This window comes from Chitinophaga sp. 22308 (genome assembly GCF_052045305.1).
Lineage (GTDB): Bacteria > Bacteroidota > Bacteroidia > Chitinophagales > Chitinophagaceae > Chitinophaga > Chitinophaga varians_A.
This window is the reverse complement of the sequence record NZ_JBQEOP010000005.1, coordinates 40575-155917: the sequence shown is the minus strand read 5'-3', so window position 1 is coordinate 155917 and position 115343 is coordinate 40575. Positions and strand designations below refer to the sequence as shown.

Genomic DNA, 115343 nt, shown 5'->3' with positions numbered 1-115343 from the left:
AATGGCGTCAGCCATGGGAAACAAAAAAACCTGCTCGGCACTATCCGCCAGCCTGAGTTCATCCTTTTCGACTACGCCCTGCCCCTGACCATGCCCGCAGAAGAATGGCACAACGGCTTCGCAGAGATCATCAAATACGCCTGCATCATGGACGCAGAACTGTTTGACTACCTGGAAGTAAACCGGGAAAAGGCCCTGGCAAGGGATGTGGCAGTGCTGGAATACCTGGTGGAAAAATCAGTGACAGCCAAAACCAAAGTAGTACTGGAAGATGAGTTTGAAAACGGCCCGCGCCGCTGGCTCAATTTCGGTCACACGCTGGGACACGCCGTAGAAAAACTGGAGCATATCGCTCATGGCAAAGCAGTGGCCATCGGTATGGTGGCAGCGGCCCGTTTCTCTGAACAACTGATGGGCTTTCCCAACGAACAAACCCTGCGCCTGATAAAACTGATCACCGATTATCAGTTGCCGGTAGCTTTTAACTCCGACAAGGCAGCGGTGTTTGATATCTTCAAGCTGGACAAAAAACGGGAAAAAGACGCCATCCATTTTGTGCTGCTGGAGAAAATAGGAACGGCCACCACTATGCCTGTTCCTATCACAGACCTGCAACTGCTGCTGCAGGCGTTGTAATTATTTTCTAAACATCTAAAGGCGGACGACACATATATATGCAAGTTACTGTATCACCCGGCATTGTTAAAGGCACCGTTACGGCCAATCCATCCAAAAGCGCCATGCAACGCGCCGTAGCCGCTGCGCTGCTGGCAAATGGCACGACCATCATCCGTAATCCCGGCCTGAGCAACGATTGCCTGGCAGCACTCGAGGTAGCTGAAAATCTCGGTGCCAGAATCAAAAGGGGAGAAGATCATTTTGAAATCACCAGCCATGGCGTAAAACCATTCTACGATGAAATCAACTGCGGAGAATCCGGCCTCGGTATCCGTATGTTTACGCCCATCGCTGCACTGGCTTCTATTCCGATCACCATCGTTGGGCATGGCAGCCTCACTACCCGCCCCATGCACTTTTTCGAAGAAGTGCTGCCACAGCTGGACGTGAAATGCTCCACCCAGGATGGCAAACTGCCCCTGCATATACAGGGCCCGTTACAGCCGAAAAACATTACCATCGACGGCTCTCTCAGTTCACAGTTCCTCACCGGCCTGCTCATGGCCTACGGCTCAGCAGCAGAAGATGTGACCATCACCGTAAAAGATCTTAAAAGCAAGCCTTATATCGCGTTGACCCTGCAACTGATGGAACACTTCGGGGTAAAGGTGGAAGAACAAAACTTTGAGCAGTTCCGCTTTGGTAAAAAACAGTCCTATAACGCTACCGACTATACGGTAGAAGGCGACTGGAGTGGCGCCGCTTTCCTGCTGGTAGCCGCTGCGGTGGCCGGTAAGGCAGAAGTGCAGCACCTCAATACCGCTTCCGCGCAGTCAGACAAAGCCATCCTGGAAGCGCTGGAAAAAGCAGGCGCCCACATTCTGCCGGGAGTGTTTACCGTGAATATCCAGCAAAACGGGCTGAATGCCTTCGAAATAGATGCAACGGATTGTCCGGACCTGTTCCCGCCGCTCGTGGCGCTGGCAGCTAACTGCAACGGCACTACGAAAATAAAAGGCGTAAGCCGCCTCGCCCACAAGGAAAGTGACCGCGGCCTTACTTTACAGGAAGAATTCGGCAAAATGGGCATCCGCATAGACCTCGAAGGGGACATCATGCTGGTGCATGGTGGTACTGGCATCAAAGGTGCGCACGTACATTCCCATAATGACCACCGTATCGCCATGGCCTGCGCCGTAGCGGCCCTTACGGCCGACGGTCCGGTGATCATCGAAAACGCAGAAGCAGTGAATAAGTCGTACCCTGAATTCTACGACCATCTGCAACTGCTGGGAGGTAAAATAGCCGTGGCTGCCAACAGCTAAGGCCCCTTTTTATTCAATTTTAAATCATCAGTGTGTGAACAGTTTTGGCAGATTATTCAGGGTGAACGTTTTCGGTGAATCGCATGGCGCCAGCGTGGGCGTTAACATTGATGGGGTGCCGGCCGGCATTCCGCTTCAACAGGAAGACTTCTTACCCGACCTGGAACGCCGTAAAGGCGGCTCCAGAGGGACTACCCCCCGCAAGGAGGAAGACCTGCCCTTTATTAAGTCAGGCGTATTCAACGATCATACTACCGGCGCACCGGTAACCATCCTCTTTGAAAATAACAACACCCGCAGCACAGACTATGAAAAGCTGCGCGAGTTTCCACGGCCCGGTCATGCCGACTTTGTGGCCACCGAGAAATTCGGCGGCTTTGAAGACTACCGGGGCGGTGGCCACTTCAGTGGCAGGCTTACGCTCAACCTGGTGGCCGCCGGCGTGATCGCTAAAAAAATACTCGGTGACAGTATACAAGTGAAAGCCACCATCACCGAAGTGGGTGGCTATGCCAACCCTGAAGAAGGACTGGAAGCGGCCATCGCAGCAAAAGACTCCGTAGGCGGTATTGTGGAATGCGTGGTAGACGGACTGCCGATCGGTTTGGGAGAACCTTTCTTCGATTCCCTGGAGTCATCTCTGGCGCATGCGGTATTCGCTATTCCTGCTGTAAAAGGAATCGAATTCGGCGCAGGCTTCGCTGCCGCTAAAATGAAAGGACTGGAGCATAACGACCCTATCCTCGACAAAACCGGCAAAACAGCCACCAACAACGCCGGCGGCGTGGTGGGCGGCATCACCAACGGCAATCCGCTGGTATTTCGTATTGCGGTGAAGCCCACGTCCAGCACACCGAAAGAGCAACAAACGCTGAACATCGCCAGCGGACAGGTGGAGACTTTCAGTGTAAAAGGACGCCATGACCTGTGCATCGCACTGCGCGTGCCTGTGGTACTGGAAGCGGTGACTGCAATGGTATTGGCCGATTTTATATTGCTGGAACAGCGCCGCCCGCGGGTGTATAAAGCATAAGGAATTACAAATTACGAATTACAAATTACGAATTGAGGGCTTTCATATAGAGCGGTTATCTTAGTAACCTTTCCATATGAAAGCCCTCAATTCGTAATTTGTAATTCGTAATTATTTTACGATGTCAAGCAGTTCCACATCAAACACCAGCGCTGCGCCCGGGCCGATTTTAGCACCGGCGCCACGGTCGCCATAGGCGAGGTCTGAAGGGATGAAGAGGCGCCATTTGGAGCCTACAGGCATGAGTTGCAGGGCTTCTGTCCAGCCTCTGATCACGCCGCTCACCGGGAAGGAGATCGGCTCGCCTCTGTCTACGGAACTATCGAACACTGTACCATCGATGAGGGTGCCATGATAGTGCGTTTTTACTTTATCGTTGATAGTGGGCTTAGGACCATTGCCTTCTTTCAGGATCTGGTACTGAAGACCGCTGGGGAGGGTTACCACGCCCGGCTTTGCTTTGTTTTCAGCCAGGAACTTATCACTGGCTTCGCGGTTTTTGGCAACTTTTTCCGCTTTCAGTTGCTGAAGGTAATTGCTGATGCTCATCTCACTCTGATCTTTAGATAATGTTAATGTTTTATTGGTCAACATATCCTGAATAGCCTTGGCCAGCAGGGTAGTGTTGACATTGCTTAATCCCTGTGCTTTGAGGTTTTCGGCGATATTAACGCCAATACCATAGCTCACGGAGTCTATCCTGTTTTTCAATAAACCAGGTTTTACAGCGGTATGGGATGCCGGTTTCGCTTTGGGCGCCGGTTTAGCCTGGCTGAATCCCTGCATGGCCAACAGGCCAAGAACACCGGTGAAAATGTATTTTTTGTACATAAATTTGTGGTTGTCAATAACTTTGAATCAAATAAGGTTTTGCTAAAGTCCCCGCAAGTTAAGGAATTAACCTTTTAGAAGCTATTTGCTCTCGTACAACAAAAGGGAGCCTTGCTTTGTTGGCGTAAAAATAAAACCCGTATGTTAACCGTTCAGGCGTCTATGAGATTCTATATTATAACAATGGTAGCGGCGCTGCTGACAGGCAGCCTGCGGGCACAGGATTCAACAGATTTATGGTCAAAGGCCAAAGCTAACCCCAATCTGGGCAGGCAGAAATACATAGAACTGAAGCTGCATACCGGCAGCCACCTGTATAATGGCGATGAGATGTCCAAAATACTGGAACATGGTTATGAGTCCGTGGAAGTCCGGATGGGATGGATGTCCACCGGCAAACAGGAATGGCAGCGGGCCCTTAACTGCCCGAGTTATGGCATCGGTTTCTATACCGGCAGTATTGGCGATGCGACTGTTCTCGGTAACCCCAGTGGCGTATATGGTTTCTTTTACGCGCCCTTCGCCCGCCGGAAGCGGCATCATTTTGAAGCGGGATTGTCCCTGGGCCTCACGTACGACCTGAAGGGCTATAACAAGGACACCAACCCGCTCAACGATGCTATTAGTTCCAAAGTAGACGTTTATTTTAATGTGAACGTCAGCGGCATATGGCGGCTGTCTGAATTATTCGATTTCGTATACGGCTTAGACCTGACCCACTTTTCCAATGGCCGCACACACACGCCTAACCTGGGCCTGAATATGCCTGGTGTGCATGCTGGTCTGAGAGTGCATTACAATACCATCCGCAATATTGTACAGCAACAGATCGATCCTACGTTTGTAGCGCGTATCCGCCCCACCTATATTGACAGCCCGCTTTCCAAAGTGAAACACAAACAGGACTGGAGTATTTACGGGGCCTTCGGAGTAGTACAGCCGGACTCCCGTTATGGTGTTGATGCTTTTTACGGCACTGCCTCTGCCGTGTTGGACTGGAGTTACCTCTACAGTCATGTTTGCAGTTTCGGAGCAGGCGTTGACGGTTTCTATGACGGTTCCCTGGGGTTGGTTTACGCAGAGAAATACGGAAAGGCGTCCACTTTCGATAAGATGCTGCTGGGCGCCCATATCGGCCATACGCTTCATCTACAGCGTTTTGATATTGTTACACAGGCAGGCACGTACCTGTGGCGTCGCGACAGCGAAAAAGGGGATTGGTTCCTGCGGGTGGCCCTTCGTTATAATGTCAGCAGATATGGTTTCCTGCAAATAGGCCTTAAAACACAGAACGGCGCAGCGGCAGACTGGATCGAATGGGGCGGTGGTGGTAAACTGTGAAAGCGTGATAGCCAACATTCATATAAAAAGAAACCCGCCTGATGTATTATCAGGCGGGTTTCTTTTTATATCGATGATAAATGCTTACTGTGCTACCGGCAACAATACCTTAGATGCGTGAGTAGCATCATGATAGATTTTGATATCAGCCTTTTTGAAGTCTTTATCAGTGGCTTTGTAGATATCCATGAACTGCTGCGGATTGCGGTCTACCAGCGGGAACCAGCTGCTTTGTATCTGGACCATGATACGGTGTCCTTTCTGGAAGGTATGCGCTACGTCAGGCAGGGTGAATTTCACCGGTGTTGGCTGGCCCGGAACAAAAGCTTCCGGTTTTTCGAAGCTGTTGCGGAATTTACCGCGCATCACCTCGCCGCGTACCAGCATCTGATAGCCGCCCATGGGATAAGTGGAAGAAGGCACGCGACGGTGTTCTGAAGCGGCGTCTTCTTCGTATTTGAAATCGTCAGGGAACACGTCTATCAGTTTTACAACGAAATCAGCGTCAGTACCGGTGGTGCTGGCCACGATGTCAGCGATAACCGGACCGGCGAGGGTGATGTCATTGTCCAGCACTTCAGATTCAAATACCGCCACGTCAGGTCTGCGGGCAGCAAAACGCTGGTCGTCGGTCATGTAATTGATCGTGCGGTTGAAATGTACATCTGCCGTATAAGGCACTGGTTTGGACGGATCGCTGATGTATTCGCTGAAGCTGTTGGCAGCAGTGGGTTGTGTGAATGCCAGTTTACCGTCAGGTTGCAGATAAACAGGTTGTTCCTTCATATCGGCCGGCGGCCATTTAGGCAGTCTTTTCCATTCGTTTTTACCGGTGAAGAAGATCGTGGCTTCAGCGATATCCGGCGCCTGGCCTTTGCCTTTCAGGTAATAGTTGAAGAAAGGAATTTCGATGTTGTTGGCGTAGTATTCGGATGTATTGCTGCCGAAGCGAACGTTGCCCAGATGGGTACCGTCGTTGGATGCCCACTGGCCATGGTACCAGGGGCCCATTACGATACGGTTGTTGGTATTGGGGCTTTCGGATTCGATGGTTTTGTAAGTGTTCCAGGCGCCGAAGCAGTCTTCCGCGTCAAATACGCCGCCTACTTCCAGCATCACGGGTTTTACGTTTTTCAGGAAGTTGCGTACGTTACGCGCCTGCCAGTAGCTGTCGTAAGTAGGATGGGCATACATCTCGTGCCAGAAGGCCACGCTGTCGCCGATGATTTTGGAGAAATTAGGCAATGCGCCTGTTTCCAGGTAGTATTTGTAATTGTCGCGGGTGTAGTATTCGATGCCTTTAGGTCCAACGGTGGTAGGCTTCGGATGAGGATGGTCAAATACGGTGTAGAAAGAAAAGGCGTCTGACAGCATGAACGCGCCGTTGTGATGGAAGTCATCACCGATGAACCAGTCTGTAACCGGCGCCTGCGGGCTGACCGCCTTCAGTGCAGGGTGACCGCTCAATGCGCCCATGGTGGAATAAAAGCCCGGATAGGAGATACCGAAGATGCCCACGTTGCCATTGTTGCCGGCCAGGTTCTTCACCAGCCAGTCGATGGTGTCGTAGGTGTCGCTGGCTTCATCGATATCATTTTTCCCTTTTTTGTTGGGATTGAAGGGACGCACGTTCACAAATTTGCCTTCACTCATCCAGGTGCCTCTCACGTCCTGGACCACCATGATATAACCTTCTTTCAGGTATTGTTTATAATGGTTTCTGTACAGCGGACGGAAATTGGTTTCGCCGTAAGGTGCGCAGGAGTAAGGGGTGCGCGTCATCAGAATAGGATGTTTCTCCGACTGGTCTTTAGGAAGATAGATGGAGGTAAACAGTTTTACCCCGTCCCGCATGGGAATGTATACTTCTTTTTTGGTGTAATGGGTATACATCCAGAGGGAGTCCTGGTTAACAGCTTTTGTAACTACAGGAAAGACGAACAGCGCGGCACAGGCCAGCAGCAGCCATTTTCTCATAAACGGTTTGTTTTAGACGGGGGCTAAAGTAGCAAAAAGTCAGGTAATATGACCGCATAAAAGGGTGAGCGGTTACCGGGCCAGCTTTTCCCGTTCTTTTTTAGGCAAACTGGCCACTACCAGGTCATAGGAGTTCTTAATCCATTCCAGTATCAGTTTGTTGGAGATATTGGAATGCATATCTATTGTGTTCCAGTGCTTTTTATTCATATGGTAACCGGGTGTCACGCCTTCATAACGTTCGCGCAGCTCCACGGCCTCGTCCGGGTCACATTTCAGATTGACGCTGCTGAATTCTTCCAGGTCAGTAAGGGCAAACATTTTGCCGGCGACTTTATACACGAGGGTTTGTTCTCCGAAAGGGAATTCTTCCGTAACACCCGGAAGGGAAAGGCAGTATTCGCAGAATTGTTCGATGTTCATGAATGACAGATTTCTATGGACATCAAAGATAAAAAAAGTAAGGGCCTTTCGGCCCTTACCAGAAGAATGGTATTATTATTTTACTTCGATGTATTTGAATTTGGCGCTTTGGTAATACGTGTATGATGGGTTGGTGATAGTTGCCTTTTGTGTCATCAACAGGCCGGTTTTCTCATCATATGCATTTTCGAAAGTATATATTGTTCCACTCCGGTCAAAATAAGTGAGATTATGCTCGCTCGGCATAACTATCACACTGGTTAGTTCGGAATAGAAGTGTACATAAGGGTTGTTTTTGTAGATGTTGTAGAAAGGATTGGTGCCTTTATCGTATTTAAAGGTATAAGTGGAGCCGCGTGCAGGGTCGTTCTCTTTAGGACCTGTATATACGTATTGTTTAATGACATCTTTTCCTTCGTAGGTATTCTCAAAATACCGGACAACATTCGTGGAGAAAAGGGAGTCTTTGGAGCCAATCAACACAGCCTGTCCCAGGGAATTGAATTCATAAGCCCAACTTTGGTCAAGGCAATTGGAGCATTCAGGGTGTTGCTCAAAGATGGATACTTTTCCGCCTTTCCAGTTTGGGTTACCAACCGAAATGATTCCACTTTTTGAATTGTTAATGGTCTTGCTGACTTTGCCGGCTTCGTCATACGTCATTTCGAAGCTTTGTCCGTTCTCCGGTCTGGCTCTTGACGGAATGTAAATTGCGATCAGCTGATGCTTGTTGTTATACACAAAGCTGTCTGTTTTGGTGCCGCCGTCGGTAGTAGTGGTAACGGTCTCCAGGAGGAACGAACTTGTTTTCACCGGATCTACCGGTATGGGTTCTGAGCTATCACTTTTACTACAGGCCGTTGCGAGGAATAAAAATGCTACAGCGGCGCAGGCATAGCGCCCTAAGGTGTTGGTTTTCTTCATGACAAAGTATAAGGGTGAATATTAAAAATACAGGCAGGCGGACTGGCACTGCCCTGTGGGTTACGGTTATTGTTTAACAACCCGGTACCGGTAACTGATAGTTGTGCCGGAGGCGAGCCGTTGTTCCTGCGGATAATGCATGGTGTCTGGTGTATAATAGGTTACAGGAATAGTTACTGCAGCACTGGCAGCAGTTTCATATCGGATGCTGGTCACATAGTGTTCACTGGCCAGGAACGGATAGCCTTTCCAGATGTTGTTTTGCAGGTCTGCTGTGACCATGCGCAGCAACAACGGGTTTTTAGCCAGGTATGGGTATAGCGGGTTCGACTGGTTGCCGTAGGTCATATCGTACTGGTATGCTTCGGTTGTGGGCGGAATATCGATAGGTTCCACATAGTTGACGATATGATACTGCCGGATGTCCCGTTGATCGTAGAAGTATTTTTCATAACTCATCATTCTTCCGAAGACAAACGGCAATGTGTCTGTATAGCCGATCAGGGTGAAGCGGCGGGCATCATCCTGTAAATACCTGGTGGTGTCATAGCCCGATATTTCATCTCCCAGGTTCCGGTAAAAGGTAGTATAGATAGTGAGCGTGCCTGGGGCCCATGTCAGGGAATCTTTCTGAGAGAGGCTTTTAAGGGTATTATCGTTCTCATTGTAATGACGCGCTATTTTCAGATAGCCGTTAGCGTTATACAGGAAAGTGGTGTAGTTCTGCCATTGGCGATAGGAGGTATTGTAATCCCAGCGTTCCGTGAGTTGCAGTTGATTGTTGTATACAAGGCTGTCTTTCGGGATACCGTTTATCCGGATGGCGGTCACCAGATAGTTATCTTGTTGCTGTACGGGTGGTGCCGGGTCGATATGTTCCTTTTTGCAGTGGCACGAGGGCGCCAGCAAATACAGGATGGCCAGGAGAAAAAGCCGGTAATATCGTTGTTGGTATAACATACAGCGTGGATAAACGGATGTAAGATAATGTTTAATCATTATATTATTTACCCCTGATAATCTGGTACCGGTAGCTGATGGATGTATTTTGTCCTATCAATTGTTCTTTGGGATAAGCGGAAGTATCAAAGGGGGTGTAGGTGACAGGCAGCGTAGTTTGCGTGCCGGCACCATCTTCATACCGGACGCTGTTGACATAATGTTCGCTGGCCAGGTACGGAAAACCTTTCCAGGTGTTTTGCAGGTCGGCGGTCACGAGTTGTATCAGCAGCGGATTCTTTGCGAGGAAGCGATAGAGCGCATTTACCTGGCTGCCGTAGGTCATGGTATAGCGGTATTCTTCCAGTATGGTGGGAGCGCCGATTACATTGATATAATTATGCCCGATAAATTGCCGGACATCCTGTTGCAGATAGGTGTATTCCTTAAATCGTACCATATCGCCGTAAATGCCGAGGTTGAAAATAAAGGTATCCTTTGAACCGGAGAGCGTGAATTGCCGGTTGGTGTTCACCAGTAATAAAGTAGTGTCATATCCGGATATGCCGGCGCCCAGGTCGCGGTAGCGGGTAGTGTAAACCCACAATTTGCCGGATGTCCATGCCAGGGAATCCTGCTGGCTCAGGCTTTTCGTCGTATTATCGTTCTCGTTATAATACCGCGCCATTTTCACATAGCCGTCAGCGTTATAACCGAAGACAACGTAATTCTGCCATTGGCGGTAGGAAGTATTGTAGTCCCAGTGCTGCACCAGCTGTTGCTGATCGTTGTATACGAAGCTGTCTTTCGGAATGCCGTTGAGGCTGATGGATGTTACCAGCCAGGTGTCTTGCGGTGGTGCCGGCGGCTGCGGCGGGTCCACATGTTCTTTTTTACACTGACAGGAATAGGTGAGCAGCAGGATAGCTGCAAAGAGATAAAGAACATATGTACTCCGGTAAGGCATGCAGGGGGCTCAATAAGCCTTCCTAAGATAAGGATTAATGGTCATATTGGTCCGGTGTAATGGCGGTAGATAAGTTGGGGAGATATACCGGTACGTGGGACGGGCCAACGTACCGGTTTTAGGTGTAGGTTAAAGCTATTTCTTATTGATCGCGATGATCACGCGGGAGTAACGGGCGTAAGTGATTTCCACTTCCTGACCGGCACGGTAACCTTCCAGGGCGCCGCGCATCCAGTAAAACAGGCGTTTTTTCTGGTTGTCCAACTTTATCATGATGTTGGTCTGTGTATCGTTGTTCTCCAGGTATACCGCTTCCATAGGGGCCTGCAGGGTGGCTTTTTGCAATGCTACCAGGTCTTTTTTCAGTGCCCAATACCGGATATCCGTTACTTTGATCAGTGCAAACACCAGTGCGATCACAAAACAAATCATCCATACCCAAAACCAGGCGTTCTTATAGGAAAACAGGGATTCATCCGCATCGCCCAGCGTATTGTGGGTGTACAGGTAAATCTGCGGTATCACTGCCGCTACCAATAACACGATAAAACCTATTAACGCAAATTTCCGTAACTGCTGTTTGTTCCGCTTCAGTGCTTGTTGTAGTAAAAAATTCTCCTCAGTTGTAATAAAGGTGTAGTCGGACATAGTTTCGATGGTTTTTCAGTTGGCTAATATATAGATAAACAATCAATTAATTAAATTAATATATATAATATTTTAAATAATGATTGTTATTTTGCTGTTATTTTAGTTAGATGATCAGTTTTTGGACAAAATATTATCATATAATCTAAATCACACATTAACGTTTATATAATTCCTGGTTCGACCGCATATGGAATAAGTTTTCTAATTTGCGCGTTTTTAACCCATCCTGTTATTATTCCCCATGATCTAGTCATATAAACTAAAACAACGAAAGTGAAGCGGATTTTGATTTTACTTGCGGCTGCATTCCTTACAACAACAGGCCTGTATGCGCAGGACACCACTCAACTGATAGTAGAAGGACGGAAAAACAGCGCCTCCCAGCAAACAAAGCCTTACGTGATCATGATCTCCATCGATGGGTTCCGGTATGATTACGCAGAAAGATACCATGCACAAAACCTGCTCCGCCTCTCCGGCCAGGGCGTAAGGGCTACTGCCATGCAACCTTCTTTTCCTTCACTGACATTCCCCAACCACTATACACTGGCCACAGGCATGTATCCGGCGCACCATGGGCTGGTAGACAACCTGTTCTACGACAGGAAACGCGACGCTATCTATAAAGTGGGTAACCGCGATGCAGTGGAAGACGGCACCTGGTATGGCGGACTGCCCCTCTGGGTATTGGCGGAAAAACAACAGATGATCAGCGCCAGCTATTTCTGGGTAGGCTCCGAAAGTGCTATTCAAAATATTCGCCCCACTTATTATTATAAGTACCAGGAAAAAACAAGCATCGACCAGCGTATCCAACAGGTGGTGAACTGGCTGCAACTGCCGGCAGAGCAACGTCCGCATCTCATTACCTTTTACTTCCCTGAAGTGGACCATATGGGACACCGCTACGGTCCTGACAGCGACAGCGTAAGGAACGCCGTTCAGTTCGTGGACGCGGCCATCGGCCGCATGCAGGAGGCAGTGAATAAACTAAACCTGCCGGTCAATTTTATCATCGTATCTGATCATGGCATGTTGCGGGTAGATACTGAACATAGCCTTTCTCTGCCGGACAGTCCTGCCCTGAAGCCGCTCCGCATTGCGCCCACCAACGAGAAAATAATGCTCTATGGCAATAACGAAGCGGAAATCAAAGCTGCGTACGATTTCCTGAAACAACACGAAAACCACTACACTGTATACCTGAAAAAAGAAACACCGGAAAGATGGCACTACGGACAGGAAGATGTGTATAACCGCATCGGAGACATCGTGGTGCTGGCAGAAGCCAATTATGCGTTCGGCAGCCCGGAAAAGAAAATGTACCCGGGCCATCATGGCTTCGATAACAACCTTACCGATATGAATGCTATCTTCATGGCATGGGGGCCGGCCTTCAAAACTAATACACGCATCGCCACTTTTGAAAACATACATGTGTACCCGTTAGTGGCCCGCATACTCGGCCTGGATATTACACAGCCGATAGATGGTAAAATTGAAGTGCTGGAACCGGTACTAAACCAGCAATAAATAATGGACCAGCAAGATTTATACGGGCTGCTGCTGCAACATGTGGCCCGGCATATACAGCTTACGCCGGAAGAACAGCAGTATTTTGTCAGCCTGCTGAAACCACGGCGGCTGCAACGGCGCCAGTGGTTATTACAGGCGGGCGACATCTGCCGGTACGAGTATTTCATCGTACAGGGATGCCTGCGGTCCTATATCACAGACCGCAACGACGTGGAGCACGTACTGCATTTTGCAATAGAAGACTGGTGGATCACTGACCTGGAAAGCCTGTTGGCACAAACCCCTTCACAGGTAAGTATTGAAGCGCTGGAACCTTCCTGTGTGCTGCAACTGGAGCGGGAGGCGCTGCAAGCCCTTTACCAAAAAGTACCTGCGTTTGAACGTTTTTTTAGGATACTGCACCAGAATGCCTATCTGGCACAAAACCGCCGTATCCTGCAGAATATCAGCCATACCGCTGCAGAACGGTATGAGGCTTTCCTGGAGCGGTACCCGGCCATTGCTGCGCGTGTGCCGCAAAAGTACCTGGCGTCATACCTGGGAATGACACCCGTCTTCCTCAGTCAGCTGCGCAACCATAAAGCAGGAAAATAGAAAGTTATGGATACAAAAAAAGCTGCTCCGGAAAGGAGCAGCTTTTTTTATGTATTGAAATAAGCTGTTACGCTACAGATTCCTCATAGGCACTTACCGGTTCGCAGGTGCAGATCAGGTTTCTGTCGCCGTGGGTGTTGTTCACACGGCTTACGGAAGGCCAGAATTTGTTGGCTTTCACGTATTCCAGCGGGAAAGCTGCCTGTTGACGGCTGTATGGACGGGTCCATTCGTCGGCAGTGATCACATGCTGGGTATGTGGCGCGTTTTTGAGTACGTTGTTCTGTTTGTCGGCGGTACCTTCTTCCACTGCGCGGATTTCTTCGCGGATGGCCAGCAGGGCGTCGCAGAAGCGGTCCAGTTCACCTTTGTCCTCACTTTCGGTAGGCTCGATCATGATGGTGCCCGGTACCGGGAAGCTCATGGTAGGAGCGTGGAAGCCGTAGTCCATCAGGCGTTTGGCCACATCTTCCGCTTCAATGCCGGCAGAGGCTTTAAACGGACGGAGGTCTACGATGAACTCGTGGGCGCAGGTGCCGTTTACGCCGGTGTACAGGATATCATATGCTTTTTCCAGTCTCGCCTTCATGTAGTTGGCGTTCAGGATAGCATATTCAGAAGCCTGTTTTACGCCGGTGTTGCCGAGCATGCGGATGTAAGCGTAAGAGATGAGCAGGATGCTGGCAGAACCGAACGGTGCTGCAGATACCGCGTGGGATACTTTACCATTGTTCAGTTCCACGTGACCTGGCAGGAACGGTGTCAGGTGTTTTGCCACGCAGATGGGGCCCATGCCGGGACCGCCGCCACCGTGAGGGATAGCGAAGGTTTTGTGCAGGTTCAGGTGGCATACGTCTGCGCCGATGATGCCCGGTGCAGTGAGGCCTACCTGTGCGTTCATATTGGCACCGTCCATATAAACCTGGCCACCGTGTTCGTGGATGGTAGCACAGATTTCTTTCACTGATTCTTCATATACACCGTAGGTGGAAGGATAAGTGATCATGATACCGGCGAGATCTTTGGAATGTAAAGAGGCTTTGGCTTTCAGGTCTTCTACGTCGATGTAGCCGTTTTCCAGCGCTTTCACTACTACTACCTTGAAACCGGCCATTACTGCGGAAGCAGGGTTGGTACCGTGGGCGCTGATAGGGATCAGCATCACGTTACGGTGTCCTTCGCCTCTGCTTTCATGGTATTGACGGATCACCAGCAGACCGGCATATTCGCCCTGGGCGCCGCTGTTAGGTTGCAGGCTGCAGGAGTCGAAACCGGTGATTTTGCTGAGGTATTCGCCCAGTTCGGAAGTCATCTGCAGGTAACCGCCAGCCTGTTCTTTCGGGGCAAACGGGTGCATTTTGCTCCAGTGGGCCCAGCTCAGCGGAATCATTTCAGAAGCTGCGTTCAGCTTCATGGTGCAGGAACCGAGGGAGATCATGGACGTGTTCAGGGACAGGTCTTTGTTCTCCAGCATTTTCAGGTAACGCATCATCAGCGATTCGCTGTGATAGCTGTTGAACACCGGATGTTGCAGGTAAGTGGAGGTGCGCTCCAGGCCTGCAGGGATAGCGGCTTTACCATTGGAGATGCTGGCTGCGTCTGTGCTGCCGGCGCCAAATACACCGAGGATATCGTTGATGTCGGCAATAGTGGCGGTTTCATCGATAGAGATGCCTACCTGGCCGTTAGCGAAATAGCGCAGGTTGATACCAGCTGCTTCAGCGGCTGCTTTCACATTGGCGGCGCCTTCGATCACGATGGTGTCGAAGAAATTGCCGGCAACCAGTTTCAGTCCTTTTGCCTGTAATTTTTCTGCCAGGGCAGCAGTGAGCAGCGCCACGCGGGTAGCGATGTTCTTCAGTCCTTCAGGGCCATGGTATACGGCGTACATAGCAGCCATATTAGCCAGGAGGGCCTGAGCGGTACAGATATTGGAAGTAGCTTTTTCACGTTTGATGTGCTGCTCACGGGTTTGCAGTGCCATACGCAGGGCACGCTGGCCTTGCGCGTCGATGCTCACACCGATGATACGGCCGGGGATGGAACGTTTGAAGTCGTCTTTCACGGCGAAGAAGGCAGCGTGAGGACCACCAAAGCCCAAAGGAACACCAAAACGCTGTGCGGAACCGAAAGCGGCGTCTGCACCCAGTTCTCCCGGGGAGGTCAGCAGGGTCAGTGCCAGCAGGTCGGTGGCCACGCCTACAAAAGCGCCCACAGCATGAACTTTCTGGATGAATTCCTGGTAATCTTCCACAGCACCCACATTGTTTGGGTATTGTATCAGCGCACCGAAGTAGTTGGCGTCGAACTGCGCTGTTTTGTAATCACCCACCACTACTTCAATGTGCAGGGGAGTGGCACGGGTCTGGATAACGTCCAGTGTCTGGGGATAAACGTTGGTATCTACAAAAAACTTAGGCCTGGTTACGTGGTCGTGGTCTTTGTTGAGGGCGTTGAAGAACATGGTCATTGCTTCTGCAGCAGCAGTGGCTTCATCCAGCAGTGACGCGTTGGAAATAGGTAACCCTGTCAGGTCGCTTACCATCGTCTGGTAGTTGAGCAGGCTTTCCAGTCTTCCCTGGGAAATCTCCGCCTGATACGGGGTGTACTGCGTGTACCATCCTGGGTTCTCGAATACGTTACGCAGGATTACGCTAGGCGTGATCGTGTCAAAGTAGCCCTGGCCAATGTAATTGCGCATTACTTTGTTCTTCAGGGAGACCTCTTTCAGATGGCGTAGGTAATCGCTCTCGCTCATCGCAGCCGGAACTGCCAGCGGATGCTGCATGCGGATGGCGCCGGGAACAGTTTTGTTGATCAGCTCGTCCAGATTGGCTGTACCTATGGTTTCCAGCATCTGGGTCTTCTCAGCTTCATTCGGACCAATGTGACGGTGCACGAATTCAATTTGTTGGATATCAAAAAGATTCATGATGTAAGCAGGTAGTTTGAAATAGAATGCGCAAAGCTATGCAGATTTTAAGCAATCGCCAAACAACGGGCCGGAGACAGGGAAAACAGTGATAAATGATACTACCCGCCATGTGGCTTCTGTCATAATTTTGTCCACCGGGTATTTGCTTATCTTTGCGCCAATGAGCAAGATTTTAGAAGACTGGGAACAGAAGGCCAAAGACAAACAAAAGGCCAATAAACAATTCCTGCAGAAGTTGCAGACACGCCGCGGTAAAGGGGTGGAGAAACTGCTGCCGGAACTTCATGATGAGGCGTTCAGCCATATCGACTGTATGGACTGCGCCCGCTGCTGCAAATCTATCAGCCCGCGCTTCAAAGCCCCGGACATCAAAAGGATATCCAAATACCTGGGCATGAAAGAAGGCGCTTTTATTGATACTTACCTCCGTATTGACAAAGATGAGGATTATGTGGTGAAGTCAAGCCCCTGCCCGTTTTTAGGGGGAGATAACGGCTGCAGCATTTACGACGTGCGCCCGGGCGACTGCGCCAACTACCCCTATACAGACAGCTACGATTTTTTCAAACGCCCCAATATCACCTACGAAAACAGTACGATCTGTCCTGCAGTGTTCTATATACTTGAAAAGTTGAAAGACACGATGAAGATTTAGTGATTTACGATTTACGGATTTCGGGGATTAATATAGCGGACATCAGAAAATCCGTAAATCAAAAATCAGAAAATGGTTACGGTTTCAGGTCCAGCTTCCGCATGGCCGGGCTGATAACATAAGTGGTGACCACCACCGCCAGCGTTACGCAGCCACCAAACACCACAGAGGTGACCAGTCCCAGCTGCCGCGCCATAAAGCCGCTCTCAAAAGCTCCCAGCTCATTGGAGGAACCTACGAACATGGAGCTGACGGAAGCCACACGGCCCCGCATGTCATCCGGCGTTTTCAGCTGAAGTATCGTCTGGCGGATAATAACACTGATGCCATCCAGCGCTCCGCTGATCAGCAGGGCGGCCATAGACAACCAGAAGCTGGTAGACACGCCAAAGAGAATGATGCTCAGGCCAAAACCAAATACGGCCGCCAGCAGTTTAATGCCCGGCTTGTTGACCAACGGTTTGTGTGCAATGATAAACATGGTGATCAATGCGCCGACAGCCGGCGCGGAACGCAATAGTCCATATCCCAGCGAACCCACATGCAGCACATCAGTAGCGTAAGCCGGCAACATGGCCACTGCACCGCCAAACAAGACGGCGAACATGTCCAGCGCCATAGCGCCCAACACCACTTTTGTATTCCATACAAAACGCATCCCGCTGGTCAGTCCCTGTAAAAAAGTCTCCCCTTTCTCTTTATAGTAAATCGGCTTAGGCTTGATCTGAATCAGGCTGTAAAGCGGCGCCAGGAAAATAGCCACCACCAGCAACATCGACCAGTGTACCCCAAACCAGTGGATACAAAGCCCGCCCAGCGCAGGCCCCAATACGCCCCCGATCTGCCAGGCGGAACTGCTCCAGGTAGAGGCATTGGCATATAGCGCACGTGGCACCAGCAAAGACATGAGGGAGAAATTGGAAGGACTGACAAAGGCCCGCACAATACCGCCGGTAAATACCAGGAAATAGATCGATAATAAAATCAGTTGGGTGGAGAAGCCCGCCACGGCTTTGTCCCACGTCAGCAGAAAAAGGCCGGTGCTGATAAAGAGATAAGCGATCACACATTTCAGCAACAATCCCCGTTTTTCCCGCTTATCTACCAGATGCCCGGCAAAAGGCGCCAGCGTCACAGCCGGAATCACTTCTGACAATCCTATCAACCCAAGGGAAAAAGGGTCATGTGATAAAGCATATACTTTCCATTCAATGATGGCGAACTGCATGGCCAGTGCAAACACAAGTGCGAAGCGAATGACCAGATAATAGTTAAATTCCTTGTAACGTAGCGATGCGTATGGGTCGTTTCTGGGTGTAAAGGCCGTTGTGTCCAAGCGGGTGTAATTTACTGCTAAGGTAAAAAGCAGGAGGGAAAAAGCAAAAAGTCATCAGTAAAGGGATAATAATCTGTTATTTTTATTGCTTCAAAATTCCGCACGATATGAAAATACAAGGGTTGTTATGTGGGATGTTTATTCCCCTGTTATTCACCCATGCTGTGCTGGCCGGCGATCCGGACAAAGCAGCGCCTCCCGCCAGAAAAGCCCGGCTGCAACTGGTAACGGACAAGTTCATTTCCCCAGTCAATATGGCCGTTCCCCATGATGGTACCGGCCGGCTGTTTTTCTGCCAGAAAGAAGGGAAAGTATGGATTGTAGATAAAAAAGGGAACCAGTTGCCCGAACCCTTCCTGGACGTCAGTTCAGATATGGTGAAAGTCAACCCGGCCTATGATGAAAGAGGGCTGCTGGGCATGGCTTTTCATCCCGACTTCAAAAAGAACCGCAAATTCTATGTGTATTACAGCGCACCGGTGCCCAATCCGGTGAAACGGGTGCTGGACCATAAAAGCAGGTTGGTGGAGTTTACCGCATCGGCCACCAATCCTAATGTGGCCGACCCGGCGTCCAAAAGAATACTAATGGAAATCAACCAGCCGGAGTCTAACCACAACGGCGGTCAGCTGGTATTCGGCCGCGACGGGTACCTGTACATAGGCCTCGGTGACGGCGGCGGCGGTGGCGACAAACACGGTACCATCGGCAATGCGCAGGACCTGGGCACCGTGCTGGGGAAAATACTTCGTATAGACGTGAATGGTACACCGTATAAAGTGCCGGCAGACAACCCGTTTGTGAAAACAGCCGGCGCAAAACCAGAAATATGGGCCTATGGCCTGCGCAACCCATGGCGTTTCTCTTTCGATAAAACTATTGGTAAACTGTTTGCCGGCGACGTGGGACAAGCCAAATACGAAGAAGTGGACATCATCACCAAAGGCGGTAACTACGGCTGGCGTATCATGGAAGGGTACCATGATTTCAACGTTCCTGCTGATGCCGACCGCAACAAACTGACGCCTCCCATACACGAGTACGACCACGATCTGGGCATCAGCATCACCGGCGGATATGTGTACAGAGGCAATGCGGTTCCTACCCTGAAAGGCCTGTACATCTTCGGTGATTACAACGGGAAAACCTTTGTGCTGGTGCCGAAGGGAAACAAATGGGAACGGGCAGACCTGGAACTGTCCAATCGTCCTGCTGATAACCCCTTCATTCTCAGCTGGGGAGAAGATGAGCAGGGAGAAATTTATATGCTCACGAGTATGTCTACCAAAGACGGCTTTAAAGGCGCCGTATACAAACTGGTAAAGGACTGATCATGCTGTAAAGGCGCAGCGTTATTGAGCGTTGCGCCTTTCTCCTGTTAGCCTTCCCGCCCTTGCCTGTCGCCCGTTTGCCCGATCCCATTCCACGCACGATCTGACCCTTCGCCCGTCTGCGCGACCGTTTGGCCCAATTTTTTGTTAAAAGGAAATAATTTCAAGTGGCAACGGACGATTTTATTTTATATTTGATCAGACAACGTTTACGTTAATAGAGATACATATGAGACTGAAAGTGATTATCCCGGTAGTGCTCCTCAGCATATCCGCCGGAGTGTTGGCTTTTAACAAGCTGGGCCATGCAGACGATCCCCCTGGCCGTTACGAAGTCATCATGAACCTGGTGGGCCAGATGCTGAAGGAAGGCCACTACCAACCCAAAGCTATTGATGATGCCTTCTCCAAAGAAGTTTTCAATAAATATGTGCGCAGCCTGGACATGGAAAAGAAATTTTTCCTGAAATCTGACATTACCCGTCTGGAGCCACTGGCAACACATATAGACGACGAGCTGAAAGGCGCGCCGGTAGACTGTTTCCGCAATATCAACACCCTCATCAAACAAAGGGTGGCTGAAGCGGCCGGCATCTACCCGGAACTGCTCTCCAAACCGTTCGATTTCACCGTGGACGAGAAAGTGACCCTAGACCCGGAAAAGCTGGACTACCCGGCAGATGAAAACGCCCGGAAAGAAGCATGGCGCAAGGTGCTGAAATACCGCACACTGGAAAAACTCACTGATCTTCAGGAAATGAGGGACAAAGCCAAGGACGGCGACAGCATTAAAACCAAAACCGACGCCCAGCTGGAAAGCGAAGCCCGCGTAAAGGTGAAACAGCTGTATGACCGTTACTTTGAGCGCCTGAAGAACAGACAAAACGACAACGACCGTTTCAACTTATACGTGAATGCCATCACCACCACGATGGACCCGCATACCGATTACTTCCCGCCGGATGAAAAACGTGCCTTTGAAGAACAGATGGCCGGCAAATTCTTCGGTATCGGCGCCCAGCTGAAAGAAGAGGGCGACCGTATTAAAGTGGTGAGCATCGTCACCGGAAGCCCCAGCTGGAAACAAGGTCAGCTGAAAGCTAACGACGTAATTCAGAAAGTGGCCCAGGGGAACGCAGAACCGGTTGATATCGCCGGCTATCCTGTGGAAGATGCCGTGAAACTGATCCGTGGCAAAAAAGGCACTCCGGTGAAACTGACCGTGAAAAGCGTGGACGGTACCACTAAAGACATTACCATTGTTCGTGATGAGATCGTAACGGAAGAAACCTTCGCCAAATCCGCCATCATCAATGGGCAGCATAAAATCGGCTACATCTATCTGCCGGAATTCTATGCTGACTTCAACGACCGCAACGGCGCCCGCAGCGCGGAAGATGTGGCCAAAGAAGTAGCCAAACTGAAAGCGGAGAAAGTAGAAGGCATCATCCTCGATCTGCGCTTCAACGGCGGCGGTTCCCTCCAGGACGTGGTACAGATGGCCGGCCTGTTTATTCCGGAAGGGCCTGTGGTGCAGGTACGCTCCAGAGGCGGTGACGCAGTGGTGCTGCGCGACCGTGATAAAAATGTTCAATACGACGGCCCACTGGCCATCATGGTCAACGAATACAGCGCCTCCGCTTCTGAGATCATGGCAGCAGCCATGCAGGACTATAAACGAGCCGTGATCATCGGTAGCGGCCAGACCTTCGGTAAAGGCACGGTGCAGCGCCTGTTCAACCTCGATGATTTCTACCCGGTAAAAGACGGTGGCAGCCTCGGCGCCCTGAAACTTACCCAGCAGAAATTCTATCGGGCCAATGGCGGCTCCACCCAGTTGAAAGGCGTAGCTTCTGATGTTGTACTGCCGGACCCGTATTATGATGTGGCTGAACGCAAAGACAGCGATGCGCTGGTATGGGATGAAATTCCCCGCGCTTCCTTCACTCCCTGGATCAATCCGGTGCCGACTGAAGCACTCAAAAAGAACAGCGAGAAGAGAATGGCTACCAGCCCCGCTTTCAGGCTGCTCACCGAAAATCTGAACACCCTGAAGAAACTGGAGAAGCAGGAAACCTATTCTCTTAACCTGCAAACTTTCAAGGCTGAACAGAAAACAAATACCGCTGCCCTGAAAAAATATGACGCAGTAAACGATAAGGTGAAAGAACTGAGTATCGTTAATATCAGGTCAGATATGGAAAAACTCGGCAACGACTCCTCCAAGATCGCCCGCAACAAGGACTGGATCAAGGTAAGGACCAAAGACATCTATCTCGATGAAGCTGTGAATGTGATGAATGACCTGATTGCCATGTCACTGCCGAAGATGGAACGCAAACCGAACCGCTAAGCGGAACAACCAGGTAAAAAAAGAGATTATATAAAAAGCGCATCGCCCGTTGNTGTATCAACGGGCGATGCGCTTTTATGCTGTCGTTATCTTTTATTTTTGTTTGCTCAGTTCTTCCAGTGCTTTCTTTACCACCGGGTCTGTAGCGTTGATCGTTTCATAGAACCCTTCGGTGCGGTACAGCTGGCGCGCCAGCATGGCTTTAAGGCGGGTTTTGATCTCGGCGTCGTCATGGCCGTTGAGGTGTTGCAGGCCGGGTATGCTGTCTTTCTGTGCATAGGCCCTGAACTCGTCAAACAGTGCCGGGCTGGTCTGGAAGTTTTTGGTGAAATCTTCAGCGTCCTTGTAGCGTTTGAAGGCTTCTTTGTTGCTGGTATAATACTGGTAAGCGAAGTTGCTCAGGGTATTACGTGTATAGATCGCCGTTAGTGACGGGGAGAACCGGGAAGTGTCAAACGGCACGAAGATATCGGGAGTGATACCGCCGCCGCCATATACACGGCGCCCGGAGGCCGTTTTATAAGGAACGGTGTCAGTGATTTTGATACTGTCCTTGTTCACCAGTTCACCGTGATGGAAACGTTCGAGGATATCTTCGTCATAAGAAGTGCCGTCGCCGTAAGGTTTTTGGATACTTCTGCCGGAAGGGATATAATACCGGGCAACGGTGAGGCGGAGCGCGCCGCCGTTGTCGAGATCATATTGTTCCTGTACGAGGCCTTTACCAAAGGTGCGGCGGCCTATGACAGCACCGCGGTCCCAGTCCTGTATAGCGCCGGCGAGTATTTCACTGGCGGAAGCGGAGCCTTCGTCGGTGAGGATGGCCAGTGCGCCACGTTCAAACATGCCGGGGCGTTTGGTTTTATAATCGGTGCGTGGGTAATCTTTACCTTTTGTATAAACGATCAGCTTATTGTCGCCCAGCAGTTCATCTGCGATGCGTACAGCTGCGTCCATGAATCCGCCCGGGTTCTGGCGTACATCGATGATCAGTTTTGTCATGCCTTGTTTTTCCAGCTTACGCATGGCTTGCATGAATTCATCGAAGGTGGTGGCGGAGAACTTGTTGATTTTAATGTAACCTACGCCGGGAGCGGCCATATAGCTGGCGTCCAGGCTGTAGATAGGGATGACGCCTCTTTTGATAGGCACCTGTATTTGTTTCTGCTGGCGCAACAGGGTGGTGTTGACAAGCGAGCCGGCAGGGCCGCGCAGCAGTTTACGGATTTTATCGGGGGTGATGCCATTACCGGCCACCAGGCTGTCATTAACTTTGAGGATCTTGTCGCCAGTTTGTACGCCGGCTGCTTCTGAAGGGCCGCCACTCAGCACAGATATCACATTCACGGTGTCGGCAGTGATATTGAATTCCACGCCGATGCCCTGAAAGTTGCCTTCCAAATCTTCATTCACGGCCTGCAGCTGGGAAGGGGGGATATAGATAGAGTGAGGGTCGAGATGGCTCAGGAGGCCATCGATAGCTTCCTGTTGTACTTTATCGGCATCCAGTGTGTCTACGTATTTTGTTCTGATGAGGTCCATCACTTCCTGCAATGGCCCTTTGGTGGGCTTGGTGAAGAAGACGGTCGTACCGCCGGTGTTGGACCCGGGCATTTTATGGCCGAGGAACATCCCGATGGCCAGTACTACCGCAAAGAGAAGAGGTAAAAAAACATTCAGCTTCCTGTTTGACATAATTTGATTATTATCCCGCTAATTTATGACCAATCTAACCATGTAATATAAGCCGCAGGCGGAAGGAAATCTGCTGCGTGCATGCATCATCATAGCTTAAACTCTGGGGTGGCATTTGTTTTTATGAAACCCTTTTGTTTAAATTGTGACAAAAATAGCATAAATCAGGAGCAAACGCTTACGATTCTTTAATTTCATAAATTACAGGATGGCTGCAAGAACAAAGCTGATCGCTGACAGCGGATCTACAAAGACGGAATGGGCCTTGTTGGGAGACCACGAGCCGGGGATCTACAACACCCAGGGTGTAAGCCCCTATTTTCAGACAGCAGAACAGATCCGGCAGATCATGGAGGTGGAGCTTATTCCCCAGCTGCCGGCCGGTACGGTGATTGACGAGGTGTATTTTTATGGTACCGGTCTCGCCCAGCAAAAGAACACCCAGCTGGTAACAGCGTGCCTGAAGGCTGTCTGGCCCTCGGCTACTGTAGGTGTCGACCACGACCTGATGGGGGCCGCCCGCGCGCTGTGCGGCCGTACGCCGGGCATCGCCAGCATCCTTGGCACCGGCTCCAATTCCTGTTTTTTTGACGGGACCACCATTGTGAAAAACAATCCGGGCCTGGGTTATATCCTGGGCGACGAAGGCAGCGGCGCCTATCTCGGCAGAAAAGTATTGCAATACTATCTGTACAATACCTTCGATGAAGAGCTGATGGCCCGTTTTGACCAGAAATATCAAACCAATAAAGACGAAATTCTCGAGAACGTATACCGTAAGCCACTGGCCAATCGTTATTTGTCAACGTATTCCACGTTCCTGTCAGAAAACAGGGGCCACTTCCTGATTGAAAATATCCTTGAAGACGGCCTGAATGACTTTTTCTTCAACCATCTGTATAAGTACCGGGAGAGCTGGACCACCTCCCTGCACTTCACCGGCGGCATCGCCTGGCACTTCCGGGACATTCTGAAAGAACTGTGCGAACTGTATGAACTGCCACTCGGCAAAATCCTGCGCACTCCCATGGAAGGGCTTATTGAATATCATCGTTAATCAATTCTACAACAGATCATATATGGCATTTGTAAAAGTAACTGAACAGACTTCAAATTATCGTCACCTCGAAAAGATGAGCCTGACGGAATTATTGACCAACATCAATAACGAAGACCGGTCAGTTCCCGTGGCCGTGGAAAAATCCATCCCACAGATTGAAAAGCTCGTGGCAGCTATTGCAGACAAGATGCTGGCGGGTGGACGTTTGTTTTATATCGGCGCCGGCACCAGCGGCCGCCTGGGCATTGTGGACGCTTCTGAATGTCCGCCTACGTTTGGTGTGCCACAAGGACTGGTAATTGGCCTGATCGCCGGTGGCGACGCAGCCATCCGCAAAGCCGTGGAATTTGCCGAAGATGACCGCGAACAAGGCTGGAAAGATCTGCAGGAATTTAATATCACCGATAAAGATGTAGTAGTAGGCATCGCTGCCAGCGGTACTACGCCCTATGTGATCGGCGCGCTCGATAAATGCCGCAGCAACGGTATTATTACCGGCAGCATCAGCTGCAACCCTGATACGCCCGTATCTGCAGCAGCTGATTTTCCCGTGGAAGTAGTAGTGGGACCGGAATTCGTGACCGGCAGCACCCGCATGAAAAGCGGTACCGCACAGAAACTGGTGCTGAATATGATCTCTACGGCAGTGATGATCCAGCTGGGCAGGGTAGAAGATAACAAAATGGTAAACATGCAGCTGAGCAATGAGAAATTAGTGGACAGAGGCGTGAAAATGCTGATGGAAAAACTGTCCATCACAGATTATGAACAAGCGCAGCAGCTGCTGCTGAAGGCCGGCAGCGTTAAAAAAGCGGTGGACGATTTTGCCAAAGCCTGATTTAATCTGACATTTGTAGCCGGAGACTACGCATGCATACAATCGAACCATATTATAACTGGAGGCACCTGTACGCCGCTGAAGAAGACGAACAATCACCCTTCTATGGAAGGGAGTACAGTGAATTCGAATTCTCCAATACGGTATACAATTATTATGTTCACCCGCAGTGGGACGACTTTGGGTCCCGTAACCTGTACCTGAAAATCCTCTTCGCTGACTATCAGTACAACTTCGCCATTATCGAACTGCTGGGAGAATGGAATGATGCCATCGACAATGATATCATGACCCTCAAACGTGAAATCATCGATGTACTCATCGCGGAAGGCATCTACAAGTTTATCCTCATCGCTGAAAATGTGATGAACTTCCATTCTTCCGATGACTGTTATTATGAAGAATGGTGGGAGGACATCAGAGACGAAGGAGGGTGGATCGTTGCACTGAATATGCCTGAACAAACCAGGCAAGAGTTTGAAAAAGCCCGCCTGCACCATTACGTCCACCTGCTCGATGATGACAAATGGCGAACATATCAACCACTGCATTTGTATAATATGATAGACAACATCATGCTAAAACGTTTGGAATAATTTATATTATATTTTCAGTACAAAATGAAAGATAATATGCATAAAATGATTGGTTTTCAGTTAATTTATGTATTTTTTATTTTTTAAATGCGTGTGAAAACCTGATAAATATCATTTGGTTTTTGTTTTTCCTGCGCTAAATTTGCCCGACATTTCAATCAACTTTAATACAAGGAAGCTTAGAATTTTACTTATGAAGTGGTCACAGTTTTTTAATACATCTATCGGTAAGAAGTTATTGGTAGGTGCTACCGGTTTGTTTCTTTGCAGTTTTGTTATTGTGCATCTGGCAGGTAACTTTCAGCTGCTGTACAACGACGAAGGCAAGGCATTTAACGCGTATGCCCAGTTCATGGGACATAACAGCCTGATTCAGTTCATTGCCTGGGGCCTTAAAGTAGTGATCATTATTCACGCCCTGATCGCACTGAAGCTCACATTTTCCAACAGGGCTGCCCGTCCGGTGAAGTACGCTATCAACCCGGGCAACCAGACATCTTCCTGGTTCAGCCGTCAGATGGCGATCATGGGAAGCATCCTCCTTATCTTTATTGTGATTCACCTGGCTAACTTCTGGGGCAAATTCCACTACGCTGAAATGCCTACCCGCACTTATCCCGGTATCGAAGAACCACTCAAAGACCTCTATGCGCTGAGCTATGAAACTTTCCAGAACGTATGGCTGGTAATCCTCTATGTGATCGGCATGATCGGCCTCTCTTTCCACCTGATCCACGGTTTTAAGAGCGCCTTCCAGACTTTCGGTCTGAACCACAAAAAATACAACGGTTTGATCAACTTTGTAGGTGTATGGATCTTCGGTATCCTGATCCCTGTTGGCTTTGCCCTGATCCCGATTGTTATCTATTTAAAAAAATAATTCTGTAAAGTAAGGATATATGTTGAACGCAAAAATTCCAGCCGGCCCGTTAAATACTAAATGGGAAGACTATAAAGGACATTGTAAACTGGTAAACCCTGCCAACAAGCGCAGCCTCGAAGTGATCGTGATTGGTACTGGTTTGGCCGGCGCTTCAGCAGCGGCTTCATTAGGTGAGTTGGGGTATAAGGTTAAAGCATTCTGCTTTCAGGATAGTCCGCGTCGCGCGCACAGTATTGCCGCCCAGGGTGGTATCAATGCTGCAAAAAACTACCAGAACGACGGTGACTCCGTTTACCGCCTGTTCTATGATACAGTAAAAGGTGGCGACTACCGCGCCCGCGAAGCCAATGTGCATCGCCTGGCAGAGGTAAGCGGCAATATTATAGATCAATGCGTGGCCCAGGGTGTTCCCTTTGCCCGTGAATACGGTGGACTGCTGAGCAACCGCTCTTTTGGTGGCACACAGGTACAACGTACTTTCTACGCTGCCGGTCAAACTGGTCAGCAGCTCCTGCTGGGTGCTTACTCCGCCCTGGAGCGCCAGGTGGCACTGGGTAACGTGAAAATGTATTCCCGCCACGAAATGCTGGAAATCGTAAAGATCGACGGCAAAGCACGCGGTATCATCGCCCGTGACCTGATCACCGGTGAACTGGAGCGTCATTTCGGTCATGCGGTACTGATCTGCAGCGGCGGTTATGGTAACGTGTTCTACCTGTCTACCAACGCGATGGGCTCTAACGTAACTGCAGCCTGGAAAGCCACTAAAAACGGTGCTTACTTCGCCAATCCCTGCTTTACACAGATCCACCCTACCTGTATTCCCGTATCCGGCGATCACCAGTCCAAACTGACCCTCATGTCAGAATCACTGCGTAACGACGGCCGTATCTGGGTACCCAAAAAACAAAACGATAACCGCAAAGCCAGCGATATTCCGGAAGAGGAAAGAGACTACTACCTGGAAAGAAGATATCCTGCCTTCGGTAACCTCGTTCCCCGCGACGTGGCCTCCCGCGCTGCAAAGGAAAGATGTGATGCCGGTTATGGCGTAGGTACTTCCAAACAGGCCGTATACCTCGACTTCGCCGCTGCCATCGAACGTTATGGCAACATCGAAGCCGGTAAACGCCAGCTCTCCAATCTCTCTAAAGCAGAGATCATCAAACTGGGTAAAGAAGTAGTAGCAGAAAAATATGGTAATCTGTTCGATATGTATGCCAAAATCACCGGCGAAAATCCATACGAACAACCCATGCGTATCTATCCTGCCGTACACTATACCATGGGCGGCCTGTGGGTAGACTACGAACTGCAAACCACCGTTCCCGGTCTGTACTCCCTCGGTGAGGCCAACTTCTCCGACCACGGTGCCAACCGCCTCGGCGCTTCTGCACTGATGCAGGGCCTGGCAGATGGTTACTTCGTGATCCCTTACACCCTCGGTAACTACCTGGCAGACGAAATCCGCACCAAAGCTATCCCGACAGACCACCCGGCCTTCGTCGAAGCTGAAAACAAGGTGAAAGAAACCATCTCCAAATTGATGGGCATCAAAGGGTCCAAGTCTGTAGACCACTTCCATAAAAAACTCGGTAAGATCATGTGGGACAAGTGCGGCATGGCACGTAACGAACAAGGTCTGAAAGAAGCCATCGAAGAAATCAAAGCCCTGCGCGCTGAGTTCTGGAAAGATGTGCGCGTACCGGGTGCTGAAAAAGAATTCAACCCTGAACTGGAGAAAGCCGGCCGTGTAGCCGATTTCCTGGAACTGGGCGAACTGATGTGCATCGACGCACTGCAACGCCGCGAATCCTGCGGTGGCCACTTCCGTGAAGAATCACAGACTCCGGACGGCGAAGCACAACGTGACGACGCTAACTTCAGCTACGTAGCTGCCTGGGAATACAAAGGCCCCGGTCAGTTCGAACTGCACAAGGAAGAACTGAAATTTGAAGAGGTAATTCCTTCTCAACGTAGCTATAAATAAGGGTATTGGCCCATTGCTTTACAGGGGGCCAGGATTGTAAAATAAAATAATTGTCCAGCGAATATGGAACATTATAACATGAACCTCACCTTAAAGGTGTGGAAACAACAAAACAAAAATGCTCAGGGTGGATTTGAAACATATGCTGTAAAAGATATTTCTTCTGAAATGTCTTTCCTGGAGATGTTTGACGTACTGAACGAGCAACTGATCAACGAAGGAAAAGAACCGATCGCATTTGACCACGACTGCCGCGAAGGTATCTGTGGTATGTGCTCTATGCACATCAATGGCCGTGCGCACGGTCCATGGGCTGGTACCACTACCTGCCAGTTGCATATGCGCGCTTTCAAAGACGGTGATACCATCACCGTTGAACCCTGGAGAGCTGGTGCTTTCCCGGTACTGAAAGACCTCACCGTAGACAGATCTGCATTTGACCGTATCATCGAAGCAGGTGGTTACGTCTCTGTAAACACCGGCAACGCACAGGACGCTAACTGCCTCCCGGTTGATAAACACAAAGCTGACCTGGCTTTTGCTGCGGCAGCCTGTATCGGTTGCGGCGCTTGCGTGGCTGCATGTAAAAACTCTTCTGCCATGCTGTTCGTGTCTGCTAAAGTTTCCCAACTGGCCCTGCTGCCACAAGGCGATCCAGAACGTCAGACCCGCGCACTCAACATGGTGGCTCAAATGGACAAGGAAGGTTTCGGTAGCTGCACCAACACCGGCGCCTGCGAAGCGGAATGTCCGAAAGAAATCTCCCTCACCAATATCGCCCGCCTCAACAGAGAGTTCATTGGCGCAGGCTTTGGCTCTGAGAAATAACAGTCTTGACTATATAATGCAAAAACGGCGCAGGTACTTACCTGCGCCGTTTTTTTATGGACCTGTTGATCAGTTATTTAATCCTCGCGGCGATATCGCGCCAGTCATAGTAATGGAATGTCTTGTCCGTACTCATCACCACAAAAAGACCGTGTGGATATTTCGGGCCAAGGTTCACATTCACTACATCAGAGCCGTCGCTGTTGATAGCAGATACCGGTATCTTCGCCAGTAACGCTGGTTTCACGTCTTCCCTGCGGTAAACATTGAAACTGTTGGCATCCTGGTCAGATACAAGAATGAAACCGGTGCTGTCGCCGGTTTTGTAAATGCTGATGCCTTCATTGTCAGCCTTGAACTCACCGCTGCCAAATAACGCCAGCTCCTGGTCTCCCTTTGCTGGATCTGCATGGTACCGGCGTACACCGGTCTGTTCATCTGAATAATACACGTACCCCAGCTCGTTGTCTACTGCTACGCTTTCAATTTCTTTTTTGCCGCTGTAGGCGCCAAATTTACGTACAACCGTTCCCGTTACTTGCCCTTTGCCGTTGTCGGTCAACTGGTACTGCCACAGGTAACCCTGTGCAGGGCCGGATTTGCGGCTGACGATAGCAAAGATGGCTTTGTCTGTAGGCCGTGTGTACAGGCTGATGCCCATAGGGCCGCGTTCTTTTTCGCCGGTAAACACCTCCAGGCCGCCATTGTCGACAGGCTCCATCTCCGGCAGGCGGTAAATGCGCAGCTTGTTGGTCTCTCTTTCTGTCGTCACGGCAATGTCCACAGGCTGATTGTTCAGCAGCAGGCCATACGCAACATCCACGTTATTCGGGCGTTTCAGGCCGGCTATCTTTTTCACGATCTGTCCATCCAGGTTGTATACATATAAAGCCCCGTCAGTGTTTTTATCTGTGCCGATGATCAGGCTTTTGCTGCTGTCTGCCTTGTTGATCCAGATAGCCGGATCATCGCTGTCATATTGTGTGACAGGAGTGACCACCACTGGTTTCACTGCATCGGCGGCTGGCGCCGGTATAGGCTTATGCTGTTTATTGTTGCAGGCAGTAAAGCCGGCAACAATGCCGGCTACTGCTACTATTTTTCCATATTTCATATAAGATCGCAAAGTCAAAAAATTCCAAAATCCGTAAATCCGATAACCAAATCTAAAAAATAACCCAATATTAGTGTTGGTTACCGCTGCCATCCTGTTGATAAGCGCCAATGTCTTTACCGGGGCGCATTACATCCGCAGCAGCTGCTGTTTTGACCGTCGTGATGTTCATGGGAGCAAACTGGGTGTTACCTTTTCCTACCGCCAGGGAGGTGGGTTTCACGCGGAAGTTGGAAGTGCCCTGTTGTAACAGTGGCAACGGCTGTTGTTTCCAGGAAGTAGGCATTGCTTTCACAGTGCCGCCCAGCGTGCTATAGTCAAATTGATCTACATCAAAAGCATAGAATACAGGGTTGTTTTGTTTAACCTCGCCATGGATGTCGGTAGCAGTAAAAACAGATACGCCGTCGGTAGCGTTGAATTGGTTCCACAACGTATAGGAGTTACCGTAAAACAGGTTGTTGCCATACGTGAGGTTGGCGAGGTCTGCACCGGTACCGGCGCCGCCTACTACGCGCATGCTTACACGACAGTTGATGAAGAGATTATTGAAAGCTTTTCCTTTGGCAAAAGCTTCGAAGTTGATACCACCGCCACGGCCTTCTTTCGTTTGCCGGAAGCCACAGTTGATCATGGTATTGTTGTAGATGTATACATTGGCCTGCACGGTTTTATCGCCGGAGTTGGATACCTTGAAAGCGTTGGTGGCCGTGCCTATGGCTACGTTGTACGCTACATCCCCAACGGTGCCGGATTTCATGTTCAGTGCTTCTCCGCCTTTTTCACCGCACATTTCAAAAGTATTGCGCAGAATGCTGATACGGCCGCCATCTGTACGGATAGCGTCGTCTTTACTGCCTCTGATCCAGCAGTCTTCCAGGATGAAGTTCTTGTCTACATTGGCGAAATAGATCATATAGCGCGGGTCGCCGGCTTTGTACACATCATTACCGATAGCTACAGGACCGCCGGCGAACTCCAGGTGCGTCCATTTCAGGATAAGGTCGCCGCCTTGTTTGTCTTTGGCAGGTGTACACTGAATACCACCCCAGATCCCTTTGAAAGCATTATCAGTGGTACGCAGCTCTTCTGATACGGTGATATAGTTGGGCGCCTCTTTGGTGCCGAGGCTGATCAGGCTTCCATTCACTGTGATCTGCGGGCTTTTCAGCTGGCTGCTGCCGTCGCCGAGGGCAATCAGTTTTACGCCGCTTTGCATAAAGAGGGTATCGCCGTCATTGATGGTGATGTCGGTAGCGAAATAGTAGGTTTTGCCGGCCAGCAGTGTGCCCTGAATAGCGCCGGACAAGGTGTCTGAGGTAATGGGTTTGCTGGGAGTGATCACCGGTTTGGACACCATCACGTCTGCCTCTTTATGGCAGGAGGTGAGGATGGTACCTGTGGTGACTGCGGCAAGTATATAGTGATGTAATTTCATGTTCGTAAAGTTTTAGAGTTTGAAACGGAGGCCCAGCAGGTAAGTCTGGCCGTAAGTGTTTTTGCGGACAAATACATTTTTACCCACGGTCTGTTCCGGCACGCCGGCAGCAGATTTTTCTGTGTTAGGGCTCTTGATGAACAGCTCGTAAGGCGTGTTCAGCAGGTTGCCCACTTTGGCGTAGGCATACAGTTTCTTCCAGATCCTTTTTTCGGCAGAGAAATCCAGTTGCACAAAGCCTTTCTGCCAGATATCGTTGTTGTAAAACTGGGATACGATGTCGATGCGTTCGCCGGTATATACCATGGCCAGTTGTGCGTCGAGGCCGGAATGCGCGTCTTTATACAGCACGGAGAGGTTACCGATATGTTTGGATTGTCCCTGCAGCGGGCGTTCCTGGCTAATGGTTTTCTGCGTGATGTTACCGTTGTCTTCACGGTACCACTGCATTTTGTTGCTGGTGATGGAAGAGTTGGTATAGGTATAGTTCAGGCGGACACCGAATTTGCGGATGTACTTGGCGGCTTCCAGTTCAAAACCATAGTTGGTGGCGGTACCGAAGTTACCACTCATCAGGTTGATGCTGCGGCCGTTTTGTACCAGTGCAGATTCAATCGGGTCTTTGATGCGTTTATAGAATACGCCGGCCAGCAGCTGGTCCAGCGCTTTGGGGAAGTATTCATAGCGCAGGTCGAAGTTATCGGAGGTGGCTCTTTTCAGGTAAGGGTTGCCTACTTCGGGATAATCCACGTCAGGGTCGCCACCGCGGTGAGGGATCATCTCATAGAAACCAGGACGGCTGATAGCGGAGTAGTAAGAGAGGCGGACGTTTTGTTTGCTGTCCGGCATGTATTTGAAGTGGATGCCAGGCAACACATCTATGTATTTAACAGTACCGGTTTTACCTTCTACGGAAGAAGGCACGGCAGATTCCCAGGAGGCATTGGTATGTTCTACCCTAACGCCGGCGAGGGTTTGCAGGCGGCCGATCTGGAACTTCACCTGTCCGTAATAGGCGGCCACGTTTTCAGTAAAATCATAGTTCAGGGCGTCGTCGGGCGCACCTACTCTGTTGAACAGTGTGAGTTTGTGCGCGTCAATGTCGTTGTTGAAAGCCTGTGTGGTGGAGTCAGGGCGCAGCGTGTATTCGTCATAGTAACTATGGCGTTGTTTGTTGCGGTACATACCCCCTACAGAGATCTCTGTTTTTATATTAGCAATTTTGGGCGTGTACACAAAATTGAGGTAACCGCTTTTGTCTTCGTCCGAGTTACGGGCCCATTCGTGGGTAACGCCTTGCAACGCGTCCAGCAGTACAGCCTCCTGTTTCAGGGTATTGTCTTTCTGCGGGGTCACGCCGGTGTTCACATTCAGTTCGGTGCGGTTAGGCACGTTGGCGGTGGCTTTGGAATAAACGGCAGACCAGTTCATATGCAGGTGACGGGCCAGTTTATGGTCGCCCTGTAAGGTAAAGTTGCTGATCTGTTGCACGCTGCGTTCGCTGCGGTAGTTGTTGCTTACCCTGCCGGAACCCGGTACGGTGCGGCCCAGTTCGAGGCTGGTGTCGGAGCTGAAACGGAAGAGGTTCTGGCCCAGGTTCATATATGCTGCGTATAAGGATATCTGATGATCATCGTTGAACTCATAATCCACTTTGGCGTGCATGCCTGTCCGTTGTTGCTGGATGGAATAGGTCCTGTTTTTGGCGGAGGTGAAAGCGGGGGTGTTATCGTTTTTGTCTACTTCTGTCTGTAGGTACAGGGAATTGTTGGAACGATAGGTATTTTGATAGCTGATACCTGCAATGGCGCCCAGTTTGCCGTTTTTGCTGCGGCCGCCCGCGCTGATGCCGAATACGCTGGCTACTGGGGCTTTGCCGGTATTCAGGTGCAGCGGGTTGTTGGTAAAATCGTTGATGTTGGCTTCGTAGTTGTTACCGTTGCTGATACGCGGAGATGTTTTGGCAGAGCCGCTTCTGTCGAAACGGGTGAAGTCATTGTCAAACAGCGTTTGTGCGTAACCGATAGCGGCGTTGGCATTCAGCATAAAGTGTTTGGGGGCGTCTTTCATCACCATGTTGGTGGCGCCGCCGATGGCATCGCCTTCCATATTGGGGGTAATGGCTTTATATACTTCGAGGCGGTCTACTAGGTCTGCCGGGAAGATGTCGAGCGGAACATATCTGTTCTTGTTGTCAGGGCTGGGGATTTTGATACCGTTGATCAGGGTGTACTGGTATCTTTTGTCCATACCGCGGATGATTGCGTACTGTCCGTCGCCGTTGTTGCTGCGCTCCAGCGATACGCCGGAAATACGTTGCATTACGTTGGCGATGGTAATGTCAGGTGATACCTGGATAGCGGCGGCAGATACAGCGTTGAGCACCATGTCTGCTTTTTGCACGGTCTTCAGCGCGCTTTTTTCGCTGCCTTTGTCGCCTTTGCCGGTAACGGTGAGGGTTTTCAGGGCTACGTCTTTAGATTCCATTTCGATGTTCAGGTTGCTCACCTGTCCTTCGCAGTGGATTTTCTTTTCCACTTCATGATGTCCGAGGTCTTTTACCTTGATTTCATAATCACCCGCCGGTACATTGCGGAAAACGAAACTGCCGTCCAGGCCGGTGGTGCCGGTGGCCGTGTAATGTTCGTTTTTCAGCTTCACCGCTGCGCCTGTCAGCGGCTGACCGGTTTGTTTGTCAGTTACAGTTCCTTTCACGCCGGTGGTTGTTTGTGCGATAGCGCCAAAGCCCGACATGATAAAGATGAGTAATGGTAAAAATATCTTCATACAGCATTGTTTTGTCGGGGCGAAATAACCGCTCTTCCAGCACTGTAGCACTATAGAGGCCGTTAAGTCTTTATGAAGGAATTATGAAGTTTGTATTAAGTTTTCGCAAACACGCTGAAGCGTTTTAGCAGTCCACCGAAACACGCTATTGACCGCTCATAATTCGGATGCATGATTGCTGATATTTTTTATTATCATAGAGCTGCTTTTAAAATCTTATTAAAATCTTGTTGGAATATGTCAGATCAATCCCGTAGGAAGTTTATCAAACATATCGGCAGCACTGCGGCGCTGCTGGGCATTGGCCAGCTGGCGGCCCTGGCAAAGGAAAATGAACCGGTGACCATCCTGCAGCCGGAGAAACCATTTTCCGCCAATGATAAAATCTGTGTTGCCTGCGTAGGCATGGGCATCATGGGCTTCGGTGATGTGGACACCGCCATCAAAGTGCCCGGCGTGGAATTCGTGGCGGCGGCCGACCTCTATACCGGCCACCTGGACCGGGTAAAGGAGGTATATGGCCCGCAGATATTCACCACCCGCGACTACCGCGAACTCTTACACCGGAAAGATATTGATGCTATCATCGTGGCTACGCCGGACCACTGGCATGATACGATCTCCATCGCCGCCATGGAAGCCGGGAAAGCCGTGTATTGCGAGAAACCCATGGTACAGCAGATAGAAGAAGGACATAAAGTGATTGCCACCCAACAGCGCACCAAAGCGGTGTTCCAGGTAGGCAGCCAGCGGGTGAGCAGTATCGCTATGGCGGAGGCGCGTAAACGTTACCAGGCCGGCGAAATTGGTCAGCTGAACGTGGTGGAGGCCCGCATGGACCGCCACAGCGCACTCGGCGCCTGGCAGTATTCCATTCCTACAGATGCTTCCCCTGCTACAGTGGATTTTGATACCTTCCTGAAGGATACCGCTAAAGTGCCTTTTGATGCAAAACGTTTCTTCCGCTGGCGCAACTACCAGGCATATGGCACCGGCATCCCCGGTGATCTGTTTGTGCACCTGATCTCCGGCCTGCACTTCATCACCGGCTCACTCGGTCCCACCAGTATCTATGCCAGTGGCAACCTGGTGCAATGGAAAGACGGCCGCGACGTGCCCGATGTGGTAGTGGCCATCTTCGATTACCCTGAAACAAAAGAACATCCCGCATTCCAGATGACGCTCCGTGTGAACTTCGCTGACGGTAGCGGCGGCGGTGAGTACACTCGCCTCATCGGCACAGAAGGCGTGATGGAGATGGGATGGAACGACTTCAAAATCAAAAAACATAAATTGCCCGAAGCTCCCGGCTACGGCGGATGGGACACCTTCCGCACTTTCACCGAAAAACAACAGGCCGAATATGTGAAAGATTACAACGCCCGCTACGGCGCCAACAACGGCAAGCCGGTGGAGACTTCCAGCAACTACGCAGCACCCGCAGGTTACGACGACCGGCTGGACCACTTTAAAAATTTCTTTGAATCCATGCGTACAGGCAAGGCCGTAGTAGAGGATGCCACCTTCGGCCTCCGGGCCGCAGGCCCGGCACTGGTCACCAACCAGAGCTACTTCAGCAAAAAACAGCTCCGCTGGGACCCTGTAAAAATGAAAGTACTGGCTTAAATCAAAACATATTATCAACATACGGGCGTCATGGTATTTTTCCATGGCGCTTTTTTATGCAGAAAATATCGGCAATTGCTTAAATTGAGTAAAACCTGTTTCCATGAAGAAGGTATGCTTACTTTTACTTACAGGAATTGTGTTAATGTCTTGTCACGAAAAGAAAAAAAATATGACTAATCAGGATAACCTCCAGCCACCCGTTGCAGAAAAAATTCCAAAAGAACTGACGATACACGGAGATACCAGAATTGATAACTATTACTGGATGAACAACCGGGAAGATCCTAAAGTACTGGCCTGGCTTAATGCCGAAAACGCCTACCTGGATTCCACCATGGCCCCCGAAAAAGAACTGCGTGAAAAACTGTTTGAAGAAATGAAAGGCCGTATCAAAGAAACAGATATGAGCGTGCCTTATCTCAAAAACGGTTATTACTATTATTCCCGCTACGAAAAAGGAAAGGAATATCCCATCTACTGCCGCAAAAAAGGCAGCCTGGAAGCAGACGAGGAAATCATCCTGAATGTGAACGACCTCGCTGTAGGCCATGCCTATTGCCAGGTAGGCGGACTAAGCGTCAGCCCCGATACCAAACTGCTGGCCTATGGCGTTGATACGGTTAGCCGTCGCCGTTATACCATCTATGTGAAGAACCTGGAAACCGGCGAAACCTATAAAGACGCTATCCCCGAAACTACCGGCGGTTCCTGCTGGGCCAATGATAACAAGACTTTCTTTTATACCCTGAAGGACACCGTTACCCTCCGGGCCGACCGTGTCATGAAACATTTGCTGGGTAACGATGCGGACAAGGAAGTATATCATGAGAAAGACGAAACCTTCAGCCTCAGTTTACAGAAAACAAAATCCGGTAAATATATTGTTATCCACAGCGGCAGTACCCTTTCTTCCGAAAGCCGCGTCCTTGATGCTTCCAAACCTGATGGCGCCTTTACCGTTTTCCAGCCGCGCACCAAAGACATGCTGTACGACATCGATCATAAAGGCGATAAGTTCTATATCGTGACCAACTGGAACGCGCTGAATTTCCGGCTGATGGAAGCACCGCTGGACCAAACCGGCCGCGACCATTGGAAAGAAGTGATCCCCCATCGCAGTGACGTGCTGTTAAGCGGCATCGATGTGTTCAAAGATTTTATGGTGCTGGAAGAGAGAAAGAACGGGCTTACCCAGATCCGTGTGATCAATGATAAAACGCACGAAGACAAATATCTTTCTTTTGCAGAACCGGCCTACGACGCCTACCTCGGTATCAACCCGGAGATGGACAGCAAAGAACTGCGTTACCAGTACACCTCCATGATTACGCCCACCTCCGTGTACGATTATAACATGGAAACAGGCAAGCAGGAACTGAAGCGGCAACAGGAAGTGCTGGGTGGCTACGATCCTAAAAACTACGCTACTGAAAGACTGACGGCCACTGCTACAGATGGCACTAAAATCCCCATTTCCATCGTCTACAAAAAGGATTTCCATAAAAACGGCAAAGGCCCGTTGTTGCTGTATGGCTATGGGTCTTATGGCCACAGCCTGGACGCGGCCTTCAGCTCCAACCGAATCAGCCTGCTGGACCGCGGCTTTGCATTCGCTATTGCGCATGTGCGCGGCGGACAGGAAATGGGACGTCAGTGGTATGAAGATGGTAAAATGTTCAAAAAGAAAAACACCTTTACTGACTTCATCGACTGTGCTGCCTTCCTGGTGAAGGAGAACTATACCAATCCGGGCCAGCTGTATGCTATGGGCGGCAGCGCCGGCGGTCTGCTGATGGGCGCCGTGATCAATATGCGGCCCGACCTGTTCCATGGCGTGGTGGCACAGGTGCCGTTTGTTGACGTGGTGACTACTATGCTGGATGAAAGCATTCCGCTCACTACCGGTGAATTTGACGAATGGGGCAACCCTAAAAACAAAGACTCTTATGAGTACATGAAGTCCTATTCCCCGTATGATAATGTAACGGCCAAAGCCTATCCCAACCTGCTGGTGACCACTGGTCTGCACGATTCACAGGTGCAATACTGGGAACCGGCGAAATGGGTGGCCAAACTACGGGAGCTGAAAACAGACCATAACCTGCTGCTGTTGCACACGGATATGGAAACAGGCCACGGCGGTGCTTCCGGACGGTTCGAAGCCTTGAAGGAAGTAGCGCTGGAATACGCTTTCCTGCTAAAGCTCGCGAAATAGGTACACAAAGGTTATAAACGAAAAAAGACGCTGAGGATGCTCCTCAGCGTCTTTTTTCGTTTATAACGTCACCGGCTATACGGTCAGCATCAGCTTTTCAGACTGCACCGTTTTGCCGTAGAAGATTTCTGCCATCGTATCAAAGATGGCCGGATCATCGGTGGTGAAGAAGCGGCGGAGGTTGTTCCTGCTCAGGCGGGATTCCATTTCCGGATGCCGCTTCAGGTAGTCTTTGAGGCTGTGGGCCACAATTTTGCCTTGCGACAGGACCGTGATGCCGCCGGGAAGGTGTTGCCGTATTTTTTTCATCAGCAGGGGATAGTGGGTGCATCCCAGTACCAGCGTGTCTATGTTTGTCGACTGGGAGAGGATTTTATCCAGATATTCCTTGACGAAATAATCGGCGCCGTCGCTTTCGTGTTCGTTGTTTTCCACCAGCGGCACCCACATGGGGCAGGCCAGCTGATAGGTTTGTACTTCCGGGAAGAATTTTTTGATTTCTATCGGATAGGACTCGGAAGCAACGGTCCCTTTGGTGGCCAGAATGCCCACTTCGCCGGTTTGGGTAAGGGTGCCTACCATTTCGGTGGTGGGGCGTATCACGCCCAGCACCCGCCTGTCGGGCGCTATCCGCGGGAGGTCTTTCTGCTGTATGGTGCGCAGTGCTTTGGCAGAGGCGGTGTTACAGGCAAGAATGACCAGCGGGCAGCCCATGTCGAACAGTTGCTGCACACACTGCAGCGTATAGGCATGGATGGTTTCAAAACCACGGCCGCCATAGGGCGTCCGGGCGTTGTCTCCCAGATAAACGTATTCGTACTGCGGCAGTTCCGCGATGATTTCTTTCAGCACGGTGAGCCCGCCGTAGCCGGAGTCAAAAACACCAATAGGCCCCATGATAGTATGCTTTATTGGTTATTATTGTCTTTCTGCATCATGCCGGAGCCGGTGAGGTCGTATATCCGCTGGATTTCGTGCAGTACGCCTTCAAAGTCGATTTCCAGGTCTTTCAGCTGGCCGTTTTTGATATCGTATACCCATCCGTGTACCACAGGGTACCCTTTGGCGAGGTAGGATTTCTGTACTGCGGCTGTTTTGATGACGTTGATAGCCTGTTCCTGTACGTTCAGTTCCACGAGGCGGTTGTAACGGTCGTGCTCATCAGGAATAGCATTGAGCTCATCCATGTGCAGGCGGTATACGTCACGGATGTTACGCAGCCACGGATTAAGAATGCCCAGGTCTTTGGGTTGCATGGCGGCTTTTACGCCTCCGCAGTTATAGTGGCCGCATACCACGATGTGTTTCACTTCCAGGTGCACTACAGCGTAATTGATGACCGCCATTACATTGAGATCAGTGTTGGGTACCACATTGGCGATATTGCGGTGTACAAATACTTCACCGGCGCCCAGTCCCATGATTTCATTGGTGGGTACCCGGCTGTCGCTACAACCGATATAAAGGTACTCCGGCGTCTGGGTGTCAGCCATTTTCTCAAAGAACTCCGCGTCGGTGGCCAGTTTGGAGGCTATCCACTGGCGGTTGTTTTCAAATACCTGGTTATAACTTGTCATTGCCGTGTTTTTTTGTGCTAAAGATACGTACAGAAAGGTTATATGGGTACAAACCCTTAAAAATCAACCGTTAAATATTGATTTTGATATAGATCTGTTAACTTGGAATCCAGTTATAGTATTCGTACCTTTGCAGCTTCAAAATTTACATAGCCAGCATGATCAGTGTTAAAAACGTAACGCTCTCTTTTGGAAAGAGAGTATTGTTTGACGAAGTAAACCTCAATTTCACAAAAGGGAACTGTTATGGTGTGATTGGGGCTAATGGAGCAGGTAAGTCTACCTTCCTGAAGATATTGTCCGGCGAAATAGAGCCGAACAAAGGCACCGTGGAAATCACTCCCGGCGAGCGCATGAGCGTACTGAAACAGAACCACTTTGAGTTTGATGAGGTTACGGTACTGAATGCAGTGTTGATGGGCAACAAGAAGCTGTGGGAGATCGCCAAGGAAAAGGATGAGATATACGCCAAAGAAGATTTTTCTGAGGAAGACGGTATGCGCGCCGGTGAACTGGAAGCGGAATACGGTGAAATGGGCGGTTACACGGCTGAAAGCGATGCTGGTGTACTGCTGGGCGACCTCGGCGTGAAAGAAGAATTCCACAGCGTGCTCATGAAAGATATCCCCGGTAGCCTGAAAGTAAGGGTACTGTTGGCCCAGGCACTGTTCGGTAACCCGGACATCCTGCTGCTGGATGAGCCCACGAACGACCTGGACGTGGAAACGATCGGTTGGCTGGAAAACTTCCTGGCCGACTACGAAAATATCGTGATCGTGGTGTCCCACGACCGTCACTTCCTCGATGCGGTATGTACGCATGTGGCAGACGTGGACCGCGCCAAAATCCAGATCTTCTCCGGTAACTACTCTTTCTGGTACGAGTCTTCCCAGTTGATGGCCCGCCAGATCGCTGATAAAAACAAGAAAATGGAAGATAAGCGGAAAGACCTGATGGACTTTATCGCCCGCTTTAGCGCCAACGCTTCCAAAAGTAAACAGGCCACTTCCCGTAAGAAAGCCCTCGAAAAACTGGTTATTGAAGATATTCAGCCTTCTAACCGTAAATACCCGGGCATCATCTTCAAACAACAGCGTGAAGTAGGTAACCAGATCCTGAATGTGGAAAAACTGGAAAAAGCAGTGGACGGCCGCAAACTCTTTACTGACGTTACCTTCTCTATCAATAAAAACGATAAGGTCGCTTTCCTGTCTAAAGACCACCTGGCACTGACTACCTTCTTCCAGGTTATCAAGGACGAAGTGGCAGCAGACAGCGGTAAAATAGAGTGGGGCACCACCGTTACCAACGCTTATCTGCCAAACGATAACTCCGCTTACTTTACAGATCCGTCCCTGAACTTGCTGGACTGGCTGCGCCAATACGTGCCTGCTCACGTTACAGACGTGGACGAACCTTTCCTGCGCGGATTCCTGGGCAAAATGCTCTTCGCCGGCGATGAGATCATGAAGAAAACTTCTGTGCTGAGCGGTGGTGAAAAAGTACGTTGCATGGTGAGCCGTATGATGCTGCAGGACCCTAACGTGGTGATCCTCGATGAACCTACCAACCACCTGGACCTGGAGTCTATCCAGTCTTTCAACGAAAGCATGATCAACTACAAAGGCATTGTGCTGTTCACAACACATGACCATACGTTTATGCAGTCTGTGGCGAACCGTATCATTGAGCTGACGCCTAAAGGCATCATCGACCGTATGATGACTTTCGACGAGTACCTGGCCGATGAACGTGTGAAAACACTGCGCGAAGAAATGTACAACAATGCAGTCTTTGCATAAGAAAATAAATAAGGCATAAAAAACGAAGACCTGAGCAACTGCTCAGGTCTTTGCTTTTTTAGTTGGAATAGTAGTTAGTAAGCAAGGACTAAAGGTATTCTTCAATAACCTTCATTTTATTCTTGTCCAGTGGCTTGGTAATATACGCCATCAGTTCAGGGGTATGTTGTACTTTTTGCATGTCACGCACGTCCACAGAAGAGGAGCACATGATAATAGGAATATTGTTTTTGAGTGATGATTTCAGTCCGCGGTATGCCTCTATAAAATCCCATCCGTTCATCCGTTGCATGTTCATGTCCAGGATGATAAGAGAAGGCAGCGTGCGTTGTGGATTACTGGATAACTGCTCCAGGGCTTCTTCTGCACACAGGAAGGAAGTAATGACAAGATTATCGTCCTGTTGCACCAACATCTTTTTGATAATGAAGTGGAAAATTTCATCATCATCTACAACGTACACTATTTTGTTCATGTCTTCCATGCTTATGGTTTAATTGGGCTGCTGAACTGGTCCTGTCAAATAGCATCGGCGCACAAAAAAGAGGGGAATGTAATTCCTGTATCAGAGTTCCTGTTCGCATAAATGACCACGATTCAGGGCATAACAAATTCTGAAATCGCAGATCGTTTTCATGACATCAAACGGGTTAAAGCTGGTACATTTACTCAGGTCACATCCTCGATTCAAAAGCATTGGTCCCGGTTATCCTCACCATTTTGGGTGGCCTTAGGCTATTTTGTAATTATAGTCGCAAAGAACGTTAATTTAATTTTATTTTTATATATAACTTTTTATCAATAACTAATCGTTAACAATTAAGAACGGTTAAAAAATTATCAGTGGTCCGCACTGGTGAAGGCTTTGGAAAGAAATCTAATCTTGATCGGAGAGAGGAAACGTTCGCATCATGTTATTGACAAGCTGCATGTACAGGTATTTTGTTTCCTATACCTTCGCCCTATATTTAATCCCTGAAAACTCAATTATCATGCGTCTTACTTTTTTACTCCTGCTGCTGGCCGGCAGCCTGCAAAGTGCAAGGCCGGTCCTTAAAAGTGCCCCAAAAAATACTTCTCCGGACACGGCCCGTCATACCCTTTTTACAGCCGGGGTCGGGTCAGCGCTCATCGGTGGCCTGTATGATGGTTTTTATCCTTATAAAGCCCTTCTGCAACATGGTGATTTTGGCCTGGGAGCGCCGGACAAGCTGGACGGAGAAATAATGATCTATCAGGGAAAGACCTATCAGACCCAACACACCGGCAAAACTTTCCTGGTAAACGACAAACAGCTGACGCCCTTCTGTATGGTTAATTTCTTTCATGCAGATAAGAAAATCTCCCTGCACCAAACGCTGGACAAAACCGCGCTTTTCCATTATCTCGACAGCATCCTTACCAATGTGAATGGCATGTACGCCGTCCACATCAGCGGGAAGTTCAGCTATATCAAAACCAGGGCTTTTCCTCCTGTTCAGGAGCATGACCATACACCGCTGGCGGCAATGCTCAGCAAGCAGCAATTCTTTGAATTTAAGGAAGTACAGGGCGACCTGATTGGCTACCGCCTGCCTTACTTCATGGACAATACGAATATCTCCGGTTATCACTTTCATTATCTGTCTGCCCAAAAAGATGCAGGAGGGCATATTATCGACCTGAAAACGGATGATATCACCATTGAGATAGACATATTGGACAGCTACACCATCAAGGTGCCTGCCACCAATGACTTCCATCATTTTGATTTTAAAAAGAACCGGGAGGAGGATATTAAAAGCGTGGAAAGGGGAGGGAAAAACTAAACTTTGTTTAGGCTACAACAAACATGTAAGAAAACGGGCTAATCCTAAAGTATTTACTTTTTGGATTAGCCCGTTTTTTATATCTCTTTATCAGGTCCGATTAAAACAGACCACCTTTTTTCAGCGTCACTTTACCCTGGCCGATCTTGTAACCGTTGTGATAGATTTCAACGGTGTAGTCACCTACTTTATAGTCAGAGTTCTGTTTCCAGTCCATGGTAACGGATTGTTTCTGACCAGTGGTGTAAGCCACGGTTTTTTTGGTGGTGTACAGTTTTTCGGTACCGTCTTCCAGTGTGAACCTGCCTGAACCCAGTGCTTCTACAGCCAGCGGGGTATTGTCTGGAGCAGTGATGGCAACGAAAATTTCCTTGTCACCGGTAGGAGCGATCCTGTTGTCGTCCAGGTCAAAGCTCACCCGCATCATGTCTGCGCGTTTAGCTTTGGAAGTTTCCACTTCTTTGCCGTTGTGTTTTATGCGCAGCGGCAGCAGCTGGATGTTGGAAGCATGTAATACGGAACCGAGGTCCACTTTTTTGTTCAGGCTGTCTTTTACCACGCCCACAGAGTCCCTTTCTTTACGGGCCACGTCTCTTTCACCTGCCAGTACAATTTTTTCACCTTCCAGGCGCTCGATGGTCTGTTGATAACCTTCGATGCTGGATTTCAGTTGTTCAATCAGGCGACGGGCTTCGGCCAACTGCGCCTGTGTAGCGTTTTTATTGCTCAGGATACTGGAAATACGCGCTTTCATATCCTGAATTTCTTTATCCTTGGTTTTCACCAGGCTGTCCATACGGGTATTCTGGGAAACCAGGTCGTCCAGACGGGCGTTGGCAGCATTATATTCCTGTTGTAAGGCATCACGGGATGAAGAAATGGAGTCTACCTGAACAGTTTTTTGTGCGAGTTGCTCACTGGATTTATTTTTGTCGTACAGCATGTAAATCCAGGTACCTGCCAGAGCCGCAATTAAAATACCGTAAATTAGGCCATTGCGGCTGCGCGGTTTTTCTGGTCCGGGTGAACCCGGTGCAGGTGTGTTAAAAGTGTTCTCAGTCATAGTTGTTTGTTTTATGTTTAATTGTTATATGGTTAAAAATCATTATTCAAAATTACTATAATAATAGAATATATTTTCTCAAACGCATAAAAGTCTTCAAAACGTGTTACCTAATACAGGATTAGATCAGTTATTGTTGTTGGACATAGAAACAACTCCGGCTACCTCGGCATTGGAACAGTTGCCGGATAACATGCAACGGCTCTGGGGAGAGAAAATGGCAAAAACTGCGCCAGAATCCGAAAATGAAGCGGAACTATACGCTGACAGGGCTGGGATCTACGCCGAATTTGGAAAAATTATATGTATATCCGTCGGCTTCTTCAGCCTGGAAAATAATGCCTATCATTTGCGGATGAAATCGTTTTATAATGACGATGAAGCAATTGTGCTCAATGGTTTTTTAGCATTAGTGGATAAGTTTCATACGAAGTATCCCCACTTCCAGTTCGCCGGGCATAACATAAAAGAATTTGATATTCCTTTTATTTGCCGCCGGTCTGTTATTCATCAGTTATCTTTGCCCAAACCTTTGCAGCTTCACGGCTTTAAACCATGGGAAATGCCCATGCTGGACACCCTCCAGCTCTGGCGCTTCGGTGATGCAAGGCATTACATCTCCCTGAAACTGCTCACCGCGGTATTGGGCATAGAAACGCCCAAAGACGATATCGACGGCAGCATGGTAGGGAAGGTATACTGGGAAAACCACGACCTGGAAAGAATAGTGGCCTACTGCCAGAAAGATGTAACAGCCGTGGCCCAGCTACTGCTCCGGTTTAAAAGACTGCCCCTGTTGAAGGAAGAACAGGTAACCCTGGTGAAATAACCGGGCAAACCCACAAAAACAGATCATGGAATATCAGGACATTATACGCGACTGGAAACAAAAGAAATTCCGGCCCCTCTACTGGCTGGAAGGTGAGGAAGAGTTTTTTATCGATCAGGTGACTGCCTACGCGGAACACGACCTGCTGGATGAAGCAGAGAAAGGGTTTAACCTCACCGTATTATATGGCAAGGACACTGACTGGACTGCCGTGGTCAACGCCTGCCGCCGCTATCCCATGTTTGCCGAAAAACAGGTGGTGGTGCTAAAAGAGGCCCAGTCCATGCGCGACCTGCTTAAACTGGAAGGCTATATTGAAAACCTCATGCCATCTACGGTGTTTGTAGTGGCCCACAAACAGGGCAAAATAGACGGCCGCAGCAAAATGGCCAAGCTGATCAAGGAAAAAGGCGTGCTGCTGTCTACTAAAAAAATGTACGATAACCAGCTCCCGGCATGGGTGGAAGCCTATGTCAGCAGCCGCGAACTGGCCATCACGCAGAAAGCGGCCATCCTGCTGGTAGACCATATTGGCAACGACCTTTCCCGCATCGCCAACGAAATAGACAAACTGCTGGTCAATCTGCCGGCAGGCAAAAAAATCGATGAAGGCGATATCGAAAAATATGTAGGCATCAGCAAGGAATACAACGTATTTGAACTGCAAAACGCCCTCGGACAAAAGAACGCCGACAAGGTTTTCCGCATCATCTCCTACTTTGCGGCCAACCCTAAAGCGGCGCCCATTCAGATGACGCTGCCCGCCCTCTATAACTTCTTCGCAAAAGTGAACCTCATCTTCGGCGTGAAAGGCGGCGAAAAGGAAATAGCTTCGGCATTGGGCGTGCATCCGTTTTTTGTGAAGGACTATATGGCTGCGGCCCGCCAGTATGGCCCCGAGAACGCGGAAAAGGCTATCCTGCTGCTGCAACACTATAATCTGCGCAGCATTGGTATCAACGATGCAGGTGTGGAGGACGGAGAATTGATGAAGGAACTGATGTATAAAATAATGAACTGATTAAATTCATCTGAGATGCATCCCGTATTACGTATAATACTTGGTATAGTGGTACTGATAGCCGGGTTTTATGCACTATACTCCAGTGCCACATTTATATGGATGATGGTCAAGCTCCATCCTGTCATGAAAAACGGCGGTTATACCACCAGCTATGTGCTTCAGTCAGGAGGAATGTTGCTGGGCGGACTGGCATTGGCCTGCTATTTCTTCTACAGGGCCTATAAATTACTGAAACCGCCAAAGAAAGAGGAACCAATCGAATTCCTGGGAGAAGAGCTTTAGGCTTTTGCTCCCAGTATCTCTCTGGACTGGGCAGAATCCCTGTCCATCTGTACGATCAGGTCTTTAATATCGTCAAACTTCTGATTGGCGCGGATATACGCTATAAAATAGACAGTCAGCTCCTGACCGTAGAGGTCTTCATTAAAATCAAACAGGTGTACTTCCAGACGGAGGTCTGTGCCGTTGAAGGTCGGACGAAAGCCAATGCTCATTACAGCGGGCAGCAGGTCGTCATGACCGGCGGCTTTTACCCTTACGGCATAAATGCCTTCTGCCGGGATCAGTTTCCGTTCGTCGTTCAGGTGAAGGTTGGCGGTGGGATAACCCAGCTGCCGGCCCATTTTGTCGCCATGTACCACGGTGCCGCTCAGGAAATACGGATATCCCAGCAGTTCATTGGCCAGTAATACCTCGCCTTCCTGCAGGCTCTTACGGATTTTGGTGGAACTTACAGTGAGATCATTGACTACCTGCTGTGGGATTTCCAGCAGCCGGAAACCGTATTGTTGTTGTTCCGCTTCCAGCAGTTCCAGCCCACCTTCCCGGTTGTGGCCAAAACGGTGGTCGTAACCAATGATGATGGTATGTGGCTTGAAACGAGCTACCAGAAAGTCTTCCAGGTATTCGCGGGCGGAGAGTTCAGAAAAAGCTTTGGTGAAAGGCACCACTACCAGGTGATCAATACCAGCCTGTTCCAGCAGGGCGATCTTTTCCGGCAGGGTGGTGAGCAGCCGGATATTATTGGGGCGAGGCATCAGTACTTCCCGCGGATGGGGGTCAAAGGTGACGATCACGGTCTCTCCGTCACACTCCGCAGCGGCCTGCTCCAATTGTTCTATAATGAAGCGGTGCCCTGCATGTACGCCATCAAAAGTGCCTATCGTGATAATCGCATTACGGAATTCCGGTAAATGCTTTAAGTCCCTGTGAACCTGCATATAATTCAATAACATCAAAAATGCCATGCAAATCTAACACATTCAGCGGGCATTATGCACGGAATCTGTTACTTTTGCAGCCAGATTGTTACTTTATTCTCATATTTATTTGATTTCCGGTGGATAATAATATTTACGCCAAACGTGGTGTTTCAGCTGGCAAGGAAGATGTGCACAATGCCATTAAAAATATCGATAAAGGCCTGTTTCCGAAGGCTTTCTGCAAAATAGTGCCGGATATTCTCGGCGGTGATGATGCTTATTGCAATATCATGCACGCAGATGGCGCGGGCACCAAATCCTCCCTCGCTTACATGTATTGGAAGGAAACCGGCGATCTGAGCGTATGGAAAGGCATTGCACAGGACGCTATCATCATGAACATGGACGACCTGCTCTGCGTAGGCGCTACCGATAATATCCTGTTATCCTCCACTATCGGCCGTAATAAACAGCTGTTGCCCGGCGAAGTGATCGCTGCTATCATCAACGGCACCGAAGATATCCTGGCTGAACTGCGCCAACACGGCATCAGCATCTATTCCACCGGCGGGGAAACCGCAGACGTAGGCGACCTGGTACGGACCATCATCGTGGATTCTACGGTGACAGCCCGCATGAAACGCAGCGATGTGATCTCCAATGACCGTATTCAGGCTGGTGATGTGGTAGTGGGACTCGCCTCCTACGGACAAGCTTCCTACGAAACGGAATACAACGGCGGCATGGGCAGCAATGGCCTTACCAGCGCCCGTCACGACGTGTTTAATAAAGCCATGGCGGCCAAATATCCGGAGAGCTATGATCCCGGTATCCCGGCTGAACTGGTGTTCAGTGGTAAAAAGGCACTGACAGATAAAGTTGATATTCCCGGCTTCGGCGCTATAGATGCCGGTAAGCTGGTACTGTCGCCCACCCGCACCTATGCGCCGGTGATCAAAAAAGTACTGGAACAGTTCCGTCCGCAGATACACGGCATGGTACATTGCAGCGGTGGCGCCCAAACCAAGGTGCTGCACTTCATTGAAAACCTGCATGTGATCAAAGACAACCTGTTTCCCGTTCCGCCGCTGTTCACCCTGATCCAGGAGCAGTCCGGCACTTCCTGGAAGGAAATGTACCAGGTGTTCAACATGGGCCACCGGATGGAATTGTACGTACCGGAAGCTATCGCGGCAGATATCATCAGTATTTCCAAAAGCTTTAATATCGATGCACAGATCATCGGAAGAGTGGAAGCTGCCGCACAGAAACAGGTCACTGTAAAAGCGCCGGCAGGCACTTTTATCTACCAGTAAAAAATCGCTTTAAGATTATAAAATAAACGCCGGACCTGAATGGCCCGGCGTTGTTGTTTTAGTTTTAGCAAAAATGGATTATTGGTGTTGATGTTTCGATTCTTCCTGCATGGTAAAACGTATCGGCAGATTGAACTGCACATTGACGTTCCTTCCGTTTTGTTGACCCGCATGCCACCGGGGCATGGCGTTCACCACACGGATAGCTTCTTCCTCCAGTCCATTGCCCTTCGGAGCGCCCACTGTATGAACATCTTTGACGAACCCTTCCTTGTCTACCACAAACTGGACGAATACCGTGCCGCTGGTGCCTTTTGCCTGTGCTTCCTTTGGGTACAGGATATTTCCTGACAGATAGCGTGCCAGCGCATCTTCACCGCCATCATAGGTAGGTGGCTTTTCCACAAAGGTGAATATCTCGTCTGGACCTGTCTGGGGATTTTTAGCGGTGCCTTCGGCGGGATTGTTTTCTCCAACAAAGATAGTTCCCAGCTTTTTTTCCAGTTGGAACCGTATGGGGATCATGTAGTCCACGGCTACTTTCTGCCCGTCTTTCTCCGCCGGTTTCCATGTGGGCATGGCTTTGACCACCCGGATGGCTTCTTCTTCCAATCCTGCTCCCAAAGGAGTATTGGTGGCTTCTGCATGGGTAACGTTACCGCGGGCATCAATGATGAAGTGAATTTTAACTGTGCCCTGGATGCCCTTATCATAAGCCACTTTTGGGTAGCGGATGTTGCGGCTCAGATAGATGGCCAGCGTTTCGTCGCCACCCGGGTAAGCGGGGCGGACGGAGAGCTGTGAGGGATCAACCGTAACCACGGTAACGGATGGAACGGCGCCGGGTTTTGGACGGACGGTGTCGCCGGTAGTATGAGCAGCCTGCGCAGGCCCTTCCGGTTGCGCCTTTGGACTTAATATGCTGCCGGTGGGCACCAGCGCCCGAATGGCGGATGGGCGCTGGTCGGCCACAAAGGCAAGTGAGCAGAAAATAGTGGCCGCAACAGGCAGCACCAGTATTCTGCGCAAATAACTGAACCTGGGTTGGTGGAATTGTGTGAGCATAAAAATTCGTCGTTTTATTGGCGGATGGAAAAAATCGTTGGTAATTGAAAACTGCCGGCTGTTAAGGGCGTTCCGGAGAATGTTTTCGGCGTAACCAGTCACTTCGTTACCGGCTGCTTTCCTGTCAGCGATGAATTCATGCACAAGGGACAATTCCCTTTTTATCAGATGGAAGAAGGGATTGATCCAGCAAATGGAGGTGATCAATTCCAGTAATATTTTATCGATGCTGTGTCTCTCCCGCAGGTGCACCAGCTCGTGTTGCAGCACCTGTTTGTTGTCCGGCGTATCGAGGCTGGAGTCCATGTCCCAGAAGATATACCGGAAGAAGGAAAAGGGCGCCTGTACCTGTGGGTGGCGGGCAAAACGGAAGGGCGGGATTTCCTGCACGGTACTGCGCCGTATCAGTTTCCGGATGCTCAGGACGCCGGAGAGCAGACGATACAGGAAAAAGGCCACTACCAAAGCGTAGGTAACGGTAAGGGCTATACGCAAATAAGCGGTCGGATCTGTTGTGGGGGTGGCGGCGACAGGTTCCCGCAGGGTGAGCATTTTGCTGGTGTAAGTCAGCACGGCGGACGTTTTTTCATTATTGTCCGGAAGAGGGATCTGTAGCAGCGGGGTGACCAACGATACCAGGGTAATGAGCATCAGGTAGTAACGGTTCCATTGGTGAAACCGGTTGTTACGCAGTGCCAGATGGTAATAGCCATATAGCAAGGCGCTGCACAGTACGACTTTCTCCAGGTAGATAAGCGCTGTCATGTGGAATGCTTTTAAATCGGATGATAAAGGTGAGCGGTCCTGTTGTTATTGTTTGTCGTGGTCTTTGATTTGTTTTATCAGCTGTTCCAGGTCGTTGACGCTCATTTCTTTTTCCTTCACAAAAAAGGACACCATGTTGCTGAAGGAGCCGCCAAAGTAGCTTTTGGCCAGGCTGTTGAGTGTTTTACGGCTATAGGCGTCTTTTGTGATCAGGGCATAGTACTGATGGGATTTGCCAAATGCCTTAAAGTCCACAAAGCCTTTTTCGATCAGGATTTTCACCAGGGTGGACACCGTGTTGTAATGTGGTTTGGGCTCCGGCAGGGCCTCGATGATATCTTTCACGAAGGCAGGCCCTGTTTGCCAGAGCGCCTGCATGATCTGTTCTTCCGCTTTGGTAAGTTGTTTCATGGCTGGTGGATTATTGTTCCTAAGTTACAACTAAGTTTTTAGTTTGAAAACTATTTTTTTAGTTTTTAGGAAGAAGTGTTTATTCGTGGCGGCTGTTTTTGAGGAGGTGGATGCCTGTCGTTCTTCGTTTACCAGAGGGATAAGTACGGGCATGACCATCAAGGGTTAAATTTTGTTGCCGGAAGACGCAACGAATTATTTTTTAATTGGTTATTTTTGTCGCCATAACGCAGTTTAGCATTAAACAGAACAAGTACATGACACCCGAACAGCCGATTATCCAGTTAACGAATGCCAGTATTTACCAGGGAAATTCTTTGATTTTGTCTGATGTGAATATCACGGTGAATAAAGGAGAGTTTGTATATCTTATTGGTAAAACGGGGACAGGCAAGTCCAGTCTGTTAAAGACCCTTTACGGGGATTTGCCTTTAAAGGACGGAACGGGCCAGGTAGTGGGGTTTGATCTGAAGAAGATGGACTGGAAGAAGGTGCCTTACCTGCGTCGTAATCTGGGCGTGGTGTTTCAGGACTTTCAGCTGTTGACCGACCGTAACGTGCATGACAACCTGAAATTTGCGTTGCGGGCCACTGGCTGGCAGGACAACAAGCAGATGGAGGATAAAATTGCGGATGTGCTGGACAAGGTAGGGCTGGGCACCAAGGGATTTAAGATGCCTTATGAACTGTCAGGCGGAGAGCAGCAGCGTATAGATATTGCGCGGGCGATGCTCAATTCGCCGCGGCTGATCCTGGCGGACGAACCTACCGGTAACCTGGACCCTGAGACTTCTGATGGTATTATGCAGCTGTTGTTCCGTATTTGCCGGGAGGGCACCGCTATTGTGATGGCCACGCACGATTATATCGTTTTGCAGAAATTCCCGTCACGTGTGTTACGCACTGAAAACGGGCATGTAACAGATAATGCTGCCCTGAATTTTTCTGCCTAATTGATTTCAAGTAGCTTACAGATATAAAATATTCGGAATTAATTATAAATTCCGGCTTTATTGGTAATTCGTATTTTTTAAATTACCTTTGCACCGGAAAAATAGCGACAAAAAACATTATTATTACTTATTATTATTAAAGATGTCTTACTTAACTGTTGAAAAGAAAGCCAATATTTTTAAGGAATTTGGTGGAAGCGAGAAAAATACAGGCTCCGTGGAAGCGCAAATTGCCCTGCTGACTGAGCGTATCAACAGCATTTCCGGTCACCTGAAACAAAACAAAAAAGATTTCTCCACTCATCGTGGTCTGATGAAAATGGTAGGTCAGAGAAAGCGTCTGCTCGCTTATCTGTCTAAAACCAACCTCACCGGCTATCGTGCCCTCATTGAGAAGTTAGGTATCAGGAAGTAACCATGACTTAATTATAGCGCTATTCCCAACTTTTATGTTGGGAATAGTTTTTTTGTATGTATACGTTTTGTTATCCTTGTGATTGTAAATGGATAACGTTATCTAATTAATCCTCACTTTTTTATGAATCTGACACCTATCTCAGTGAAATTCGATATAGGAGACGGTCGTATCGTGACCATCGAGACCGGCAAGTTGGCCCGTCAGGCTGACGGCGCGGTAACGGTGCGTTTGGGGAATGCAATTCTGCTGGCCACGGTGGTAGCGAATAAAGAACCTAAACCCGGCCAGTCTTTTTTCCCGCTTACTGTTGACTACCAGGAAAAATTTGCTTCTGCCGGCCGCATACCCGGATCTTTTTTCAAACGCGAAGGCAGACTATCCGATTCTGAGGTCCTGATCTCCCGCCTGATTGACCGTGCATTACGTCCCCTGTTCCCCGACAACTATCTCTGCGAAGTACAGGTACTGGTTACACTCATCTCTTCCGATGCTGAAGTAATGCCGGACGCATTGGCCTGTCTGGCTGCATCTGCTGCACTGGCCGTTTCTGACGTTCCCATCCAGGAAATCATCTCCGAAGTACGCGTTGCGCGCATCGAAGGTAAATATGTGATCAACCCTAACCGTTCTGATCTGGCGAAAGCCGACATGGACTTCATCATTGGTGCTACTGAAAAGAACATCATGATGGTGGAAGGCGAAAGCAAGGAATGTCAGGAAGAAGACCTGATCGCTGCTATTGAAGCTGCACATGCCGCTATCAAAATACAGGTTAAAGCCCAGGAAGAACTGCGCGACCTGAAAGGCGTGAAAGGCAAACGTGAATTCGCACAGCCTCATCAAAACGAAGAGCTGAAAGCAAAAGTGACCGCTTTTGCGAAAGATAAAATTTACCAGGTAGCGAAATCCGCTTCTGCCAAGCATGACCGCAGCGATGCGTTCAAAAAGATCGCTGACGAGCTGAAAGAAAGCCTCGGTGAACTGCCGGAAGAAGATGCGCCACTGGTAGGTGAATATTTCCACGCGCTGGAAAAAGAAGTGATCCGTAACATGATCCTGGACGAGTCTGTCCGCCTGGATGGCCGTTCTCTGGACCAGGTACGTCCGCTGGCGATGGAAACAGACATTCTGCCTTCCCCGCACGGTTCTGCCCTGTTCACCCGCGGTGAAACCCAGTCTCTCACTACGGTTACCCTGGGTACTCCGGAAGATGAGCTGCTGATCGAAAGCGCTGCTGTCTCCAATTACGTTAAATTCATCCTGCACTACAACTTCCCGCCATTCTCCACCGGTGAGGTGAAAATGATGCGCGGCCCCGGCCGTCGTGAAGTAGGGCATGGTAATCTGGCCATGCGCTCCCTGAAGCAAATGATGCCTGGTTCCGAATACCCTTACACTGTACGTGTAGTATCCGATATCCTTGAGTCTAACGGTTCCTCCTCCATGGCTACCGTATGTGCCGGTTCACTGGCACTGATGGACGCAGGTGTTCCGCTGCCGAAACACGTTTCCGGCGTGGCAATGGGCCTTATCTCCCGTGCTTCTGATGGCAAATGGGCGGTACTGACCGACATCCTGGGTGATGAAGACCACCTCGGTGATATGGACTTTAAAGTAACCGGTACCCGTGACGGTATCGTGGGCATCCAGATGGACATCAAAGTGGATGGCCTCAGCATGGATGTAATGCGCTCTGCACTGGCCCAGGCCAAGAAAGGACGCCTGCACATCGTGGAAGCCATGTACGCTGCTGTACCTGCTGCCCGTCCTGAACCAAAACCACACGCACCACGTATGGAGAAGATCATCATCGACCGCGAATTTATCGGCGCTGTGATCGGACCGGGTGGTAAAATCATACAGGAGATCCAACGCGAAACCGGTACTACCATCAACATCGAAGAAGTTGGTGAAACCGGCGAAGTAAGCATCTTCTCTGCACAGAAAGACGGTCTCGACAGAGCCGTGGCATGGGTGAAAGGCATTGTGGCCGTTCCTGAAGTAGGAGAGGTGTACGAGTCTGTAGTAAAATCCATTATGCCTTATGGTGCTTTCGTAGAGTTCATGCCTGGCAAACAAGGCCTGCTGCACATCTCCGAAGTGTCCTGGAAACGCCTCGAAACAATGGAAGGCGTATTGGCTGAAGGCGAAAAGGTAAAAGTGAAACTCACCGGTACCGATCCTAAAACCGGTAAGTTCAAACTGAGCCGTAAAGTGCTGATGCCGAAACCAGAAGGTTATGTAGAACGCGAAGAAGGTGATCGCGGCGAACGCCGTGACCGCGGAGATCGTGGTGGCGATCGCGGTGACAGACGTGACCGTGGCCCTCGCGACGACAGGCGCGGCGGTGGTGACCGTGGCGACAGACGCGGCCCTCGTGAAGATCGTGGTCCCCGTGAAGACCGTGGCCCTCGCCCGGAACGTCAGGACTATCCTGAAAAACCACAGGAACCTACCTTCGACGAAGAATAGTTTATAACTGAAATTAGATAAATGAAAAAGCAGCTACTGTCTAGTAGCTGCTTTTTCATTTTAAGAAAGTATGAAATGGTTGCTGTATATATCCCTATCCGCCACTAAATGTCCTTAAACACAAACAAAACAGCCCATTATCAGAAAAAACTGAATTGTAACCCAGGGCTTCAGCCCTGGGACTTTTAGCGATGCGTGATCTGTTCCACGCAGAAAGTGCTTTCCCGGAAAATCTCCTTGCCGTTGTTCATGCGGAACACGCGGTAGTTGTTGTTATTAATGGGCTCAAAGATGAGTTTGTACGCCGGCTGTACGATTTTGCTGCCCCGTTCCACTATTTTCAGGTTACCGGTCGCCAGCAGGTCGGGCAGTATTTCTTCCACATAGGGCATCAGGATGCCGCAGTCTTCTGCCCACAGCAGGTTCATTTTGTCTGTGCGGAAGCTGATTTCCTTGTTGAGCGTATCTTCCACGAAGCAGTAGGCTTTCAGGAAGTGGTTGGCCATGTCGTTATTGTTGAGCCGGGCGAACTGAATGTTACGGAATACCTTATTGCTGTTTTTGTTGTTACGCAGGGTGGTGTCCATAGTGATCATGTAATCGAGCAGATGTTGCCGGTCGAAGATAAGGATGGCATTATCTCCCTGATATACAATGGAGTCTCTGAACGGCTCTGAGGGCGGCTGTACTTTAATCACTGTTTGTGCTGTGGCGGCCCATGAGCAGGCGATACCTGTGAGCAGGAGCAGTAATGTTTTCATAGGTAATATTGGTTAATTTTTATATGTCAAATATAGTAATATTAATAATAAATGTTATAAATTGGCCCATGGTAAATATTTTCTTACTATTTCCCGGTGCTGGCGGATGTTTCGGGCAAATGATTATATTTGCCGCATATGTCACATATTGCTATTACGCTGCAGGCCAGCGCTGAACAGGCCGACCTGCTGATTGCGCAGCTGTCAGATACAGGTTATGAGGGATTTGAGGAGCAAGCGGACCAACTGATCGCCTATATTCCGGAAGCTGACTTTGATGAGGCGTTATTGCAGTCGATTCTGGTACCTTACGGTATAACCTATACGAAAGAGACGATTCAGCAGACGAACTGGAATGCAGTGTGGGAGAGCAATTTCGAGCCTGTGCTGGTAGACGGCTTTTGTGGCATCAGGGCCGGTTTTCATCCGCCATTTACGCCGGCGCCAACCTATGAGATTGTGATCACGCCCAAGATGTCGTTTGGTACAGGGCATCACGCCACTACTTCTTCGATGATACGGTTGATGCAACACCTTTCGTTTGAAGGAAAGAAAGTATTCGATTTCGGGACTGGTACGGGCATTCTGGCTATTCTGGCTGATATGATGGGGGCTGCGCAAACCGATGCTATTGATTATGATGAATGGGCGGTGAACAATACGCTGGAGAATATACAAACCAATCATACCCGTCATACGACCGTATGGCAGGCTGATAACCTGGACGCGGTGACGGGCACATATGATATTCTCTTGGCCAACATCAATCTGAACGTGTTATTGAGGTTTATGAACGATATGCGCCGTTTGCTGGTACCTGATGGCATCCTCCTGTTGAGCGGCATTATGCCGTCAGACGAACAACAAATACTGGCCTCAGCAGTTCCGGCCGGATTTACGCTCCTGGAAAAAATTGAGAAAGACAATTGGCTGGCACTGAAACTGAAGGCAGGTAGCAAGGAATAGTTTAAATTTTTATATGAAAAGTGCTGATAATCCAACTTTTGTGTTATAAACTTTTCTAATGTTTGCTTAATTTTAACACAGAATTTGTTATCTTAGCAATCCTAACTTATAGTGATGACAGAAATTTTATTGCTTTTTTGTGCTTATCTGATCGGTTCTGTACCTACGGCTGTATGGGTAAGTAAAGGCGTTTTCGGGATGGATATCAGGGAATATGGCAGCGGCAACGCCGGTGCTACCAACACATTCCGGGTACTGGGCCCCAAAGCAGGAACTTTTGTGATGGTGGTGGACATGTTGAAGGGTGTACTGGCTGTACGGTTAGCATATCTCGCATCTTACTATCATGATCCCGAGCACCTGACACAGCTGGTGAACCTCCAGATCGGACTGGGCCTGGCTGCGGTGGTTGGGCATATTTTCCCTATCTGGGCCAACTTCCGGGGCGGTAAAGGAATCGCTACCCTGTTCGGCCTGGTACTGGCCATTCAGCCGGTGGTGGCCTTGTGCTGCGTGGGCGTATTTCTGATGATCCTCTTCCTGACACGTTACGTATCTTTAAGTTCTATCATTGCCAGCATCGCATTTCCTGTCCTGATCCTGTATATCTTTAATGAACCTGAAATTTACTATCGCATCTTTGCCATTGCTGTGGCTTTGATGGTGGTATTAACACATCAGAAAAATATTACCCGTCTGTTGAAAGGCAACGAGAGTAAAGTTCCCCTGTTCAGGAACAGAAAAGAAAAACATTAATTCAACTTTTTAGGAATAAACGTCAAAGCATAAAGTAAAAAGCCGGCCAACTGAAGTGTGCACGCTTTTTGCTTTATGCTTTTCTGCATTATAGCTTTTCTGCATTATAAATTTGATTCACCCATGAAAAAGATCGCACTTATCTTTACTGCCGGCATCGGACTGTTAGCGGCGTGTACCCGTGTACCTATAACAGGACGTAGCCAGTTAAACCTGCTCCCCGAAAGCACCATGCAATCCATGGCACTTCAGGAATACCAATCATTTCTTTCTTCCAACAAAGTCGTGTCCCAAAGCACCAACAGAGACGCAGAAATGGTAAAAAGAGTAGGACAGCGTATTGCCGGCGCCGTTACCGCTTATATGAACCAGAACGGCATGGGCAACCAGATTGCTGACTATAAATGGGAATTTAACCTGGTAGATAGTAAAGAAGTGAATGCCTGGTGTATGCCGGGAGGTAAAGTGGTGGTGTACACCGGACTGTTGCCTGTTACCCAGAACGAAACGGCACTGGCCTGCGTAATGGGCCACGAAATTGCCCACGCCATCGCCCGTCACGGTAATGAGCGCATGAGCCAGGGACTGGTGGCACAAGGCATCCAGGTGGCCGGCTCTGTAGCCCTGGGCAAAAATCCCACTGCTGTAAACCTCTTTAACCAGGCCTTTGGCGTAGGCGGTAACCTGGGTATTATGGCCTTCTCCCGCCAGAATGAGCTGGAAGCCGACCATCTCGGCGTTATATTCATGGCCATGGCAGGATATAACCCACAGGAGTCCATTCCGTTCTGGCAACGTATGGCCAACATGAGCAACGGCCAGAAACCACCTGAGTTTTTGAGCACCCACCCCAGTGATGCAAGACGTGTGCAACAGCTTCAGCAACTGATGCCGGAAGCCATGAAGTACTACAAGCCAAGATAGCATTTAGAGATTTTTTGATTTACGATTGCTTGATTTCGTAGATGAATAAATAAAAAGACCGAAGCAATTATTATTTGCTTCGGTCTTTTTATTTATTCGCTTTTAACTCGCAGAAATCAAGCAATCGTAAATCAAAAAATCCCTGAATCTTACATGTTTATTTCGATGACCTTCTTATTCTTCTGCGCTTTGGTCTTTTCCGGCACATGCGCCAGTATCTCTTTTTTAAAGGCTTCTATCAGGGCCTGTTTGATAAAATGACGATGGGTAACGAGACTGATTTCCCTTACCGGTTCGGGCGTTTTAAAATAACGGACCATATTCAGCTGACGGCTGGAAAGGTCCTGCAGGGACAGCTCCGGTAAAATAGTATATCCTTCATTCAGATCTACCATCCGTTTGAGTGTTTCCACGCTGCCGGTATTATATTCCAGGTTTTTATGCTCGCCCATGGTAAACTTGTCCTTGCAGATGTTCAGTACCTGGTTACGCATGCAGTGCCCTTCATTCAGCAGCCATACGTCTTTTAGCTCCAGTTCTTCTGCACGCACTACTTTCTTTTCATACAACGGGTTGCTTTTCGCGGTATACACCACAAAGGACTCATAAAACAGCGGATGCTCTTCCAGATGGGGATTATGCAGCGGCGTGGCCAGCAGGCCGCAGTCCAGCAGTTCCTGCTTCAACTGTTGAATGATCTGTTCTGTGGGGTATTCCCATATTTCCAGTTTTACTTTGGGATATTTCTTCATGAACCCCGTCAGGATGCGGGGAAGGAGATAGGGTGCAAGGGTAGGTATGATGCCTACTTTCAGGTTGCCCTGTACTTCTTTTTTCTGGTCGGCGATAATTTCCCGGATACGGGCGTTTTCTTTCAGGATGATCCTGGCCTGTGCCACCACAGCAATGCCTATTTCAGTGGGCACTACCGGCAGTTTGCTGCGGTCAAATAATTTAATGCCCAGCTCATCTTCCAGTTTTTGTATCTGCATACTCAGCGTAGGCTGTGTAACGAAGCATTTTTCCGCTGCGATCACAAAGCTCCGGTAGGTGTCTACCGCAACGATGTACTCCAATTGAACCGTTGTCATGCTGCAAAGGTATTGATAAAATCTATAGATAGGCAATTACGAATTACGAATTAAGGGCTCCCTTACAGAGCGGTTAGTAAGTAACCTCTCCTTAAGAAAGCCCTTAATTCGTAATTCGTAATCTGTAATTCGTAATTAGAATATACGATAACGATATTTGATTTTTTCAGTATTGCTGTACAGCTCGCGGATGTTGATAGATGCCTGGATTTCCTGTACGGCATCGGTTTTCAGGTTACGGAACTCAGCCTGTTTGTTGTCGATAATATTTTTTTCGGCCAGTCCGTTGTCCTGCGCGATCTTGAGTGAATTGTTCACCTTGGTGTAATAAGAGTCCAGCAGGGTAAAGTATTCGTTGTAAAGATTTTCGAAGCGTTTGGTCTGCAGCACCAGGTCTTCCAGTTGGTTGTTCACCTCTTTCAGATTGGGGTTTTCCCGCAGCAACGATTCATAATCGATACGTTTGTTTTTAGTGTATTTGGCTTCCAGCTGCCCGAAATAATCTACCACCTTTTCCTTTTTGAACTCATAGAAATATTCGTTCATCGTTTGGCTCAGCGGCTTGGCGCCTTTCTGCGGAGCGGGGAACTTCAGGGAAGTAGCGGTAAACGACAGGTGGTCGAACAGGTTGTCCTGCAACAGGCTGAGTTGGTCCTTATTGAAGTTGAGGCCATACTCAAACTTCTGGTTGGCGTCGTTCAGGGCTGTATAGTACACTACATATTTATTCAGTTCTTTTTCAAAATCCTGCAGTGACTTCTGATTGATCTGTTTATTGTTCACGCTGACACTGTGCAGGAAGTTCATCACTGAATTGGCGATGGCCAGCGGTGGTGTCAGGGAGGTGAAGCTCTGGAAGATAGGGCTGTTGATAATGGATTTGGTGGATTCCACTATTTTGGAATTTTTTTCACCCTTGTCTGATTTGTTTTTCAGGATGATTTTTTCCACCAGTTCCACGATGCGGTCGCTCAGTGAAAACCCTAAGGCCTTGCTTTCGGGGTTGTTGAGCGAGGTAATGAATACATCGAGGTTATTGGTGGTGGTGCGCGATTTCAGGTCAATGATCTTTTTGTTGAGCAGGTAATAAGTTTCACTCGCGTTGATAATATTATTTTTGATGAGATCGTACTTGCTCATATTATCGATCTCTTTACCCTGCAGCAGGGCCTGAATAGCATTGGAGTTCGTTTTGTCGTTGTCCGTGATGCGCTGCATTTCTTCCACCAGTTTCCGTATAGTGGTATCCTGTGTTTTGATGACTGGAGAGGTGATGGCTTTTAACTCCGGGTCCTGGGCTTGTGCGGCCTGAAAGGTTAACAAAAAGATAAAGGGTGCAGGCAGCACTTTCATCCATTTGAAAGTCCGGGAATTTTTTCCGGGCTGTACTAACGGCAATGAATAATTACAGGTGGCCTCTGGACCGTTACCATGCTTCATTTCCGTTGGTAGGTGTTTTAACATGTTCTTTTTGCTTTTTGTTAACAAAAATTTTAGAAAATATGATGCCAAAATCATCAAGCTACAAAGATAAATAATTAATAATAGTTAAAATTAAATCATGATAGGTGGTACACATGGGCATTTGAGCAATATATTTTGAATTATCAGCAGGTGACTTACCTTTGCACCCAAATTTGATCCACTTTTCATGCTGAATGACAAAAAGATAGTGGTTGTGTTACCAGCCTACAACGCAGCACTTACACTGGAAAAGACGTTCCGGGAAATCCCTTTCGACATCGTGGACGATGTGGTACTGGTAGATGATGCCAGTAAGGATGACACCCTGGAAGTAGGAAGACAATTAGGGATTAAACACCTGATACGCCATGACAATAACAAGGGGTATGGCGGCAACCAGAAATCCTGTTACAACAAGGCGCTGGAGCTGGGAGCGGACGTAGTGGTGATGCTTCATCCTGATTATCAGTATACGCCCAAGCTGATCACCGCCATGTGCAGTATCATCGCCAATGACCTGTACCCGGTTGTTTTCGGTTCCCGTATCCTGGGCAAAGGCGCGCTGAAAGGCGGAATGCCCATGTACAAATACATATTTAACCGTATGCTCACGCTGACGCAGAATATTCTGATCGGCCAGAAGCTGAGCGAGTACCATACCGGTTACCGTACCTTTTCGGGAGAAGTGCTGAAGAACATCAATTACATGGCCAACAGTGATGACTTTGTCTTTGATAATGAAATGATTTCGCAGATATTCATGAAAGGATACGATATTGCGGAAATAACCTGCCCCACCAAGTACTTTGAAGAAGCGTCCAGCATCAACTTCAAGCGGAGCGCCATCTATGGCCTTGGTGTGTTAAGGGTGTCTTTACAGCACCGTTTGCATATGTGGGGCCTTTTTAAAGGAAAGATTTATTAAAAAATTCGTATAGTCAGTGAGTTTAGCGCAGCAGTATCGATTAGCTACCAAATATATCCGGTATTATTTTACCTCCGGGAACCGTCATGATGTCCATTCCCCGTTCGTTTTCTCCCTCATAGAAGACGTATTGCTGGATAAAACCCGTCATGCCGCCTTCGGTGAGATAGAACAGCTGCGCAAACAACTGCTGGCCAGCACCGAAACCTTGCAGGTCACCGATCTGGGGGCCGGTTCCCTTATTTCTTCGGGCAACGAACGGAAAGTCAGCGACATAACCCGTTATGCCGCTAAACAGCCTAAATTCGGGCAGTTGTTTTACCGGCTGGTCCAATACCTTCAGCCGAAGCAGTTGCTCGAATTAGGCACCTCAATGGGCCTTTCTACCGCCTATATGGCCAAAGCGGCGCCCGATGCGCGTATATACACCATTGAAGGCTGCCCCAATATCGCCGCCAGAGCCCGCAAAAACTTTGATGCGCTGCAGCTCGATAATATCACGCAGGTGACAGGCAATTTTGATACGGTATTACCGGACGTGCTCCGCCAGATACAACGGCCCGACTGGGTGTACATCGACGGTAATCACCGCAAAGAGCCTACACTGGCCTACTTTGAGCAATGCCTGCAATACGTGCATGAACACTCCCTCCTGATTTTTGATGATATCCACTGGACTCCGGACATGGAAGCGGCCTGGCATACTATCCAGGAGCATCCGCAGGTGACCATGACCATCGACCTGTTTTTCATCGGGCTGGTCTTTTTCCGGAAGGATTTCAAAGTGAAACAGCATTTCACGCTGAAATATTAAAAAAAATTAAAAAATACCGCTGCGCAGGTAGTATATTAGGAAACAAATTCCTCATATGGACTACTGCAGATACCTCCTTTTTTGCTGTTGCCTCCTGCTGGCCGCTGTATGCAGCCAGGCGCAGGACCTCGACGCGTTCAGCTATGAAACCTATTACCATCATGGCGACACCCTGCGCTACCGCCTGCTGACACCGGCCAATTACGATGTGCACAAAAAATACCCGCTGATCGTTTTCCTGCACGGCGCCGGAGAGCGGGGATATGATAACAACGCGCAGCTGCTGCATGGCGGTACCATGTTCCTGCGTGACTCTCTGCGCAACAAATACCCGGCCTTTGTACTGGCGCCGCAATGCCCTACCGGCAGCACCTGGGCGCCGATGAGCCTCGAACGGGACAGCACCGGTAAAATCATCCGCGGGGACTTTCCGCTGGATGCCCCCGCTCCGCCGGCCACGGCAGCGCTCAATGTGCTGCTGGACAGCCTGTTGTCCACCGGAAAAATCGATAAGAAAAGAGTATATATCGGCGGCCTGTCCATGGGAGGCATGGGCACATTCTACATGATCACCAAAAGACCGGAATTGTTTGCAGCGGCGTTCCCCATCTGTGGCGCAGGCAACGTGGCGGCTGCCGGCCGTTTTGCCCGTAAGGTGCCGGTTTGGATATTCCATGGCGGGGCTGACGGTGTAGTACCGGTGGAAGGCTCCCGTGTATATGATGCCAAACTGAAATCCCTCCATGCAGACTACAGATATACTGAATATCCCGGCGTAGGCCATAACAGCTGGGACAATGTGTTCGTGGAACCGGACCTTTTCCGCTGGCTGTTCTCCCACAAAAAGAAATAATACATCTTTAAGAGGTGAAAATAAAAAGCCCCCGGCCATACGGCCAGGGGCTTTGCTCTATAAAACCTTCCGGGTCAAACTAATATCACACTGTCATCCGGTAAAAGAAGGTTTTATTCATCACACTCATCCATTCTCCTTCCGCCATTCTGATCTTCATTTTATCATCTGTCTAAAACAATCCGGTATTAACGTGCGCCGGAGCCGCCCAAAGACCGGTATAGCGATACCAGTCCCTGGTACACGCCTTTTCGTGTGTTTACCAGCGCCAGTTCCGCTTCCAGTACGCTTTTCTGGGCGGTGATCACTTCCAGGTAATTGGCGTAGCCGGTGGTGAACAGGATATTGGCAGTAGACACGGCCTGCTGTAATACCAGCACCTCTTTGGATTTGAGGGAAAATGCCTGGTGCTGGTTCTCTACTTTGTTAAGTGCAGTGGCCACTTCCTGGTAACCGTTCACAATCGCCTGCTGGTATTCGTAAAATGCCGTATAGGCGTTAGCGGTGGAAATATTGTACTGTGCTTTCAGCTGTTTTTTGTTGAAAATGGGAGCCGTGACACTTCCCAGTGCGCCCCAGGCAATGGAGGCGGGAGATTTAAACAGCAGTCCTGCCTTGAAGGCGTTAAAGCCGGCATAAGGTGTAATGGTGAGTCCCGGTAAAAAAGCGGCCCTGGCGGCTTTTACGTCAGCCTTAGTGGCGCTGAGCTCCAGTTCGGCCCGTTGAATGTCCGGACGGTGCAGCAACAGGTTTGCCGGGATGCCGGAAGGAACAACGGGAGGCAGGTTGGCGGTATCTACCAAGTCTGATACAGCGCTGCGCTCAATATGTTGCGGCAGTCTGCCCATCAGTGCGTTCAGCTGGTTTTCGATGGATGCGATTTCCTGTTTTACACCAAATTCGAGCGCCTGTGTGCTCAGCAGCTGTGCGGTAAACTGTTGCACGGCCAGCTCGGTAGCGCGACCGGCATCTTTCTGTATGTGTACTGTGGCCACGGCTGCCTCCTGTAGCTTGATGTTGCGGTGGATGATCACCAGTTCATTGTCCATGGCCAGCAGCTCATAATAGAGGCCGGTGATACCGGCCACGATTTGAGTGGTGAGCAGGCGGCGAGCCTCGCTGGTGGCCAGGAAGCGTGCCATGGTGGCATGCCGCTGCTGTTTCAGTTTACCCCACAGATCTATCTCCCAGGAGCTTCTGATACCGGCAAAGTATTCAGGCGTAGGATCAGATACCCGTTGATCGTCATTGATATTGGGCGATTTGTTGGTGTCGAAGTTGCCCACGCCGGTCATCGTGTAATCCGCAAAGTGGTCAACACCAGCTGTCAATGATAGATTGACAGAAGGCAGCCATGCGTTCCGGGCCATCATCAGGTTGGCCTGTGCGGCAGAAATACGGCGGCTGGCCGCCAGCAGGTCGTAGTTGTTTTGCAGCGCGCTGTCAACCAGATTTTTCAGGTACCGGTCCTGGAAAATGCGGTCAAAGCTCGCCAGTGATATAGTGTCAGCAGCCGGAGCGGTAGTAACGGGCGCGGATATACGTTCCGGCAGCTGCAGTTCTTTCTGTGTGGTGCAGGCGACGGCGCCCGTCAACAGACAGGCGCCCAGCGCATATTGATATATTCGTTTATTCATTGGTGTAAGCTTTCAGTTCAACTTTCTTTTTCGGAATCATAGAGGCAAACAGCACATAGAGGCCGGGGATGATAACAACACCGAAGAGGGTGCCTATCAGCATGCCGCCGGCGGCAGCGGTGCCAATGGAGCGGTTGCCCATGGCGCCTGCGCCTGAAGCGATACACAGCGGGACCAGGCCGGCAATAAAGGCGAAGGAGGTCATCAGGATAGGCCTCAGCCTGGACACCGCGCCCTCTTTGGCAGCTTCGAGAACAGAAGCGCCGTGTTTATTGCGCAGGATCGCAAATTCCACGATGAGGATCGCGTTTTTGCCGAGCAGGCCTACCAACATTACCAGCGCCACCTGCGCATAGATGTTGTTTTCCAGTCCTACCAGTTTAAGGGAGATGAAAGCGCCGAAAATACCGGCAGGCAGGGAGAGCAGTACCGGCAAAGGCAGCAGGAAGCTCTCATACTGTGCGGCCAGCAGCAGGTATACGAACACCAATACGATGGCAAAGATGTATATCGCCTGGTTACCGGAGAGGATCTGTTCACGGGTCATACCGCTCCATTCGTAGCTGAAGCCCCTGGGCAGTTCTTTGGCGGCCACTTCCTGTACGGCTTCAATAGCCTGGCTGCTGCTGTAGCCGGGGGCGGCGTCGCCATTGATCATGGCGGCGGTGTACATGTTGTAGCGGGTAAGCTGCTCCGGTCCGTATACCCGTTCCAGTTTCACGAAATCGGCATAGGATACCATTTCTCCACGGTCGTTTTTAACATGCAGTTTCAGCAGGTCCTCGGGTTTGGTCCTGAAGGAAGGATCGGCCTGCACCATCACTTTGTACATCTGCCCGAAGCGGATGAAGTTGGACGCGTAGTAGCTGCCCATCAGCGTTTGCAGGTTACTCATGGCATTGTCGGTGGTGACGCCTTTTTTGGCAGCCATGCCCTGGTCCACGTGGATGAGGTATTGCGGGAACTCCGCATCGAAGCTGGTGAAGGCACTACCTATTTCCGGCCGTTTTTTCAGGGCTTCGATGAAGTTGTTGGTGATCTGGGCGGTCTGCCGCAGATCGCCGCCACCGCTGCGGTCCAGCAGGCGCAGCTCGAAGCCGCTGGCATTACCGAAACCGGGTACTGTTGGAGGCGGGAAAAATTCGATGCTGGCATCAGCGATGCCGGCAGACAACTTTTGCAGTTTGGCGATGATATCGTTGACGGAAGCTTTACGTTCATCCCATGGTTTGAGATTGACCATGCCCATGCCGTAGGAGGCGCCTGCCACCTCGTTTACGAGGCTGTAGCCGGCGAGGGTGGACACGGATTCTACTTCGTCCAGCTGTGCTGCGAGGGCCTGTATCTGGTCCAGCACTTCTTCGGTACGTTCTACCGTAGCGCCGGGAGGGGCCGTTACGTTGACATAGATCATGCCCTGGTCTTCAGTAGGGATGAAGCCGGAAGGCAGGATAGCGCTGGCGCCCCAGGTGGCCACGAAGAAGCCGGCGAGGGCAATCAGCGTGATGATTTTACGGCCGGCGATAAAGCTTACCAGTCTGGCGTATTTATTTTCCGTAGCGCTGTATCCTTTATTGAAGCCGTTGAAGAAACGCTGCAACAGGCTCTTTTTACGCGGTTTGCCGTGGGTGTCTTTGAGCATGATAGCGCAGAGTGCAGGCGTTAACGTTACCGCGTTGATACCGGATATCACGATGGAAATAGCCAGGGTGAGGGAGAACTGGCGATAGAACACGCCTACCGGTCCGGAGAGGAAGGCCACGGGCACAAACACCGCCGACATGACGAGGGTGATGGCCACGAGTGCGCCGCTGATTTCGCGCATCGCGGCGATGGTAGCCTCCATGGGCGGGAGATGGTCTTCGCTCATTTTCACGTGTACTGCTTCCACCACTACAATGGCGTTGTCCACCACAATACCGATGGCCAGTACCAGGGCGAAGAGAGTAAGCAGGTTGATGGAGAAGCCCATCATCTGCATAAAGGCGAGCGTGCCGATTAGGGCTACCGGTACTGCCAGCGCGGGGATGAGCGTGGAACGGAAATCCTGCAGGAAGATGAACACCACGATAAACACGAGCAGGAACGCTTCAAAGAGGGTACGTACCACTTCATGGATAGAGGCATCGAGGAAGCGGGAAACGTCGTAGTTGAAGTTGTAGGTCATGCCGGGAGGGAAAGAGGTGTTTTTCATCTCTTCCATCTTTTTCTTCACGTTGTTGATCACCTCGCGGGCATTGGAGCCGGGCCTTTGTTTGAGCATGATGGAGGCCGATGGTTTACCGTCTGTTTTGGACACCATGCTATAGGTGAGGGAGCCAAACTCCACGTCTGCCACATCTTTGAGATGAAGCACCGATCCGTCGGCGCCGGCCCTCAGTACGATCTGCTTGTATTGTTCCGGTTCAAAGAACTTGCCGGTATAGCGGAGAACATATTGCAGCAGGAGGGGATTTTTATCGGAGCTTTCACCGGTTTTACCGGGAGCGGCTTCGATGTTTTGTTTGCGGATAGCGTCGATGACTTCATCGGAAGACACGTTGTAGGCCAGCATGCGGTCTGGCTTCAGCCATATGCGCATGGCATATTCCTTGGCGCCCATGATTTCAGCGCGGCCTACCCCGTCAATACGTTTCAGTTCCTGCAATACGTTAATATCGGCGAAGTTGTAGATGAACTGCTCATCCAGTGAGGTGTCTTCACTCATCACGTTGAGATACAGCAGCATACTGTTCACTTCTTTTTCGGTGGTAACACCGGCTTTGATTACTTCTTCGGGTAATTCATCGATGATGGTGGCCACCCTGTTCTGCACGTTTACAGCGGCCTGGTCGGGGTCGGTGCCTACCTGGAAAAACACCTGTATAACGGTGATACCGTCGTTGCTGGACACGGACGACATGTAGGTCATGCCTGGTACGCCATTGATAGCGCGTTCCAGCGGGGTGGACACTGCTTTGGCCGATACTTCGGCGTTGGCGCCGGTGTATTTGGCCGTCACGGTCACCGAGGGAGGCACGATATCGGGGAACTGGGTGACCGGCAGCGTGAAAAGTGCCAGCAGGCCTACCAGTGTGATAATAAGCGATATGACCAGTGATAACACCGGTCTTTTAATAAATATTTCAAACATTGATCTCTCTTTTACAGCTAATAAGCAGGGTGATTTATATTCTCAGCAGACTGTCCATCGGCACCGTGCGGGGGGCGATCTGTACGCCGTCGCGGATATTGCGCACGCCTTCGCATACGATGCGTTCACCGGGTTTGAGGCCGGATTTTACGATGTAGAAATGAGAGAACCGGGCCTGCGGAACGAAATTCCGCATCGTTACCTTGTTGGAGGCGTCTACCACGAAGACATAGTTTTTGTCCTGCATTTCAAACACCGCTTTTTGCGGGATGATGATAGCGCTGTCCATTTCCGTGGTGAGCCGCACTTTGCCGCTGGCGCCATGTTTCAGGAGTTTGGCGGGATTGGAAAAGCGGGCGCGGAAAGCGATGGAACCGGTGTTCTCTTCAAATTCGCTTTCCATGGTTTCGATTTTGCCGACGTTCGGATAATCACTGCCATCGGCGAGGACCAGCTGTACCTGGTTGTAGCTGTTGTCGCCTTTGGCGATGGCTTTGCTGTATTGGAGATATTCTGTTTCGGATACGTTGAAATAAGCGTATACCTCACGGGTGTCTGACACGGTGGTCAGCAGGGCACCTTCACTGATAAGGCTTCCTTTTTTCAGTGGTATACGGTCTATGATGCCGTCGAAAGGTGCGCGGATACTGGTGTAGGAGAGGCGCATGGCTGCATTGCTTTCAGCGGAGCGGGCTTCATCGATTTTAGCCTGGGCAGCGGCAAGGCGTGCCTTGGCCACTTCCAGCTCGGAGGCCGCGATGACTTTTTTCTCTACCAGCATTTTCACCCGTTCCAGCTCCAGCGAAGCGGATTTTGCTTCCGCTACCATGTTACTGAGAACAGCTTTGGCTTTGGTCAGTTCTGCACTGTATTCCGCATCGTTGATGCCAAACAGCAGTTGTCCTTTTTTCACTTCCTGTCCTTCGTCCACATAAATTTTATCCAGGAAACCACTCACACGGGCACGTATTTCCACGTTCTGAACGGCTTGTATATCGGTAACATATGTACGGTGCAGTATGGTGTCCTTTACCACAAGACTGGTAACAGGCAATGATTTCAGTTCCTCATTTCCGGTACTTTCTCCTTTGGTAACGCAGCCTGCCACGAATAACGCGAGCAGCGAAGCGTAAATCCCTGTATTTTGACGCATAGATATAATAGTATTGTTTCCGGTGGAAGCCGGAAAGTTTAGTTCACACATAGGAAGGCTCATTCCGCGTCAATAGCGGCGATGGTTGTCATCTCCCTAAAAAAAAGAAAAAAGAAAAACAGTAAAACGAAAGGGAGGAAGTCCTCAGAATGGAGTAAACCGGAAGAGAAAACTGTAGTAGGCGGGTAAAAAAGCCTTTTGCCGGCCATATTCGCCGGGCAGATTTTCTTTGATAAGACAATAGGGAGAAAGGTTGTCGCCCTCTATATAGGCCACCCGGGTGGCGATACTGAATTGTTGGGAAGAAGCGCTGAGATAGTACCGTGTTTTACGGCGGTGTTTGGTGGCATGTATACACTCGTGACCATCGTCCACATCATCTGCTTCCAGCTGGGGAGGCAGTTTGGCGGCAAGGTCTTCGATAGAATCTTCCAGTGCGGCCTGCCGGTAGATCTGTTCAAACAACAGGTGTTTGTGTGCTGCCAACGAGGGCAGCACGCTTGCTGTCAGCTGTGTTATCATCAGCAGACAAACAAACATCCAACGTTTGAGTATGGGTGACGGCATGCTCATTACGCACAAAAATAGTCCTATTTTTTGATTTGCTTATTTGGTTATTTGATAACCGGTATGTTACCTTTTTGAAAACGGCGTAAAAAAGGGTTGGCGTAAGCCAACCCTCCCACTCTGCACAGGATTTAATTGTTAACTATTGTTTGATGGCCTGCATGGCTGCTTTGGCTGCCTGTATAGTGGCATCAAGTTCTTCTGTGGTCAGCGCATTACACATGAACCAGCTTTCAAACGCTGATGGTGGCAGGTATACGCCGCGTTCGAGCATAGCATGGAAGAAGCGTCTGAACAATTCGTTATTGGCAGCGGAGGCGCTGGTGAAGTCAATAATCGGATACTCGGTAAAGTGTACGCTGAGCATAGATCCCAGTGTATTGATCTGGTAAACGCTACCAGATGCGCCAAATGCTTCGCGGAGGCCGCTGACGAGGTAATCGGCTTTTTCCTGCAGCTGTTGGTAGATCACCGGATTTTCATTCAGTGTCTGTAACAGCGTATAGCCGGCGATCATGGCGATAGGGTTACCGCTCAGTGTGCCTGCCTGGTATACTTTTCCGGCAGGGGCCAGGTTCTCCATGATAGCTTTGGGGCCAGCCACAGCGCCTACAGGCATACCGGCGCCGATGATTTTACCGAAGGTAACGAGATCGGCACGGATACCGAACAGTTCCTGCGCGCCGCCGCGGGCGAGGCGGAAGCCGGTCATCACTTCATCAAAGATGAGCAGGATGCCGTTGGCATCGCAGAGCTGGCGCAGTCCTTCCAGGAAGCCCGGCTGGGGCAGGATACAGCCCATGTTGCCGGCCACCGGTTCCACGATGATGGCAGCGATCTGCTCCGGATTGCCGGCGATCAGTTGTTCTACCGCAGGAAGATTATTGAAAGGGGCAGTCAGCGTGTCGTCTGCTACGGTAGCGGTCACACCGGGAACGGACTGGATGCCGAGCGTGGCCACGCCACTGCCGGCGCTTACCAGGAAGGCATCTGCATGCCCATGGTAACAACCCTCGAATTTGATGAATTTATTGCGGCCGGTATAGCCACGGGCCAGCCGGAGGGCGGTCATACAGGCTTCGGTACCGGAGTTTACCATACGTACCATGTCGATATTGGGCACCATGCTCACAATGAGCTCCGCAATTTTTATTTCCAGTTCTGTAGGCGCGCCAAAGGAAGTGGAGAAGGCGGCATATTCCTGGATGGCTTTTACTACGGGTCCATAAGCGTGCCCGAGGATCATTGGGCCCCAGGAATTGATATAGTCAATATACCTGTTGCCGTCCACATCATACATGAAGGGGCCCTGGGCGCGTTGCATGAATACCGGTACGCCACCTACGCTTTTGAATGCACGCACGGGGGAGTTTACGCCGCCGGGGATAACCTCTTTGGCTTTCCCGAATAACATTTCACTTTTGCTGTAGCTGTACATGAAAGGAAACTGTTTTATTTAGTTATTTTTTTATTTTCTTATTGCAAGATACTGAATTAAGCATTCAGCAGTCTTACTGCATCTTTAGCGAAGTAGGTGGCGATCAGGTCGGCACCGGCACGTTTGATGCTGGTCATACTTTCCAGGATGGCCTTGTTCTCGTCGAGCCAGCCGTTGGCAGCTGCTGCCTTGATCATGGCATATTCGCCGCTCACGTGGTACGCGCTAACGGGAACGGTAGTACGGTCTTTGATGATGCGCATGATATCGAGATAAGCCATGGCGGGCTTCACCATCACGATATCGGCGCCTTCTTCAATGTCCATCAGTGTTTCCTTGATCGCTTCGCGGGAATTGGCGTAGTCCATCTGGTAGGTCTTTTTATCGCCGAAACCGGGAGCGGAGTCCAGTGCATCACGGAAAGGACCGTAGAAGCAGGAGGCATATTTGGCACTGTAGGCCATGATACCGGTTTTGTCGAAACCGTTTTGTTCAAGGATATTTCGGATGGCGAGGATGCGGCCGTCCATCATATCGCTGGGTGCCACAAAGTCGGCGCCGGCCTGTGCATGGCTGAGGCTCATACGGGCCAGTACTTCCACGGTGGGATCGTTCACGATTTCCGTTCCTTCCACGATACCATCGTGGCCATAGGAAGAGTAAGGGTCCAGCGCTACGTCTGTCATCACCACCATGTCCGGAACAGCATCCTTGATGCCGCGGATGGCACGTTGCATCAATCCGTTGGGATTAACCGCTTCGGTGCCTTTATTGTCTTTAACACTATCAGGCGCTTTCACAAAAAGCAATACACTTTTGATGCCGAGGCCCCATAATTCTTTGGCCTCGCGGATGGTGAGGTCCAGTGAATACCGGAAATAGCCGGGCATCGAGCTGATCTCTTCCTGCACATTTTCTCCTTCAGTTACAAACAGCGGGGCGATGAAATCGCTGGGACGCAATATTGTTTCTGCTACCATTGCACGAATGGCAGGGGATACTCTCATGATTCTGTTTCTTCTGATCATCTTAGGTAAGTTTTTGTGTTTGTTATTTTGAGATGATGGCGGATCATCTGTTGTCCTAAATATTAATCCAGTCGCGGGGCTTCAGCCATTCTACCAGTTGAGCTTCAGGGCTTCCGGGCGCCGGATGGAAATCGTATTCCCAGCGGGCCACGGGCGGAAGGCTCATGAGGATGGACTCGGTACGGCCATTGGTTTTCAGTCCGAACAGAGTGCCGCGGTCGTGGATGAGATTGAACTCCACATAACGTCCACGTCTATACGCCTGCCAGTTTCTGTGGGCTTCTGTATAGGGGATGTCTTTTGTTTTCTCTACAATGGGCAGGTATGCTTTCAGGAAAGCTCTGCCATTGGCTTTGGAGAAGGCGAAGAGGTCTTCTGCTGTTTTTTCCGCATTGGGACGGAGGTAGTCGTAAAAAATACCGCCGATGCCACGGGCTTCGTTATTACGGTGTTTGTTCACGAAATATTCGTCGCAGTGTTGTTTGTATTTCGGGTAGAGGTCTGTGCCGAAGGCGTCGCAGGCCTCTTTGAAAGTGCGGTGGAAATGGCTGCCGTCTTTTTCTTCGAGATAGTACGGCGTAAGGTCGGCACCGCCGCCAAACCAGCTGTCCTTTAGTTGCCCTTCCTGGTCGTACAGCTCGAAGTAACGGAAGTTGGCGTGTACGGTGGGTACGAAAGGGTTGAGCGGATGGATTACCAGGGAGATGCCGCAGGCCATGAATTTGCTGTTGCTGACACCAAACTGCTGGGCCATCACTTCGGGCAGGTCGCCATGTACCACGGAGGTGCTGACGCCGCCTTTTTCAAACACGTTGCCATCGGCGATCACGCGGGAGCGGCCGCCACCGCCGCCAGGGCGTTCCCAGTGGTCTTCCCGGAAGGTGGCTTTGCCATCTATTTTTTCAAAGGCGTTGCAGATCTCATCCTGCAGGTCCCGTATAAAGACGATGAATTCGTTTTTGATGCTCATGGTATGTTTAGCCGTGTGCTTTAACAGTTTCAACAAATGCTTTGGCATGGTCTACCGGTACATTAGGCAGGATGCCGTGGCCGAGGTTGGCGATATAACGCTGACGGCCGAAGCCTTTCAGCATTTCCTTCACTGATTTTTCAATTTCAGGGATAGGCGCCAGCAGCTTGGCCGGATCGAAGTTGCCCTGCAGGGTGATGTTGCTGCCGGCAAACTGGCGGGCCAGTTCCGGTTTAATGCACCAGTCGATGCCGAGGCCATGGGCGCCGGTAGCGGCCATGTCTTCGAGGGCAAACCAGGCGCCTTTGGCAAATACGATGGTCGGGCAAATGTCTTTCATCGCTGCCACGATCTGGCGGATGTATTGCAGGGAGAACACTTCAAAGTCCTGTGGGCTGAGCAGGCCGCCCCAGGAATCGAATATCTGAACGGTGTCTGCGCCGGCGGCCACCTGCGCTTTCAGGTAGGCGATGGATGTATCGGTGATCATCTGCAGTAGCTGATGGGCAACGGCAGGTTGCTGGTAACAGAAGGCTTTGGCTTCATCAAAAGTTTTGGAGCCTTTGCCTTGTACCATATAACAGAGCAATGTCCAGGGAGCGCCGGCAAAACCGATCAGCGGCACGCGGCCGGCGAGGGTTTGTTTGGTGAGCTTCAGGGCATCGAACACATAATGCAGTCTTTCGTGTACATCGGGAACGCATAAACGTTGAAGGTCTTGCGCGCTTTTTACCGGTTGTGGCAGCAGGGGACCCACTTTCTCTACCAGTTGCACTTCCATGCCCATGGCCTGCGGCACCACCAGTATGTCGGAGAAAATAATGGCGGCGTCCACACCTACCTGGTCAACCGGCATCACGGTGATTTCGGTGGCCAGTTCAGGATTTTCACAGCGTTCAAAGAAGCTATATTTATCACGCAGTTTGATATAATCCGGTAAATAGCGGCCTGCCTGACGCATCATCCATACGGGTGTGCGGGAAACAGTTTCGCCTCTAAGGGCCTTCAGCAATAAATCATTCTTCAATGCGCTCATTCGTAGCAGTTAATGTTGTTAAAGTAAAATATAACTGTTTTCACCATGGATTCCGCATCGGTATGAGGGGCCATGATGATTTTATTATCGGTATAATCTTCCAGTTGGGCGGCTGTGGTGGCCCCAATCGCAAAACAAACAGTGTTGGGTGCCAGCCTGTTAACGGAGAAAAAACTCTTTACCGCACTGGGACTGAAAAACATGATACCATCGTATATGCCAGTGACTACAGCAGGAGTGGGATTGTTTTCGTAGATCACATATTCATTGACGATGATACCTGCATCCTTTAAGCTTTGTGGCAGTTCATCCCTGCGTTGGTTGCCACAGAAAAAATGTACTTCGTTTACATTGCCTAACGCAATGATGGCGGCTGCCAGGTCTTTCCCGTAAGAAGCTGCTGCTATGATCGGATTATCAGGTAATTCCTCCTGTAATACTCTTTTGGTGTTACCATCGATGCAACAGACAGGATTTGAGATAACATGAAAGGTGTCATTATGAAGGTAATAATCAGCAAACACCTTTACAGCATGCGCGCTGGTGAAAACGAGCGGTATATTGGCATTGGGACTGCCGAATATGCGCAACATGTTTTCATCACCTGCCAGATCATTGTTGAGCAGTGGTTTTATCTGGATAAAATCCTCTACCCCGATAGCAATACCGTGATCGCCCGCTTCGGTGATCAGGTTACCAGACAAGGGTCTGGTACACAGTACGCGGTATTTGACATTATCGGGCATTTCTGATTTCAGCTACTACTTCAGCGCCGCCCTGGGCCATGATTTCTTCCGCTGCGGACTGGCCCAGGTGTTGTGCCTGTTCCATTGAAGCTTCCCGGCTGATGCTGAAGAACCGGGAGCCGTCGAGGCTACAGAGTTCTCCGCTGAAGTGTACGGTGTTATTTTGTATTTGAGCATACGCGCTGATAGGGGTGGTGCATCCGCCCATCAGGGTACGCAGGAATTCGCGTTCAATAAAAGTGGCCAGGGCTGTTTCCGCGTCGTTGAAGGCGGCGCAGGCTTCCCGGCAGAAGGTATCGTCTTCGCGGCATACGGCCACTACAGCGCCCTGTGCGGGGGCTGGCAGCATCCAGTCCAGGTCGATGGAATTGGAAGGGCGTACATTGATCCGTTCCAGTCCGGCCACGGCGAAGATGGCGCCGTCCCAGTTTTCCGCTGCCAGTTTTTGCAGGCGGGTGTTGACGTTGCCGCGCAGGTTATGCAGCTGGTGTTGCGGATATTTCCGCAGCCACTGTGCTTTACGGCGTACGCTGCTGGTGGCGATGTTGGCCACATAGTGTGGCTGATCGAGGAAAGACGTATCGTTCTTATAAACCAGCAGGTCTTTCACCGGTCCGCGCTTTAATACGGCCGCCTGTACGATCTGTTGCGGCAGCTGTGTGGGCACGTCTTTGAAAGAGTGAACGGCAATGTCGATGCGGTTGTTCAATAGCGCCAGGTCGAGGCTTTTGGTGAAGATGCCCTGTACACCGATTTCGTACAGTGGCGTAACGAGGTCGATATCACCTTCGCTTTTGATGGGCACCAGCGTTGTTTTATAGCCCTGTGCGGTGAGCAGGTCATTAACCTGGTGTGCCTGCCATAAGGCCAGCTGGCTTTCTCTTGTGCCTATCCTGATAATTTTGTCCATGATGATTAGTCCTGCTTGACGCCTGTCTCAAAAATATCGTTGATCATGGCGATATACAGGTCGCTTTTGTCGGTTTCCTTGCGGACCTTGCCTGCCATGAGATTGATCATTTTCTGGATGATACGGGAAGATACCTGTTCCATATCTTCCACTTTATAACCGGAGCCGTTTTTCTGTTGTTGTATTTCGCGGGTATGGATCTCCTGCAATTTGTCTTTTACAGCTTTAAGTACAACGGCATGTTTGCGCATTTTGTACCAGTACAGGAATTCTGCCATATGCTCCTCGATGATGGCGAGGGCTTTGGGAACTTCGCCCAGCCTGTTTTGCAGGGTTTCGTCCTGTACTTTGGAGAGCTCGTCGACATTGATCAGGGAGATGTGTTCCAGATCGCCTACTGCTGATTCTACGTTGAAGGGAATGGAGAGATCGAGTATCAGTTTGGGAGAAGACTGATGGAAATGAGATGCCAGTACGGTAGGTTCGGGAGCGTTGGAGGCCACGAGCACCACATCGGCGGCCTGCATTTCAGCGACCATATTTTCATAGGGCGCATAACGCAGTCCGTGCTGACCGGCGAAATCCTCCGCCACCTGGAGGGTGCGGTTGATGAGGGTCACCTCTTTTACGCCTAAGTACTCTATCATGTTCTTGCAGGTGTTGCGGCCTATTTTGCCTACACCTACCAGTACGATTTTTTTATTGCGGATGTCAGGGCAACGGCGTTCGAGCAGGCGTACCGTGGCAAATGCCACTGATACAGTGCCTTTGCTAAGGCCGGTTTCCGTCTTGATCAGTTTGGAGACTTGTAATACGCTGTTGACCAGTCTTTCCAGGAAGCTGCCGAGGCATTGTTGCGCTTTGGCGAATTTAGCGGCAATACGTATCTGGCCGATGATCTCGTAGTCCCCCAGGATCTGGGAGTCGAGGCCGGTGCCTACCTGGTACAGATGACGAATGGCATCTTCACCGGATTTGATGTAGGCCAGTTCTTCCAGCTGTACACGATCGCCGTTTGTTTCGCGGGACAACAGATCTAACAGGTCGCCAGGTGTATTGGCGAACCCGTATATCTCGGTTCTGTTACAAGTGGAAAGTACAAAGAGATCATCTAATTGCACAGTCCTGGCATGCTCCAGGAGTTGTTGGTATTGGGCCTGATTAATGGCGTATAATCCCCTGATAGCAGCGTCTGTTTTCTTATAGTTGATCCCAACGATATGAAAATTTGCTATTTCTTTTGAGTGACTGACCTGCATGTTGTTGAATAAGCTTCCGGCTGCAAAAATACTTGGATACGCCGCAAACAAACGGGATTAGGCTGTCATTAGTGTGTCATTTCTCCTACTGGTGTTCATTACGAGGAAAAAATGATTTTTATCAGGTTTTGCATGCTTCGGGCACTGTGGCGGATGACAACACGAATATACGAAAAATATCACCGTATTCATTACAAACACATGACATTTGGGCCGGCAGCACGGCTTGCAGGCCCCTTTCCGAAAAAGCATTTTGTGTGGATTTGTTATTTACTTTTGCAGCAATTTATAAAGCACATGGTATCTAAATCTGAAGTTGGCATTATTCTGATGAACCTGGGCTCGCCCGATAGTACGGCCGTTCCTGATGTAAAACGTTATCTGCTGGAATTTCTGATGGACAAGCGCGTGATTGATTATCCATGGCTGTTCCGTAAAATACTGATAGAAGGGATCATTGTTCCGCGCCGTGCTGAGAAGTCTGCCGAAGCTTATTCCTCTATCTGGTGGGAAGATGGTTCCCCGCTGATCGTATTGACAAAACAACTACAGGCGGCTGTGCAGCATGATATGGACGTGCCGGTGGAAATAGCCATGCGTTACGGAAACCCGCATCCGGAAGTGGCTTTTGACAATCTGCTGAAAAAGAACCCACAGTTGAAAGAGGTGATCGTGTTGCCTTTATATCCGCATTATGCAATGTCTTCTTATGAAACAGCGGCGGAGTATGCAAAAGAAATCTACAGGAAGAAAAAATATAAATTCAAGCTCTCTATCATTCCTCCTTTCTATGATGAGCCTGCCTACATCGATGCGGTAGCAGAAAGTATGCGCCCGTTCCTGCAACAGAGCTATGATTACGTGCTGTTCAGCTACCACGGCGTACCGGAGCGGCATATCCGCAAAGGCGATGTTACAGGAAGCCATTGCCTGAAGGTGACAGATTGTTGCCATGTGAAATCAGCGGCACATCAGTATTGTTACCGGCATCAGGTAACGATTACAGCAGAACTGGTAGCCGCTAAACTGGGGCTGCCCCGCGAAAAATGGGGTATCTCCTTCCAGTCGCGCCTGGGCAGGGAAGAATGGTTGAAACCCTACACTGCCGGCCTGTTGGAGACATTGCCCAAAGAAGGAAAGAAAAAGCTGCTGGTCGTATGTCCGGCATTTGTATCTGACTGTCTGGAAACACTGGAAGAAATTGCAGTAGAAGGAAAACATTCATTCATGAGCAATGGTGGCGACAGCTTTACCATGATACCGTGTCTGAATGTACATCCCATGTGGGTCAGCGCTATCGTGAAGTACTGTAACCAGATCATGCAAGCGGAAACCGTATAATCTTGTTCCATATGCCACAGAAACCCGTTTTGATCATCGGTGCCGGTATTTCCGGCCTGAGCATCGCCTATGAGCTGCAAAAAAGAGACATACCCTACCAGGTGCTCGAAGCAGCCGGCCATAGCGGCGGTGTGATACAGTCATTCAACAAGGAAGGTTTTGAACTGGACGCTGGCCCGAATACCATTGCTGCTACGCCCGAAACGATGGCGTTCCTGCAGGAGATAGGGCTGGAGCAGGAGATACTGCCTGCCGCCGCAGCCAGCAAAAACCGCTTCCTGGTGAGAAACAACCGTTTACATGCTGTGTCGCCTCACCCGTTCAAGATCATGGGTTCTGACTATATTAGCCGTGGCAGCAAATGGCGCCTGTTTACCGAACGTTTCCGTAAACCCGCACCGGTACAGGAGGAAGAGACGGTGACACATTTTGTGGAACGCCGGTTTAACAAAGAAATAGCAGATTATTTATTCGACCCGATATTGTCCGGTATCTATGCCGGTAACCCCGACCAGATGAGCATCGCAGCAGTGTTGCCAGCTTTGCCGCGCTGGGAGAGGGAATACGGTAGCGTCACCAAAGGCCTGATGAAAGAAAAAGGCGTGATGGCCGGCCGTAAGATCATCAGTCTGGCTGGTGGCAATCAAACACTGACCAGGCGTTTACAGGAAAAGTTACAGACACCGGTACGTTTTCACTGTACTGTAAAAAATATTGCGGTTTCCGCTGTGGGCGGTTATCAGGTGATCGCAGAAGAGCAGGGCGGTGAGACCGTGCTGGAGGCAGACCGTATCATCCTCACTACGCCCGCTTATACCGCAGGGCGACAGCTGGAGGGATTAGATGAAAGTCTTGCTGCGTTACTGCAACAGGTGTATTATCCACGTATGGGCGTGCTGCATCTGGGTTTCGATGCCACTGCCCTGCCTCGGCCACTGGAAGGCTTTGGTTTCCTTGTGCCGCATGCGGAAAAGCTGCATTTCCTCGGCGCCATCTGTAATTCGGCCATCTTCCCTCATAAAGCGCCCGACGGAAAGCTGCTGCTGACCGTATTTACAGGCGGTTCCCGCCAGGAGCATTATTTCGATGAGCTGGGAACGGCGCAGTTACAGGAAACCGTAGTAAAAGAAATCCGTTCCCTGCTGGGGCTGACGGCCGCTCCTGTGATGCAGCATTTCAGTTTTATGCAGAAAGCGATCCCGCAACTGAACATCGGACATGCAAAGTTGCGCAGCGCTGTTGCCGCCATGGAACATAATTATCCCGGCATACTGCTGCGGAGCAATTTTGTGCAGGGCGTGGCGTTACCTGCGCTGATACAGCATGCCGCATCACTGGCGGACAAGCTGAAGAAAAATTAATCAACGATTTTGTTCCATAGTTGCCGTTTTTTCTTTAAATTCCATTATAAATTTCCACCAGATGATTGCAGGAATTTTAAAAGAAAAAAACGGCGAAACCCGGGTGTCCCTCACGCCTGAAATCGTGAAACGGCTGCAGCAGATGTCGGTAACCGTGTGGGTGGAGCAGGGTGCCGGCGCACAGGCCTTCTATAACGATGACGCCTATATGCAGGCGGGCGCGCAGATCAAAACCGCCACAGACATTATTTCCCAATCAGACATCATTTTTACGCTGCAGCCACCTCCGCGGGAGGTGGCTGGGCAGATACCCGCCGGAAAGGTGATACTGGGCGTATTACAGCCACTGTTCCGTCCGGAAGAGGTGGCGTTCTGGGCAGCTCAACAGATCACTGCGCTCAGCCTCGACGCCATTCCCCGCACCACCAGGGCGCAGGTGATGGACGTGCTCAGCTCCCAGGCCAATATTGCCGGGTATAAAGCGGTACTGCTGGCAGCGTATACCTATTCCCGTTATTTCCCCATGTTTATGACGGCCGCAGGCAGTATTGCACCGGCCAAAGTGCTGATACTGGGCGCCGGTGTGGCCGGTCTCCAGGCCATTGCCACCGCCAGAAGGCTGGGGGCCGTGGTGGAAGTGTTTGATACCCGCCCGGCCGTGAAGGAAGAGGTGATGAGCCTCGGCGCCCGCTTCGTAGAAGTGGACGGCGCCGCAGACGCCTCCGCTGCTGGTGGTTATGCGGTAGAACAAAGCGAGGATTATCAACAGAAACAACAGGCTAAAATAGCCGAAAGCATTGCCAAGGCAGATATTGTGATCACCACCGCCCAGATACCAGGCAAAAAAGCGCCGGTACTGGTCACTCAACCTATGCTGGACCAGATGCGCAGCGGGGCTGTTATCGTAGACATGGCCGCCGCCACCGGCGGTAACACCGCCCTTACCAGGAACAATGAAACAGTACACTATCAGGGTGTCACCATCATCGGAGATTCCAACCTTGCCGCCTCCATGCCGGCAGATGCCAGCAAATTATACGCTAAAAACGTTTTTAACTTTCTGAAACTCATATTGACCAAAGAGGGAAACCTGCAGCTGAATTTCGAGGATGACATCGTGCGGGGCGCCTGCATCACCCACAATGGTGAGATCGTTCACGAGCGCCTGAAAAGCGCGAAACCGGCCACCAGCAGTGTACAAGGCTGATGGCGGGGACCGTACCGACTAATCAAATACCGCGAGCATGGAACATATTCTATCTTTTTTTCAACAACATATAGAGCTGATCTATATCGTGATCCTCTCCATTTTCCTTGGCGTGGAGGTGATTTCACGGGTGCCGTCTGTATTGCACACGCCGCTGATGAGCGGCGCCAACGCAATTCATGGCGTGGTGATCATTGGAGCGATCATCGTCATGGGACAGGCAGAGAAAGATAACTACCTCGCGCTGATACTCGGCTTCCTGGCGGTAATTCTGGGTACGGTCAATGTGGTGGGCGGTTTTGTGGTAACAGACCGTATGCTGGAGATGTTCAAAAAGAAAAAGAAATAATGGTTTAAAGCGCAATGTTTATGGGACTCAGTGTACTATCCATCATCTACCTGATCGGCTCTGTTACGTTTATCCTTGGCCTGAAAATGCTCAGTAAACCGGATACCGCCCGCAAAGGCAATCTGGTGGCGGCAGCCGGTATGGCGCTCGCTATTGTGGGCACTATCTTCCTCTATAAATCTGAAGGGAAACACCTGCATAACTACGGCTGGATAGCGGCCGGCCTCCTGATAGGCACCGTTATCGGTGTGATGGCCGCCAAAAAAGTGAAGATGACGGCCATGCCCGAAATGGTGAGCATGTTCAATGGTATGGGAGGCGCCTGCGCGGCCCTGATATCCATTGTGGAGTTTGATCATCTGTTGCATCCCGATTTTACGGTAAATGTGGACATCTCTGGCGACGGTGATGCCCTGGGACGCGCGATAGGTGAGATATGGGCGGCGGCTTCACGGGCGATGGACCACGATTTACGCGGGCATCTGCTGATCATTCTGCTCGGCCTCATCATTGGCGCCGTTTCTTTCGCCGGCAGCGTAATTGCCTGGGGAAAACTGAACGGCCGTATCAAAGATTTTGCTTTTAAAGGGCAGCATATCGTGAACCTCGTGGTGATGGCCGTGGTGCTGCTGGGCGCCGTGGTGTTGATCTGGACTGTCAACGGACGCGTGGAAGCGGCGGCAGAACATTCCCTGCTCAGCTTTCAGTTGTTGTTTTACCTGGTGCTGGCTTGTGCGCTCATATACGGTATCCTCTTCGTATTGCCGATAGGCGGTGCCGATATGCCGGTGGTAATATCCCTGCTCAATTCCTTTACAGGCGTGGCTGCCGCGTGCGGCGGTTTCCTGTACAACAATCCGGTGATGCTCACTGGTGGCATCCTGGTGGGATCTGCGGGCACTATCCTGACCATTCTCATGTGCCAGGCGATGAACCGCTCCCTGAAAAATGTGCTGATCGGTTCTTTTGGCGGCGGTGCCACCGCGACGGCGGCAGGTGGCGGGGAACAGGGCAGCTACAAGGAAATCAGCCTGTCGGATGCGGCCGTGGTAATGGCTTATGCCAGCAAAGTGATGATCGTACCGGGTTATGGCCTGGCCGTGGCACAGGCGCAACATGCCTGTCATGAACTGGAAAAACTGCTGGAAGATAAGGGGGTGGAAGTGAAATATGCGATCCATCCGGTGGCGGGACGTATGCCCGGTCATATGAACGTGTTGCTGGCGGAGGCGGACGTGCCCTACGAGAAATTGCTGGAGATGGAAGACGCCAACGCGGAAATGCCTACTACCGATGCTGTTCTGGTACTGGGGGCCAATGATGTGGTGAACCCCGCCGCTAAAAGCGATCCTGCCAGCCCCATTTACGGAATGCCTATTCTGGAAGTGGAAAATGCCAAACTGGTGATCGTGAATAAACGTAGTATGAAACCTGGTTACGCAGGCATCGAAAATGAGTTGTTTTTTCAACCAAAAACATCCATGCTGTTTGGTGATGCCAAGCAGGTATTGCAGCAGCTGGTGGCAGAAATCAAACAAGTATAAATTACAAATTACGAATTACGAATTACGAATTGAGGGCTGTTTTATACACCGGTTACTAAGTAACTTTTTTAAAAGAGGGTCCTCAATTTGTAATTCGTAATTCGTAATTCGTAATTTCGCAGGAAAAGCATTGTCCAATCAATTACCCGCAGCACTGATCGCTTCTCTGGAAGGCCTTCCCGGTTTTGACCGGGCGCCGTTTGAGCAGGTGCATGTTGCAGCAGAAAAAATCACTTCCCTGAGATTTAATCCACTGAAAGTACGTACTGCGGAAACGCAGGAAAATATCCTGTCTGCCTTGTCTGCCAGCGATGCTGTGCAGATACCCTGGAGTTCTGCCGGGTATTACCTGTCACAGCGGCCTTCCTTTACGTTCGATCCTTACTTTCATGCCGGCGCGTATTACGTGCAGGAAGCCTCTTCCATGTTCCTCGAACATGCGGTGCGGACAACAGTTGACCTCAGCCGCCCACTGAAGGTACTGGACCTCTGTGCGGCGCCGGGCGGTAAATCTACCTTGCTGCAATCGTTGCTCAACGAACAAAGCATGCTGGTGGCCAATGAGGTGATCAAGCCAAGAGCGGCTTTGCTGGCGGATAACCTCAGCAAGTGGGGAGCGGCCAATGTGGTGGTGAGCAATAACGACCCGCGCGATTTCAGCCGGCTGCCGGGGTATTTTGATCTGATCGTGATTGATGCGCCCTGTTCCGGTTCCGGCCTTTTCCGCCGCGACCCTGAACTGATACCTGAATGGTCCCCTGAAAATGTGGAGCTATGCAGCCAGCGCCAGCAGCGGATTTTGGCCGATGTGTTGCCTGCATTGAAGGAAGATGGTATACTCATCTATTCGACCTGTTCTTTCTCAAAAGAAGAGGACGAAGTAATACTGGACTGGCTGGCCGATCATTTTGAATTGGAAAATATTGCGCTGAACGTACCGTCAGCATGGCAGATAGTACCAACGGTAACGGATAAACGAAATTGTACCGGTTACCGTTTTTATCCCAACCGGCTGAAAGGCGAAGGCTTTTTTATCAGCTGTTTCCGCAAGCGGGACATGGCACACACGGCAAAACGCAAAGAGACGAAACAGGGTGTTGTCAGTGCAAAGGAACGGGAGTTGTTATCTTCCTGGATACAGTTGCCCGACGGGTATAGTTACCTGCCCCATCAGGATGAAATGTTGATTTTGTCGCCCCTGGTGGCAACAGAAATCGCATTCTTGCAACAACAGTTGTATATTCGCAAAGCGGGCGTTAAAGCCGGTCAGCCGGGAAAGAAGGAATTGATCCCGGACCACCAGCTGGCCATGAGCCCCATGGTAGCGGCGGAAGTACCGGTGGTGGACCTGGAACTGAAAGCGGCATTGCAATACCTCCGCAAGGAAGATCCGGGCATCGATACGCCTGTCAGAGGCTGGGCGTTGATGCGTTACGGTCAGATGCCCCTGGGATGGGCCAAAATACTGCCCAACCGCATAAATAATTATTATCCTAAAGAACTCCGTATTTTGAAAGATATCAGCGGGCTGTAAAAAATGCCCGCGCTATTTGTTCCCGCTGTTACATATTTGTGAAATAGGCTGCCAACAAGTGTTTGCCGGTGTGTTGCGATTAACCCCGCCACATCATGGCAAACAACAAAAAGCATATTTTTTCGTTTGTTTTATTAAATATTTTTGTCAATTTTATCGCATATATTCGTTGCCCGAAAGAGGACGGTCATTCAATCATAAAAAGAGTTAGTATGGTAAAATCGATTCTATCAATTGCCTTGTTTGGTTTAAGTGCAGGAGTGGTAAAAGCGCAGGACACGCTGCTGGTACAGGGTACCACACCGGCTCTTTACATCTCTCACGTTGTTAAAAAAGGAGAGAACTTCTATAGCCTCAGCCGTGCTTATGGCGTGCCCCCCAAAGAAATTGCTGCCGCCAACAAGATAACGATGGATCAGGGTTTGCAGTTAGGACATCTGCTGCATATCCCGCTGACAGCTTCCAATTTCTCCCAGAAAGCGGATGCCAGCGGAACACCGGTGTATCACAAGGTGACCGATAAGGAAACTTTATACCGCGTGAGTGTTAACCACAACAAAGTACCCCTGGACAACATCCGCCAATGGAACAACTTCCAGGGCGATGGACTGAAAAAAGACGGTTACATCATTGTCGGCTACCTGAAAGGCGGTAACGGCGCTGTGGCCTCCGCACCGGCACCGGCACCACGCAAGGAAGTGGTGAAAAACGAACCGAAGGAACAGGCACCTCCGGCAGAACCTGTAACACCGCCTGCTACAGAAGCTCCCCGCAAAGAAGTGAAGAAAGAACCCGAAGCACGCCCGGTAACAGACGCGCCGGAAACAACAACACCTGCGCCTGCTCCTGCCCCTAAAACGGCAGCACCGGTGGTAGCTAACGGCGACTTCGAAAAACTGTATGAGCAACAGACCAACGGCGGTAAAAAAGCCACAACGGAGAAAGGACCCGGCACCTGGTTTAAAAGCAATGCAGTAGGTAAATACTACGCGCTACATAACACCGCGGCCCGCGGCACTATTATCAAAGTGACCAATCCGCTGAATGGTAAAGCGATCTATGCAAAGGTGCTGGACGTGATCCCGCAAATGAAATCCAACGCCGGCCTCATCGTGAAACTGAGCGATGGCGCTATGCAGGCGCTGGGCACTACGGACGCCCGTTTCTATTGCGAACTGAGCTACGATAATTAATCGCCGGACAACACCGGACATAAACGAAAAGAGCGGGATATTATATCCCGCTCTTTTCGTTTATGTCATGTATGTAAGGGCGTCAAAACCGGTAACCCCGCAGGAAAGCGGAGATATCCATGCGTTTCTTGCCTTCCAGCTGCACTTCATCGAGATAGAGGTATCCGTCCGGCGCAGCGATCCGCACATATGTTTTCTGGTCAGTGTCGAATTCACCGGGAGCAACAGACGGTTTTCCCGCTTCTTTGTGCGCCTTGTATATCTTCATGCTTTTATCCTGGATGGTGGTCCATGCGGCAGGATAGGGACTGAGGCCCCTCACAAGATTGTATATTTTGTCCAGCGGGTCCTGCCAGTTGATCTGGCACGTTTCCTTGAATATTTTAGGCGCGTGTTTGATATCAGCGGCCGCTATGTTGGCCTGCGGCGTTTCTTTGGCGGTACCGGCGGCAATGGACTGCACTGTTTTCAGCAGCAGGCGGGCACCGGTGTGCATCAGTTCATCATGCAGCTCTCCGGCTGTTTCATCATCGCGGATCACTACCTTGTCTGCCAGTAAAATATCACCGGTATCAATTTCATGTTGCAGTTTGAAGGTGGTCACGCCGGATTCTTTTTCTCCGTTGATGATCGCCCAGTTGATAGGTGCGGCGCCGCGGTAGTTGGGCAGGAGCGAAGCATGTACATTGATAGTGCCTTCGGGCGGCATGTTCCAGACAATTTCCGGCAGCATACGGAAGGCCACTACCACCTGGAGGTCCGCTTTGAGGGCCGTCAGTTGGGCAATGAACTCCGGGTTTTTCAGTTTCTCCGGTTGCAATACGGGCAACCCTTTGCTGACAGCATATTTTTTAACGGCGCTTTCCTGCATCTGCAGGCCTCTGCCGGCTGGCTTGTCGGGCGCTGTGATCACTCCAACGATATTAAATCCATTCTCTACCAGTATATCGAGGGATGCTACTGCAAAATCAGGCGTCCCCATAAAAACGATGCGAAGCTGTTTGTCCATATGACGCAAAAGTAAATGAATTATTCCTCGTACAGCAGGTATTTTGCGCGTATGGCTTTGAACTGCCGCAGTCCTGGTTCCCAGCTCATGCGGATGTCGGCTTCTGATACGCCGTTTTTGATCTGCTGTTGTAATTGTGCATTGCCCGCCAGTTTATTGAAGAAGGCGTTGAAGAATTTATCTTTCTGAGGATACAACGCATATGCCTGTAACAGCCATTTGAGCGCTATTTTACGGCCTTTCGCAGGAGATGCTTCCGGTGACCTGCTCAGGTCAAATCCGTAGCACAGCTGGTCCTTCAGCGGTGGATTTTTGGCGCCTGCCACACTGCGGGGCGTAAAGGAAAATCCTTTCTTTGGGAACAGGGGTGAGCCAAACAGCTGGAAAGGCTTGTCAGTGCCACGTCCCAGGCTGATGGGCGTGCCTTCAAAGAAACAGAGCGAAGTGTACAGGTTCACAGCGGCCATATCAGGGAGATTGGGGGAAGGTGCTACCGGCAGGCTGTAATACGTGTGATGGGTGTAATTTTCGCAGGGGACGACGGTCAGTTTGCATTTAACGCCTTTGCTCAGCCAGCCTTCGCCATTAAGCATTTGAGCGTATTCGCCTACGGTCATGCCGTGTACGATTGGAATGGGCTGCATGCCTACAAAAGAGCGGAAGGCGGTGTCCAGTACAGGTCCGTCTACATAATCGCCATTGGGGTTAGGCCTGTCCAGCACAATGATGGGTTTGTTGTTTTCTGCGGCAGATTCCATCAGTTCCTGCAGGGAAGAGATGTAGGTATAAAAGCGGGCGCCTACGTCCTGCACGTCGAAGATGAGCACGTCCACGTCCTGCAAATCCGCAGCAGTGGCTTTACGGTGCTGGCCATATAGTGATACGACCGGCAGCCCGGTGTTTTTATCGGTGCTGTTGCCTACTTTTTCGCCGGCATCGGCTTGTCCGCGGAAACCGTGTTCGGGACTGAAGATTTTAGAGATTTGCACCTGCAGTTTCAGCAGGGTGTCTACCAGGTGTGTAGTGCCGATAGTGGCAGTCTGGTTCACCAGCAGGGCCACCCGTTTGTTTTTCAGCAGTGGCAGGTACTGGTTGGTTTGTGCGGCTCCCGGTATAACATGGGAGGCATACTGTGCCTGCGCAGATGTCAGCAGGCCGCATAAAAGCGTGCAGATGATTAATAAACGGTTCATGGCCTTAATATACGGCAAAACCCGTATGGCAGTGAGAAAAATTGATGAGATATGGTCTGTTTTAGTATCTTGCGGCTATTATTCACTATAAACAACTAATTTATGCAAGCTGTTAAAAACGGGGATACTGTGAAGGTGCACTATCAGGGCCGTTTGACTGACGGGACCATGTTTGATTCCTCAGAGGGCAGAGCTCCGCTGGAATTCAAAGTAGGCGCCCACATGGTGATCAAAGGCTTTGAGAATGGTGTACTGGATATGACGCCGGGAGAGAAGAAAACCATCCATATCCCTGTTGATCAGGCATATGGTCCGAAGAATGATGAAATGATCATGGAATTCCCTAAAGCAAATATTCCTCCTGATCTGAACCCGGAAGTGGGCATGGAACTGCAGATGAGCAATCCTGAAGGCCATGTGTTCCAGGTGAGAGTAGCTGCTGTTGGTTCTGAATTTATCACCCTGGACGCTAACCATCCGCTGGCTGGTCAGGACCTGGTGTTTGATCTGGAACTCGTGGAAATCGTATAATATTTGGTTATTTGATCATTCAAATATTTCAATATTAAAATGATCAAATAACCAAATAACAATATTTTAAGCCGGTACTTTAATAGGTATCGGCTTTTTATTTTCATCGATCGCTACAAAGGTGAAAGTGCCGCAGATAGCATGTTCCCGGTGATCGAGGTACATTTGCTCCACATAGATGTCCACCCTTACTTTCAGGCTGGTGTTGCCCACATGAATGACAGTGCCTACCAATTCAATGATGGTGCCATGCGGAATAGGTTTTTTGAAATCGATCCTGTCTGATGATACGGTGACGGTGCGCATTTTTGTAAAACGGGTAGCGGTGATAAAGGCCACTTCGTCCATAAGATGCATGGCAGTGCCGCCGAAAAGGGTGTCGTAATGGTTTACCGTGTTAGGAAATACCGCTTTGAAAATGCGTGTAACGGATTTCTCGATCTGTTCTTCGTATGCCATGATATAATTTATAGTGGAGCGTCAGGCTGCTCTTGCATGACAGCCTTCAGCTCGCGTAAACAATTTTCGCAGAGGCAGCCCTGGTATTTTTCGCTTATCCTGAAACGTTCTTCCAATGTGAGCGGTACATCGCTGCACTGGCAGCGGTGAATACTGTTGACCCGGCATTCAAAAGCCCGGTTGCAGCGAGGGCAGGGGACAATTTCATGTTTCAGCATGTACCAAATGTACGAAATGCTGAAGGAATGAAATCACGCCAGTTGTTTCCTTACTTCGCGGGCTGCCTGCACCATATTCCGCAATGACATTTCCGTTTCGGGCCATTTCCTGGTTTTAAGGCCACAGTCGGGGTTTACCCAGAGGTTGCGCACCGGTAGCAATGTGGCTGCCCTGTGCAGCAGTTTGCCCATCTCGGCTACGCCCGGCACACGGGGGGAGTGGATATCGTATACGCCCGGACCGGTTTCATTCGGATAGCTGAAGCGCGCAAAGGCTTCCAGCAGTTCCATCTGGGAGCGCGATGTTTCCATGGTGATCACGTCCGCGTCCATTGCGGCAATATGAGCAATAATATCATTGAACTCTGCATAACACATATGCGTGTGTATCTGTGTGGTGTCCTGCACCGGTGCTACCGACAGGCGGAAGGCGTCGATAGCCTGCCTGAGATACGCGTCCTGCCTGCTTTTACGCAGGGGCAGTCCTTCGCGCAGCGCTGGTTCATCTACCTGGATAACTGTAATGCCGGCATCTTCCAGGTCTTTCACTTCGTCGCGGATAGCCAGCGCTATCTGAAACGCTGTATCCATGCGTGGTTGGTCGTTTCTTACAAAAGACCACTGTAAAATAGTGACCGGGCCGGTGAGCATTCCTTTGACAGGCTTGTGGGTAAGCGACTGTGCAAACTGGCTCCAGGCAACGGTCATAGGCTGCGGACGCCATACGTCGCCATAGATGACCGGCGGCTTCACGCAACGGGAGCCATAACTCTGCACCCATCCGTTTTGGGTGAAAGCAAATCCTTCCAGTTGCTCCCCGAAATATTCCACCATGTCATTGCGCTCAAACTCGCCATGCACCAGCACATCGAGGCCGAGTGATTCCTGCCAGGAGATAGCCTCGCGGATAGCGGCGCTGATATCCTGATCGTACTGTGCTGCTGTGATATGGCCTTTTTTGAGATTGGAGCGCAACTGCCGTATTTCCACTGTCTGTGGGAAGGAGCCGATGGTAGTGGTAGGCAGTAACGGTAGCTGCAGTTTGGTCTGTTGCAGCGGCTGACGTTCTGCAAAAGCATGTTGCCGTGAAAAGTCGTCGGCTGTAATACTTGCCAGTCTTGCTTTTACGGCCGGCACATGAATGCCCGGCGCGGTTTTGCGTTGTTCCATCACCTGCTGGTTGACGGTCAGCAACGTGGTGTCTCCGGCAAGGATTTGTTTCAGGGAGATGACTTCTTCCACTTTCTGTTTCGCAAAAGCCATCCACTGTTTGATGTCGGTATTCAGGGTTGTTTCATCGTCGAGGTTGTAAGGCACATGCAGCAGCGAGCAGGAAGTGCCCAGCATCAGGCGTTCCCGGCCAATGGCCTGTACGGCCTGGTTGATGAGCGACAGCGATGTGGCATAATCGTTTTTCCAGATGTTGCGGCCGTCCACTACGCCCAATGATAACTGCATGTTTTCAGGAAGGGCCCGGAGAACAGCGTCCAGCTGCTCCGGTGCGCGAACGAGGTCAATATGCAATGCGTTCACCGGCAGCTGCAAGGCGAGGTCCGTATTGTCTTCCAGCGCGCCGAAGTAGGTGGTGAGCAGCAATTTCAGATCAGGGAATGCCTCACGGATAGCGGTGTACGCCAGTTGATACAGTATTTTATCGGCGGGTTCCAGGTCGGTGACCAGGCTGGGCTCGTCCAGCTGTATCCAGTCGGCGCCGGCGTCGCGGAGCGCGGCCAGCAGTTCCAGGTAGGCGGGCAACAGCTGTTGTAACAAGGCGGCCCGTGTTACGCCGGCTGTCTTTATTTTGCCACAAAGAATATAGGTGACAGGCCCTATCAGTACGGGCTTGGTGCGGATACCCTGTTGCAGCGCCTCAGTGAATTCATGGACTGCCTTGCGTGACTGCAGGCTGTAAGTCTGGCTGGCATCAAATTCGGGCACCAGGTAGTGATAATTGGTGTCGAACCACTTGGTCATTTCCACGGCGGTGAGATCGAAGCCATTTTTCTGGTAACCCCTGGCCATGGCGAAGTACAGCTCCAGGCAGTTGGGATTGGCGAAAGAGCGTCGCAGCTCCCGGAAACGCTCTGGTATTACGCCCAGGGCTACGCTCATATCGAGCATCTGGTCGTAAAAAGAGAAGTCGTTGGATGGGATCAGATCTATGCCAGACTGGTGAAGGGTTTCCCAGTGTTCTTTTCGTAGAAGCCTGGCCGTTAGTTCCAGTTTCTCCAGGGAAATTTTACCTGCCCAGTAGTTTTCACAGGCTTTCTTCAGTTCTCGCTGGCTGCCTATTCTCGGGTAGCCTGGAATATTGGTAATCATATACAGGATGGTTTTTTATTCGCGACAAACCTATCATTATTGTATGTTTGTTTTATTAAAAATGAAAAAATTGGTGTTTTGTATAAGAGTTTTATCTTTTTGTAGAATATTTTACTAAATCAACTATTGTGAGAGATGGTAAAACAGAAAATTTTACGGAAAAAGGGGGCACCGGTTTTTTCCTTACGTTTGCAATATGTTTACAAATTATTCATACACTGTTGATACGCGCTTTATTCGTTACGCGCAGATAGATACACAATCCGATCCGCAAAGCACGAGCTTTCCAACCACTGAAAAGCAGAAAGACCTGTCCCGCCTGCTGGTAAAGGAATTACACGAGATGGGCATCACAGATGCAGAACTGGACGAACATGGTTACGTATATGCCACTATTCCCGCCAATACTGACAAACAGGTGCCGGTTATCTGTTTCTGTTCCCATGTGGACACGTCTTCCGACAGTAGCGGCACGGGCGTAAAACCTATTGTACACCGTGCTTATGATGGGGGTGATATTGTATTGCCTGATGACAGCAGCGTGGTGATCAGCCCCCGTGAACACCCTTATCTGGCCTCCAAAAAAGGAGACGACATCATCACAGCCAGCGGCACCACTTTGCTGGGCGCTGATGACAAAGCCGGCGTAGCGGAGATCATGGACGCGGCCCATTTCCTGATGACACATCCGGAAGTGAAACACGGCGCTATCCGTATCCTCTTCACACCCGACGAAGAAGTAGGCCGTGGCGTGGAAAAAGTGGACATGAAAAAACTCGCTGCTCAATTTGGTTATACCATGGACGGCGGTGAACTGGGCTCACTGGAAGATGAGAACTTCTCTGCCGATGGCGCACGTATCACGGTATATGGCGTAAGCGCCCATCCCGGTTCAGCGAAAGATAAACTGGTGAGCGCTATCAAGATTGCCGGTGAAATTGTGGATGCCCTGCCGAAAGACAGTCTTTCTCCCGAAACAACAGAAGACAGGGAAGGGTTCATCCATCCGGTACGTATAAGCGGCACCGTAGAGAAGACAGAAATTGATTTTATTATCCGTGACTTCGTGACCTCCAACCTGGAATTACACGAGGCTTTCCTGCGCCGCCAGATGGAAAAAGTGCTGGAGCGTTATCCCAATGCTACCGCCAGGCTGAAAATCACTGAACAATACCGCAATATGAAAGAGGTGCTGGACCTGCATCCGGAGGTAACCGCCCATGCGGCGGAAGCTATCCGCCGCGCCGGCGTACAGCCGTTGAAGATGAGCATCCGTGGCGGCACCGATGGTTCCCGCTTGTCTTTCATGGGACTGCCCTGTCCTAATATTTTTACCGGCGAGATGGCCCTCCACAGCAAACAGGAGTATGTCAGCATCCAGGACATGCAGAAAGCAGTGCAGACAATTGTATATCTGGCACAAGTTTGGGAGGAAAAGGCCTGATCAATTACAAATTACAAATTACGAATTACGAATTACGAATTACGAATTACGAATGGAGGGCCTTTTTACAGAGCGGCTTCTAAATAACCTTTCCATAAAATAACCCTCCATTCGTAATTCGTAATTCTTAATTCGTAATTATTTTACTATTTTAACCGTTAATAGAAGAAAATCCACATGATACTAGGGCTCATCACATTATTGCAGGATACATTGCTTTCGAAGGCCGATTCGTTGGCACAGGCCACCAACGCAGCTGCGGCGCCGGCACCACAGATACATCTGATAGATATGCTCATGAAAGGGGGCGTACTCATGATCCCGCTGGGTATTCTCTCCGTCATTGCCGTATTTGTGTTTGTGGAGCGGTATCTGACCATCGCAAAGGCTGGCCGCCTGGAAGATAACTTTATGCCGATGATCCGTGACCAGATCACCACCGGCAATATTATGGGCGCCCGTTCCCTCGCCAAAAACACGCAGGGGCCTATTGCGCGGATGATCGATAAAGGTCTTCAGCGTATCGGTAAGCCGATCGAGTCTATTGAGAAATCTATGGAGAATGTGGGCAAACTGGAGATCTACCGGATGGAGAAAAACCTGGTGATCCTTTCCATCATCGCGGGTATTGCGCCGATGTTCGGGTTTCTGGGCACCATCGCGGGTATGATCCAGACCTTTTTTAATATCTCCATCACCTCTGATATTACGCTGGGCACTATTGCGGGCGGTATTTATGTGAAGATGATCACGTCCGCTACGGGCCTGATTATCGGTATTGTGGCCTTTATCGGTTACAGTTTCCTGAATGCACAGATAGATAAGGTTGTTAACAAGATGGAAGCCTCTGCAGCGGAATTTACGGATATCCTGCAGGAACCTACCCGCTAAAACCCATGGCTCATGAATTTACGCAGGAGAAATAAGAAACATGTGGAAATGCACAACTCGGCGCTGAATGATATCCTTTTCATTCTGCTGTTGTTCTTCCTGATTGTTTCCACGCTGGCCAATCCCAACGTCATCAAGCTGATGTTGCCTAAAGCCCAGAGCAATACCAAAGCCAAACAAACGGTGGTGGTGAGCATCAACGAAAAACATGAGTTCTTCGTAGGTACCACCAAAGTGCCTTTTGAAGGCCTTAAACAAGCGCTGGCCCCGGCTGTCGCCAATGAAAAGGTAGATCCCACCATTGTGATCAATGCTGAAAAATCGGTGCCGATAGAAGATGTGGTGAATGTGATGGAGGTGGCCAAGCAGATAGGCGCAAAGGTGGTGCTGGCAACAGCTAAAAAATAATTACGAATTACGAATTACAAATTACGAATTGAGGGCTTTCTTATAGCGAGGTTACTTAAATGACCTTTCCATAAGAAAGCCCTCAATTCGTAATTTGTAATTTGTAATTCGTAATTGCCTTTACCATTCTGTCTTTGCCGAACATGTCCTGCCGGAGCGTTACCTCCCTGAACCCCAGTGATTGCAGCAGTAGCACTACTTCCTGTCCCAGTGATTCATTGATCTCAAAGTAAAGCGCGCCGCCCGGGTTGAGCTTCTGCAGCGCGGTACGGGCGATATGCCGGTAAAACAGCAGCGCGTCATTGTCTGGCACAAAAAGCGCGATGGACGGTTCAAAGCCCCATACCTGTTGCTGCATGGTGGCCTGTTCGCTTTGTGTGATGTAGGGCGGATTGCTGACGATCACGTCAAAGGCCGGCAGTGTGGCCATTTGCTGCTCATCGAGGGCGCTGAGGCGGGAGAATTCTACCTCCAGCCGCAGCCTGACAGCGTTTCCACGGGCAACGGCCAGGGCTTCTTCGCTGATGTCGATGGCGGATACCACAGCAGCGGGGATGTTCTGTTTTAATGCCAGCGGGATACAGCCGCTGCCGGTGCCGATGTCCAGCAGATGTGGGTGGGGATGCCCTGCCAGGTCCTGTATGATCCAGGCTACCAGTTCTTCTGTTTCAGGCCTCGGGATCAGTACGTGATGGTTGACAGCCAGCTCCATGCCGTAAAACCAGCCCGAACCGGTGACATATTGTACCGGCTCCATCCGTTGCAGGGCTTCTATGGCGCTTTTGAGCCGGGTATTCTGATCAGGCGTCAATAATTTGGCTTTATGCACAAGGCGGTCCAGTTTATTCATGCCCGTTATATGCTCCAGCACAATATGGGCTATATTGGCGGCTTCGCGCGCATCGTATAAATCGCCTATGGCACCTGTGATATAGGTAAAGGCTGTTTGTATTGTCAAATTTGATGATTTAAGAATCAGCCGGAAAATACAAACCAGGAGGTGATTGGCATTTTCCGTCGGCTAAAAACGTAATTTTGGCAAAAATATTACTTTAACAGGGTATCATGAATAGCGCAGACCATGAAATTTTTATGAGGCGGTGCCTGGAGCTGGCCGCCATGGGTCGTGGCCATGCGGCGCCTAACCCGGTGGTAGGGGCGGTGCTGGTGCATCAGGGCCGTATCATCGGGGAAGGTTACCACCGGCAATATGGTCAGGCACATGCGGAAGTGAACTGTGTGAACAGCGTTACGGCAGAAGACAGGCCCCTCATTCAGCGGGCCACGATGTACGTAAGCCTTGAACCCTGTGCGCATCATGGTAAAACGCCGCCCTGCGCAGATCTGATCGTGTCAGAAAAAATCCCGGAAGTAGTGATCGGTTGTGTGGACACTTTCTCTGCGGTGGCCGGCAAAGGGATCGAAAAACTGAAAAAGGCAGGCATAAAAGTACATACCGGTGTGCTGGAAACGGCCTGCAGGGCTATCAACCGCCGCTTCTTTACGTTTCATGAGCAGCAACGGCCCTATATCATCCTGAAATGGGCGCAGAGCCGCAATGGCTTTATGGCCGGTCCCGACGGCGCGCCGGTGCGTATCTCCAACCACTGGAGCGACCGCCTGGTACATCGCTGGCGCAGTGAGGAGATGGCTATTCTGGTAGGCACCCGCACGGCCATCCTCGATAACCCTCAACTGAATACGCGGCTGTGGCCCGGTAAGGACCCGGTGCGACTGGTCATCGACAGAACGCTGGCGGTTCCCCGCACACATCACCTGTGGGATGGCAGTATTCCTACCATCTTTATTACGGCGGAAAAAACAACGGATAAAAAAGCAGACCTGCTGACACTCGATTTTACGGCGCCATTACTGCCACAACTCATGCAACACCTCCACCAGCGCCAGATACAGAGCGTGTTGGTGGAAGGCGGCCCTTACGTGCTGCAACGTTTCCTGGAAACAGACCTTTGGGACGAAGCGCGCGTTATAACGGGAACGAATACACTGTCTGATGGACTGCCGGCGCCGGTACTAAGACAGGCCGCGGTGGAAGAGACTTTACACCTGGAAGGTGACCGTATCGACATTTACCGTCGTGGTTAAAAAAGAATATTCTGGTTTTTCTAAAATATATAGATGGAGGTTTATTTTACAATTGATAAAACCGCTGTTGCTGAATTCAAGGACAGGGGCAGCAAATTTCTGGCTTATGTGTTTCCCGTGAAGACCCCTGAAGCGGTGAAAGATTGTCTGATGGAAGTGAAAAAGGAGCATCCCAAAGCCACCCACCATTGTTATGCTTACCGCTTGGGTACGGACGGACTTCAGTTTCGTGCCAATGATGACGGAGAACCTTCCGGTTCTGCGGGCAAACCTATCCTCGGGCAGATAGACAGTAAACAGTTGACGGATGTGCTGATCGTGGTGGTGCGGTATTTTGGCGGTACCCTGCTGGGTGTTCCCGGGCTGATCAATGCCTATAAGATGAGTGCTGCCATGGTATTGCAGCTGGTGCCGGCGGTCCAGAAGAACATAGAATCAAAATATCATCTCACTTTCGACTACACCATCATGAATGACGTGATGATCGTTGTGAAACAAAATAATTGCACCGTGCTGGCGCAGGAGCTGCAGCTCTTTTGTACTATGGACATAGGAGTGCCCCGGGCGAACGAAGAGTTGTGCCTTTTACGCCTTCGCGACATTCACGGACTGGAGATAAAGACGTTGAAGTAGCGGCAGCATGTTTCCCTGTCAGATGAAAATCGGCAAACAGTTCAAAACAGAGATAAGGCGATTGGGAGGCTTCCGGGGTGTCCAATTTAACGCATGCTCTTTTTAATAACAGCACGGTGGCCACGGCGGCCGCTGTAATTAAGAAGAATCGATAACGTTTCAACATAGTTGTAATATTAGGGTGATAACGAGGGACGATAAAAGAATATGCCAGAAATAGATTTGTTGAAAATGAATAAGTTATACAGCAGATAGGTCGATAAGATTGTCCGAACACGAAAGCCGAACGTCCAAAACCGGACAAAATCACGAAATCAATTACAAATTACGAATTAGGAATTACGAATGAAGGGCTTTCTTATAGAACGGTTAATTATTAACATTTCTATAAGAAAGCCCTTTATGTTTGTTGGGTCGTTTGTAATTCGGAATTAAAACCGGGGACTAACCACAAGATCTTTGCTGCCAGGGGTGTATTTGTAGAAACCTTCCCCGCTCTTTACGCCCAGGTATCCGGCGGTGACCATGTTTACCAGCAGGGGGCAGGGTGCATATTTCGGATTGCCAAAGCCATCATGTAACACATTAAGGATGGACAGGCATACGTCCAGCCCGATGAAGTCTGCCAGTTGCAGTGGTCCCATCGGATGGGCCATGCCGAGTTTCATCACAGTATCTATTTCTGCCACGCCGGCCACGCCTTCAAAAAGAGAATAGATGGCTTCATTGATCATGGGCATGAGGATACGGTTGGCGATGAAGCCGGGATAGTCGTTCACCACGCAGGGCACTTTACCCAGTTTTTCGGAGAGGGCCACAATTTCCTGCGTGATGCTCTTATCTGTAGCATAGCCGTTGATGATCTCCACCAGTTTCATTACAGGCACCGGGTTCATAAAGTGCATGCCGATTACTTTTGCCGGCCGTTTGGTGGCGGCAGCAATTTTGGTGATGGAGATGGATGAGGTATTAGTGGCCAGGATAGCGTCTGGGTGTGCATGCTCATCGAGTTCCTGGAATATTTTCAGTTTCAGCGCTACATTTTCAGTAGCCGCTTCCACTACGAGCGATACGTCTCTTACGCCGTCAGAAATAGAAGTGAGAGGATTGATATTGGCGATCGTTTGTGCTTTCTGTACCTCGGAAACAGTGCCCTTGGACACTTGTCTGTCAAGGTTCTTGCTGATGGTCTGTATGGCCTTTTCGAGAGCTGCAGCTGATACATCTATCAGGTTTACCGCATAGCCATTCTGGGCAAATACGTGCGCTATACCATTGCCCATGGTGCCCGCGCCTATAACCGCTACTTTTTGCATGGAGATTATTTTGGTTCTGAATTATAGAGCAATATAAACAATTACGAATTACGGATTACGAATTACAAATGAAGGGCTTTCTTATAGAGAGGTTACTAAATGACCTTTCCATAAAAGCGCCCTTCATTTGTAATTCGTAATCCGTAATTCGTAATTAATAGTCGTCTTTTCGTTTGAAATCACCCCGTTTCCAGGCCTGGATAAACTGTGCCCAGGCGAGAGGGTTGAAAATATTTTGTGGTGGTGGCTGGCCGGCGTAGTACAGGGATTGCGCCTGTTTGTTGAGGTACATGTTCGTGCCTTCTGCGCCGTCTACGGGCGTAAAGCGGGTCATGGCCCTGAGGCGGGCGTTTTCCGTGTTTTTACGGGCTATTTCGTACGCATCGTCCGGGATGTCCATGCTGGCGAACGCTCTTTCAAACTCCTGCCGGTTGAGGTAGGGTTTGATGATGGTTACCGGAAGATAGGTAGTGTCCTCCACCATCAGTTGTATGAGGGAGAAATTATTGCCTTTGAGTGTGGTTGGTATTTTATAGTCTTTCTTTTTGAAGCCTACCGCGCTGAAAGTGAGGGTGTCACCTTTAAAAACCACGATAGAGAAGACGCCGGCGGAATTGGAGATGGTACCGCGGCCCTGGCCTCTGACGAGGACGCTGACGGCTGGTACGGCCCGCAGGCTGTCGGCAGTCATGGTGATCCCTGAAATTTGAATTACGCTGTCCCTGAAATCCGCAATTTGGGCTTTCAACAGGAAAGGAGATAAAAGGAACACCAGGATAAGTGACAGTATGTAGGATCTTTTGTGATGCATGCCGGCCCTAAGATATAGAAATTTAATTTACTTGTCTCCCTGCGATGGATGAACGCGAAGAAGAGTTTGTAAATTAACTTCCAATTGGGTTAACTTTGCAGGCAGGAATCGAATTTTAACAACAATTTATGATGACGAAAGAGCAGATTTTACAGGCCCTGAGCAACGTCGAAGAACCCGATCTGGGAAAGGATCTGGTGACGTTGAACATGGTAAAAGATATAGAGATAAACGGCAATAAGGTGAAGTTTACGGTAGTGCTGACAACACCGGCCTGCCCGTTGAAGGATCTTATCAGGAACGCATGTGTCAATGCCATTCATATGATGGTGAGCAAGGACGCGGAAGTGGAAGTGGTGATGACGGCAAATGTGAGCTCCCGCCGTACGGAAGGTAAAGGTGTACTGGCCGGCGTTAAAAATATTATTGTCGTGGCTTCCGGTAAAGGTGGCGTGGGCAAATCTACCGTAGCGGCCAATCTGGCGCTGGCACTGGGCCGTGACGGCGCCCGTGTGGGCCTGATGGACGCTGATATCTACGGACCGTCCGTTCCCATTATGTTTGGCCTCCGTGGCGAAAGACCGATGATGGTAGAGGTGGAAGGCAAAGGCATGATCCAGCCGATAGAGAAATTCGGCATCAAAGTGATGTCTATCGGCCTGCTGATCGATGAAAGACAGGCCGTGGTTTGGCGTGGCCCAATGGCCAGCAGCGCCCTCCGCCAGTTCCTCACCGATGTATACTGGGGCGAGCTGGACTACCTGGTGATCGATATGCCTCCCGGCACCGGTGATATCCACCTGACGCTGGTACAAACCGTACCGGTAACCGGCGCAGTGATGGTGACCACCCCGCAGGACGTGGCACTGGTAGATGTACAGAAAGGTATCGCCATGTTCAACGGCCAGCAGATTAATGTTCCTATCCTGGGACTGGTGGAAAATATGGCCTATTTCACACCGGCAGAGCTGCCGGAGAACAAATACTATATCTTCGGAAAAGAAGGAGGCAAAAAACTGGCGGAAGACCTGGAAATACCATTCCTGGGCCAGATCCCGCTGGTACAAAGCATCCGCGAAGGCGGCGACAGCGGTCAGCCCGCTATGGCCAGCGATGATAAAATTACCCGCAAAGCCTTCCTGGACGTGGCCGGCGCCGCTGCCAGAAGCATAGCTATGCGTAACGCTAATATTGCACCCACCAAAATTGTGGATGTGATCGTATAATAGTTGTTCATTTAGATATTTGGTTATTTAATTATTTTAAGCATTAAATAATCAAATAATTAGATGTCATACCTGACAGCGAAAATGAAGTGGTGTCGCCACGGCATTTTCGCTGTTTTTTTTGGAAAATCTTCATTCTTTTTTTCCTTATCTTTAGTTGAATCTTCCTCCGAAATGATTGTCGGTAAAGCATAACGACCACAACAACTACCACACAGTAAAATATTTTAGAGGTAATCATAATATGTTTAAACTGCTGCAATGCTTAAGTTTTACTTAACTTTGCGCCCCAAATAAACCGACTATGAATCGACAGGAATTGGTGAATCTTATTAAGGAAAAACAATCTTATCTGTGCGTAGGATTGGATACAGACATGCAAAAGATTCCAAAACACCTGCTGTCTCACGCAGATCCGGTGTTTGCCTTTAACAAGGCAATTATTGACGCTACCAAAGACCTTTGCGTGGCGTATAAAATCAATACGGCCTTTTACGAGTGTATGGGCATCCGCGGATGGGAAAGCCTGCAGCGTACGGTAGAATATATCCCTTCCGGTATCTTTACCATCGCCGATGCCAAACGCGGCGATATCGGCAATACTTCCACCCAATACGCCAAAACTTTTTTTGATACGTATAAGTTTGATTCCGTTACGGTAGCTCCTTATATGGGGAAAGACAGCGTATTACCGTTCCTCCAGTTCCCGGAGAAATGGACCATTCTCCTCGGGCTCACTTCCAACGAAGGCAGCCAGGACTTCCAGCTGCAGCAGGCAGGAGATGAGCTGTTGTTTGAAAAAGTGATAAAAACAGCGATGGAGTGGGGTACCCCGGACAACCTGATGTTTGTGGTGGGCGCTACCCAGTCCGCTCAACTGGGCTATATCCGCAAAATGGCGCCGGACAACTTTTTCCTGGTGCCGGGCGTAGGCGCCCAGGGAGGCAGCCTGCAGGAAATATCCACACAGGCCATGAACAAAGACTGCGGTCTGCTCGTCAACGTGAGCCGTGGTATTATCTATGCCGGCAACGGTGAAGACTTTGCCACCGATGCCCGTAATGCCGCCCTGCAATACCAGCAGGAAATGGCCACTTACCTCAATCAGACAACTGTCAGCCTCTGATACTGACAATAGCCGTTGGCGTTAGCTTTTGGCCTGCTGTGAAAATTTTTTCCATAAGGCTGAAAGTTAACCGCCACTCAGGCAGTTATTTGAATACACAGTTCTTTTCTGTCCACCACGGAAGCACCTCAAAACGCAACCTCCCCGCACGTACCGCCGGATCTTCCTTCACCAGCTGCGCCGCTTCCAGACTGTCCCTGCAATCCAGTATAAATATTCCCTTCATATCGCCATCATTATCAAAAGGGCCTGCTACCAGCAATTTGCCGGTCTGCGCCAGTTGTTGTATATGCTGCAGGTGGGCGGACTGAATACCGGCGGCTGCTACTGCCGGCTGATCGCGGTGTGGGCCGTTCTTCAAAAAGACCATCCAGTAACGTTTCATGTTCGGGTTGACGCTTGTCTCTTTCCTGGCTTCATGGACAGACGGTGATTGCAAAGCAGCGGGATGAAAAGATACTATCACGATAACCAGAAATCCCAGCAGAAAAATTGCAGGAATAACTTTGCTTGCCATACGGGTTATTTTCACCGAAGGTAGACAATCAATGACGAATTGTGAATTAGAATTAAATTAAGAAATGATGATGAATGATTGATTCCTAATGTGTTAGCGAGGCCCGCCATTAGCCGTTACCGTTATGGGCGGCGCGCCACCCGCCGTTCGTAAGTCGTAATTGGTTATATTGGGTTATTAAACATGAACAGATGTCTAAAGATTTATTCCAGTCACCGGATTATTATGCTGTAGATGGTTTGTTGACAGAAGAACACCTGTTAATCCGCGATACAGTAAGGCAGTGGGTAAAGAAAGAGGTTTCGCCCATCATTGAAGATTATTGCCAGCGTGCCGAATTCCCTTCGCAGATTTTAAAAGGGCTTGGCGAACTGGGCTGTTTTGGCCCTACTATCCCGCAGGAATACGGCGGTGGCGGCATGGACCATATCGCCTATGGACTGATGATGCAGGAGCTGGAACGGGGTGACAGCGGCATCCGCTCCACGGCTTCAGTGCAGGGCTCGCTGGTGATGTACCCCATTTTTACTTTCGGCAGTGAAGCACAGAAAAAGAAATACCTGCCCAAACTGGCCACAGGCGAATGGATGGGCTGTTTTGGCCTCACCGAGCCAGACCACGGTTCCAATCCGGCCGGCATGATCACCAACTACCGCGAAGACGGCGACCACGTGATTCTCAATGGCGCTAAAATGTGGATATCCAACGCGCCATTTGCACAAATAGCGGTGGTATGGGCTAAAGACCCCGAAGGCGTTATCCGCGGCCTCATTGTGGAACGTGGCATGGAAGGTTTTACCACACCGGAAACGAAAGGTAAATGGAGCCTGCGCGCCAGCGCCACCGGTGAACTGGTGTTCGATAATGTGAGAGTGCCCAAAGAAAATATTCTGCCACTGGTAAAAGGACTGAAAGGGCCGCTCAGCTGCCTTTCTTCTGCCCGCTATGGTATTGCATGGGGCGTGATCGGCGCCGCGATGGACTGTTACGACACCGCCCTGCGTTATTCAAAGGAACGTAACCAGTTCGGCCGCCCTATCGGTGGTTTCCAGCTTACACAAAAGAAACTCGCTGAAATGGTGACAGAGATCACTAAAGCGCAGCTCCTCAACTGGCGCCTCGGGGTCTTGAAGAATGAAGGAAAAGCCACGCCGGCACAGATTTCCATGGCCAAGCGCAACTCCTGTGAAGTGGCTACCAAAATAGCCCGCGATGCCCGCTCTATTTTAGGTGGCATGGGCATCACCGGTGAATTCCCTGTTATGCGGCATATGATGAACCTGGAAAGCGTGCTTACCTATGAAGGAACGCATGAGATCCACCTGCTGATCACAGGTATGGATGTTACCGGCTTTGACGCGTTTAAGTAACGGCATGTTTTCATTAGCAGGTAAACAGGAGGCAATATGACTTACCTGACACGCACTGTCTGGATATTATCTTGTATTAGCCTGGTAACGGACATTGCCAGTGAGATGCTTTATCCCGTTATGCCGATATACCTGCAAAGCATCGGCTTTTCCGTATTGTTGATCGGTGTGCTGGAAGGCATCGCGGAGGCCACTGCCGGTTTAAGTAAAGGATATTTCGGAAAGTTATCAGACCATACCGGCAGGCGTACGCCGTTTATTCGCCTGGGGTATGGTCTGAGTGCCGTCTCCAAACCAATGATGGCGGTCTTTGTTTACCCGCTCTGGATATTTTTCGCCAGGGCTGTTGACAGACTGGGAAAAGGCATCCGCACGGGCGCCAGGGATGCATTGTTGTCTGATGAGGCAACCACCGCTACCAAAGGCCGTGTGTTTGGCTTTCACCGTTCCATGGACACACTGGGCGCGGTGTTGGGGCCTTCGCTGGCGTTGTTGTTCCTCTATTATTATCCGGGGCGTTACCGCAATATGTTCCTGTTGGCTTTTATTCCCGGTTTACTGGCCATCGTTTTTTCGTTATACCTCAAAGACCGTTCTGCTGCACCCAAAGAGAAAACCGGCCCTGTCAGTTTTTTTGCTTTTTTAGGTTACTGGAAAGAAAGTCCTGCCATATACCGCAAATTGGTAGTGGGTTTGCTGGTATTTACCTTAAGCAATAGCTCCGATGTCTTTTTGCTGTTGCGGATAAAACAGGCCGGTTTGGGTGATACCGCCACTATTGGCATTTATATTTTTTACAATCTCGTATATGCATTGGCGGCTTTCCCACTGGGTATACTGGCAGACCGTATCGGCCTGAAAAAGATATTTATAACAGGGCTGGTGTTGTTTGTGCTGGTATATGCGGGAATGAGCATTACGGGAAACTGGTATTGGTACGGCAGCCTGTTTTTACTATATGGATTGTATGCTGCAGCTACGGAAGGAATTTCTAAAGCCTGGATCAGCAATATCACGAGCAAAGCCGATACGGCCACAGCTATCGGTACTTTTACCGGTTTTCAGAGTATTTGCACTATGGCGGCAAGTTCCCTCACCGGTTGGATATGGTTTCAGTTTGGGGCGATGGCCGCTTTCCTGGCAACGGCCGGCATGGCCTTCCTGGTAGTAGTTTATCTGTTGTTTTTTGTTCCTGCGCCGAATACGGCTGTATAATAGTTCCGAAGGAAAACCCCGCCACAAAATATTATCTTACCTGCCCGTTATCCATGTTATCTGTTTTTTATGAAGATGATTTTATTGCTTTTGATGAGCGTGTGTACTGTGGCTGCAATACAGGCGCAGGAACGACCACTGAAACTGGTGGCTTGTGAAGGAAAGGCGCAGGGTACCTATTACATCGTGAAATACCTGGCTCCGGACACGACTTCGCTGCAGGGCCGTATTGATTCAGTGTTTGCGGTGATAGACCAGTCGCTGTCGTTGTACAGGCCCGGTTCCCTCATCAACCAATTCAATGCCTCCGGCGATGTGAAAATGGACGAGCATATGCGGAACGTGGTGGATAAAGCTATCTATGCCAGTAAAGCGACCAACGGCATTTTTGACATTACGGTGAAACCGCTGGTATATCTCTGGGGGTTCGGTGTGACCAAACCTTCTTTCAAGGGTATACCGCCGGCAGACAGCATCAAAAAGGCATTATCGTATGTGGGTTACCGTTATTTATCAGTAAAAGGTGATCATCTCACTACAACAAAAAAAGGTGTACAGATAGATTGCAATGGTATCGCGCAGGGATATACGGTAGACGTGCTGGGGAGGTTCCTGGAGCAGCAGGGCATTCAAAATTATCTCGTGGACGTAGGTGGGGAGCTGTGTGCCAGAGGCGTGAACCAGCAGGGTAAAAGCTGGCGTATTGGCGTTGAGCGGCCATCGCCCGGCGACACCACGTATGAACCGATACAAGCCATGGTGGAACTGAAGGATAAAGGCATTGCCACCAGCGGCAACTATCGCCGTTTTTTTGACCAGGGGCGTACCCGTTTTGCACATACCATCGATCCGGTGACGGGCGTGGCCTTGCACAATCACATCATCAGCGTGACCGTGATCGCGAAAGATTGTTTTACCGCAGATGCATTTGATAATCCCCTGATATTAATGGGGGTGGAAAAAGGATTGAAATTTATAGCACAACATCCGGCGTACGGACTGGAAGCGCTGTATATCTACAAGGCTGCGGATGGCAGCATCAAAGAGGCTTACAGCAAAGGTTTCAGCCAGTACTTTTTTGTGCCATAAAATAAAAACCCCGCTCCGTATAAACGAAGCGGGGCGCATTCTCACTATTTCTCTTTCATGAATATGGATAAAAAAAGTTTTAGTGTATGTGTACTTTAATACCAATATTTCCCTGAATGCTATTAAAGCTGGTGATCTCGTTGAACTTGTACGGCGCATAGTTGTACCGTACATTGGCGTTGAACATGACCGGTGAGTAGCGGCCGAAAGGCACGTTGATGCCTACTTCCGGGCTGACCATGAACTGCCAGCTGTTTTTCTTGTCTACAAACTCGCCCCAGTATTTTTCATAGTTCATATTAGCCGCGCCGATACCGAGCACACCATAAGGAATAACTGCGCTGGTGGCAGGCGTGAAGGCATAGCCCACAGTGGCTTGCAACGGTATTACCTGCAAGGTGCGGGACTGTACCGCAGATACGTCCCCTTGTTTATCAGGATATACCGCGCGGGGCAGTCTTTCGTAGAAATCCTGGAAGCCGCTGCGAACGCCCACAGACAGGCGGTCGTTCAGCATATAGGACAGACCGGCGGACCAGCCACGGAAGCTGGTTTTATTGGCATAGTCCTTTACAGAACCAAAAGGTTGGGCAATGGAATAGTTGAGGTCTATGGACAAAGGCGGACGGCTTTGCGCAGACACAGCCTGTGCAGCGATACATCCCGCAAAAATCAGCAGCCAGTTTTTTATCTTTTTCATCTCTCTATCAATTTAAAATTTTCGGAATGGACTTTATTTGCTTTTGCTCAGGTAAGCTGATTGTGCAAAGGAAGCCTGTACCATCGGGTCTACGTTGCTGGTGCTCCACACGCCTGAGCCACGCCACAGCGCGTTCCAGATAACGTTGAACTTGTCGTTTTTGGCGTTTTTCAGATCGAAGAGATCGATGGCTGTCTGCCTTTCGTTTACCTGGTACACGGTGTAGTAAGAAGGCCAGTACCAGCCACCGCCGGGATAACCCCACCAGCCTGCGTCCCAGTAGCCCGGGCCGCCCCACCAGCCTGGATTCCAACCGATGCTTGTATAGGAGTTGTCAATACGGGTAAGGTTAATGCCCAGATCAGGTTTGGCAGATTTGTCCACCAGTGTGTAACCTCTCTGTTTCATGGCTGCCGTTACGGAAGCAATCAGTTGCTGGTCGTAGGTCGTCAGTGCTTTTTTGGCAGAATCACTGTTTCTGCTCAGCACGGCCACGGAGTCAACGATGCTGAAAGTGGAATAGGAAGTAAAATCAACGGTACTGTCGTGGTTGGTGATATAAATCCTGGACTCCTCGTCTGTCATGTCTTTCAAGGGGTCTTTACGGCAGCTGCTGATGGAAATCATTGCCACGAGAGCGGCAACAGCACTTAGTAAATACATTGTTCTTTTCATATCCTCGCGTATTAATTTTTATGATAGGTCTCTTCCGTAAAGGTTAACAGCGGAATGCGTGTCAAATGTTAACATATAACGCCGGCTGGCACGCGGCTGCAGGGAAGTTTCCGTTTATTCCTATTATTCAACGCTTTGGATAGAAAGATGTTACAGGAAGTTTAGTCGTTAATTGTTAAGGGTATCTTAAAATGAAAATTGGGTTAACAAAATGAGCTTTTAACAAAGATGACTAATTTAATATGTTTTTAGAAACTAATGCATCTTTTAACTGCTCCGGATGAACGAAATGGACGCTGTCGATACCTTGTGCTTCCGCCGCTTTCACATTGCGGAGATTATCATCGATAAACAGCGCGTGATCTGCATCTACCTGATAACGGTTGAGCAGTAACTGATAAAAAGAGGGAGAGGGTTTGCGTTGTTTTTCGCGGCCGGACACCACGATACCGTCAAACCATTGCAGGAAGGGGAATTCCACCAGGGCGAGGGGGAATGTTTCGTTGGACCAGTTGGTGAGTGCATATAATTTGTATTTACCGCTGTCTTTCAGTTGGCGGAGCAGTTGTACAGATCCCGGGATTTCTCCGTTGAGCATTTCTTTCCAGCGGCCGTAGTAGGCGCGTATCTGCGCTTCATGTGCCGGATGGCTGGCCACCAGCATTTCGGTAGCTTCCTGCAGGCTTCTGCCGGCGTCCTGTTCTTCGTTCCAGTCGGATGTGCAGATGTTCTGCAGAAAACTGTCCATTTCTGCTTCTGTCGCAAATATTTTGCGGTAGAGGTAACGGGGATTCCAGTCGATCAGTACTGATCCCAGATCAAAAATAATTGTGTTGTACACGTTCTTCGTTTGGCTTTTCATAGGTTAATGAGACAATTAGAAAGCGATTGAGTTTAAAGGTTGTCTGATATTTCATCAGCAGCGTCTTCCAGTAGTTTGAGATCTACGGAGTCGCTGCCGGCGATACCTTCGATGGAACCTTTGATATGAGCAGCGTTGAGTAGTACTTTTTCCAGCTGTTTTTCGCGGGCTTTCCATAGTTTTTCCATGGCATCGCGCTCGCGTTGGATGGAGAGTTTCATGGCCATGAAACCTTCCCGGATAGCCTTCCATTGCTCAGCAAATTCTGTGCTGGTGAGGTAGCCGTACAGCATATGCATTTTATCTCCTTTGTTTTCCTGCGTGCGGATACTACCGGCGATTTTGATGATACTGTCTCGCAGCACATAGGCGAGCGATTTCACTTCTGCGAAAGTACAGATCCAGATACCTTCTTTTTCGCCGAAGCGTTCCATATCGCGGGGCATGGTCTGGGTAACGAGGATGGCCACGTCTATGCCCTGGCTGCGCATATCGGCTTTCAGTTTCTCTACCCAGTCACGTGCAAATTCTTTGGTCCTTTTGCTTTCGTAGATAATGCGGCCGCATTCCTGGCCGAAGGAGTTGCGTATCAGTTGCACACAGTCGGCGCCACGCACCCCTTTGCCTACCGGTGTGACCTCGTCAAACGGGAAGGTGCTGCGGAGCATTTCTTCCAGCACCAGTTCCTGCACTTCGCCCTGCAATTGGGTGGAGCCCTGTTCTGCGCGGCGTTTCATTTCTTCCGCCAGTTTACGCTGGTCTTCCAGTTGTTTTTCCAGTTCGCGCATGCGCATCTGGTATTCGGTATCTTTCAGTTTATTGCGTTCTGCTTCTTCCGTGCGTATTTTCTCCGCCAGTTCGCCACGGGCTTCCATCAGCCTTTTCTGCAGGTTCAGCTCCAGTTCTGTTTCTTTATTTTTCAGTTCCTGTTCTTTCCGGAGGAATTCCAGTTCCTGTTTGCGGGCTTCACGCAGCCGGGCTTCCTGTTCCTGGTTGGCTTCACGGAGGGTGGCCAGCTGGTTGTCGAAATCTGCTGTGATGGATTTGCGCAGCTCTTCAGCCAGGCTTTCCTGTAAGCGCTTTTTTTCCGATTGTACGCGTTGGATAACTTCCTGTTCCTGCTGCTGCCGGAGTATCTCTATCTGCTGGCGCTCCTGCGCCATGCGGTTTTTTTCTGTTTGCAGGCTGGTCTTTTCGGCCTGCAGGGAATCGAGGCGCTTGCGCCATTCAGATTCCATTTTCCCCCTCATTTCCTTCTCGATGTCTGCAGCAAATGCATCCTCCATGACAAACTGGTGTCTGCAATTGGGACAGGTAATAGATGTTCCCATAATTTCAGTACAAAAATTACGTAAAGATAGGGTTTAGAAAGGTTTGGCGGGTACGAATAAAAAAAGGAAGGAACATGACTTCCTTCCGGTCTGGATAAACGGCACAAACAATAGCAATAAGGTTTTTCAATAAGATAGTTAAATTTCCTGTCTGGGGCTATTGCTAAGTTCCTTCTTTATTATTAGCTGGGCGTTAAGGAATGGTGATGGAATTGTTAAGAAAGCGGCCATTGAGGAACGCGGAAATAAAAAAAAGCTCAGCGTAATGCGCTGAGCTTCAGTTTTTTGGTTAGGAGAGATCCTAGTTAATGAGGACAGCCATGTAGGTGGATGTTATTATTCCGCTTGCTCCTGCTGACTGATCAAGCGAAGAAACTGAATAGTGATCCCCAATGTTGGCCTGGATTATTGCCCCTCCGGCAGTAAAATGATATAGGTGATAAGAGGTATCGTTCCAGACTAGTAAGGTGCCACTCATAACCCATTGGCCATTATAACTGTAGCGAAAGTCAAACCAAATTTCGTCGGTTGCTTGTGTCGTGAAGGTTGTTGCTTTTGCGTGATGCACACTGGAAAAAGAGGATACTCCCAATAGAAGCGATAAGAGGGTTAAAAAGATTAGCTTTTTCATATGGGTTGGGTTTTTTGTAAAGTTAAGCTGCGGCTGCGCGTCCGGCTGTCAGTGGGTTGATACGGACCAGGTGTATTTATGGGGCATGCCAGAAAAACAGATGGAAATTGTTGCGGTGATGGTAAACTGCCGCGAAGGTGAGCTACTGTCAATAACAAAAAATCCCCGCTCGGTGAGCGGGGATTTTTTGTTTGGTGCGAAGGAGGAGATTCGAACTCCCAAGCCCTTTCAGGCACTACCACCTCAAAGTAGCGCGTCTACCAATTTCGCCACCTTCGCATCTTTTCTGGTAGAATGGGCTGCAAAAATAATGGCTTTTTAGAAATAAGCAAATTTATTTATGCTTTTTCTCAAAAATGTGTCTTTCCCGGCGGGGGTAGAACCGGCTACTTCCTAAGCAGGATGCGGAAAGTAGTGCCTTTGTTTATTTCTGAAGATTTTACAAAAAGCCTCCCTTTGTGATACTCTTCGATGATTCTTTTGGCCAGAGACAGCCCTAAGCCCCATCCTCTTTTTTTGGTACTGAAGCCGGGCTTGAATACTTTTTCGAAATGCATTTTGGGAATGCCTTTGCCGGTATCGGCGATATCGATGGTCACGAAGGTGGGGTGGTTTTCGATGTTGATATCGATACGGCCGCTGCCTTCCATGGCGTCGAGCGCATTTTTCAGCAGGTTTTCCACCACCCAGTCAAACAGCGGCGGAGAGATCATCACGGGCAATTCCTTTTCGGTGGAATGAACAGTGAAGCGTACTTTCTGCGGGGCTCTTTTCCGGATATAGGCGGTCATGCTTTCTATCTGTTCCAGTACGTTGCGTTCTTCCAGTTTGGGCACGCTGCCTATTTTGGAGAAGCGGTCGGTGATGAGTTTGAGGCGGTCCACATCTTTGGCGAGTTCTGTCACCATCATGGTATTGGCTTCGTTCTCGCGGAGTATTTCCAGCCAGGCTTCCATGGAGGAGAGGGGGGTGCCCAGCTGATGGGCGGTTTCTTTGGCGAGGCCTACCCATACCTGGTTTTGGGTGGCGCGGTTGGTGCTGGACAGGGCAAAGAGCACGAGGGCAATGAAGAGCGTGACCACGCCCAGCTGTATATAAGGGTAATAGCGTATTTGTTTCAGGATCAGGGAGTCGCCGTAATAGATGAAGTTGTATAGTTTATGCCGGGCATCCACCTCCATGATAAAGGGTGGGTGTTGTTTTTTGAATATCAGCAGCTGTTCCTGCAGGTAGGCAGGGTTTTGTGCAATGCGGATGGAGTCGATGTTGCGGCTGTCAAGGATATGTCCTTGTTCATCGGTCAGGATAAGCGGGATGGTGGTGTTGGTGGTCACTATTTCTGTGGCGAGGTTAAGATTGGCGTCGGGGGCTGATTTGAGCAGTTCCCGGTTGGCCTCTACCCAGGTGGCGACCTTTTTCCGTTCTTCATCCTGTATTTTTTTTGTCAGGTTGCTGACGAACCATATCGTGGTCACGATAATGAGCACTGCTATGGAGGCCAGTACGAACTTCCACCCGATGTATTGTCTAAACATATAACTAATTTAAGCCTTATTCCGCTTTGGTGATTCGGGACGATTAGCAAATATTAGAATCCTTTGTTGCATATTTGCATCTCTTTATTTTATTATTCACGCATAAACGTAATATCATTTGCACATATTGCCGTCGGTTGCTGTCGTTATATTAAATTGGAACGGAAAGGCTTTCCTGGAGAAATTCCTGCCGTCTGTGTGTCGCTCTACTTATGGTAATTTACAGCTGGTGCTGGCCGATAACGCTTCTACTGATGACAGTGTGGCGTTTGTGGAAGCGCACTACCCGTCGGTACGGATCATCCGTAATCCGTCCAACGATGGTTTTGCGGGCGGTTATAATGACGCGCTGGCACATGTGGAGGCCGATATTTATGTGTTGCTGAACCAGGACGTGGAGGTGGAGCCGGGATGGATAGAGCCGGTGGTGGCGCTGATGGAGTCCGATCCCCGCATAGCTGCCTGTCAGCCTAAGATGCGGGCTTACCACCAGCCGGACGAGTTTGAGTATGCCGGCGCTGCCGGTGGATGGATGGACGTGCTGGGCTATACTTTCTGCCGCGGCCGTATCCTCTACACCACGGAAAAAGACGAGGGCCAGTATGATGATGCGCAGGACATTTTCTGGGCTACAGGCGCTGCGCTTTTTATCCGGTCAGCCTGTTTCAGGGAGGTAGGTGGTTTTGACCGCGATTTTTTTGCTCATATGGAAGAGGTGGACCTCTGCTGGCGCCTGCAAAGGGCCGGGTACCGCGTTTGTTACTGCCCTGATTCAAAAGTGTTCCATGTAGGGGGCGGCAGTTTGCCACAAGGCAATCCACGCAAGCTTTATCTTAATTTCCGCAACAACCTCATGATGTTGTGGAAAAACCTGCATAGCGAAGACCGTTGGATTGTGCTGTTCCAGCGTTTTTTCCTGGATATCCTCGCTGGTGTTAAAAGCCTGGTGTCCGGCAAGCCCAAGGACATGGTGGCTATTTATCGCGCTTACCGGGACTATTACCGCTGGCGGAAAACATATGTCAACAAACACGAGCTGCCGGAAGTGAAGCTGATGAAGATGAAGGGCGTTTTCCACGGAATTATGATCTGGCGCTACTATTTTCTCCGGAGGAAGAAGTTCAGGGACCTGATATGACAATCAGGGAATATGCCCGTTTTTCTTGCTAAAATATCCCGATAACTAAATAAATAAATCCAAAATATTTGTTAGGTTTGCACCGGAAATAAACTGAATATGGAACACAATACCGTAGAAAATAAGAATGACATCACCCGCGACAGGGTTTCCCGCTCCCGTTTCTTTTATTATGTGGGTCTGTTTTGTTTAGTGGCATTTATGCTGGGAGGTTGCTACAATCTGTATAAACACAAATACCAGGGTAAACCTGATGTGACTGTTCAGGAAAGTTCCTTGTATAATCCAAAATATAAATAAGTAACATAGGCGATCGCTTATTTACTGCCAAACATAATTATCCAGCCTCCCGGTTTTGCCGGGAGGTTTTTCTTTTTCAGCCCCTGATGATTTTCCGGAATTTTCTGATTTTACCCCTGTTTTTGGTGATTTTTGACGATTTTACCTGAGATCTTTCGTTTGATGCTTTTCCCTTTCGCGTAAATTATATTCCCGATGCGAGTAGCCTGTTAACCGATAAGCGGGGAATTTTGTAGCGTCGGATAATCCCCGCATGGCTTTATGATAACAATGGTCCAACGGAAAAAGAAGGAAGCGCGCAAACCTGGTAAAAAATCTGTGGCAAGACTGGTCGTCGATAAACTACACCTGTGGCTGGGGCTGGCCTCCGGCATTATTGTGCTGATCATCGCCGTCACCGGTTGTCTGTTTGTTTTCCAGCGGGAGATCAATGAAATGATTTACCATAAGGAGATGTTTGTGACGCCGCAGGAACAGGTCCTGCCACTGAGCGAGCTGCGGACGCGTGCGCAGCAGGCGCTGGGTGACAAGCCTATCCTTTCCGTGACCACCTGGCGCCTGCCGGACCGTGCCTGGGAATTCATGGCCTATAAAGCCAACGATACGGCATTTACCTATTTCGGCTGTGTGGAATATTATGAATCGGTGCTGGTAAATCCTTATACCGGCGCTATTAACGGCCGTATCAATTACAAATACAGTTTCTTCCCCATTGTGAAGATGATACACTGGAGCCTGCTGCTGAATACCCGCTACGGTCAGCCGATAGTGGGCTGGAGCACGGTCATCTTTGTTATTTTGCTGATTACGGGGTTGGTGATGTGGTGGCCGAAACGCTGGACCAAGGCCGCCCGCGACCAGAGCTTCAGGATTAAATGGAAAGCCGGTTTCAAACGGGTCAATTACGACCTGCATAATGTGCTTGGTTTTTACTGCCTCATCATTGCGCTGGTACTGGCCCTTACGGGGATGGTGTGGGCCTTTACATGGTTTGAGAAGGCCGTTTACGTGGCTGCTGCGGGCACTACTGCGCCGCCGGCCGTGAAACAGGTCACTTCCGGCCCGGCCACGGCTGCTGCCAGCGGCAATCCGCTGGATATCGCTTTTACCACCGCCCAGCCCCTGTTAAAAGATGCCACCCGTGTTTTCGTATATCCGGCCGCGTATCCGGAAGGAGTGAACACTGTTGGCGGTTACCGCGGAAAGGATATTTATTTTGGCAGTGACGAATATCAGTTTGATCAGTACACGGGTAAAATGGTAGGGCACAGCGAATACAAAAAGAAGAACCGTGGGGAGAAACTGATCGCGATGAATTATGATATTCATGTGGGGGCTATTGGCGGACTGCCCGGGAAAATTATTGCTTTTGTGATCAGTTTTATCTGTGCGTCGCTGCCGGTGACAGGCTTCTATGTGTGGTGGGGCAAACAGAAAAAATCAAAAAAGAAAGCAGTAAAACCGCTTGCACGATTGAATACGGTATAAAATTGTAATAATTATTGTTTCTTTGAAATAGGCTATGGTATTGGTTTTGGGGAGATGATTTACAATTGTGTGCAACTATTTTTTAAAAAACTTTGAAAAAATATTTTGTGTTTTCGGTCCGTTTCCTATCTTTGCAATCCCAACGAAAACGCCACACGGCAAAACAAACACGCCGAAAGCGCCGACAGTCGGGAAGTTCTTAAAAGTTTTATGTTTTAAAACACCTGCGGAAGTAGCTCATTTGGTAGAGCACGACCTTGCCAAGGTCGGGGTGGCCGGTTCGAGCCCGGTC

The 115343-nt window shown here is 49.8% G+C and carries 103 protein-coding genes and 1 tRNA gene (1 of these 104 only partly in view); 54 read left to right on the top strand and 50 right to left on the bottom strand.

From position 1 onward, the window contains the following. The 3 genes in view from aroB to ACTJJS_RS20880 are tightly spaced (at most 38 nt apart) and all read left to right on the top strand, a layout consistent with a single transcriptional unit that may run on beyond the window. On the top strand, positions 1 to 636 hold the 3' portion of the coding sequence (gene aroB, locus ACTJJS_RS20890; RefSeq protein ID WP_168872044.1) for a 3-dehydroquinate synthase. 390 nt of this gene lie to the left of the window's left edge; the window shows 636 of its 1026 coding nt (coding positions 391–1026); its start codon lies beyond the left edge, outside the window; the stop codon is at positions 634 to 636. A 38-nt stretch (positions 637 to 674) separates the two neighbouring features. Then, on the top strand, positions 675 to 1943 hold the full coding sequence (gene aroA, locus ACTJJS_RS20885; protein WP_168872045.1) for a 3-phosphoshikimate 1-carboxyvinyltransferase: 1269 nt from the start codon (positions 675 to 677) through the stop codon (positions 1941 to 1943). Positions 1944 to 1977: 34 nt separating this feature from the next. Continuing rightward, positions 1978 to 2976 (top strand): chorismate synthase, encoded by a 999-nt coding sequence (locus tag ACTJJS_RS20880; RefSeq protein WP_440665104.1) that lies wholly within the window; start codon positions 1978 to 1980, stop codon positions 2974 to 2976. Between the two features lie 111 nt (positions 2977 to 3087). Here ACTJJS_RS20880 and ACTJJS_RS20875 read toward each other — a convergent pair whose 3' ends face one another. Then, positions 3088 to 3807, bottom strand: coding sequence for an FKBP-type peptidyl-prolyl cis-trans isomerase (locus ACTJJS_RS20875; protein WP_168872047.1), 720 nt, complete (start codon positions 3805 to 3807; stop codon positions 3088 to 3090). 162 nt (positions 3808 to 3969) lie between these two features. On the opposite strand from ACTJJS_RS20875, the gene ACTJJS_RS20870 reads away from it, so the two are divergent. Further along, complete coding sequence (locus ACTJJS_RS20870; RefSeq protein ID WP_440665103.1) at positions 3970 to 5148, top strand: acyloxyacyl hydrolase; 1179 nt, start codon at positions 3970 to 3972, stop codon at positions 5146 to 5148. Positions 5149 to 5232: 84 nt separating this feature from the next. On the opposite strand, the gene ACTJJS_RS20865 is transcribed toward ACTJJS_RS20870, so the two are convergent. From ACTJJS_RS20865 to ACTJJS_RS20840, 6 genes are all read right to left on the bottom strand, one after another. Beyond that, on the bottom strand, positions 5233 to 7125 hold the full coding sequence (locus ACTJJS_RS20865) for a CocE/NonD family hydrolase (protein WP_440665102.1): 1893 nt from the start codon (positions 7123 to 7125) through the stop codon (positions 5233 to 5235). A 72-nt stretch (positions 7126 to 7197) separates the two neighbouring features. Beyond that, positions 7198 to 7548 carry an MmcQ/YjbR family DNA-binding protein gene (locus tag ACTJJS_RS20860; RefSeq protein WP_440665101.1) on the bottom strand — a complete coding sequence of 117 codons (351 nt, stop codon included), beginning with the start codon at positions 7546 to 7548 and terminating at the stop codon, positions 7198 to 7200. A gap of 75 nt (positions 7549 to 7623) precedes the next feature. Continuing rightward, positions 7624 to 8472 carry a hypothetical protein gene (locus ACTJJS_RS20855; protein ID WP_440665100.1) on the bottom strand — a complete coding sequence of 283 codons (849 nt, stop codon included), beginning with the start codon at positions 8470 to 8472 and terminating at the stop codon, positions 7624 to 7626. A gap of 66 nt (positions 8473 to 8538) precedes the next feature. Further along, positions 8539 to 9432 (bottom strand): hypothetical protein, encoded by an 894-nt coding sequence (locus ACTJJS_RS20850; protein ID WP_440665099.1) that lies wholly within the window; start codon positions 9430 to 9432, stop codon positions 8539 to 8541. Positions 9433 to 9475: 43 nt separating this feature from the next. Then, positions 9476 to 10378, bottom strand: coding sequence for a hypothetical protein (locus ACTJJS_RS20845; RefSeq protein WP_440665098.1), 903 nt, complete (start codon positions 10376 to 10378; stop codon positions 9476 to 9478). Between the two features lie 135 nt (positions 10379 to 10513). Further along, complete coding sequence (locus ACTJJS_RS20840; RefSeq protein WP_168872054.1) at positions 10514 to 11026, bottom strand: hypothetical protein; 513 nt, start codon at positions 11024 to 11026, stop codon at positions 10514 to 10516. A gap of 276 nt (positions 11027 to 11302) precedes the next feature. Between ACTJJS_RS20840 and ACTJJS_RS20835 the strand changes: the two genes are divergently transcribed. Both ACTJJS_RS20835 and ACTJJS_RS20830 read left to right on the top strand, forming a co-directional pair. Continuing rightward, on the top strand, positions 11303 to 12562 hold the full coding sequence (locus tag ACTJJS_RS20835; RefSeq protein WP_440665097.1) for an alkaline phosphatase family protein: 1260 nt from the start codon (positions 11303 to 11305) through the stop codon (positions 12560 to 12562). A 3-nt stretch (positions 12563 to 12565) separates the two neighbouring features. Continuing rightward, on the top strand, positions 12566 to 13159 hold the full coding sequence (locus tag ACTJJS_RS20830; protein WP_440665096.1) for a Crp/Fnr family transcriptional regulator: 594 nt from the start codon (positions 12566 to 12568) through the stop codon (positions 13157 to 13159). A gap of 67 nt (positions 13160 to 13226) precedes the next feature. Here ACTJJS_RS20830 and gcvP read toward each other — a convergent pair whose 3' ends face one another. Continuing rightward, the gene (gene gcvP / locus ACTJJS_RS20825; RefSeq protein ID WP_440665095.1) at positions 13227 to 16091 is read right to left on the bottom strand and encodes an aminomethyl-transferring glycine dehydrogenase; all 2865 of its coding nucleotides are present in this window, start codon (positions 16089 to 16091) and stop codon (positions 13227 to 13229) included. Positions 16092 to 16254: 163 nt separating this feature from the next. Between gcvP and ACTJJS_RS20820 the strand changes: the two genes are divergently transcribed. Continuing rightward, a complete protein-coding gene (locus ACTJJS_RS20820) occupies positions 16255 to 16749 on the top strand; it encodes a YkgJ family cysteine cluster protein (RefSeq protein WP_168872057.1) in 495 nt (164 codons plus the stop codon). Positions 16750 to 16825: 76 nt separating this feature from the next. On the opposite strand, the gene ACTJJS_RS20815 is transcribed toward ACTJJS_RS20820, so the two are convergent. After that, complete coding sequence (locus ACTJJS_RS20815; protein WP_440665094.1) at positions 16826 to 18085, bottom strand: MFS transporter; 1260 nt, start codon at positions 18083 to 18085, stop codon at positions 16826 to 16828. Between the two features lie 107 nt (positions 18086 to 18192). On the opposite strand from ACTJJS_RS20815, the gene ACTJJS_RS20810 reads away from it, so the two are divergent. Together ACTJJS_RS20810 and ACTJJS_RS20805 are read left to right on the top strand one after the other, a co-directional pair. Further along, the gene (locus tag ACTJJS_RS20810) at positions 18193 to 19416 is read left to right on the top strand and encodes a PQQ-dependent sugar dehydrogenase (RefSeq protein WP_440665093.1); all 1224 of its coding nucleotides are present in this window, start codon (positions 18193 to 18195) and stop codon (positions 19414 to 19416) included. A 229-nt stretch (positions 19417 to 19645) separates the two neighbouring features. After that, on the top strand, positions 19646 to 21769 hold the full coding sequence (locus tag ACTJJS_RS20805) for a carboxy terminal-processing peptidase (protein ID WP_440665092.1): 2124 nt from the start codon (positions 19646 to 19648) through the stop codon (positions 21767 to 21769). Between the two features lie 93 nt (positions 21770 to 21862). Here ACTJJS_RS20805 and ACTJJS_RS20800 read toward each other — a convergent pair whose 3' ends face one another. After that, positions 21863 to 23464 carry a S41 family peptidase gene (locus tag ACTJJS_RS20800; protein ID WP_440665091.1) on the bottom strand — a complete coding sequence of 534 codons (1602 nt, stop codon included), beginning with the start codon at positions 23462 to 23464 and terminating at the stop codon, positions 21863 to 21865. A 208-nt stretch (positions 23465 to 23672) separates the two neighbouring features. Here ACTJJS_RS20800 and ACTJJS_RS20795 point away from each other — a divergent pair, with 208 nt between their 5' ends. The 6 genes from ACTJJS_RS20795 (at position 23673) to ACTJJS_RS20770 (ending at position 29659) form a co-directional block, all read left to right on the top strand. Further along, positions 23673 to 24521, top strand: coding sequence for an N-acetylglucosamine kinase (locus ACTJJS_RS20795; protein ID WP_168872062.1), 849 nt, complete (start codon positions 23673 to 23675; stop codon positions 24519 to 24521). 22 nt (positions 24522 to 24543) lie between these two features. Then, on the top strand, positions 24544 to 25362 hold the full coding sequence (gene murQ, locus ACTJJS_RS20790) for an N-acetylmuramic acid 6-phosphate etherase (protein WP_168872063.1): 819 nt from the start codon (positions 24544 to 24546) through the stop codon (positions 25360 to 25362). A gap of 32 nt (positions 25363 to 25394) precedes the next feature. Continuing rightward, a complete protein-coding gene (locus ACTJJS_RS20785; RefSeq protein ID WP_168872064.1) occupies positions 25395 to 25958 on the top strand; it encodes a hypothetical protein in 564 nt (187 codons plus the stop codon). 193 nt (positions 25959 to 26151) lie between these two features. Next, entirely contained in the window at positions 26152 to 26838 is a 687-nt protein-coding gene (locus ACTJJS_RS20780; RefSeq protein ID WP_168872065.1) for a succinate dehydrogenase cytochrome b subunit, read from the top strand. Between the two features lie 19 nt (positions 26839 to 26857). Continuing rightward, positions 26858 to 28831, top strand: coding sequence for a fumarate reductase/succinate dehydrogenase flavoprotein subunit (locus ACTJJS_RS20775; RefSeq protein ID WP_440665090.1), 1974 nt, complete (start codon positions 26858 to 26860; stop codon positions 28829 to 28831). Positions 28832 to 28894: 63 nt separating this feature from the next. Next, positions 28895 to 29659, top strand: a complete 765-nt coding sequence (locus ACTJJS_RS20770) for a succinate dehydrogenase/fumarate reductase iron-sulfur subunit (RefSeq protein ID WP_343743710.1) — start codon at positions 28895 to 28897, stop codon at positions 29657 to 29659. 73 nt (positions 29660 to 29732) lie between these two features. Here ACTJJS_RS20770 and ACTJJS_RS20765 read toward each other — a convergent pair whose 3' ends face one another. The 3 genes from ACTJJS_RS20765 to ACTJJS_RS20755 form a co-directional block, all read right to left on the bottom strand. Next, on the bottom strand, positions 29733 to 30773 hold the full coding sequence (locus ACTJJS_RS20765; RefSeq protein ID WP_440665089.1) for a phytase: 1041 nt from the start codon (positions 30771 to 30773) through the stop codon (positions 29733 to 29735). Between the two features lie 70 nt (positions 30774 to 30843). Further along, complete coding sequence (locus ACTJJS_RS20760) at positions 30844 to 32211, bottom strand: hypothetical protein (protein ID WP_440665088.1); 1368 nt, start codon at positions 32209 to 32211, stop codon at positions 30844 to 30846. A gap of 12 nt (positions 32212 to 32223) precedes the next feature. After that, positions 32224 to 34998: a TonB-dependent receptor domain-containing protein gene (locus ACTJJS_RS20755; RefSeq protein ID WP_440665087.1), complete on the bottom strand. Its 2775-nt coding sequence runs from the start codon at positions 34996 to 34998 to the stop codon at positions 32224 to 32226. A 237-nt stretch (positions 34999 to 35235) separates the two neighbouring features. Between ACTJJS_RS20755 and ACTJJS_RS20750 the strand changes: the two genes are divergently transcribed. Together ACTJJS_RS20750 and ACTJJS_RS20745 are read left to right on the top strand one after the other, a co-directional pair. Then, on the top strand, positions 35236 to 36624 hold the full coding sequence (locus tag ACTJJS_RS20750) for a Gfo/Idh/MocA family protein (protein ID WP_440665086.1): 1389 nt from the start codon (positions 35236 to 35238) through the stop codon (positions 36622 to 36624). Positions 36625 to 36796: 172 nt separating this feature from the next. Continuing rightward, positions 36797 to 38842 carry a S9 family peptidase gene (locus tag ACTJJS_RS20745; protein ID WP_440665085.1) on the top strand — a complete coding sequence of 682 codons (2046 nt, stop codon included), beginning with the start codon at positions 36797 to 36799 and terminating at the stop codon, positions 38840 to 38842. A gap of 75 nt (positions 38843 to 38917) precedes the next feature. Here the strand turns inward: ACTJJS_RS20745 and murI are convergent, their stop codons facing one another. Further along, positions 38918 to 39739 (bottom strand): glutamate racemase, encoded by an 822-nt coding sequence (gene murI, locus ACTJJS_RS20740; protein ID WP_168872073.1) that lies wholly within the window; start codon positions 39737 to 39739, stop codon positions 38918 to 38920. 11 nt (positions 39740 to 39750) lie between these two features. Beyond that, positions 39751 to 40419 carry a carbonic anhydrase gene (locus tag ACTJJS_RS20735; protein ID WP_168872074.1) on the bottom strand — a complete coding sequence of 223 codons (669 nt, stop codon included), beginning with the start codon at positions 40417 to 40419 and terminating at the stop codon, positions 39751 to 39753. Between the two features lie 158 nt (positions 40420 to 40577). Here ACTJJS_RS20735 and ACTJJS_RS20730 point away from each other — a divergent pair, with 158 nt between their 5' ends. Further along, positions 40578 to 42221 (top strand): ABC-F family ATP-binding cassette domain-containing protein, encoded by a 1644-nt coding sequence (locus ACTJJS_RS20730; protein ID WP_168872075.1) that lies wholly within the window; start codon positions 40578 to 40580, stop codon positions 42219 to 42221. A gap of 88 nt (positions 42222 to 42309) precedes the next feature. On the opposite strand, the gene ACTJJS_RS20725 is transcribed toward ACTJJS_RS20730, so the two are convergent. Continuing rightward, a complete protein-coding gene (locus tag ACTJJS_RS20725; RefSeq protein ID WP_168872076.1) occupies positions 42310 to 42705 on the bottom strand; it encodes a response regulator in 396 nt (131 codons plus the stop codon). Positions 42706 to 43213: 508 nt separating this feature from the next. On the opposite strand from ACTJJS_RS20725, the gene ACTJJS_RS20720 reads away from it, so the two are divergent. Beyond that, positions 43214 to 44029, top strand: coding sequence for an acetolactate decarboxylase (locus ACTJJS_RS20720; protein ID WP_440665084.1), 816 nt, complete (start codon positions 43214 to 43216; stop codon positions 44027 to 44029). 100 nt (positions 44030 to 44129) lie between these two features. Here the strand turns inward: ACTJJS_RS20720 and ACTJJS_RS20715 are convergent, their stop codons facing one another. After that, on the bottom strand, positions 44130 to 45092 hold the full coding sequence (locus ACTJJS_RS20715; RefSeq protein WP_168872078.1) for a hypothetical protein: 963 nt from the start codon (positions 45090 to 45092) through the stop codon (positions 44130 to 44132). 103 nt (positions 45093 to 45195) lie between these two features. Between ACTJJS_RS20715 and ACTJJS_RS20710 the strand changes: the two genes are divergently transcribed. From ACTJJS_RS20710 to ACTJJS_RS20700, 3 genes are read left to right on the top strand one after another with little or no spacing between them, the layout of a single operon-like run. Next, positions 45196 to 45921 carry a ribonuclease H-like domain-containing protein gene (locus ACTJJS_RS20710; RefSeq protein WP_317166424.1) on the top strand — a complete coding sequence of 242 codons (726 nt, stop codon included), beginning with the start codon at positions 45196 to 45198 and terminating at the stop codon, positions 45919 to 45921. A gap of 25 nt (positions 45922 to 45946) precedes the next feature. After that, on the top strand, positions 45947 to 46942 hold the full coding sequence (gene holA / locus ACTJJS_RS20705; RefSeq protein WP_440665083.1) for a DNA polymerase III subunit delta: 996 nt from the start codon (positions 45947 to 45949) through the stop codon (positions 46940 to 46942). Positions 46943 to 46957: 15 nt separating this feature from the next. Next, complete coding sequence (locus ACTJJS_RS20700; protein WP_168872080.1) at positions 46958 to 47227, top strand: hypothetical protein; 270 nt, start codon at positions 46958 to 46960, stop codon at positions 47225 to 47227. Here the strand turns inward: ACTJJS_RS20700 and ACTJJS_RS20695 are convergent. Continuing rightward, positions 47224 to 48165, bottom strand: coding sequence for a bifunctional riboflavin kinase/FAD synthetase (locus ACTJJS_RS20695; protein WP_440665082.1), 942 nt, complete (start codon positions 48163 to 48165; stop codon positions 47224 to 47226). The genes ACTJJS_RS20700 and ACTJJS_RS20695 overlap by 4 nt on opposite strands. Positions 48166 to 48284: 119 nt before the next feature. Between ACTJJS_RS20695 and ACTJJS_RS20690 the strand changes: the two genes are divergently transcribed. Beyond that, a complete protein-coding gene (locus tag ACTJJS_RS20690) occupies positions 48285 to 49463 on the top strand; it encodes an AIR synthase related protein (protein ID WP_440665081.1) in 1179 nt (392 codons plus the stop codon). A 78-nt stretch (positions 49464 to 49541) separates the two neighbouring features. Here the strand turns inward: ACTJJS_RS20690 and ACTJJS_RS20685 are convergent, their stop codons facing one another. Together ACTJJS_RS20685 and ACTJJS_RS20680 are read right to left on the bottom strand one after the other, a co-directional pair. Beyond that, the gene (locus tag ACTJJS_RS20685) at positions 49542 to 51293 is read right to left on the bottom strand and encodes a TonB family protein (protein ID WP_440665080.1); all 1752 of its coding nucleotides are present in this window, start codon (positions 51291 to 51293) and stop codon (positions 49542 to 49544) included. 45 nt (positions 51294 to 51338) lie between these two features. Next, positions 51339 to 51704, bottom strand: a complete 366-nt coding sequence (locus ACTJJS_RS20680; RefSeq protein ID WP_168872084.1) for a BlaI/MecI/CopY family transcriptional regulator — start codon at positions 51702 to 51704, stop codon at positions 51339 to 51341. 257 nt (positions 51705 to 51961) lie between these two features. On the opposite strand from ACTJJS_RS20680, the gene ACTJJS_RS20675 reads away from it, so the two are divergent. The 3 genes from ACTJJS_RS20675 (at position 51962) to ACTJJS_RS20665 (ending at position 55547) form a co-directional block, all read left to right on the top strand. Next, a complete protein-coding gene (locus ACTJJS_RS20675; protein ID WP_078667319.1) occupies positions 51962 to 52657 on the top strand; it encodes a cell division ATP-binding protein FtsE in 696 nt (231 codons plus the stop codon). Between the two features lie 142 nt (positions 52658 to 52799). Further along, on the top strand, positions 52800 to 53072 hold the full coding sequence (gene rpsO, locus ACTJJS_RS20670; RefSeq protein WP_168806334.1) for a 30S ribosomal protein S15: 273 nt from the start codon (positions 52800 to 52802) through the stop codon (positions 53070 to 53072). Between the two features lie 123 nt (positions 53073 to 53195). Then, on the top strand, positions 53196 to 55547 hold the full coding sequence (locus tag ACTJJS_RS20665; protein ID WP_343743720.1) for a polyribonucleotide nucleotidyltransferase: 2352 nt from the start codon (positions 53196 to 53198) through the stop codon (positions 55545 to 55547). A 185-nt stretch (positions 55548 to 55732) separates the two neighbouring features. Here ACTJJS_RS20665 and ACTJJS_RS20660 read toward each other — a convergent pair whose 3' ends face one another. Continuing rightward, positions 55733 to 56308, bottom strand: a complete 576-nt coding sequence (locus ACTJJS_RS20660; RefSeq protein WP_440665079.1) for a hypothetical protein — start codon at positions 56306 to 56308, stop codon at positions 55733 to 55735. Between the two features lie 138 nt (positions 56309 to 56446). On the opposite strand from ACTJJS_RS20660, the gene prmA reads away from it, so the two are divergent. The 3 genes from prmA to ACTJJS_RS20645 all read left to right on the top strand — a co-directional run bounded on the left by prmA (position 56447) and on the right by ACTJJS_RS20645 (position 58954). Further along, positions 56447 to 57274, top strand: a complete 828-nt coding sequence (prmA, locus tag ACTJJS_RS20655; protein ID WP_440665078.1) for a 50S ribosomal protein L11 methyltransferase — start codon at positions 56447 to 56449, stop codon at positions 57272 to 57274. Between the two features lie 114 nt (positions 57275 to 57388). Next, on the top strand, positions 57389 to 58030 hold the full coding sequence (gene plsY / locus ACTJJS_RS20650; RefSeq protein WP_168872088.1) for a glycerol-3-phosphate 1-O-acyltransferase PlsY: 642 nt from the start codon (positions 57389 to 57391) through the stop codon (positions 58028 to 58030). A gap of 123 nt (positions 58031 to 58153) precedes the next feature. Next, entirely contained in the window at positions 58154 to 58954 is an 801-nt protein-coding gene (locus ACTJJS_RS20645) for a M48 family metallopeptidase (protein WP_168872089.1), read from the top strand. A 149-nt stretch (positions 58955 to 59103) separates the two neighbouring features. Here ACTJJS_RS20645 and ACTJJS_RS20640 read toward each other — a convergent pair whose 3' ends face one another. Together ACTJJS_RS20640 and ACTJJS_RS20635 are read right to left on the bottom strand one after the other, a co-directional pair. Next, positions 59104 to 60045, bottom strand: a complete 942-nt coding sequence (locus tag ACTJJS_RS20640; RefSeq protein WP_168872090.1) for a hydrogen peroxide-inducible genes activator — start codon at positions 60043 to 60045, stop codon at positions 59104 to 59106. A gap of 135 nt (positions 60046 to 60180) precedes the next feature. Further along, a complete protein-coding gene (locus ACTJJS_RS20635) occupies positions 60181 to 61509 on the bottom strand; it encodes a hypothetical protein (protein WP_168872091.1) in 1329 nt (442 codons plus the stop codon). Between the two features lie 187 nt (positions 61510 to 61696). Between ACTJJS_RS20635 and ACTJJS_RS20630 the strand changes: the two genes are divergently transcribed. Genes ACTJJS_RS20630 through ACTJJS_RS20620 form a run of 3 tightly spaced genes read left to right on the top strand, consistent with a single transcriptional unit; the run spans position 61697 to position 64101 of the window. Further along, the gene (locus tag ACTJJS_RS20630; protein WP_168872092.1) at positions 61697 to 62434 is read left to right on the top strand and encodes a glycosyltransferase family 2 protein; all 738 of its coding nucleotides are present in this window, start codon (positions 61697 to 61699) and stop codon (positions 62432 to 62434) included. A gap of 16 nt (positions 62435 to 62450) precedes the next feature. Continuing rightward, the gene (locus ACTJJS_RS20625) at positions 62451 to 63248 is read left to right on the top strand and encodes an O-methyltransferase (RefSeq protein ID WP_440665077.1); all 798 of its coding nucleotides are present in this window, start codon (positions 62451 to 62453) and stop codon (positions 63246 to 63248) included. 55 nt (positions 63249 to 63303) lie between these two features. Continuing rightward, positions 63304 to 64101 (top strand): prolyl oligopeptidase family serine peptidase, encoded by a 798-nt coding sequence (locus ACTJJS_RS20620; protein ID WP_440665076.1) that lies wholly within the window; start codon positions 63304 to 63306, stop codon positions 64099 to 64101. 188 nt (positions 64102 to 64289) lie between these two features. On the opposite strand, the gene ACTJJS_RS20615 is transcribed toward ACTJJS_RS20620, so the two are convergent. The 11 genes from ACTJJS_RS20615 to hemA form a co-directional block, all read right to left on the bottom strand. Further along, positions 64290 to 65738 carry a TolC family protein gene (locus ACTJJS_RS20615; RefSeq protein ID WP_440665075.1) on the bottom strand — a complete coding sequence of 483 codons (1449 nt, stop codon included), beginning with the start codon at positions 65736 to 65738 and terminating at the stop codon, positions 64290 to 64292. Then, on the bottom strand, positions 65731 to 68871 hold the full coding sequence (locus ACTJJS_RS20610) for an efflux RND transporter permease subunit (protein ID WP_440665074.1): 3141 nt from the start codon (positions 68869 to 68871) through the stop codon (positions 65731 to 65733). The genes ACTJJS_RS20615 and ACTJJS_RS20610 overlap by 8 nt, the downstream gene beginning before the upstream one ends. A gap of 34 nt (positions 68872 to 68905) precedes the next feature. Continuing rightward, positions 68906 to 70024, bottom strand: coding sequence for an efflux RND transporter periplasmic adaptor subunit (locus ACTJJS_RS20605; protein WP_168872097.1), 1119 nt, complete (start codon positions 70022 to 70024; stop codon positions 68906 to 68908). Positions 70025 to 70168: 144 nt separating this feature from the next. Further along, positions 70169 to 70597: a hypothetical protein gene (locus ACTJJS_RS20600; RefSeq protein WP_168872098.1), complete on the bottom strand. Its 429-nt coding sequence runs from the start codon at positions 70595 to 70597 to the stop codon at positions 70169 to 70171. A gap of 136 nt (positions 70598 to 70733) precedes the next feature. Beyond that, the gene (gene hemL, locus ACTJJS_RS20595; protein ID WP_440665073.1) at positions 70734 to 72029 is read right to left on the bottom strand and encodes a glutamate-1-semialdehyde 2,1-aminomutase; all 1296 of its coding nucleotides are present in this window, start codon (positions 72027 to 72029) and stop codon (positions 70734 to 70736) included. A 56-nt stretch (positions 72030 to 72085) separates the two neighbouring features. Beyond that, entirely contained in the window at positions 72086 to 73057 is a 972-nt protein-coding gene (gene hemB / locus ACTJJS_RS20590) for a porphobilinogen synthase (protein WP_343743728.1), read from the bottom strand. 55 nt (positions 73058 to 73112) lie between these two features. Further along, positions 73113 to 74027, bottom strand: coding sequence for an oxygen-dependent coproporphyrinogen oxidase (gene hemF, locus ACTJJS_RS20585; RefSeq protein ID WP_440665072.1), 915 nt, complete (start codon positions 74025 to 74027; stop codon positions 73113 to 73115). Between the two features lie 7 nt (positions 74028 to 74034). Further along, the gene (hemE, locus tag ACTJJS_RS20580) at positions 74035 to 75063 is read right to left on the bottom strand and encodes a uroporphyrinogen decarboxylase (RefSeq protein WP_440665071.1); all 1029 of its coding nucleotides are present in this window, start codon (positions 75061 to 75063) and stop codon (positions 74035 to 74037) included. Beyond that, positions 75060 to 75809 (bottom strand): uroporphyrinogen-III synthase, encoded by a 750-nt coding sequence (locus ACTJJS_RS20575; protein WP_440665070.1) that lies wholly within the window; start codon positions 75807 to 75809, stop codon positions 75060 to 75062. Before ACTJJS_RS20575 ends, hemE begins: the two co-directional genes overlap by 4 nt. Next, the gene (gene hemC / locus ACTJJS_RS20570) at positions 75799 to 76719 is read right to left on the bottom strand and encodes a hydroxymethylbilane synthase (RefSeq protein WP_440665069.1); all 921 of its coding nucleotides are present in this window, start codon (positions 76717 to 76719) and stop codon (positions 75799 to 75801) included. Before hemC ends, ACTJJS_RS20575 begins: the two co-directional genes overlap by 11 nt. Before the next feature lie 5 nt (positions 76720 to 76724). Continuing rightward, positions 76725 to 77978 (bottom strand): glutamyl-tRNA reductase, encoded by a 1254-nt coding sequence (gene hemA, locus ACTJJS_RS20565; RefSeq protein ID WP_168872105.1) that lies wholly within the window; start codon positions 77976 to 77978, stop codon positions 76725 to 76727. 297 nt (positions 77979 to 78275) lie between these two features. Between hemA and hemH the strand changes: the two genes are divergently transcribed. From hemH to ACTJJS_RS20530, 7 genes are all read left to right on the top strand, one after another. Then, positions 78276 to 79319: a ferrochelatase gene (gene hemH / locus ACTJJS_RS20560; protein ID WP_440665068.1), complete on the top strand. Its 1044-nt coding sequence runs from the start codon at positions 78276 to 78278 to the stop codon at positions 79317 to 79319. Positions 79320 to 79330: 11 nt separating this feature from the next. Next, entirely contained in the window at positions 79331 to 80680 is a 1350-nt protein-coding gene (hemG, locus tag ACTJJS_RS20555) for a protoporphyrinogen oxidase (protein ID WP_440665067.1), read from the top strand. A gap of 61 nt (positions 80681 to 80741) precedes the next feature. Further along, a complete protein-coding gene (locus tag ACTJJS_RS20550; RefSeq protein WP_440665066.1) occupies positions 80742 to 81887 on the top strand; it encodes a Re/Si-specific NAD(P)(+) transhydrogenase subunit alpha in 1146 nt (381 codons plus the stop codon). Between the two features lie 37 nt (positions 81888 to 81924). Beyond that, complete coding sequence (locus ACTJJS_RS20545) at positions 81925 to 82236, top strand: NAD(P) transhydrogenase subunit alpha (RefSeq protein WP_168872109.1); 312 nt, start codon at positions 81925 to 81927, stop codon at positions 82234 to 82236. 20 nt (positions 82237 to 82256) lie between these two features. Then, complete coding sequence (locus ACTJJS_RS20540) at positions 82257 to 83780, top strand: NAD(P)(+) transhydrogenase (Re/Si-specific) subunit beta (protein ID WP_440665065.1); 1524 nt, start codon at positions 82257 to 82259, stop codon at positions 83778 to 83780. 130 nt (positions 83781 to 83910) lie between these two features. After that, entirely contained in the window at positions 83911 to 85314 is a 1404-nt protein-coding gene (locus tag ACTJJS_RS20535; protein ID WP_440665064.1) for a methyltransferase RsmF C-terminal domain-like protein, read from the top strand. Between the two features lie 212 nt (positions 85315 to 85526). Then, the gene (locus ACTJJS_RS20530; protein WP_440665063.1) at positions 85527 to 86507 is read left to right on the top strand and encodes a LysM peptidoglycan-binding domain-containing protein; all 981 of its coding nucleotides are present in this window, start codon (positions 85527 to 85529) and stop codon (positions 86505 to 86507) included. Between the two features lie 82 nt (positions 86508 to 86589). On the opposite strand, the gene fmt is transcribed toward ACTJJS_RS20530, so the two are convergent. Both fmt and ACTJJS_RS20520 read right to left on the bottom strand, forming a co-directional pair. Next, entirely contained in the window at positions 86590 to 87516 is a 927-nt protein-coding gene (gene fmt, locus ACTJJS_RS20525; protein ID WP_247654965.1) for a methionyl-tRNA formyltransferase, read from the bottom strand. Between the two features lie 20 nt (positions 87517 to 87536). Continuing rightward, positions 87537 to 88709: an exo-beta-N-acetylmuramidase NamZ family protein gene (locus tag ACTJJS_RS20520; protein ID WP_440665062.1), complete on the bottom strand. Its 1173-nt coding sequence runs from the start codon at positions 88707 to 88709 to the stop codon at positions 87537 to 87539. 102 nt (positions 88710 to 88811) lie between these two features. Between ACTJJS_RS20520 and ACTJJS_RS20515 the strand changes: the two genes are divergently transcribed. After that, positions 88812 to 89240 carry an FKBP-type peptidyl-prolyl cis-trans isomerase gene (locus tag ACTJJS_RS20515; RefSeq protein WP_168872114.1) on the top strand — a complete coding sequence of 143 codons (429 nt, stop codon included), beginning with the start codon at positions 88812 to 88814 and terminating at the stop codon, positions 89238 to 89240. A 66-nt stretch (positions 89241 to 89306) separates the two neighbouring features. Here ACTJJS_RS20515 and ACTJJS_RS20510 read toward each other — a convergent pair whose 3' ends face one another. The 3 genes from ACTJJS_RS20510 to metE are packed head-to-tail and all read right to left on the bottom strand — an operon-like array spanning position 89307 to position 92239. Next, complete coding sequence (locus ACTJJS_RS20510; protein WP_168872115.1) at positions 89307 to 89699, bottom strand: acyl-CoA thioesterase; 393 nt, start codon at positions 89697 to 89699, stop codon at positions 89307 to 89309. 8 nt (positions 89700 to 89707) lie between these two features. After that, on the bottom strand, positions 89708 to 89917 hold the full coding sequence (locus tag ACTJJS_RS20505) for a cysteine-rich CWC family protein (protein WP_168872116.1): 210 nt from the start codon (positions 89915 to 89917) through the stop codon (positions 89708 to 89710). A 33-nt stretch (positions 89918 to 89950) separates the two neighbouring features. Further along, complete coding sequence (gene metE, locus ACTJJS_RS20500) at positions 89951 to 92239, bottom strand: 5-methyltetrahydropteroyltriglutamate--homocysteine S-methyltransferase (RefSeq protein ID WP_440665061.1); 2289 nt, start codon at positions 92237 to 92239, stop codon at positions 89951 to 89953. A gap of 196 nt (positions 92240 to 92435) precedes the next feature. On the opposite strand from metE, the gene pepT reads away from it, so the two are divergent. The 3 genes from pepT to ACTJJS_RS20485 all read left to right on the top strand — a co-directional run bounded on the left by pepT (position 92436) and on the right by ACTJJS_RS20485 (position 94982). Continuing rightward, complete coding sequence (pepT, locus tag ACTJJS_RS20495) at positions 92436 to 93683, top strand: peptidase T (protein ID WP_440665060.1); 1248 nt, start codon at positions 92436 to 92438, stop codon at positions 93681 to 93683. 177 nt (positions 93684 to 93860) lie between these two features. Continuing rightward, positions 93861 to 94574, top strand: a complete 714-nt coding sequence (locus ACTJJS_RS20490; RefSeq protein ID WP_168872119.1) for a MotA/TolQ/ExbB proton channel family protein — start codon at positions 93861 to 93863, stop codon at positions 94572 to 94574. 12 nt (positions 94575 to 94586) lie between these two features. Further along, positions 94587 to 94982: an ExbD/TolR family protein gene (locus tag ACTJJS_RS20485; RefSeq protein WP_168872120.1), complete on the top strand. Its 396-nt coding sequence runs from the start codon at positions 94587 to 94589 to the stop codon at positions 94980 to 94982. A gap of 82 nt (positions 94983 to 95064) precedes the next feature. On the opposite strand, the gene prmC is transcribed toward ACTJJS_RS20485, so the two are convergent. After that, the gene (gene prmC / locus ACTJJS_RS20480; RefSeq protein WP_440665059.1) at positions 95065 to 95940 is read right to left on the bottom strand and encodes a peptide chain release factor N(5)-glutamine methyltransferase; all 876 of its coding nucleotides are present in this window, start codon (positions 95938 to 95940) and stop codon (positions 95065 to 95067) included. A gap of 107 nt (positions 95941 to 96047) precedes the next feature. Here prmC and ribD point away from each other — a divergent pair, with 107 nt between their 5' ends. Both ribD and ACTJJS_RS20470 read left to right on the top strand, forming a co-directional pair. After that, positions 96048 to 97088, top strand: coding sequence for a bifunctional diaminohydroxyphosphoribosylaminopyrimidine deaminase/5-amino-6-(5-phosphoribosylamino)uracil reductase RibD (gene ribD / locus ACTJJS_RS20475; RefSeq protein WP_440665058.1), 1041 nt, complete (start codon positions 96048 to 96050; stop codon positions 97086 to 97088). Positions 97089 to 97121: 33 nt separating this feature from the next. Further along, positions 97122 to 97721 (top strand): IMPACT family protein, encoded by a 600-nt coding sequence (locus tag ACTJJS_RS20470; protein ID WP_168872123.1) that lies wholly within the window; start codon positions 97122 to 97124, stop codon positions 97719 to 97721. Between the two features lie 431 nt (positions 97722 to 98152). On the opposite strand, the gene ACTJJS_RS20465 is transcribed toward ACTJJS_RS20470, so the two are convergent. Beyond that, positions 98153 to 99037, bottom strand: coding sequence for a 3-hydroxyacyl-CoA dehydrogenase family protein (locus ACTJJS_RS20465; RefSeq protein WP_440665057.1), 885 nt, complete (start codon positions 99035 to 99037; stop codon positions 98153 to 98155). Positions 99038 to 99191: 154 nt separating this feature from the next. Then, positions 99192 to 99848, bottom strand: coding sequence for a carboxypeptidase-like regulatory domain-containing protein (locus ACTJJS_RS20460; protein ID WP_168872125.1), 657 nt, complete (start codon positions 99846 to 99848; stop codon positions 99192 to 99194). Between the two features lie 128 nt (positions 99849 to 99976). On the opposite strand from ACTJJS_RS20460, the gene ACTJJS_RS20455 reads away from it, so the two are divergent. Together ACTJJS_RS20455 and pyrF are read left to right on the top strand one after the other, a co-directional pair. After that, the gene (locus tag ACTJJS_RS20455; RefSeq protein WP_168872126.1) at positions 99977 to 101074 is read left to right on the top strand and encodes an Mrp/NBP35 family ATP-binding protein; all 1098 of its coding nucleotides are present in this window, start codon (positions 99977 to 99979) and stop codon (positions 101072 to 101074) included. Between the two features lie 304 nt (positions 101075 to 101378). Further along, positions 101379 to 102200 carry an orotidine-5'-phosphate decarboxylase gene (gene pyrF, locus ACTJJS_RS20450; RefSeq protein WP_168872127.1) on the top strand — a complete coding sequence of 274 codons (822 nt, stop codon included), beginning with the start codon at positions 101379 to 101381 and terminating at the stop codon, positions 102198 to 102200. 85 nt (positions 102201 to 102285) lie between these two features. Here pyrF and ACTJJS_RS20445 read toward each other — a convergent pair whose 3' ends face one another. Then, positions 102286 to 102717 (bottom strand): YciI family protein, encoded by a 432-nt coding sequence (locus tag ACTJJS_RS20445; protein ID WP_343743738.1) that lies wholly within the window; start codon positions 102715 to 102717, stop codon positions 102286 to 102288. A gap of 191 nt (positions 102718 to 102908) precedes the next feature. Here ACTJJS_RS20445 and ACTJJS_RS20440 point away from each other — a divergent pair, with 191 nt between their 5' ends. The 3 genes from ACTJJS_RS20440 (at position 102909) to ACTJJS_RS20430 (ending at position 106391) form a co-directional block, all read left to right on the top strand. Then, a complete protein-coding gene (locus ACTJJS_RS20440; RefSeq protein ID WP_343743739.1) occupies positions 102909 to 104087 on the top strand; it encodes an acyl-CoA dehydrogenase family protein in 1179 nt (392 codons plus the stop codon). Positions 104088 to 104123: 36 nt separating this feature from the next. Beyond that, the gene (locus ACTJJS_RS20435; RefSeq protein WP_440665056.1) at positions 104124 to 105302 is read left to right on the top strand and encodes an MFS transporter; all 1179 of its coding nucleotides are present in this window, start codon (positions 104124 to 104126) and stop codon (positions 105300 to 105302) included. A 69-nt stretch (positions 105303 to 105371) separates the two neighbouring features. Beyond that, on the top strand, positions 105372 to 106391 hold the full coding sequence (locus ACTJJS_RS20430; RefSeq protein WP_440665055.1) for an FAD:protein FMN transferase: 1020 nt from the start codon (positions 105372 to 105374) through the stop codon (positions 106389 to 106391). A 79-nt stretch (positions 106392 to 106470) separates the two neighbouring features. Here ACTJJS_RS20430 and ACTJJS_RS20425 read toward each other — a convergent pair whose 3' ends face one another. The 7 genes from ACTJJS_RS20425 to ACTJJS_RS20395 all read right to left on the bottom strand — a co-directional run bounded on the left by ACTJJS_RS20425 (position 106471) and on the right by ACTJJS_RS20395 (position 112125). Beyond that, positions 106471 to 107091: an outer membrane beta-barrel protein gene (locus ACTJJS_RS20425; RefSeq protein ID WP_440665054.1), complete on the bottom strand. Its 621-nt coding sequence runs from the start codon at positions 107089 to 107091 to the stop codon at positions 106471 to 106473. 33 nt (positions 107092 to 107124) lie between these two features. Continuing rightward, entirely contained in the window at positions 107125 to 107766 is a 642-nt protein-coding gene (locus tag ACTJJS_RS20420) for a DUF4136 domain-containing protein (protein WP_440665053.1), read from the bottom strand. Positions 107767 to 107998: 232 nt separating this feature from the next. Next, positions 107999 to 108628, bottom strand: a complete 630-nt coding sequence (locus ACTJJS_RS20415; protein ID WP_440665052.1) for an HAD family hydrolase — start codon at positions 108626 to 108628, stop codon at positions 107999 to 108001. Between the two features lie 32 nt (positions 108629 to 108660). Next, complete coding sequence (locus ACTJJS_RS20410) at positions 108661 to 109914, bottom strand: DUF2130 domain-containing protein (protein ID WP_440665051.1); 1254 nt, start codon at positions 109912 to 109914, stop codon at positions 108661 to 108663. A gap of 346 nt (positions 109915 to 110260) precedes the next feature. Further along, a complete protein-coding gene (locus ACTJJS_RS20405; protein ID WP_440665050.1) occupies positions 110261 to 110590 on the bottom strand; it encodes a hypothetical protein in 330 nt (109 codons plus the stop codon). Between the two features lie 192 nt (positions 110591 to 110782). Next, a tRNA-Leu gene (locus ACTJJS_RS20400) sits at positions 110783 to 110869 on the bottom strand. A 107-nt stretch (positions 110870 to 110976) separates the two neighbouring features. After that, a complete protein-coding gene (locus ACTJJS_RS20395) occupies positions 110977 to 112125 on the bottom strand; it encodes a sensor histidine kinase (RefSeq protein ID WP_440665049.1) in 1149 nt (382 codons plus the stop codon). A 118-nt stretch (positions 112126 to 112243) separates the two neighbouring features. Between ACTJJS_RS20395 and ACTJJS_RS20390 the strand changes: the two genes are divergently transcribed. The 4 genes from ACTJJS_RS20390 to ACTJJS_RS20375 all read left to right on the top strand — a co-directional run. Then, positions 112244 to 113263, top strand: coding sequence for a glycosyltransferase family 2 protein (locus ACTJJS_RS20390; protein WP_440665048.1), 1020 nt, complete (start codon positions 112244 to 112246; stop codon positions 113261 to 113263). 99 nt (positions 113264 to 113362) lie between these two features. After that, positions 113363 to 113563 carry a hypothetical protein gene (locus ACTJJS_RS20385; RefSeq protein WP_168872138.1) on the top strand — a complete coding sequence of 67 codons (201 nt, stop codon included), beginning with the start codon at positions 113363 to 113365 and terminating at the stop codon, positions 113561 to 113563. Positions 113564 to 113824: 261 nt separating this feature from the next. Next, complete coding sequence (locus tag ACTJJS_RS20380) at positions 113825 to 115051, top strand: PepSY-associated TM helix domain-containing protein (protein WP_440665047.1); 1227 nt, start codon at positions 113825 to 113827, stop codon at positions 115049 to 115051. A gap of 67 nt (positions 115052 to 115118) precedes the next feature. Beyond that, a partial coding sequence (locus tag ACTJJS_RS20375; RefSeq protein ID WP_440665046.1) for a hypothetical protein occupies positions 115119 to 115343 on the top strand: 225 nt, incomplete at its 3' end.

Coding starts and splice junctions, on each gene's coding strand:
- aroA (WP_168872045.1), top strand. CDS start 675: ATGCAAGTTACTGTATCACCCGGCATTGTTAAAGGCACCGTTACGGCC.
- ACTJJS_RS20875 (WP_168872047.1), bottom strand. CDS start 3,807: ATGTACAAAAAATACATTTTCACCGGTGTTCTTGGCCTGTTGGCCATG.
- ACTJJS_RS20870 (WP_440665103.1), top strand. CDS start 3,970: ATGAGATTCTATATTATAACAATGGTAGCGGCGCTGCTGACAGGCAGC.
- ACTJJS_RS20865 (WP_440665102.1), bottom strand. CDS start 7,125: ATGAGAAAATGGCTGCTGCTGGCCTGTGCCGCGCTGTTCGTCTTTCCT.
- ACTJJS_RS20860 (WP_440665101.1), bottom strand. CDS start 7,548: ATGAACATCGAACAATTCTGCGAATACTGCCTTTCCCTTCCGGGTGTT.
- ACTJJS_RS20855 (WP_440665100.1), bottom strand. CDS start 8,472: ATGAAGAAAACCAACACCTTAGGGCGCTATGCCTGCGCCGCTGTAGCA.
- ACTJJS_RS20850 (WP_440665099.1), bottom strand. CDS start 9,432: ATGTTATACCAACAACGATATTACCGGCTTTTTCTCCTGGCCATCCTG.
- ACTJJS_RS20845 (WP_440665098.1), bottom strand. CDS start 10,378: ATGCCTTACCGGAGTACATATGTTCTTTATCTCTTTGCAGCTATCCTG.
- ACTJJS_RS20840 (WP_168872054.1), bottom strand. CDS start 11,026: ATGTCCGACTACACCTTTATTACAACTGAGGAGAATTTTTTACTACAA.
- ACTJJS_RS20830 (WP_440665096.1), top strand. CDS start 12,566: ATGGACCAGCAAGATTTATACGGGCTGCTGCTGCAACATGTGGCCCGG.
- gcvP (WP_440665095.1), bottom strand. CDS start 16,091: ATGAATCTTTTTGATATCCAACAAATTGAATTCGTGCACCGTCACATT.
- ACTJJS_RS20820 (WP_168872057.1), top strand. CDS start 16,255: ATGAGCAAGATTTTAGAAGACTGGGAACAGAAGGCCAAAGACAAACAA.
- ACTJJS_RS20810 (WP_440665093.1), top strand. CDS start 18,193: ATGAAAATACAAGGGTTGTTATGTGGGATGTTTATTCCCCTGTTATTC.
- ACTJJS_RS20805 (WP_440665092.1), top strand. CDS start 19,646: ATGAGACTGAAAGTGATTATCCCGGTAGTGCTCCTCAGCATATCCGCC.
- ACTJJS_RS20800 (WP_440665091.1), bottom strand. CDS start 23,464: ATGTCAAACAGGAAGCTGAATGTTTTTTTACCTCTTCTCTTTGCGGTA.
- ACTJJS_RS20795 (WP_168872062.1), top strand. CDS start 23,673: ATGGCTGCAAGAACAAAGCTGATCGCTGACAGCGGATCTACAAAGACG.
- murQ (WP_168872063.1), top strand. CDS start 24,544: ATGGCATTTGTAAAAGTAACTGAACAGACTTCAAATTATCGTCACCTC.
- ACTJJS_RS20785 (WP_168872064.1), top strand. CDS start 25,395: ATGCATACAATCGAACCATATTATAACTGGAGGCACCTGTACGCCGCT.
- ACTJJS_RS20780 (WP_168872065.1), top strand. CDS start 26,152: ATGAAGTGGTCACAGTTTTTTAATACATCTATCGGTAAGAAGTTATTG.
- ACTJJS_RS20775 (WP_440665090.1), top strand. CDS start 26,858: ATGTTGAACGCAAAAATTCCAGCCGGCCCGTTAAATACTAAATGGGAA.
- ACTJJS_RS20770 (WP_343743710.1), top strand. CDS start 28,895: ATGGAACATTATAACATGAACCTCACCTTAAAGGTGTGGAAACAACAA.
- ACTJJS_RS20765 (WP_440665089.1), bottom strand. CDS start 30,773: ATGAAATATGGAAAAATAGTAGCAGTAGCCGGCATTGTTGCCGGCTTT.
- ACTJJS_RS20760 (WP_440665088.1), bottom strand. CDS start 32,211: ATGAAATTACATCACTATATACTTGCCGCAGTCACCACAGGTACCATC.
- ACTJJS_RS20755 (WP_440665087.1), bottom strand. CDS start 34,998: ATGAAGATATTTTTACCATTACTCATCTTTATCATGTCGGGCTTTGGC.
- ACTJJS_RS20750 (WP_440665086.1), top strand. CDS start 35,236: ATGTCAGATCAATCCCGTAGGAAGTTTATCAAACATATCGGCAGCACT.
- ACTJJS_RS20745 (WP_440665085.1), top strand. CDS start 36,797: ATGACTAATCAGGATAACCTCCAGCCACCCGTTGCAGAAAAAATTCCA.
- murI (WP_168872073.1), bottom strand. CDS start 39,739: ATGGGGCCTATTGGTGTTTTTGACTCCGGCTACGGCGGGCTCACCGTG.
- ACTJJS_RS20735 (WP_168872074.1), bottom strand. CDS start 40,419: ATGACAAGTTATAACCAGGTATTTGAAAACAACCGCCAGTGGATAGCC.
- ACTJJS_RS20730 (WP_168872075.1), top strand. CDS start 40,578: ATGATCAGTGTTAAAAACGTAACGCTCTCTTTTGGAAAGAGAGTATTG.
- ACTJJS_RS20725 (WP_168872076.1), bottom strand. CDS start 42,705: ATGGAAGACATGAACAAAATAGTGTACGTTGTAGATGATGATGAAATT.
- ACTJJS_RS20720 (WP_440665084.1), top strand. CDS start 43,214: ATGCGTCTTACTTTTTTACTCCTGCTGCTGGCCGGCAGCCTGCAAAGT.
- ACTJJS_RS20715 (WP_168872078.1), bottom strand. CDS start 45,092: ATGACTGAGAACACTTTTAACACACCTGCACCGGGTTCACCCGGACCA.
- holA (WP_440665083.1), top strand. CDS start 45,947: ATGGAATATCAGGACATTATACGCGACTGGAAACAAAAGAAATTCCGG.
- ACTJJS_RS20700 (WP_168872080.1), top strand. CDS start 46,958: ATGCATCCCGTATTACGTATAATACTTGGTATAGTGGTACTGATAGCC.
- ACTJJS_RS20695 (WP_440665082.1), bottom strand. CDS start 48,165: ATGCAGGTTCACAGGGACTTAAAGCATTTACCGGAATTCCGTAATGCG.
- ACTJJS_RS20685 (WP_440665080.1), bottom strand. CDS start 51,293: ATGACAGCGCTTATCTACCTGGAGAAAGTCGTACTGTGCAGCGCCTTG.
- ACTJJS_RS20680 (WP_168872084.1), bottom strand. CDS start 51,704: ATGAAACAACTTACCAAAGCGGAAGAACAGATCATGCAGGCGCTCTGG.
- ACTJJS_RS20675 (WP_078667319.1), top strand. CDS start 51,962: ATGACACCCGAACAGCCGATTATCCAGTTAACGAATGCCAGTATTTAC.
- rpsO (WP_168806334.1), top strand. CDS start 52,800: ATGTCTTACTTAACTGTTGAAAAGAAAGCCAATATTTTTAAGGAATTT.
- ACTJJS_RS20665 (WP_343743720.1), top strand. CDS start 53,196: ATGAATCTGACACCTATCTCAGTGAAATTCGATATAGGAGACGGTCGT.
- ACTJJS_RS20660 (WP_440665079.1), bottom strand. CDS start 56,308: ATGAAAACATTACTGCTCCTGCTCACAGGTATCGCCTGCTCATGGGCC.
- prmA (WP_440665078.1), top strand. CDS start 56,447: ATGTCACATATTGCTATTACGCTGCAGGCCAGCGCTGAACAGGCCGAC.
- plsY (WP_168872088.1), top strand. CDS start 57,389: ATGACAGAAATTTTATTGCTTTTTTGTGCTTATCTGATCGGTTCTGTA.
- ACTJJS_RS20645 (WP_168872089.1), top strand. CDS start 58,154: ATGAAAAAGATCGCACTTATCTTTACTGCCGGCATCGGACTGTTAGCG.
- ACTJJS_RS20640 (WP_168872090.1), bottom strand. CDS start 60,045: ATGACAACGGTTCAATTGGAGTACATCGTTGCGGTAGACACCTACCGG.
- ACTJJS_RS20635 (WP_168872091.1), bottom strand. CDS start 61,509: ATGTTAAAACACCTACCAACGGAAATGAAGCATGGTAACGGTCCAGAG.
- ACTJJS_RS20630 (WP_168872092.1), top strand. CDS start 61,697: ATGCTGAATGACAAAAAGATAGTGGTTGTGTTACCAGCCTACAACGCA.
- ACTJJS_RS20620 (WP_440665076.1), top strand. CDS start 63,304: ATGGACTACTGCAGATACCTCCTTTTTTGCTGTTGCCTCCTGCTGGCC.
- ACTJJS_RS20615 (WP_440665075.1), bottom strand. CDS start 65,738: ATGAATAAACGAATATATCAATATGCGCTGGGCGCCTGTCTGTTGACG.
- ACTJJS_RS20610 (WP_440665074.1), bottom strand. CDS start 68,871: ATGTTTGAAATATTTATTAAAAGACCGGTGTTATCACTGGTCATATCG.
- ACTJJS_RS20605 (WP_168872097.1), bottom strand. CDS start 70,024: ATGCGTCAAAATACAGGGATTTACGCTTCGCTGCTCGCGTTATTCGTG.
- ACTJJS_RS20600 (WP_168872098.1), bottom strand. CDS start 70,597: ATGAGCATGCCGTCACCCATACTCAAACGTTGGATGTTTGTTTGTCTG.
- hemL (WP_440665073.1), bottom strand. CDS start 72,029: ATGTACAGCTACAGCAAAAGTGAAATGTTATTCGGGAAAGCCAAAGAG.
- hemB (WP_343743728.1), bottom strand. CDS start 73,057: ATGATCAGAAGAAACAGAATCATGAGAGTATCCCCTGCCATTCGTGCA.
- hemF (WP_440665072.1), bottom strand. CDS start 74,027: ATGAGCATCAAAAACGAATTCATCGTCTTTATACGGGACCTGCAGGAT.
- hemE (WP_440665071.1), bottom strand. CDS start 75,063: ATGAGCGCATTGAAGAATGATTTATTGCTGAAGGCCCTTAGAGGCGAA.
- ACTJJS_RS20575 (WP_440665070.1), bottom strand. CDS start 75,809: ATGCCCGATAATGTCAAATACCGCGTACTGTGTACCAGACCCTTGTCT.
- hemC (WP_440665069.1), bottom strand. CDS start 76,719: ATGGACAAAATTATCAGGATAGGCACAAGAGAAAGCCAGCTGGCCTTA.
- hemA (WP_168872105.1), bottom strand. CDS start 77,978: ATGCAGGTCAGTCACTCAAAAGAAATAGCAAATTTTCATATCGTTGGG.
- hemH (WP_440665068.1), top strand. CDS start 78,276: ATGGTATCTAAATCTGAAGTTGGCATTATTCTGATGAACCTGGGCTCG.
- hemG (WP_440665067.1), top strand. CDS start 79,331: ATGCCACAGAAACCCGTTTTGATCATCGGTGCCGGTATTTCCGGCCTG.
- ACTJJS_RS20550 (WP_440665066.1), top strand. CDS start 80,742: ATGATTGCAGGAATTTTAAAAGAAAAAAACGGCGAAACCCGGGTGTCC.
- ACTJJS_RS20545 (WP_168872109.1), top strand. CDS start 81,925: ATGGAACATATTCTATCTTTTTTTCAACAACATATAGAGCTGATCTAT.
- ACTJJS_RS20540 (WP_440665065.1), top strand. CDS start 82,257: ATGGGACTCAGTGTACTATCCATCATCTACCTGATCGGCTCTGTTACG.
- ACTJJS_RS20530 (WP_440665063.1), top strand. CDS start 85,527: ATGGTAAAATCGATTCTATCAATTGCCTTGTTTGGTTTAAGTGCAGGA.
- fmt (WP_247654965.1), bottom strand. CDS start 87,516: ATGGACAAACAGCTTCGCATCGTTTTTATGGGGACGCCTGATTTTGCA.
- ACTJJS_RS20520 (WP_440665062.1), bottom strand. CDS start 88,709: ATGAACCGTTTATTAATCATCTGCACGCTTTTATGCGGCCTGCTGACA.
- ACTJJS_RS20515 (WP_168872114.1), top strand. CDS start 88,812: ATGCAAGCTGTTAAAAACGGGGATACTGTGAAGGTGCACTATCAGGGC.
- ACTJJS_RS20510 (WP_168872115.1), bottom strand. CDS start 89,699: ATGGCATACGAAGAACAGATCGAGAAATCCGTTACACGCATTTTCAAA.
- ACTJJS_RS20505 (WP_168872116.1), bottom strand. CDS start 89,917: ATGCTGAAACATGAAATTGTCCCCTGCCCTCGCTGCAACCGGGCTTTT.
- metE (WP_440665061.1), bottom strand. CDS start 92,239: ATGATTACCAATATTCCAGGCTACCCGAGAATAGGCAGCCAGCGAGAA.
- pepT (WP_440665060.1), top strand. CDS start 92,436: ATGTTTACAAATTATTCATACACTGTTGATACGCGCTTTATTCGTTAC.
- ACTJJS_RS20490 (WP_168872119.1), top strand. CDS start 93,861: ATGATACTAGGGCTCATCACATTATTGCAGGATACATTGCTTTCGAAG.
- ACTJJS_RS20485 (WP_168872120.1), top strand. CDS start 94,587: ATGAATTTACGCAGGAGAAATAAGAAACATGTGGAAATGCACAACTCG.
- ribD (WP_440665058.1), top strand. CDS start 96,048: ATGAATAGCGCAGACCATGAAATTTTTATGAGGCGGTGCCTGGAGCTG.
- ACTJJS_RS20470 (WP_168872123.1), top strand. CDS start 97,122: ATGGAGGTTTATTTTACAATTGATAAAACCGCTGTTGCTGAATTCAAG.
- ACTJJS_RS20465 (WP_440665057.1), bottom strand. CDS start 99,037: ATGCAAAAAGTAGCGGTTATAGGCGCGGGCACCATGGGCAATGGTATA.
- ACTJJS_RS20460 (WP_168872125.1), bottom strand. CDS start 99,848: ATGCATCACAAAAGATCCTACATACTGTCACTTATCCTGGTGTTCCTT.
- ACTJJS_RS20455 (WP_168872126.1), top strand. CDS start 99,977: ATGATGACGAAAGAGCAGATTTTACAGGCCCTGAGCAACGTCGAAGAA.
- pyrF (WP_168872127.1), top strand. CDS start 101,379: ATGAATCGACAGGAATTGGTGAATCTTATTAAGGAAAAACAATCTTAT.
- ACTJJS_RS20445 (WP_343743738.1), bottom strand. CDS start 102,717: ATGGCAAGCAAAGTTATTCCTGCAATTTTTCTGCTGGGATTTCTGGTT.
- ACTJJS_RS20440 (WP_343743739.1), top strand. CDS start 102,909: ATGTCTAAAGATTTATTCCAGTCACCGGATTATTATGCTGTAGATGGT.
- ACTJJS_RS20435 (WP_440665056.1), top strand. CDS start 104,124: ATGACTTACCTGACACGCACTGTCTGGATATTATCTTGTATTAGCCTG.
- ACTJJS_RS20430 (WP_440665055.1), top strand. CDS start 105,372: ATGAAGATGATTTTATTGCTTTTGATGAGCGTGTGTACTGTGGCTGCA.
- ACTJJS_RS20425 (WP_440665054.1), bottom strand. CDS start 107,091: ATGAAAAAGATAAAAAACTGGCTGCTGATTTTTGCGGGATGTATCGCT.
- ACTJJS_RS20420 (WP_440665053.1), bottom strand. CDS start 107,766: ATGAAAAGAACAATGTATTTACTAAGTGCTGTTGCCGCTCTCGTGGCA.
- ACTJJS_RS20415 (WP_440665052.1), bottom strand. CDS start 108,628: ATGAAAAGCCAAACGAAGAACGTGTACAACACAATTATTTTTGATCTG.
- ACTJJS_RS20410 (WP_440665051.1), bottom strand. CDS start 109,914: ATGGAGGATGCATTTGCTGCAGACATCGAGAAGGAAATGAGGGGGAAA.
- ACTJJS_RS20405 (WP_440665050.1), bottom strand. CDS start 110,590: ATGAAAAAGCTAATCTTTTTAACCCTCTTATCGCTTCTATTGGGAGTA.
- ACTJJS_RS20395 (WP_440665049.1), bottom strand. CDS start 112,125: ATGTTTAGACAATACATCGGGTGGAAGTTCGTACTGGCCTCCATAGCA.
- ACTJJS_RS20385 (WP_168872138.1), top strand. CDS start 113,363: ATGGAACACAATACCGTAGAAAATAAGAATGACATCACCCGCGACAGG.
- ACTJJS_RS20380 (WP_440665047.1), top strand. CDS start 113,825: ATGATAACAATGGTCCAACGGAAAAAGAAGGAAGCGCGCAAACCTGGT.